Origin of the sequence: Paenibacillus sp. FSL R7-0273, assembly GCF_000758625.1 — a bacterium.
Lineage (GTDB): Bacteria > Bacillota > Bacilli > Paenibacillales > Paenibacillaceae > Paenibacillus_AQ.
The window spans coordinates 1,450,709-1,565,268 of sequence record NZ_CP009283.1 but is presented as its reverse complement, the minus strand read 5'-3'; the positions used below and the strand labels follow the sequence as shown (position 1 = coordinate 1,565,268).

The 114,560-nt window shown below is 52.2% G+C and carries 119 protein-coding genes (2 of these 119 running past the window's edge); 23 read left to right on the top strand and 96 right to left on the bottom strand.

Features of this window, described 5'->3' with window-relative positions:
- From R70723_RS06890 to R70723_RS06880, 3 genes are all read right to left on the bottom strand, one after another.
- Positions 1–550, bottom strand: partial view of a glycoside hydrolase family 43 protein gene (locus tag R70723_RS06890; RefSeq protein ID WP_039870850.1) — the 5' portion only. It extends 440 nt beyond the left edge of the window; 550 of the gene's 990 nt are visible here — the first part of the coding sequence; it begins with the start codon at positions 548–550; its stop codon lies beyond the left edge, outside the window.
- A gap of 295 nt (positions 551–845) precedes the next feature.
- A complete protein-coding gene (locus R70723_RS06885; RefSeq protein WP_039870849.1) occupies positions 846–1,949 on the bottom strand; it encodes a Gfo/Idh/MocA family protein in 1,104 nt (367 codons plus the stop codon).
- Between the two features lie 46 nt (positions 1,950–1,995).
- Complete coding sequence (locus tag R70723_RS06880) at positions 1,996–2,655, bottom strand: ThuA domain-containing protein (RefSeq protein ID WP_039870848.1); 660 nt, start codon at positions 2,653–2,655, stop codon at positions 1,996–1,998.
- A 231-nt stretch (positions 2,656–2,886) separates the two neighbouring features.
- On the opposite strand from R70723_RS06880, the gene R70723_RS06875 reads away from it, so the two are divergent.
- The gene (locus R70723_RS06875; RefSeq protein ID WP_039870847.1) at positions 2,887–3,726 is read left to right on the top strand and encodes a helix-turn-helix transcriptional regulator; all 840 of its coding nucleotides are present in this window, start codon (positions 2,887–2,889) and stop codon (positions 3,724–3,726) included.
- A gap of 609 nt (positions 3,727–4,335) precedes the next feature.
- On the opposite strand, the gene R70723_RS06870 is transcribed toward R70723_RS06875, so the two are convergent.
- Entirely contained in the window at positions 4,336–5,313 is a 978-nt protein-coding gene (locus R70723_RS06870) for a LacI family DNA-binding transcriptional regulator (protein ID WP_039870846.1), read from the bottom strand.
- A 126-nt stretch (positions 5,314–5,439) separates the two neighbouring features.
- Between R70723_RS06870 and R70723_RS06865 the strand changes: the two genes are divergently transcribed.
- Complete coding sequence (locus R70723_RS06865) at positions 5,440–6,852, top strand: glycoside hydrolase family 1 protein (RefSeq protein ID WP_039870844.1); 1,413 nt, start codon at positions 5,440–5,442, stop codon at positions 6,850–6,852.
- An 87-nt stretch (positions 6,853–6,939) separates the two neighbouring features.
- On the opposite strand, the gene R70723_RS06860 is transcribed toward R70723_RS06865, so the two are convergent.
- Positions 6,940–7,755 carry a Cof-type HAD-IIB family hydrolase gene (locus R70723_RS06860; RefSeq protein ID WP_039870843.1) on the bottom strand — a complete coding sequence of 272 codons (816 nt, stop codon included), beginning with the start codon at positions 7,753–7,755 and terminating at the stop codon, positions 6,940–6,942.
- A 235-nt stretch (positions 7,756–7,990) separates the two neighbouring features.
- On the opposite strand from R70723_RS06860, the gene R70723_RS06855 reads away from it, so the two are divergent.
- Positions 7,991–10,576, top strand: a complete 2,586-nt coding sequence (locus tag R70723_RS06855) for a DUF2339 domain-containing protein (protein WP_039870841.1) — start codon at positions 7,991–7,993, stop codon at positions 10,574–10,576.
- Positions 10,527–11,849 (top strand): DUF3999 family protein, encoded by a 1,323-nt coding sequence (locus R70723_RS06850; RefSeq protein WP_039870838.1) that lies wholly within the window; start codon positions 10,527–10,529, stop codon positions 11,847–11,849. Before R70723_RS06855 ends, R70723_RS06850 begins: the two co-directional genes overlap by 50 nt.
- Before the next feature lie 89 nt (positions 11,850–11,938).
- Here the strand turns inward: R70723_RS06850 and R70723_RS06845 are convergent, their stop codons facing one another.
- From R70723_RS06845 to R70723_RS06830, 4 genes are all read right to left on the bottom strand, one after another.
- Positions 11,939–12,817 (bottom strand): MerR family transcriptional regulator, encoded by an 879-nt coding sequence (locus tag R70723_RS06845; RefSeq protein WP_039870835.1) that lies wholly within the window; start codon positions 12,815–12,817, stop codon positions 11,939–11,941.
- Between the two features lie 46 nt (positions 12,818–12,863).
- Complete coding sequence (locus R70723_RS06840) at positions 12,864–13,247, bottom strand: phosphotransferase-like protein (protein WP_083684199.1); 384 nt, start codon at positions 13,245–13,247, stop codon at positions 12,864–12,866.
- Between the two features lie 35 nt (positions 13,248–13,282).
- Entirely contained in the window at positions 13,283–14,038 is a 756-nt protein-coding gene (locus R70723_RS06835) for a methyltransferase domain-containing protein (RefSeq protein WP_039870833.1), read from the bottom strand.
- A 201-nt stretch (positions 14,039–14,239) separates the two neighbouring features.
- Positions 14,240–14,605, bottom strand: coding sequence for a zinc ribbon domain-containing protein (locus tag R70723_RS06830; protein WP_052421205.1), 366 nt, complete (start codon positions 14,603–14,605; stop codon positions 14,240–14,242).
- 271 nt (positions 14,606–14,876) lie between these two features.
- On the opposite strand from R70723_RS06830, the gene R70723_RS06825 reads away from it, so the two are divergent.
- The gene (locus R70723_RS06825) at positions 14,877–15,512 is read left to right on the top strand and encodes a CPBP family intramembrane glutamic endopeptidase (protein WP_039878353.1); all 636 of its coding nucleotides are present in this window, start codon (positions 14,877–14,879) and stop codon (positions 15,510–15,512) included.
- A gap of 21 nt (positions 15,513–15,533) precedes the next feature.
- Here the strand turns inward: R70723_RS06825 and R70723_RS06820 are convergent, their stop codons facing one another.
- The gene (locus R70723_RS06820; protein WP_039870832.1) at positions 15,534–16,163 is read right to left on the bottom strand and encodes a YfbR-like 5'-deoxynucleotidase; all 630 of its coding nucleotides are present in this window, start codon (positions 16,161–16,163) and stop codon (positions 15,534–15,536) included.
- A gap of 339 nt (positions 16,164–16,502) precedes the next feature.
- Here R70723_RS06820 and R70723_RS06815 point away from each other — a divergent pair, with 339 nt between their 5' ends.
- Both R70723_RS06815 and R70723_RS06810 read left to right on the top strand, forming a co-directional pair.
- Positions 16,503–16,721, top strand: a complete 219-nt coding sequence (locus R70723_RS06815) for a PspC domain-containing protein (protein ID WP_039870829.1) — start codon at positions 16,503–16,505, stop codon at positions 16,719–16,721.
- Positions 16,722–16,777: 56 nt separating this feature from the next.
- Entirely contained in the window at positions 16,778–17,470 is a 693-nt protein-coding gene (locus tag R70723_RS06810; RefSeq protein WP_039870827.1) for a PspA/IM30 family protein, read from the top strand.
- A 690-nt stretch (positions 17,471–18,160) separates the two neighbouring features.
- On the opposite strand, the gene R70723_RS06805 is transcribed toward R70723_RS06810, so the two are convergent.
- From R70723_RS06805 to R70723_RS06750, 12 genes are all read right to left on the bottom strand, one after another.
- Positions 18,161–19,432: a M20 metallopeptidase family protein gene (locus R70723_RS06805; RefSeq protein ID WP_231574834.1), complete on the bottom strand. Its 1,272-nt coding sequence runs from the start codon at positions 19,430–19,432 to the stop codon at positions 18,161–18,163.
- 17 nt (positions 19,433–19,449) lie between these two features.
- Positions 19,450–20,787 (bottom strand): LLM class flavin-dependent oxidoreductase, encoded by a 1,338-nt coding sequence (locus R70723_RS06800; RefSeq protein ID WP_039870825.1) that lies wholly within the window; start codon positions 20,785–20,787, stop codon positions 19,450–19,452.
- 96 nt (positions 20,788–20,883) lie between these two features.
- Complete coding sequence (locus R70723_RS06795; RefSeq protein WP_039870824.1) at positions 20,884–21,363, bottom strand: DinB family protein; 480 nt, start codon at positions 21,361–21,363, stop codon at positions 20,884–20,886.
- 36 nt (positions 21,364–21,399) lie between these two features.
- Entirely contained in the window at positions 21,400–22,545 is a 1,146-nt protein-coding gene (gene solA, locus R70723_RS06790) for an N-methyl-L-tryptophan oxidase (protein WP_039870822.1), read from the bottom strand.
- Entirely contained in the window at positions 22,542–23,717 is a 1,176-nt protein-coding gene (locus tag R70723_RS06785) for an amidohydrolase (protein ID WP_039870820.1), read from the bottom strand. The genes solA and R70723_RS06785 overlap by 4 nt, the downstream gene beginning before the upstream one ends.
- 58 nt (positions 23,718–23,775) lie before the next feature.
- Entirely contained in the window at positions 23,776–24,792 is a 1,017-nt protein-coding gene (locus R70723_RS06780) for an LLM class flavin-dependent oxidoreductase (protein WP_039870819.1), read from the bottom strand.
- An 11-nt stretch (positions 24,793–24,803) separates the two neighbouring features.
- Positions 24,804–25,556, bottom strand: a complete 753-nt coding sequence (locus tag R70723_RS06775) for an amino acid ABC transporter ATP-binding protein (RefSeq protein ID WP_039870818.1) — start codon at positions 25,554–25,556, stop codon at positions 24,804–24,806.
- Positions 25,553–26,263, bottom strand: coding sequence for an amino acid ABC transporter permease (locus R70723_RS06770; RefSeq protein WP_039870816.1), 711 nt, complete (start codon positions 26,261–26,263; stop codon positions 25,553–25,555). The genes R70723_RS06775 and R70723_RS06770 overlap by 4 nt, the downstream gene beginning before the upstream one ends.
- On the bottom strand, positions 26,260–27,045 hold the full coding sequence (locus R70723_RS06765) for an amino acid ABC transporter permease (protein ID WP_039870813.1): 786 nt from the start codon (positions 27,043–27,045) through the stop codon (positions 26,260–26,262). Before R70723_RS06765 ends, R70723_RS06770 begins: the two co-directional genes overlap by 4 nt.
- Positions 27,046–27,078: 33 nt before the next feature.
- On the bottom strand, positions 27,079–27,948 hold the full coding sequence (locus tag R70723_RS06760) for a transporter substrate-binding domain-containing protein (protein WP_039870811.1): 870 nt from the start codon (positions 27,946–27,948) through the stop codon (positions 27,079–27,081).
- Positions 27,949–27,952: 4 nt separating this feature from the next.
- Positions 27,953–28,468, bottom strand: a complete 516-nt coding sequence (locus R70723_RS06755; RefSeq protein WP_039870809.1) for a GNAT family N-acetyltransferase — start codon at positions 28,466–28,468, stop codon at positions 27,953–27,955.
- Positions 28,469–28,588: 120 nt separating this feature from the next.
- The gene (locus tag R70723_RS06750) at positions 28,589–29,482 is read right to left on the bottom strand and encodes a LysR family transcriptional regulator (protein ID WP_039870807.1); all 894 of its coding nucleotides are present in this window, start codon (positions 29,480–29,482) and stop codon (positions 28,589–28,591) included.
- 292 nt (positions 29,483–29,774) lie between these two features.
- Between R70723_RS06750 and R70723_RS06745 the strand changes: the two genes are divergently transcribed.
- Positions 29,775–30,332, top strand: coding sequence for a GNAT family N-acetyltransferase (locus R70723_RS06745; protein ID WP_047171049.1), 558 nt, complete (start codon positions 29,775–29,777; stop codon positions 30,330–30,332).
- A gap of 101 nt (positions 30,333–30,433) precedes the next feature.
- Here R70723_RS06745 and R70723_RS32540 read toward each other — a convergent pair whose 3' ends face one another.
- Positions 30,434–31,750: a VWA domain-containing protein gene (locus R70723_RS32540; RefSeq protein ID WP_063837755.1), complete on the bottom strand. Its 1,317-nt coding sequence runs from the start codon at positions 31,748–31,750 to the stop codon at positions 30,434–30,436.
- Positions 31,751–31,900: 150 nt separating this feature from the next.
- Between R70723_RS32540 and R70723_RS06735 the strand changes: the two genes are divergently transcribed.
- Positions 31,901–32,563, top strand: coding sequence for a 3'-5' exonuclease (locus R70723_RS06735; RefSeq protein ID WP_039870806.1), 663 nt, complete (start codon positions 31,901–31,903; stop codon positions 32,561–32,563).
- Positions 32,564–33,030: 467 nt separating this feature from the next.
- Here R70723_RS06735 and R70723_RS06730 read toward each other — a convergent pair whose 3' ends face one another.
- Positions 33,031–33,987 (bottom strand): 3'-5' exoribonuclease YhaM family protein, encoded by a 957-nt coding sequence (locus R70723_RS06730; RefSeq protein ID WP_039870804.1) that lies wholly within the window; start codon positions 33,985–33,987, stop codon positions 33,031–33,033.
- A 217-nt stretch (positions 33,988–34,204) separates the two neighbouring features.
- Positions 34,205–36,472, bottom strand: a complete 2,268-nt coding sequence (locus R70723_RS06725) for an FMN-binding protein (protein ID WP_039870802.1) — start codon at positions 36,470–36,472, stop codon at positions 34,205–34,207.
- Positions 36,473–36,967: 495 nt separating this feature from the next.
- Between R70723_RS06725 and hemH the strand changes: the two genes are divergently transcribed.
- Positions 36,968–38,008: a ferrochelatase gene (hemH, locus tag R70723_RS06720; protein WP_047171048.1), complete on the top strand. Its 1,041-nt coding sequence runs from the start codon at positions 36,968–36,970 to the stop codon at positions 38,006–38,008.
- A 123-nt stretch (positions 38,009–38,131) separates the two neighbouring features.
- On the opposite strand, the gene R70723_RS06715 is transcribed toward hemH, so the two are convergent.
- On the bottom strand, positions 38,132–38,584 hold the full coding sequence (locus R70723_RS06715; protein ID WP_039870799.1) for a hypothetical protein: 453 nt from the start codon (positions 38,582–38,584) through the stop codon (positions 38,132–38,134).
- Between the two features lie 278 nt (positions 38,585–38,862).
- Here R70723_RS06715 and R70723_RS06710 point away from each other — a divergent pair, with 278 nt between their 5' ends.
- Entirely contained in the window at positions 38,863–39,696 is an 834-nt protein-coding gene (locus R70723_RS06710) for a serine hydrolase domain-containing protein (RefSeq protein WP_039870797.1), read from the top strand.
- Positions 39,697–39,981: 285 nt separating this feature from the next.
- Here the strand turns inward: R70723_RS06710 and R70723_RS06705 are convergent, their stop codons facing one another.
- The 14 genes from R70723_RS06705 to ggt all read right to left on the bottom strand — a co-directional run bounded on the left by R70723_RS06705 (position 39,982) and on the right by ggt (position 58,693).
- The gene (locus R70723_RS06705; RefSeq protein ID WP_372238225.1) at positions 39,982–41,787 is read right to left on the bottom strand and encodes an adenine deaminase; all 1,806 of its coding nucleotides are present in this window, start codon (positions 41,785–41,787) and stop codon (positions 39,982–39,984) included.
- A 411-nt stretch (positions 41,788–42,198) separates the two neighbouring features.
- Positions 42,199–43,431, bottom strand: a complete 1,233-nt coding sequence (locus R70723_RS06700; protein WP_039870792.1) for a pyridoxal-phosphate-dependent aminotransferase family protein — start codon at positions 43,429–43,431, stop codon at positions 42,199–42,201.
- Positions 43,432–43,451: 20 nt separating this feature from the next.
- Complete coding sequence (locus R70723_RS06695) at positions 43,452–44,738, bottom strand: Zn-dependent hydrolase (RefSeq protein ID WP_039870790.1); 1,287 nt, start codon at positions 44,736–44,738, stop codon at positions 43,452–43,454.
- Positions 44,735–46,129 (bottom strand): allantoinase, encoded by a 1,395-nt coding sequence (locus R70723_RS06690; RefSeq protein ID WP_039870789.1) that lies wholly within the window; start codon positions 46,127–46,129, stop codon positions 44,735–44,737. The genes R70723_RS06695 and R70723_RS06690 overlap by 4 nt, the downstream gene beginning before the upstream one ends.
- A 37-nt stretch (positions 46,130–46,166) precedes the next feature.
- A complete protein-coding gene (uraH, locus tag R70723_RS06685) occupies positions 46,167–46,550 on the bottom strand; it encodes a hydroxyisourate hydrolase (protein ID WP_039870787.1) in 384 nt (127 codons plus the stop codon).
- The gene (gene uraD, locus R70723_RS06680; protein ID WP_039870784.1) at positions 46,547–47,080 is read right to left on the bottom strand and encodes a 2-oxo-4-hydroxy-4-carboxy-5-ureidoimidazoline decarboxylase; all 534 of its coding nucleotides are present in this window, start codon (positions 47,078–47,080) and stop codon (positions 46,547–46,549) included. Before uraD ends, uraH begins: the two co-directional genes overlap by 4 nt.
- Before the next feature lie 165 nt (positions 47,081–47,245).
- Positions 47,246–48,175 (bottom strand): ABC transporter permease, encoded by a 930-nt coding sequence (locus R70723_RS06675; protein WP_039870782.1) that lies wholly within the window; start codon positions 48,173–48,175, stop codon positions 47,246–47,248.
- 29 nt (positions 48,176–48,204) lie between these two features.
- Positions 48,205–49,326 carry an ABC transporter permease gene (locus tag R70723_RS06670; protein ID WP_144027017.1) on the bottom strand — a complete coding sequence of 374 codons (1,122 nt, stop codon included), beginning with the start codon at positions 49,324–49,326 and terminating at the stop codon, positions 48,205–48,207.
- Positions 49,323–50,855, bottom strand: coding sequence for an ABC transporter ATP-binding protein (locus tag R70723_RS06665; RefSeq protein WP_039870780.1), 1,533 nt, complete (start codon positions 50,853–50,855; stop codon positions 49,323–49,325). The genes R70723_RS06670 and R70723_RS06665 overlap by 4 nt, the downstream gene beginning before the upstream one ends.
- Before the next feature lie 107 nt (positions 50,856–50,962).
- Positions 50,963–52,126 (bottom strand): BMP family ABC transporter substrate-binding protein, encoded by a 1,164-nt coding sequence (locus R70723_RS06660; RefSeq protein ID WP_039870778.1) that lies wholly within the window; start codon positions 52,124–52,126, stop codon positions 50,963–50,965.
- A gap of 217 nt (positions 52,127–52,343) precedes the next feature.
- On the bottom strand, positions 52,344–53,033 hold the full coding sequence (locus tag R70723_RS06655) for an NTP transferase domain-containing protein (RefSeq protein WP_052421203.1): 690 nt from the start codon (positions 53,031–53,033) through the stop codon (positions 52,344–52,346).
- A 23-nt stretch (positions 53,034–53,056) separates the two neighbouring features.
- Complete coding sequence (locus tag R70723_RS06650; protein WP_039870776.1) at positions 53,057–54,631, bottom strand: PucR family transcriptional regulator; 1,575 nt, start codon at positions 54,629–54,631, stop codon at positions 53,057–53,059.
- A 1,168-nt stretch (positions 54,632–55,799) separates the two neighbouring features.
- Entirely contained in the window at positions 55,800–57,092 is a 1,293-nt protein-coding gene (locus tag R70723_RS06645) for an amidase family protein (protein WP_039870775.1), read from the bottom strand.
- A 23-nt stretch (positions 57,093–57,115) separates the two neighbouring features.
- On the bottom strand, positions 57,116–58,693 hold the full coding sequence (ggt, locus tag R70723_RS06640) for a gamma-glutamyltransferase (protein ID WP_039870774.1): 1,578 nt from the start codon (positions 58,691–58,693) through the stop codon (positions 57,116–57,118).
- Positions 58,694–58,960: 267 nt separating this feature from the next.
- Between ggt and R70723_RS06635 the strand changes: the two genes are divergently transcribed.
- Together R70723_RS06635 and R70723_RS06630 are read left to right on the top strand one after the other, a co-directional pair.
- Positions 58,961–59,542, top strand: a complete 582-nt coding sequence (locus R70723_RS06635) for a chromate efflux transporter ChrB (protein ID WP_039870773.1) — start codon at positions 58,961–58,963, stop codon at positions 59,540–59,542.
- Positions 59,543–60,082: a chromate efflux transporter ChrA gene (locus tag R70723_RS06630; protein ID WP_039870771.1), complete on the top strand. Its 540-nt coding sequence runs from the start codon at positions 59,543–59,545 to the stop codon at positions 60,080–60,082. It abuts the gene before it with no gap.
- 15 nt (positions 60,083–60,097) lie between these two features.
- Here the strand turns inward: R70723_RS06630 and R70723_RS06625 are convergent, their stop codons facing one another.
- Positions 60,098–60,475: a PH domain-containing protein gene (locus tag R70723_RS06625; RefSeq protein ID WP_039870768.1), complete on the bottom strand. Its 378-nt coding sequence runs from the start codon at positions 60,473–60,475 to the stop codon at positions 60,098–60,100.
- A 450-nt stretch (positions 60,476–60,925) separates the two neighbouring features.
- On the opposite strand from R70723_RS06625, the gene abc-f reads away from it, so the two are divergent.
- Together abc-f and R70723_RS06615 are read left to right on the top strand one after the other, a co-directional pair.
- Positions 60,926–62,863, top strand: a complete 1,938-nt coding sequence (gene abc-f, locus R70723_RS06620; RefSeq protein ID WP_039870766.1) for a ribosomal protection-like ABC-F family protein — start codon at positions 60,926–60,928, stop codon at positions 62,861–62,863.
- Between the two features lie 57 nt (positions 62,864–62,920).
- Positions 62,921–63,394, top strand: coding sequence for an ASCH domain-containing protein (locus R70723_RS06615; RefSeq protein ID WP_039870764.1), 474 nt, complete (start codon positions 62,921–62,923; stop codon positions 63,392–63,394).
- 71 nt (positions 63,395–63,465) lie between these two features.
- Here the strand turns inward: R70723_RS06615 and R70723_RS06610 are convergent, their stop codons facing one another.
- From R70723_RS06610 to R70723_RS06600, 4 genes are all read right to left on the bottom strand, one after another.
- Positions 63,466–63,849, bottom strand: coding sequence for a VOC family protein (locus tag R70723_RS06610; protein ID WP_039870762.1), 384 nt, complete (start codon positions 63,847–63,849; stop codon positions 63,466–63,468).
- Between the two features lie 168 nt (positions 63,850–64,017).
- Complete coding sequence (locus R70723_RS33715; RefSeq protein WP_179088006.1) at positions 64,018–64,173, bottom strand: hypothetical protein; 156 nt, start codon at positions 64,171–64,173, stop codon at positions 64,018–64,020.
- A 202-nt stretch (positions 64,174–64,375) separates the two neighbouring features.
- Positions 64,376–64,993 carry an NUDIX hydrolase gene (locus R70723_RS06605; protein WP_039870760.1) on the bottom strand — a complete coding sequence of 206 codons (618 nt, stop codon included), beginning with the start codon at positions 64,991–64,993 and terminating at the stop codon, positions 64,376–64,378.
- A gap of 45 nt (positions 64,994–65,038) precedes the next feature.
- Positions 65,039–65,992, bottom strand: a complete 954-nt coding sequence (locus tag R70723_RS06600; RefSeq protein ID WP_039878346.1) for a TRM11 family SAM-dependent methyltransferase — start codon at positions 65,990–65,992, stop codon at positions 65,039–65,041.
- A gap of 263 nt (positions 65,993–66,255) precedes the next feature.
- On the opposite strand from R70723_RS06600, the gene R70723_RS06595 reads away from it, so the two are divergent.
- On the top strand, positions 66,256–67,611 hold the full coding sequence (locus R70723_RS06595; RefSeq protein WP_039870758.1) for a dipeptidase: 1,356 nt from the start codon (positions 66,256–66,258) through the stop codon (positions 67,609–67,611).
- 72 nt (positions 67,612–67,683) lie between these two features.
- Here the strand turns inward: R70723_RS06595 and R70723_RS33930 are convergent, their stop codons facing one another.
- The 3 genes from R70723_RS33930 to R70723_RS06585 form a co-directional block, all read right to left on the bottom strand.
- On the bottom strand, positions 67,684–67,797 hold the full coding sequence (locus tag R70723_RS33930; protein ID WP_209443652.1) for a YjcZ family sporulation protein: 114 nt from the start codon (positions 67,795–67,797) through the stop codon (positions 67,684–67,686).
- Positions 67,798–67,901: 104 nt separating this feature from the next.
- Positions 67,902–68,444 (bottom strand): hypothetical protein, encoded by a 543-nt coding sequence (locus tag R70723_RS06590; RefSeq protein WP_039870757.1) that lies wholly within the window; start codon positions 68,442–68,444, stop codon positions 67,902–67,904.
- A 398-nt stretch (positions 68,445–68,842) separates the two neighbouring features.
- Positions 68,843–69,061, bottom strand: coding sequence for a helix-turn-helix domain-containing protein (locus tag R70723_RS06585; RefSeq protein WP_039870754.1), 219 nt, complete (start codon positions 69,059–69,061; stop codon positions 68,843–68,845).
- 132 nt (positions 69,062–69,193) lie between these two features.
- On the opposite strand from R70723_RS06585, the gene R70723_RS06580 reads away from it, so the two are divergent.
- From R70723_RS06580 to R70723_RS06565, 4 genes are all read left to right on the top strand, one after another.
- Positions 69,194–69,403, top strand: a complete 210-nt coding sequence (locus R70723_RS06580; RefSeq protein WP_039870751.1) for a hypothetical protein — start codon at positions 69,194–69,196, stop codon at positions 69,401–69,403.
- 247 nt (positions 69,404–69,650) lie between these two features.
- A complete protein-coding gene (locus R70723_RS33310; RefSeq protein ID WP_156123791.1) occupies positions 69,651–69,806 on the top strand; it encodes a hypothetical protein in 156 nt (51 codons plus the stop codon).
- A gap of 121 nt (positions 69,807–69,927) precedes the next feature.
- A complete protein-coding gene (locus tag R70723_RS06570) occupies positions 69,928–70,170 on the top strand; it encodes a DUF7667 family protein (protein ID WP_039870746.1) in 243 nt (80 codons plus the stop codon).
- The gene (locus R70723_RS06565) at positions 70,167–70,394 is read left to right on the top strand and encodes a KOW domain-containing RNA-binding protein (protein WP_039870742.1); all 228 of its coding nucleotides are present in this window, start codon (positions 70,167–70,169) and stop codon (positions 70,392–70,394) included. Before R70723_RS06570 ends, R70723_RS06565 begins: the two co-directional genes overlap by 4 nt.
- Positions 70,395–70,437: 43 nt before the next feature.
- Here the strand turns inward: R70723_RS06565 and R70723_RS06560 are convergent, their stop codons facing one another.
- Entirely contained in the window at positions 70,438–70,833 is a 396-nt protein-coding gene (locus R70723_RS06560) for a YhjD family protein (RefSeq protein WP_052421202.1), read from the bottom strand.
- A gap of 12 nt (positions 70,834–70,845) precedes the next feature.
- Positions 70,846–71,130, bottom strand: a complete 285-nt coding sequence (locus R70723_RS06555) for a hypothetical protein (RefSeq protein WP_039870740.1) — start codon at positions 71,128–71,130, stop codon at positions 70,846–70,848.
- 243 nt (positions 71,131–71,373) lie between these two features.
- Here R70723_RS06555 and R70723_RS06550 point away from each other — a divergent pair, with 243 nt between their 5' ends.
- Positions 71,374–71,856, top strand: a complete 483-nt coding sequence (locus R70723_RS06550) for a hypothetical protein (protein WP_039870736.1) — start codon at positions 71,374–71,376, stop codon at positions 71,854–71,856.
- Positions 71,857–72,506: 650 nt separating this feature from the next.
- Here the strand turns inward: R70723_RS06550 and R70723_RS33305 are convergent.
- From R70723_RS33305 to R70723_RS06530, 4 genes are all read right to left on the bottom strand, one after another.
- A complete protein-coding gene (locus tag R70723_RS33305) occupies positions 72,507–72,683 on the bottom strand; it encodes a hypothetical protein (RefSeq protein WP_156123790.1) in 177 nt (58 codons plus the stop codon).
- 180 nt (positions 72,684–72,863) lie between these two features.
- Positions 72,864–73,373, bottom strand: a complete 510-nt coding sequence (locus R70723_RS06540; protein WP_039870732.1) for an SLATT domain-containing protein — start codon at positions 73,371–73,373, stop codon at positions 72,864–72,866.
- Positions 73,374–73,389: 16 nt separating this feature from the next.
- Positions 73,390–74,034 (bottom strand): hypothetical protein, encoded by a 645-nt coding sequence (locus R70723_RS06535; protein WP_039870730.1) that lies wholly within the window; start codon positions 74,032–74,034, stop codon positions 73,390–73,392.
- The gene (locus R70723_RS06530; protein ID WP_039870728.1) at positions 73,985–75,190 is read right to left on the bottom strand and encodes a hypothetical protein; all 1,206 of its coding nucleotides are present in this window, start codon (positions 75,188–75,190) and stop codon (positions 73,985–73,987) included. The genes R70723_RS06535 and R70723_RS06530 overlap by 50 nt, the downstream gene beginning before the upstream one ends.
- Before the next feature lie 356 nt (positions 75,191–75,546).
- Between R70723_RS06530 and R70723_RS06525 the strand changes: the two genes are divergently transcribed.
- Positions 75,547–75,858, top strand: a complete 312-nt coding sequence (locus R70723_RS06525; RefSeq protein WP_039870726.1) for a hypothetical protein — start codon at positions 75,547–75,549, stop codon at positions 75,856–75,858.
- A 45-nt stretch (positions 75,859–75,903) separates the two neighbouring features.
- Here the strand turns inward: R70723_RS06525 and R70723_RS06520 are convergent, their stop codons facing one another.
- The 31 genes from R70723_RS06520 to R70723_RS06375 all read right to left on the bottom strand — a co-directional run bounded on the left by R70723_RS06520 (position 75,904) and on the right by R70723_RS06375 (position 101,695).
- Positions 75,904–76,110 carry a hypothetical protein gene (locus R70723_RS06520; RefSeq protein WP_039870723.1) on the bottom strand — a complete coding sequence of 69 codons (207 nt, stop codon included), beginning with the start codon at positions 76,108–76,110 and terminating at the stop codon, positions 75,904–75,906.
- Between the two features lies 1 nt (position 76,111).
- Positions 76,112–76,969, bottom strand: a complete 858-nt coding sequence (locus R70723_RS06515; RefSeq protein WP_039870720.1) for a M15 family metallopeptidase — start codon at positions 76,967–76,969, stop codon at positions 76,112–76,114.
- A complete protein-coding gene (locus R70723_RS33300) occupies positions 76,941–77,342 on the bottom strand; it encodes a hypothetical protein (protein ID WP_156123789.1) in 402 nt (133 codons plus the stop codon). Before R70723_RS33300 ends, R70723_RS06515 begins: the two co-directional genes overlap by 29 nt.
- Before the next feature lie 186 nt (positions 77,343–77,528).
- Positions 77,529–77,828: a hypothetical protein gene (locus R70723_RS06505; RefSeq protein WP_039870715.1), complete on the bottom strand. Its 300-nt coding sequence runs from the start codon at positions 77,826–77,828 to the stop codon at positions 77,529–77,531.
- Between the two features lie 95 nt (positions 77,829–77,923).
- Positions 77,924–78,028 carry a CD1375 family protein gene (locus R70723_RS33710; protein WP_197071795.1) on the bottom strand — a complete coding sequence of 35 codons (105 nt, stop codon included), beginning with the start codon at positions 78,026–78,028 and terminating at the stop codon, positions 77,924–77,926.
- A complete protein-coding gene (locus R70723_RS33295) occupies positions 78,021–78,572 on the bottom strand; it encodes a hypothetical protein (protein ID WP_052421201.1) in 552 nt (183 codons plus the stop codon). The genes R70723_RS33710 and R70723_RS33295 overlap by 8 nt, the downstream gene beginning before the upstream one ends.
- A 38-nt stretch (positions 78,573–78,610) precedes the next feature.
- The gene (locus R70723_RS31920) at positions 78,611–82,417 is read right to left on the bottom strand and encodes a pyocin knob domain-containing protein (protein ID WP_052421200.1); all 3,807 of its coding nucleotides are present in this window, start codon (positions 82,415–82,417) and stop codon (positions 78,611–78,613) included.
- Between the two features lie 19 nt (positions 82,418–82,436).
- Positions 82,437–82,985, bottom strand: coding sequence for a putative phage tail protein (locus tag R70723_RS06490; protein WP_039870713.1), 549 nt, complete (start codon positions 82,983–82,985; stop codon positions 82,437–82,439).
- Entirely contained in the window at positions 82,982–84,046 is a 1,065-nt protein-coding gene (locus tag R70723_RS06485; protein ID WP_039870712.1) for a baseplate J/gp47 family protein, read from the bottom strand. Before R70723_RS06485 ends, R70723_RS06490 begins: the two co-directional genes overlap by 4 nt.
- The gene (locus R70723_RS06480) at positions 84,039–84,452 is read right to left on the bottom strand and encodes a DUF2634 domain-containing protein (RefSeq protein ID WP_039870711.1); all 414 of its coding nucleotides are present in this window, start codon (positions 84,450–84,452) and stop codon (positions 84,039–84,041) included. The genes R70723_RS06485 and R70723_RS06480 overlap by 8 nt, the downstream gene beginning before the upstream one ends.
- On the bottom strand, positions 84,449–84,784 hold the full coding sequence (locus tag R70723_RS06475) for a DUF2577 domain-containing protein (RefSeq protein ID WP_039870709.1): 336 nt from the start codon (positions 84,782–84,784) through the stop codon (positions 84,449–84,451). The genes R70723_RS06480 and R70723_RS06475 overlap by 4 nt, the downstream gene beginning before the upstream one ends.
- 2 nt (positions 84,785–84,786) lie before the next feature.
- Positions 84,787–85,752 (bottom strand): XkdQ/YqbQ family protein, encoded by a 966-nt coding sequence (locus tag R70723_RS06470; RefSeq protein ID WP_039870706.1) that lies wholly within the window; start codon positions 85,750–85,752, stop codon positions 84,787–84,789.
- Between the two features lie 4 nt (positions 85,753–85,756).
- Entirely contained in the window at positions 85,757–86,455 is a 699-nt protein-coding gene (locus R70723_RS06465; RefSeq protein ID WP_039870704.1) for a LysM peptidoglycan-binding domain-containing protein, read from the bottom strand.
- On the bottom strand, positions 86,455–89,226 hold the full coding sequence (locus tag R70723_RS31915) for a DUF4200 domain-containing protein (RefSeq protein ID WP_052421199.1): 2,772 nt from the start codon (positions 89,224–89,226) through the stop codon (positions 86,455–86,457). The genes R70723_RS06465 and R70723_RS31915 overlap by 1 nt, the downstream gene beginning before the upstream one ends.
- 56 nt (positions 89,227–89,282) lie before the next feature.
- Positions 89,283–89,675, bottom strand: a complete 393-nt coding sequence (locus R70723_RS06455) for a hypothetical protein (protein WP_039870702.1) — start codon at positions 89,673–89,675, stop codon at positions 89,283–89,285.
- 232 nt (positions 89,676–89,907) lie between these two features.
- Complete coding sequence (locus R70723_RS06450; protein ID WP_039870700.1) at positions 89,908–90,330, bottom strand: phage tail assembly chaperone; 423 nt, start codon at positions 90,328–90,330, stop codon at positions 89,908–89,910.
- Between the two features lie 26 nt (positions 90,331–90,356).
- The gene (locus R70723_RS06445) at positions 90,357–90,821 is read right to left on the bottom strand and encodes a phage tail tube protein (protein WP_039870698.1); all 465 of its coding nucleotides are present in this window, start codon (positions 90,819–90,821) and stop codon (positions 90,357–90,359) included.
- A 1-nt stretch (position 90,822) separates the two neighbouring features.
- The gene (locus R70723_RS06440; RefSeq protein ID WP_039870696.1) at positions 90,823–92,139 is read right to left on the bottom strand and encodes a phage tail sheath family protein; all 1,317 of its coding nucleotides are present in this window, start codon (positions 92,137–92,139) and stop codon (positions 90,823–90,825) included.
- A 3-nt stretch (positions 92,140–92,142) separates the two neighbouring features.
- Positions 92,143–92,361 carry a hypothetical protein gene (locus R70723_RS06435; RefSeq protein ID WP_039870694.1) on the bottom strand — a complete coding sequence of 73 codons (219 nt, stop codon included), beginning with the start codon at positions 92,359–92,361 and terminating at the stop codon, positions 92,143–92,145.
- Entirely contained in the window at positions 92,358–92,777 is a 420-nt protein-coding gene (locus R70723_RS06430; RefSeq protein ID WP_052421198.1) for a phage tail terminator family protein, read from the bottom strand. Before R70723_RS06430 ends, R70723_RS06435 begins: the two co-directional genes overlap by 4 nt.
- 2 nt (positions 92,778–92,779) lie before the next feature.
- Entirely contained in the window at positions 92,780–93,187 is a 408-nt protein-coding gene (locus R70723_RS06425) for an HK97 gp10 family phage protein (protein WP_039870691.1), read from the bottom strand.
- Positions 93,184–93,558 carry a hypothetical protein gene (locus tag R70723_RS06420; protein WP_039870688.1) on the bottom strand — a complete coding sequence of 125 codons (375 nt, stop codon included), beginning with the start codon at positions 93,556–93,558 and terminating at the stop codon, positions 93,184–93,186. Before R70723_RS06420 ends, R70723_RS06425 begins: the two co-directional genes overlap by 4 nt.
- A 1-nt stretch (position 93,559) precedes the next feature.
- Entirely contained in the window at positions 93,560–93,928 is a 369-nt protein-coding gene (locus R70723_RS06415; RefSeq protein WP_039870687.1) for a head-tail connector protein, read from the bottom strand.
- On the bottom strand, positions 93,912–94,193 hold the full coding sequence (locus tag R70723_RS06410) for a DUF7210 family protein (RefSeq protein ID WP_039870686.1): 282 nt from the start codon (positions 94,191–94,193) through the stop codon (positions 93,912–93,914). Before R70723_RS06410 ends, R70723_RS06415 begins: the two co-directional genes overlap by 17 nt.
- Before the next feature lie 37 nt (positions 94,194–94,230).
- Positions 94,231–95,250 (bottom strand): major capsid protein, encoded by a 1,020-nt coding sequence (locus tag R70723_RS06405; RefSeq protein ID WP_039870685.1) that lies wholly within the window; start codon positions 95,248–95,250, stop codon positions 94,231–94,233.
- A 22-nt stretch (positions 95,251–95,272) separates the two neighbouring features.
- Complete coding sequence (locus R70723_RS06400) at positions 95,273–95,605, bottom strand: hypothetical protein (RefSeq protein WP_047171047.1); 333 nt, start codon at positions 95,603–95,605, stop codon at positions 95,273–95,275.
- 20 nt (positions 95,606–95,625) lie between these two features.
- Entirely contained in the window at positions 95,626–96,252 is a 627-nt protein-coding gene (locus tag R70723_RS06395) for a phage scaffolding protein (RefSeq protein WP_039870684.1), read from the bottom strand.
- 260 nt (positions 96,253–96,512) lie between these two features.
- Complete coding sequence (locus R70723_RS31910; RefSeq protein WP_052421197.1) at positions 96,513–98,318, bottom strand: minor capsid protein; 1,806 nt, start codon at positions 98,316–98,318, stop codon at positions 96,513–96,515.
- A gap of 12 nt (positions 98,319–98,330) precedes the next feature.
- Positions 98,331–99,782, bottom strand: a complete 1,452-nt coding sequence (locus tag R70723_RS06385; RefSeq protein ID WP_047171046.1) for a phage portal protein — start codon at positions 99,780–99,782, stop codon at positions 98,331–98,333.
- Positions 99,783–99,801: 19 nt separating this feature from the next.
- Positions 99,802–101,208, bottom strand: coding sequence for a phage terminase large subunit (gene terL / locus R70723_RS06380; RefSeq protein ID WP_039870681.1), 1,407 nt, complete (start codon positions 101,206–101,208; stop codon positions 99,802–99,804).
- Entirely contained in the window at positions 101,201–101,695 is a 495-nt protein-coding gene (locus tag R70723_RS06375) for a hypothetical protein (RefSeq protein WP_039870679.1), read from the bottom strand. The genes terL and R70723_RS06375 overlap by 8 nt, the downstream gene beginning before the upstream one ends.
- A gap of 91 nt (positions 101,696–101,786) precedes the next feature.
- On the opposite strand from R70723_RS06375, the gene R70723_RS06370 reads away from it, so the two are divergent.
- The gene (locus tag R70723_RS06370) at positions 101,787–102,425 is read left to right on the top strand and encodes a hypothetical protein (RefSeq protein WP_039870678.1); all 639 of its coding nucleotides are present in this window, start codon (positions 101,787–101,789) and stop codon (positions 102,423–102,425) included.
- Between the two features lie 99 nt (positions 102,426–102,524).
- Here R70723_RS06370 and R70723_RS06365 read toward each other — a convergent pair whose 3' ends face one another.
- The 11 genes from R70723_RS06365 to R70723_RS06315 form a co-directional block, all read right to left on the bottom strand.
- Positions 102,525–102,986, bottom strand: a complete 462-nt coding sequence (locus R70723_RS06365; protein ID WP_039870676.1) for a sigma-70 family RNA polymerase sigma factor — start codon at positions 102,984–102,986, stop codon at positions 102,525–102,527.
- On the bottom strand, positions 102,983–104,368 hold the full coding sequence (locus R70723_RS06360) for a DEAD/DEAH box helicase (RefSeq protein ID WP_039870674.1): 1,386 nt from the start codon (positions 104,366–104,368) through the stop codon (positions 102,983–102,985). The genes R70723_RS06365 and R70723_RS06360 overlap by 4 nt, the downstream gene beginning before the upstream one ends.
- Positions 104,365–104,646: a VRR-NUC domain-containing protein gene (locus R70723_RS06355; protein WP_039870672.1), complete on the bottom strand. Its 282-nt coding sequence runs from the start codon at positions 104,644–104,646 to the stop codon at positions 104,365–104,367. The genes R70723_RS06360 and R70723_RS06355 overlap by 4 nt, the downstream gene beginning before the upstream one ends.
- A 283-nt stretch (positions 104,647–104,929) precedes the next feature.
- Entirely contained in the window at positions 104,930–107,284 is a 2,355-nt protein-coding gene (locus R70723_RS06350) for a virulence-associated E family protein (RefSeq protein WP_039870670.1), read from the bottom strand.
- 708 nt (positions 107,285–107,992) lie between these two features.
- Positions 107,993–108,751 carry a phosphoadenosine phosphosulfate reductase domain-containing protein gene (locus R70723_RS06345; protein WP_039870666.1) on the bottom strand — a complete coding sequence of 253 codons (759 nt, stop codon included), beginning with the start codon at positions 108,749–108,751 and terminating at the stop codon, positions 107,993–107,995.
- 92 nt (positions 108,752–108,843) lie between these two features.
- Positions 108,844–110,808 (bottom strand): DNA polymerase, encoded by a 1,965-nt coding sequence (locus tag R70723_RS06340; RefSeq protein ID WP_039870664.1) that lies wholly within the window; start codon positions 110,806–110,808, stop codon positions 108,844–108,846.
- A 397-nt stretch (positions 110,809–111,205) separates the two neighbouring features.
- Positions 111,206–111,799 (bottom strand): DUF2815 family protein, encoded by a 594-nt coding sequence (locus R70723_RS06335; RefSeq protein ID WP_039870661.1) that lies wholly within the window; start codon positions 111,797–111,799, stop codon positions 111,206–111,208.
- A gap of 6 nt (positions 111,800–111,805) precedes the next feature.
- A complete protein-coding gene (locus tag R70723_RS06330) occupies positions 111,806–113,002 on the bottom strand; it encodes a DUF2800 domain-containing protein (protein WP_039870660.1) in 1,197 nt (398 codons plus the stop codon).
- On the bottom strand, positions 112,999–113,385 hold the full coding sequence (locus R70723_RS31905; protein WP_052421195.1) for a hypothetical protein: 387 nt from the start codon (positions 113,383–113,385) through the stop codon (positions 112,999–113,001). The genes R70723_RS06330 and R70723_RS31905 overlap by 4 nt, the downstream gene beginning before the upstream one ends.
- A gap of 16 nt (positions 113,386–113,401) precedes the next feature.
- Positions 113,402–114,298 (bottom strand): hypothetical protein, encoded by an 897-nt coding sequence (locus R70723_RS06320; protein WP_039870657.1) that lies wholly within the window; start codon positions 114,296–114,298, stop codon positions 113,402–113,404.
- A 67-nt stretch (positions 114,299–114,365) separates the two neighbouring features.
- Positions 114,366–114,560, bottom strand: partial view of a hypothetical protein gene (locus R70723_RS06315; protein ID WP_156123788.1) — the 3' portion only. 27 nt of this gene lie beyond the right edge of the window; the window shows 195 of its 222 coding nt (coding positions 28–222); its start codon lies off the right edge, out of view; the stop codon is at positions 114,366–114,368.

Here is a 114,560-nt window from a genome sequence, read left to right as displayed (position 1 = left end):
TGGCCGGCTGGTCTGCAGGCGGCCCTTCGGTCTGCTCCGGCTGGAAGGTGCCGGTCTGCCATTTCTCCAGCTGGCCTCCCCACAGTCCGCCGAAGTAAATATAAGCCTGGTCATCCTCGTCCACTAACACAGCAGGGTCAATGCTGTAGCTGCCTTGAATGTAGTCAGGCTCCGCCTTGAACGGTCCGGCCGGAGACGGCGAGGTGGCTACGCCAATCCGGAAGATTCCGTCCTTATCCCGTGCCGGAAAATACAGATAATACTGGTTGTTCTTATACGCCGCATCCGGCGCCCACATCTGGGCTGAAGCCCATGGCACATCTCTCAGATGCAGCGCTTCGCCATGGTCCACAGCAGGAGAGTCGAAGCTGTCCAGCGACAGCACATGGTAATCCTCCATTTTATACTGGTCGCCGTTATCATTATCCGGACCGTCATGGTCCAAATCGTGTGACGGGTAGATGTAGATTTTATTTTCAAATACATGGGCGGACGGATCGGCTGTATAAATATGAGTTACTAGCGGTTGGTTAGGTTTAACGCTGCTCATGATTATTGACTCCTTTGGGGTTATAGTTTGGCTTTAAGCCAGGAAATACTCTGTTTGCGTCAATCGGCGGAATATCTCATCACATTGTTACTAACGCTTACATCAAATTAATTCAAGACCACTTCATTTTACCCGCCTCGGCTGCCCTGTCCTATACAGAAACTAAAGAACTTACCACCAAAAATTATGGATAATGTACTGATGCGCTAAAAAAGTTCGTAAACCGGCCGCCAAAAAAGATCTGCCTGCAGCCCCCAAAGGAGCTGCAGAGAAGATCTTCAATAGCTTATAGCATCTAGCTAATGTAGCCCTTGATCAGCCCGAGCGGCAGCGGTCTTGGCTGCTCGCAGCTGGTGGCAAGCTCTGCGTAACGCTTCGTATCCGAGCTGGTGTGGAAGGCGTGCATAATCTCCAGCACGTGGTTGGCCAGCCCGCCGCCTGCACGCGGACGGTTTCCGCTCGTGATGCAGTCCGCGATATCCGCTACGCCGATCCCCCGGCTGTTGACCGCGTAATTGTGCACCAGCGGGATTTCCATGAAGCCGGTGCCGCCCGCCGGCTTCAGCAGAACCGGTCCGCCGAAGGTATTGGGGTCGGGAACAATCAATGTTCCCCTGGTGCCATAGATTTCGATTCGGGGCAGCGTGCTGTCCCATACGTCGAAGCTGGTGACCATGGTGGCTACCGCGCCGCTGGCAAACTGCACTGTTCCGGCGACATGTGTCGGCACCTCCACATCGATCTGCTTGCCGAATTTCTTTTCACTGGTAATGGTCCGCTGGGCAAAGGAGGTTTTGGTCATGCCCGCAACCGTTACAGCCGGACCCAGCAGCGATACGAGTGCAGAAAGATAATATGGCCCCATATCAAACATCGGCCCGCCGCCTGCCTGATAATAAAACTCCGGGTCCGGATGCCAGCTCTCATGCCCGTGGCAGACCATGAAGGCCGAAGCAGCTACAGGCTCACCGATAAAGCCGTCGTCAATCAGCTTGCGGCAGGTCTGGATTCCCGCGCCCAGGAAGGTGTCCGGGGCACAGCCGAGCATCAGCCCTTTTTCCGCAGCCAGCTCCACCAACTCCTGTCCGTGCGCAAGCGCAAGCGACAGCGGCTTCTCGACGTAGACATGCTTACCGGACAGCAGAGCCTGCTTGCATACTTCGAAATGCCCCTTTGGCGTAGTCAAATTGACGACAATCTGAATGTCCGGCGAAGCGAGCAGCTCTTCTGTAGTCCATACATTCGGTACACCGTATTTCTCCGCAGCTTCCTCTGCCCGTTCCTTAAATACATCCGCGCAGGCATAAACCTCCGTATTGACGAACAACTTGGTCAGATTCTCAAAATAAATCCCGCTTATATTCCCGCAGCCTACAATCCCGACTTTTACCTTATCCAAAGCAATCCCACCTGTTCATAGTTAAGTTTAATGCACCTCTGCAGCTTTATCTCGCCGCCCATACGAACCCTCTGCGCATGAGCTCCTTCGCTTCCGGAATGTCGAAGATATCCGCATGGTGACCGAGCGAGTTGTAGAATACGCGGCCTTCGCCCCATTTCTTGGTGTACACAACCGGCACGGTAATTACCCCATTGGCGGAATGAGGGCCTTCGCTGACTGGAAACGTTGTTGTCGCCAGTACGTTGATGCACGGATCAACATGCAGATAATACTGCTCTGACTTTACTTTAAAATCCTTAATTCCCTCGATAAGCGGACTGGAGCTGGACGGCACCATGTTGACTACATAATCCACCCCGTCATTAAACGGATGGGCTACCCATTGCGATCCGGTCATAAATTGCCATTCCACACTGTTGCGGAACGAGTCACACATCCCACCATGACAGCCGGCGATCCCTACACCTGCGGCAACTGCCTTCAGTACAGGCTGCAGCTGCTCATTGCTGATCTCGCCCATGGTCCAGATTGGCACGATCAGGCTGAGGCCGAGCAGCTTTTCCTCATCCTTGAAGCTGTCCAGTGTGTCGGAAATCTCAACCTCAAAGCCCTCTGCCTCCAGCAGTCCGGCGAAAATTTCCGATACCTGCACCGGCTCATGCCCGTCCCAGCCGCCTCTTACAATCAGTGCTTTTTTAGCCATGTTTATATGCTCCTTTATAATGTCTATTGTTGGTTGTACAGTTTGAACCTGAAGTTAAAAAGTCCTGTTCAGCCTCAACCCGTATTGTCCTCATCAGCTCCCTTTCATTGTAATGCAAGCGTTCTCGTACGGCTCGTCATTTTCATTGTCTGTATGGTCATTTTTTGCTATTATCTAATAAAATCTTACCGGCAGCACCCGTTCGTGTGCCTGCTTACAAAGGAGCCGTTTATGAAGGCTTTTCACGAAAACCGCATGTACCCCTCCCATTTGCCGTTCAGCTCCTGGCAGGTGAGAAACATTCATTTTTTGGCACATTGGCATACCGATCTGGAGTTTGTGTATGTACGCGAGGGGTCTATCCGGGTGGGCATTAATCTGGAGAGCCGTGTGCTCCATAAGGGGGATATGGCCTTTTGCAGCAGCGGGGACATTCATTATTACGACAGCACGGACCGGGAATCGGTCATCCAGCTGGTTATCTTTAACCCCCAGCTGATCTCAAGCCCCGGCGGCTGGCCGAAGGAGGTGCGGCTGATAGACCCTTTTATCTGCACAGGCGGCGTGGATCAGGCAGTCTTGGCGAACTCCGGGATGGCGGACATCCCCAGGCTTATGCTTCAGCTGGAGCGTGAACTTAACGGTGAGCTGCCTCATTACGAGCAGGTCATTACCGGCCAGCTGAACGAGCTCTGCGGCCTCTTGCTGCGCCATCTTCCCTCTGAACCCGCTGATCAGAAAAAAGACCTGCGGCGGATGAGCAGCATGAAGGTGATGCAGAACGTACTCGATTACCTGGAAGACCATTATGCCGAGGTTATAACGCTGGAGGATGCGGCCAGACGGGCTGAGATGAGCCTGTTCTATTTCTCCAGGTTCTTCAAAAGCACCACCGGCATGAGCTACATCTCGTACCTGAATCACATCCGGGTCAACAAAGCGGAGGAGATGCTGCTGAACAGCGACAAGCCGATTATCGACATCGCCCTGGACTGCGGGTTTACAAATGTCCGGACCTTCAACCGGGTATTCAAGCAATTCAGAAACAATACGCCGTCAAGCTACCGGTGAGACGGGCTGCGGCGTGTCCTGACAAGTAGGGAGCACCTGCCAGCACGCCGCCGATACTTCCCCCGCCAAGCAATTATATAGATTGAACTGGTGAAACCTCCGTTTCGGGATTGGCCGTGACTCCAGGAATATTTGGACTTCCGCCACTCTCCCCTTAATTTAAGTTTTCAAGTTCAATTTATATAGTTTGATTTTCGTCACCTAATTTCGCCGATTACCGGCTTTTCCATCGATTAGTTGGATAATCGACACTTAAATTAGCCCAAATCTCTCCTACAGGGCAAAACAGCAGAATTAAGTTACTTTTTTCCCACTAATCTCCTCTAACCGGCAAGTTGTCTGGAATTAGGTGACGAATTTCCACTTAAATAAGCAGCAAAGCAGCCGCCCCCCATTACCCGCTCCTGCAGATTTCCTCCAGTTACACACCTGCATATCCCTAACAAAAAAGAGCTCCCCAGCCAGTCATCCCCATGACCGCCGGACAGCTCCCTCTCTTATCTCCATTACTCAGGTCGCCCGCCTCTCCAGGCTGTACTGACCTGCTCCTATCTCCCTCACCCAAGTCACCCATTCCACCAGAAAGTACTGCGCCTTCCTCAGTCTCCCTTACGTAGTCGCCCGCTGCACCAGGAAATACTGCAGCTTCTGCTGCGGCTCGGCCGCACCGCCGAGCTTCGCGAGCAGCAGATGAAAGGCATTTTTCGCCTGGTCGGCGATCGGATTATAAATGGATGTAATGCCCAGCGTATGGGCAAGCTCTGTATTGTCGAAGCCGACGACGGCCAGATCCTCCGGCACCCGCAGCTGCTGCCGGCGCGCCTCGCTGACAATGCCTGCCGCCACCAGATCGTTGGCGCAGAGAACGGCATCCGGCCGCTGCAGCGGATCCTCGACCGCCAGCAGCTCCCGGACCAGCTCCTCGCCCTGGCGGATCGAATAGATGCCGGTGCGGGACCACTGCGGCAGCTCCGCCAGCCCGTGCTTACGGGCGGCATCCCGGTAAGCCTCAATCCGGCTCAGCGTATTGATGCTGCTCGGCCTGCCGTAGGCATTAGCAATGCGCGTGCAGCCCCGCCCGATTACATGCTCAAGCCCCAGCGTGTACCCGTCGTACTGGTTCATCGCCACTGAGGCAATCTGCGGAAGCTCGATCCGCTGCCAGGAGACGATCGGCCCGTATTTGCAGTAGCTGCCCAGCAGCGCAAGCTCGTTGACGCAGGTGCTGATGACGAGCGCATCCACTCTTTTTCTGCGCATATCCTCGAACGCCTGCAGCTCTTTTTTCGGATCACCGCTTGAGGTATAGATGATGGTCTGATAGCCGTACTGGCTGGCCGTCTCCACAAAGCTGTTCAGAAACGGCAGCATCACCTCATTGATGCCCTCCGTCACCAGCCCGATCTGCATCGTCTGCCCCTTGGACAGGGAGATGGCGTTGCCGTTGGGCACATAATCCAGCTCCTCCATAATCGCCAGAATTTTGTCACGGGTCGGCTGGCTTACATGGCGGGACTGGTTCAGCACTCTGGATACGGTGGCTTTGGAAAATCCCGACAGCTTGGCGATTTGCTCAAGATTCGACATAGGTCTCTCCTTATATTCACAAAAAAGTTCTTGACATGTAACGCGTTTCAACATTTAGCATGCAATTATAGGACATATTAATAGCTTACCATAACTCTCACTACAACTATAAAAGGCGGGATTTAAATGACTGTAAAATTTCCTGAAAACTTTCTGTGGGGCGGCGCAGTAGCAGCCAACCAGCTGGAAGGCGCATATAATGAGGACGGCAAAGGCCTGTCCACCCAGGACGTGGCTCCGCAAGGCATTAAAGGGCCAATCACCGAAGCACCTACCGAAGATAATATGAAGCTGGTCGGCATCGACTTTTATCACCGCTATAAGGAAGATATCAAGCTTTTTGCTGAGATGGGCTTCAAGGTATTCCGTACCTCCATTGCCTGGACGCGCATCTTCCCGAACGGGGACGAGCTGGAGCCTAACGAAAAAGGCCTGCAATTCTACGACGACCTGTTCGACGAATGCCGTAAATACGGCATTGAGCCGCTGGTGACCATCTCCCACTACGAGACACCGCTGCACCTGTCCAAGCAATACAACGGCTGGGTTAACCGTGATCTGGTCGGCTTCTATGAGCGTTATGCCAGAACGCTGTTCACCCGCTACAAGGGCAAAGTGAAGTATTGGCTGACTTTTAACGAGATCAACTCCATTCTGCATGAACCGTTCATGAGCGGCGGGATTTATACTCCTAAGGACCAGTTAAGCAAGCAGGACCTGTATCAGGCCATCCATCATGAGCTGGTAGCCAGTGCAACGGCTGTCAAAGTCGGACACGAAATCGATCCCGAAGCCCAAATCGGCTGCATGATCCTCAGTATGCCTACTTACCCGCTGACTCCGAACCCTGACGATGTGATCGCAGCAATGAAGTCCGAGCATATGAACTACTTCTTCGGCGATGTGCATGCGCGCGGCGTATACCCTGGCTATATGAAACGTTACTTCCGTGAAAATGGCATCGAGATTCATATGGAGCCGGAAGATGCAGAAATCCTGAAGCACACGGTAGACTTTATCTCTTTCAGCTACTATGTAAGCATCTGCGAAACCGGCGACGACAGCAGCCGCAAGCAGACGGAAGGCAACCTGTTCAGCGGTGCAGCTAACCCGTACCTGGAAGCAAGTGAATGGGGCTGGCAGATTGACCCGCAGGGTCTGCGTTATGTGCTGAACATGTTCTACGACCGCTACCAGAAACCTTTGTTTATCGTGGAAAATGGACTTGGCGCCAAGGACGTGCTGATTACAGGCGAAGACGGCGTGCCGACGGTTAACGATGATTACCGGATCAAATATTTGAATGACCACCTGGTGCAGGTAGGCGAAGCGCTGGAGGACGGCGTTGAGATTATGGGCTACACTGCATGGGGCTGTATCGACCTGGTCAGCGCATCGACGGCAGAGCTCAGCAAGCGTTACGGCTTCATTTATGTGGACCGACACGACGACAACACAGGTACGCTTGAGCGTTACCGCAAGAAATCCTTCCACTGGTACAAAGAGGTTATTGCTACTGACGGCCAGAGCCTGAAGTAACAGCAACGTTCACCTGTATAAAAATAAACCGCAGGCTCTCCATCATCCGGAGGCTTGCGGTTTTTAGTTACTTTATTAAAAAGCCGGCTACACCGGCATTCCGTTCTGCAGCTCCATCATTTTACGGATCGTCAGCAGGACACCGTTCTGTTCGTTCGACTTTGTAATGAAGCTGGCGGATTGCTTCGTATTCTCGCAAGCGTTGCTCATGGCGAAGCTGTATTTGGCCGCGGCCATCAGCTCGATATCATTCTCCCCGTCGCCAAAAGACATGGTCTCTTCCTTCGTAATACCCAGCATCTCCTGCAGCCGTCTGACCGTCTCCCCCTTATGAGTACCGCGGGCTGTAATGTCCACCCATCGCGGTTCAGAATCAACGATATAGATCTGCCCAAGCAGGCTTTCTTCGATATGCTGTCTGATCAGCGTGCTCCGGCCGGAAGCATCAAAGACTGTAAGCTTAATGAACTCCCCTGTCACCATGTGAAAAGAATCCGTTCTGCGCAAGTTCGCATAAGAATGCCGCACAAGATTGAAGGCCTCCTCCGAAATCTCGCTGCTGACAAAAGCGCCCTCGCTCGTGCAGGCAATCAGAATCAGATCATCGGCAAACGACCCGATAAGTGTAATCGCCTGTGATGCCAGCGCCCGGTCCAGCGTAAATTCCTTGACCAGCACCCCGTCCTGCTTGATGCGTGCGGCGCTGTCTCCCAGAATCCATATGCCCTGCCCGCGTCCGCGGAACAGCTCCTCAACGCGTTCACACTGCTTGCCCGTGCAGGCCGCAAAAGCAATATTGTTCCTCTGCATCTCCCCGTACACCTCATCGAACAGTGCCGTATCAAAGGTTCCGCTATCATTCAAAAAAGTCCCGTCCATGTCTGTAACAACCAGCTTCAGCATCTCTATTCCCCCTTAAATTTAACCGTGTCAGGATGACTGATTTCAGTGTAAAGGCTGGGACGCGTTCCATGTCAACTATGCAGATAAAGGGTAATGAACAGTAAGCAATGAGCTGCCATTAATAAAAAAGGAAGATATTGCCGTATCACCTATAGTAAAATGGAAACATTAGTAATCAGCACATTCGTAGCCAGCACATCATTCCAGTCATTCACTAAAGCCATTGGGGGAGCTTATGGAGCACTTTAAAGAGCGTCTGAGGTCCATAAAGGAACAGCAGGATACACTGTCTGCTGAATACCGTGACTTGGTCAAAGCCTATGAGGGCAGCGATCTGGTTAACGAAAATGAGCTGCTCAAAAGAAAAGCAGCGGCAGTGGAACAGGCCCTGGCCGAGGCCGAGACACAGCAGGCCAGGCTGAAGCAGGAAAACGCCGAGCTGCGCACGGCGCTGACCGAGCAGATTCTGGATGAGAAGCTGGGCATCCTCAAGCTGTCCCGGCAGAAGCTGCACACGTATTTTGCCGGGCAGAGCGCAGGCCAGCATAACCGGCTGACCGCGTTCGAGGTGCGGACCAGGCAGCGGATCGCCGAAATGTACCGCACGGCAGAGCGGCTGCTCAGCAGTGACCGCGAGCAGATGCGCAGAATGCTGGATGAGCTGTCCGTCAGGCTGAGCGAAGGCATTCACCGCCAGCGGGAGGCCCTGCGGGCGGCAGAGCAGCCGCTGGCGGCAGAGATGGACAGCCGGCTGGATGACTTCGCTGAAGAGGGAGTCAGCGAGGAGACCATACAGCGGCGGCGCCGGCAGAACCGGATCGAGATGAAGATCGGGCTGAACTGGATCAACTGGCTGGGCATCCTGCTGCTGATTCTGGCAGTCGGTGCGGGCTTCAAGTACACCTATTCTAACTGGTTCAGCGGCTATATGAAGGGCAGCGCCTTTTTCCTGCTCGGCGCCTTAATGCTGGGCGGCGGGGAATGGCTGTTCCGCAGAGGCCGGGGCACCTTTGCCCTCGGATTGCTGGGCGGCGGGATTTCCGTACTGTACGGCTCTGTGTTTTACAGTTATTTTCTGCTGGAGATTATCGGTATTTATACCGGTCTGGGCTTATCCGTGCTCATTACGCTTACGGCGGTGCTGCTGTCGCTCCGTTATGAGTCAAGGACAATCTGCTCGCTGGGGCTGGCCGGGGGGTATCTTCCGCTCTTTTCCTATATAGGCGCGTTTGGTCTGGAAGGCTCTGCCGTCTATGCAGCTATGGGTTATCTGTTCCTGCTGAATCTGCTGATCCTGATCATCTCGCTGCGCAAGCGGTGGATTGTGGTCAATTACATCAGCTTTTTGTTCAACACGCCTTCAATGCTGCTGCTGATCGTCTTGTGCGACAGTCACGGCATAAGCATGTTCTATTCACTTCTGACCTTTGCCATGTATCTGGGCATGACACTGTGGTATCCGTTCAAGTTCCGGACCAAGCTGTCCTGGTGGGACTTCGCGCTGCTTGCCTGCAACACGCTTACCAGCTGTCTCGTTCTATATGTGCTGTTCATTAATGCGGGTCTCGGTGCTTACAAAGGGGCACTTGCCCTGGTCTTCTGCCTGATGTATCTGGGTCTCGGGCTAATGCTGGAGAAACGTATGGCCCAGGAAAAAGAAAGCATGGTGCTCTTCTACTCTACCGCGCTCACCTTCGCCGTCCTGATGATTCCGTTCCAGTTCGGCGCCGTGTGGTGGTCGATCGGCTGGCTGATCGAAGCGGTTGTGCTGACGGTATACGGCCATTTGCAGCGCGTCAAGGCTGTAGAACGGACCGGCTGGGGTATTCTGCTGCTCTCACTGGGCATTTTCTTCTTCGTCGATGTGCTGGTACAGTCGTCGTCCGCCGCTCCGCTGATTTTCTATGACAATTCGTATTTTGCGCTAAAATACACCTTTATCACGGCAGGTCTGCTCATCGTCGCCTTTCTCTATGCGATCCGGCATACTGACCGTGAGGTTGTACTGACCAGCACTCCTGCCGATATCCAAATTGGAATCTGGTTCAAATATGCGGCTGTTGCGAACCTGTATGCCTACCTCATCTATGAGGCTATGCATCTTTACGATCTGTATGTGCCGGAGGAATTCACCAGGGCTTCGTTCTACAGGCTGCTACTGGCTGCGCTGCTGACGCTGGGACTCGCTTATGTGCTCCCGCGGATCAAGGTCCTGTACGATCCTGTGATCGGTTATATGGTTTATTTCCTCTATGCGGTCGGATATATTATCGCAGTGGGACTTACCTTCGGCCAGCATACCCTGCAGGCGGACTTCAGTGATAATACAGCCGCGGATTATATAGCCTTCGGACTGCTGCTGCTGTTCAATGTGTTCGTCTGGCTGAACGGCGGGCGGCTCCTCAAGGTACTGCTCAGACGGAATTACAACAATGCCGAGCTGTATCCGGTCATCATGGGCATCTATCTGCTGGCCGTCGTTACTGCCTTCCTCGGGGTACAGCTGCGGCAGACAGACGGCGGGCTGGTGTACAGCATCACTTACCTGCTGCTGGCTGTGCTGTTCATCATGTTCGGCTTCCGCCAACGGTATGTGTATATCCGGCGCTTCGGGCTTGGACTGACGCTGCTGGCTACCGGCAAGCTGCTGCTCTACGATCTCACGCTGCTCGGCACCGGCAGCAAAATCATCGCCTATTTCAGCTTCGGCCTCTGCCTGCTGGGCATCTCTTATCTGTATCAGCGGGTATCGGCCAGAATGGAGGAAGCTTATGCGCAGACACAACCGGAGCAGACGGGACAGGACTCTGATCAAGAGTAGCGCCGCACTCCTGCTGCTCGGCGTGCTCGGTCCGTTTGCCCTATTCCCCGGGCAGCCTCTGTCTGCCTCGGCTGACGGAGTTACCGGCGGGGCTGATGCGCATCCTGAATGGAAGTACTCCAAGGTAATCAAGCTTCCGGAACAGACTCCCTACGGGGAGCTGTACCTTGATCCGGAGGTCTATGCAGGCGCAGCGGATGATCTGCGCGACCTGCGGATCGTAGACAATACAGGCACCTTTATTCCTTTTTATAAGGAAAGCAGCGAAGAATTATCGGAGGAACAGCTTATAGCCTACTCCGCTACGCTGATTCACAGCGCCAAAAAGGACGCCAACACCCTCTTCGATTACAAGGTAACACCTCTGGCTGAGAATGTTGACGTTCTGGGCAACAGACTGGATTTCGGGCTGCCGGGCGTTAACTTTCTGCTTCATACACGGCTACTCGGCAGCTATGACGGTGTGGCCTGGGAGCCCTTGGCGGAAGAGGATTTGTATAATGTAAACGGGCGTGTACAGAGCAGCATTGAGCTGGGCGCAAGCTATAGATACGGCTATTACCGGCTGATCGCCGAGAACAATGTGGGGAATCTGACCTTTCCTTCCCTTACCCTGCTGCGGACCACCCGTGTGACGCATACGGATCATTTCACTCAGGAGCAGGATGCGGTTTATGACATTCAGCAAAAGGACCGGCAGACGGAAATTATCATCCAGAATCCGGACCAGCTGAACATCTCTGGCCTGCAGCTGGAGATTGGCGGCAGCGGCAGCTTTACCCGCCGGTTCGAGCTTTATGACGGTGAAGGCAGCATGCTTGCCGTATCAGGCAGCGGAGAATTATACCGGCTGGACTTTAAGGATACTGAAATTGCTTCCACATCTATTATTCCTGACGGTGCTTCATCTGCCTTCCCGCTGCGGATCGTCATCTATAACCAGGATGACGCACCGCTGCCGGTTGAGGGGCTTAAGCTTGAATATCTGCTGGACCGGCTTGTTTTCGCTGCTGAAGGCGGGCAGCCGCTGCGCCTGCTCTACGGTAATGCAGAAGCCGCTGCACCGCAATATGATATTGTAAACTTCAAGGATTACATTGCCGGTGAAGGCAAAATGCTGGCCGGACTCGGGACGGCTGAGCTGCGGCAGTCACCTGCAGCGGATACTGCGCAGACCAGCTGGTTCCAGGGCAAGACCGGGTTCAACATCGTGATCATTGCCGTGTCTCTGCTGCTGATTGTCTTCCTGGCCAGAAAATTGGGACGGAAGTAGACTTTTGCCGGTGTATTCATCCACAGCACAAAAAAGATACCTCAGAGCATATCTTGCCCGCAGGTATCTTTTTTGTGTTCAATCCTTTTTTACTTACGCGTTACCCATTGCCAAAGCTCCATTCCGGGTGAAACCGGCACCTCCATATGCTCATCCGCATAAAGCTCAGCAGCCAAAGTATCCGTCATGGTATATTCCGATTCCGGCAGCCATTTGCTGTAAAGATGGTCATATGCACCCTCCAATGCAGAGTTGGTGAGTATTTCCTTGTCAACGGCCTGAAAGGCCACCCGTGCATACAATCCCGCAGGAAGGGTAAAGCTCCTCATCCCCCCCGGAATTTCACTCAAGCCCGTAACCTGCATACCCATCATGTAGGTTCCTGAGCTCATATCCGGTTCGCATTCACATACAAGTCCAAAGCATGTGGAAGGCACCGCCTGATGCGGTATCCTCTCGGTCACATCGTTACCATAGAAATTGCTGATCAGCTGCTCAATAATCCGCTGCTTTTCCTCATAATTGTTGTAGGGCACCTTTGCAGCACAGCCAATAATATAGAGCGGGTCCTTCATTTCAAATACATCCACTTTGTACGCTGTTGAAATTTCCATCGGCTTAAACAGCTCCTTTCCGTTGCTGATTCTTGTTTGGAGAGCGAGAAGTTCCTGCTCGATGACGGATAGGAGGCGTCCCTCCGATCGTACTGCTGTCAGACGCGCCTGAACGGACCCGGTCCACAACCCTGGCTCAGCATCCAAAAGCATCCGAATGTCCTCAAGGGAAAAGCGCAGCCTCCGAAGATATTGAATATGCTTCATCCGCTCACGCTGCCCGTCTTCATAGAAGGCATAACCGTTGTCCGGATCAATGCCCGCCGGCTCCAGAAGTCCGATGTCCCTGTAGTACCTTAGCGTTTTTTTGGATACCTGAAGCATTCCTGCAAACTGCCCGATTGTGTAACCCATTGTTCTCACCTCTGACTAAAGCTTAATGCGTTCCCCAAGGGCACAGTCAATAGCCGGTTGCTTGCATAGCCTGTATAATTCTTGCCACACAAGACTCCACACTCTCAGCAAAAGTATCCACCTCAACATCATACACTTCTTCCTTATGGACAAACGCCAGCTGCTCCAGTGCCTGCCCGATCCGCCGGTCTCCCCGTTCCCGTTCTCTGCGCGCAAGCTCTTCCGGCGGACAATGGACACCGACCCGCAGCACCGGATACCCGGCCAGGCTTTCCGCAAAATCTGCTCTGGTGAATTCATCATGAATCACATGATCCAGCACGAGATTAATCCCTTTATCCGCAAACACCGCAACCAACCGGTGATAGAAATACTCGGTAGCGACCGGTATCAGCCGGCTATTCTGCCGGTCCTCCATCTGCTCAATCACTAGATCGAAATCATCCACACTAAAATGAAATAATTCTAAATCTTCCTGGCAATTATATGTGTAAAAACAGCAATGTCCCTGTACGGGCTCTGCCTGCCGACCGCCAGCTCCAGCTGCACCATCCGGTTATGCCAGTCCTCATCCTGCTTCACTTCATTGTCGGTAATATATCCGTATAGGTTATGTATGCCAAAATGCCCTTTAAGCTCATAGCCTGCGCTGCTTAGCCACTCCGCCAGCTGCTCATAGGAATAAACCGTAATGTCCGTTTTAATAATTCCGCTGTACTCCTGACTGCTGCCGATGGCGGCCAGTGCGCTGTCCGGGTCCTTGTTCAGGATAGCCTTTTTCATCACCTTGGCTGCCGGATTATGGGCAATCAGCGACAGGTAACCGCCAGCCTGCTGGCAACCGGCAATCATCCCGAGAAACCGCTGCGGATCTTCCGTATATTCAAGAATATTGTGGCAAAAGCTCCACCCGAACGTCCCAAGCCCGCCGGCCGCCTGCTCAAACGAATCATTTATGTAGCGGACATCCGGCCCGTTCTTAGCTGCGATGGCAACCATCTCCGGCGTCGGCTCTACACCAGTCACTGTATGTCCTTGTCTGCTATACTCATTGCTTGAAATGCCAAAGCCGCTGCCGATGTCCAGGATAGACTGGGCTCCACCGGTCAGGAACGGGTCAATCTGGTCCCACGCTGTCAGGTAAAACAATCTCCCCCACGGCATCCGGCTGTAGTGCAAACAGGCTTCAATTGATGCTGAAAAGGCGGCTGTTGTGTTCACTCGCTTCATCCTCTGCTATCGTTATTGGCAACTCTGCTCTAAATTGCAAATTTCACCCACAGGAACAATATAATATAGAACCGGTTAACACCGATGCCTAATTGATCACCTTCAAGCATAGACCCGGCAGCTCCAAAAGAAACAGCCCAAGCCAGAGGCTTGAGCTGCTCATATTCATAAACCCTATGCTGTAATACAGTGTTACGGCTCCCGCGGAGCCTCAAACGTATGCCCGCAGTTCGGACAGAACCGAGTATCCGCCGGTACACTGCTGTTGCAGCCCTTGCATATTTTCACATCACCGAGCGCGGAGATCTGCTCCAGGTTGGCTTCAATTTCGGCTTTTAGCGCAAGAATACGGTTCATATTTACCGCATAAGCATCCGCCTGCAGCGCCGAGCCCTGGAGAGTAGCTTCAAACAGCAGTTTGCCCATGCTCTGGTACTGCTTGTCGATTTCACTCTGCTTGCCGCTGTTCTGCAATTTGAGACGGTTTACCTCTACGACAGTCTTGGCTTTGTTGCCCGCCTCGCTTACCCCTGCTTTGAACTTATCAAAAAAACTCATCTGACATCCCTCATTTCCTGATAATGTCGCTTTTCCGTAACAATCGTCAGGAAGCGCGCTTCCCTGCTATATTTATTCAGTAATACCCAATAATAGCCCTGACAACCCTACGCGCTACCGCTTACAAATGAATTGTAAAACTAATCTATTCTTCCTCTATCATAACGTATAAACACAAATTTTAATATTTTTATCATAGTACTGGACTGCTTGTAACAGATAAATTATAGTAGTCAGAGGAATAATTTGTAGAAGGGACGTGAGCCGGCTGATGCTAACTGCACTAATCACCGCTGTATTTATAGCGTTTTCATTCAAAATCGTTGAACGGCTCACCGGACTTTTCAGCAAGCGCCACATACGGTTTGCCGTTTATTATTGGGGTGCCCTGCTGATTGCCGCCAGTCTGTTCATCAAGGACAATTATGTCTATAGCCTGCCGTATAATTTCCTCGCCGTACTGCCGCTGTGTCTGATCATCCAGCTCACCAATGGACTGATAGCAAGACGCTCGGGCTATTCGCCCCAAGGCCGCTTCAATACCCTAAATTTTGTTATCACCTATCCTATACTTGAGGAGATTGCCTTCCGGGGACTGGCGCTGCCTGTGCTTGCCCGTCATGAAAGCTTTGGCGCCTTGTCCGGACTGGAGCTTGGCTATGGCCTGATACCGCAGCTGAGTCTGGCGGTGATTATTACGGCCGTTCTTTTCGCTGTCTCCCACCTGCAGTACTATAGGCTCAATGCCGAAAGCATCCGGTTCATGGTGTTTGCACTGAGCGGCGGACTGTTCTTCGGGCTTGTTGCCCAGGCGACAGAGTCCATTCTGTTAACTATTTTAATGCATATTTCGTTTAACGCTTCCGCGGCCCTGTACTCCTATAATAAGACAAAGCCGGCTAAATAAAAAAAGAGTACCGCTCATCACCTACAGAGCCAGTGCCTCTTCTGTAATTCTTCTGATATCCACCGGAGACAGCGTCTCCTCATTCACCATATCCGGCAGAATCTCTGCCAGGAAATACTCCACGCATTTCAGGTCAATGTTCTTGATCTTGATCAGCGCGTTACGGTACATAACCACAAACTCCTTCTCCGTGTTGCCCCGCTGCATTTCCGCAAACGCCTCATACACCTGGTCCATTTTATCCGCAACCTCAAGAATCAGGCCCTCGAGCGACTCATCCTTGCCTTCCCGCAGCTGCTGGACGAAGATGCTTTTGAACTCCTCCGGGATATGCTCCTCAATAAAGTTGTGGATCATCCCTTCCTCAACCTGCTGGATCAGCGACCGCAGCTGCAGCGAGGAATGTTTCACCGGCGTTTTGATGTCTCCGATAAAAATCTCACCGTAATCATGGCTGCTTGTAATCTCGTACAGCTTTTTCCAATCGATCACCGCACCGTTCTTCTCCTCGATATCGGCCAGCGTTTTGGCATATTGCACGACCTTCCAGGAATGGGCGGCTACACTATGCTCCTCAAATTTGAATTTCCCCGGACAACGGATAATCCGCTCCAGCTCATTTAATGAACGAAAATACTTATGAATCCCCACAGGCCAGTCCTCCTTATTCTTCATAGTCTTAATAGATAGCTATCTTATGTTAAAGATGGGGAGGTAGAGCTACCCACAGTATAGGCTAGAAATGTTAAGCGGGAGTATTGCCGGATGACTTCTTATGTTAAACAACGCTTAACGGATTAAAGAGTATCTTTTGCACGGCTGGCTCCGGCCCCGCCTTTCTGCGGACCTCATCCCCGACTTAAGTCTGGATTCAAAAACAGTCCCGGGGCTGTTTTGCGAAGCTGCAGATCGCCGTACAATTAACACATAGATAACGGATATTGAGAAGAGGCCTTCGGGTGTATCCATAACATGAGAGGAAGATTATTAATGAAAAAATTGTACCGTTCCACCACAGACAAAATGCTTACAGGCTTATGCGGAGGGCTGGCACGCCACTTTAATCTGGATACCACCCTCGTGAGGCTACTGGTTGCTGCTGCTGCATTCTTCAGCTTCGGCACTGTCCTTCTCCTCTACATTATCGCTAGCGTGATTGTTCCAAAAGAATCTTACACGAGCTTCACAGACAGCTTCGACCACTATTAATCGATAACAGGCATTGGGATTGAAAATAAAATGAACCTTCAAAAGGAGAAATGAACATGAACAGCATATTCAACCGGATTACAACCTTGACCAAGGCGGCCATTCACGAAGGACTTAACAAACTCGAAGACCCGGTTCTGCTGACCGGACAATATCTGCGGGACCTGGATGATAAAATCGGCAGCGCCGAAAGCAAGCAGCGTGAGCTTAAAGTAACAGCTAGCGTATTGGAGCGCCGCAAGGCGGAGTATCTGGTACAGGCGGACAGCAGCGAAGCAGCTGCAATCCAGGCAATGAGCGAAGGAAATGAGCCGGCAGCCAGAGTTGCTGTAGAGGCTAAGCTCCGTTATCTGGAAAGTGTGCAGGAAACCGAAGCCATTCTGGAAGAAACCCTGCAGGCACTGGCCGCGCTTGAGGTCAATCTGGAGAATGCCAAAGCAGAGCATGCCCGGCTGAAGGCCAAACGGGCAGAGCTGGCCGAACGTGCCCGCAAAGCATCCGAAGCAAGCAAACGCGCTGCACAGAACAGCGCAGCTTCCTACAGCGGAGCACCTGTACATGGTCACGTCATCAACGCCGGCGCTGCCTCCCGCGGCTTCGAGCGGATGGAAGACAAGATCAACGAATGGGAAGCACAGGCCGGGCAGGTTGCACAGCCTTCCGCTCCTGCCATCGATCCTGCACTGCAGGGTGCCGTGGAAGCCGAGCTGGCCCGTCTGCGCAGCAAGCAGTCGGATAGCGGGAAATAAGCTTGGTTAACCAAGCATTATATTTCAGGTAAATAAGCAGCGATCCCCGCGTTATCCGGGGACCGCTGCTTTGCGTTGCAGATAGATAGGCAACTGCCATATCGGTGAGCGTTACGATACTTACAAGAACAACAGCCCCCTGCTGTAACGGACACAGGGGGCGTTATTTTGCGATATTTCGGGATTTTTGCTGGCTAACGGACTTAGATGACGCTATCTGGTGTATTCGACTGCAATCATCAGCATTTCACCCCTGTTAAGGTCACTGGAGTCCGTTACGTTTCCGCGGTGCACGTAAATCCGGAAGTAACGTCTGCTCAGTCCGTTACACACACCACACCCTCAATTACTGTTTACTTTAATCACCCGAAGCGCTACTCTGCTTGTAACTCTCTACCCTTTTCCTTGTTCCTCCAACTCCCCACCTCTTCCCCGGCCCAATTACTCTACTTCTCCGCTTTCTTCATTTCTTCAGCCTTCTTCCTTTTTCTATCTCTCCACAGCTCCAAACTCTCTACTATTCTGCCCTCCCCACTTTCCCAGCCTTATGTTTGCACAAAACGTACATTGTCAGCACATTGACCAGCAATCCTCGTCCGCACCTTTTTATCTATCCATACACAATATCAAAAAGGAGACCCCCGCAGCCGCTACCCGGCTCCCGGAATCTCCTTTCCATTACACATTTCTTCAGCTGTGCTCCATCACTAGCCGCACCCATAACCGTACACCCTGCATCAGCATGTCTTCGTCAATGTTGAACTGAGGCTGATGGATCGCATGTATAATGCCCTCAGCTGCATTGCCGCAGCCGATAAAGGCAAATGCTCCCGGCACCCGGTCCAGATACCAGCCGAAATCCTCTCCGGCGAGGCTGGGCTGGTTCAGCAGTATAGCCTGCTCTTCACCGAGCACTCCGCACGCTGCATGAAGCATCCGCTCTACTGCCGCAGCGTCGTTAACGACGGCGATCCCCTCGCGCAGCTCCAGGCGGTAAGCACCGCCGTGAGCTGCGGCTGCCGCTGAAGCATGGCGGCGCAGCCCCTCGGTGATCTCGGCCACCGCTGTCTTCGAAAAGGCCCGGAACGTTCCGGTCAGCTCACTGTGTTCAGCGATTACATTAATCGCTGTGCCTGCTTTTAATGTACCGAAGGCCAGTACCGCCGCTTCCTGCGGATCAATCTGATTGGCCATCAGGCCGTTGATGCCGGCTATGAACTGCGCCGCCATCTGGATGGCATCTGCCGCCTTATGCGGGGCGCTGTGATGTCCGGCCGCGCCCCGGAACTCTACTTTGAAATGGCTGGAAGCCGCCATAGCATAATGCGGATGAATGCCTAGCGTTCCTGCCGGAAGCTCTGGCATCACATGCAGCGCATAAGCGTAGTCGATCCCCTCCAGAATGCCGGCTTCGATCATATCCCGTCCGCCGGAGAGCAGCCTGCCGTCCAGCGGACTTTTAACCGCGCCTTCCTCGGCAGGCTGAAAGACGAATATCACGGTGCCGGGCAGCTGTTCCCGGAAGGCAGCCAGCGTTCTGGCCGCCCCCAGGAGCATGGCGGTGTGGGCATCATGACCGCAGGCATGCATAATGCCGGGATACACTGATTTGTAGGGCAGCTCATTCTGCTCCTGTATCGGGAGTGCATCCATATCTGCCCGCAGCAGAATGACCGGTCCACTGCCCGCCTGCCCCTGCAGCGTACCCACGACACCCATCCCGAAATGCCTGCCGACATTCCGCTGCACGGAAATTCCCCATTCCTCCAGAAGTCCGGTGACCATTCCGGAGGTGCGGGTAACATCGTACAGCAGCTCCGGATGAGCATGAAGGTCACGGCGGATCGCCGTGACCTTCTCCTTTAATTCACCAGCATAGCTCATCATTTCGGCCCAATTAGATGCCTCAGGAATCACAGCGTTATCCGTAATTCTTCGATCACCAGCAATCCTGTTCACCACGGTCCCTTGGCCCCGGCTCAGATCTGTCCCGCCGGCTGCGAAGCCTTGGCGTAACGGTTCTCCGGCACCGGAATCCCCAGATTGCCGCGCAGGGTGTCGCTCTCATATTCTGTCCGGAACAGGCCGCGTTCCTGCAGAATCGGCACGACCCGGTCCACGAACTCCTCCAGACCGTTCGGAACAGCGGCAGCGATCATAAATCCGTCAGCGCCGCCGGATTCAAACCAGTGCTGGACCTGATCGGCTACCTGCTCCGGTGTGCCGATGAAGCTGCTGCGCGGCGTTGCCGACTGCAGAGCTACCTGACGCAGCGTCAGGCCGCGTTCCTTGGCATCCTTTTTGATTTTGTCCGTGCCGCTCTGGAAGCTGTTTCGTCCCAGGTCGCCGACATCCGGGAACGGCTCATCCAGCGGGTACTGCGAGAAGTCATGATGCTCGAAGAATCTGCCCAGATAGTTCAGCGCATTCTCGATCGTTACGAGAGCGGCAACCTCCTGGTATTTGCGCTCCGCTTCCTCAGGAGTATCACCGATAATCGGAGCAATGCCCGGGAAAATCAGCACTTCGTCCGGGTTGCGGCCGAACGAAGCGATCCGCGCCTTAACATCACTGTAGAACGCCTGCGCATCTTCCAGCGTTTCATGTCCGGTGAAGATTGCGTCCGCTTCCTTGGACGCATAGTTTTTGCCGACCTCGGATGAGCCTGCCTGGAATACCACCGGCTGGCCCTGCTTCGAGCGGGCGATGTTCAGCGGTCCCTTCACGGAGAAAAATTCACCCTGATGGTCCAGTGTATGCATTTTTTGCGGATCAAAGAAGATACCAGCTTCCTTATCTCGGACAAAAGCATCATCCTCCCAGGAATCCCACAATCCGCGTGTCACCTGCAGATATTCCTCGGCGATGCGGTAGCGTTTGCCGTGGTCCGGATGCTCCTTCTTGCTGTAGTTGGAGGCAGAGCCCTCCAGTGGAGAAGTCACCACATTCCAGCCGGCCCGGCCGCCGCTGATCACATCCAGCGAACCGAACTGGCGCGCCACCGTAAACGGCTCACTGTAGGAGGTGGACAACGTACCGACCAGACCGATATTGGTGCTGACACCAGCCAGCGCACTAAGCAGCGTCAGCGGCTCGAACCGGTTCAGGAAATGCGGAATGGACTTTTCGTTAATGTATAGGCCGTCTGCGATAAAGATCAGATCCAGCTTGCCTTCCTCCGCTTTTTTCACCCACTCTTTGTATAACTCAAAGTTCACGCTTGCGTCCGGCTTGGCATCCGGATGACGCCACATCGATGTGCTGCCGCCCACCCCGTGCAGCAGTGCCCCCAGCTTCAGTTGTTTTGGTTTGGCCATGTTCGTTCCTCCTCAAAGTTTTGTTAGCATCTGCTTAGTTTTGGTAGCATCCGCCTGATTGATATTTTCTTCGCAAAACTCACTTCGGAAGCACCCTCACTGCACCAATGCCGCAGCCGCCGCTCCCTGCTTAATCCGCTCAATTTGGGCCAGATGGTTCTGCACATGGGCGATGAAGCTGCGGACGATGTCGCTGATTCTGACCGTGTCGCCCTTGAAATTAATGCCGCTCAGCTCCCAGTCCTCAGCCGGCAGCCGGCTAAGCAACAAGCTGTTATAGTGCAGCAGACTGCGGAACAGCTCCAGATTATCTGCCGCGTTGCCGTCATTCGCATACTGGCCGCTGACCCACGCATCCTGATTGAAGGCCGGCAGCTGCGCCGTCGTGCCTGCAAGGATATCACGGATGCGGAAGGATACCACAATGCTGTGATCCGCCAGATGAGCGAGCACCTCAGTGACACTCCAGATACCTGGACCCGCCTTCCATTTCAGCTGCTCCTCCGTTAATCCGCCTGTAGCCTGCACCAGCTGCTGGTGTGTGTTCAAGTAATCTTTGAGTTGTGTGCTGCTCATGTGATCCCCTCCATGGTAAGTCCTGCCTGCGGATAGTCAGGCAGTAGCAAAACGTGATAAAGCAAAAGGACTGATATTATGACCGGTAGAACCACTGGTAGCCAGGTCCGCTAGAATCTCACCAACTACACTGGAAAATTTAAACCCGTGCCCCGAGAAGCCTCCGGCGATTAACACATTTGAATAAAGCGGATGGCGGTCGATGATGAAATCCTCATCCGGCGTATGCTCATATTTGCAGACAGAGCCTTTTAGTAGACGGCCGGCCGCGCCGGGCATATAAGCCTCCAACACACGGCGGAGATCGCCTTCATCGCTGTCCTCACTGCCGAACGGCCTGAGCGGCTCCCCAGGCTTCCATTCCTGCCCGGTATCATGCCGGCCGATCTTGAGGCCTGCTCCGCCAATGCCTGGAAAGCCGTAATAGCCGCCTTCCTCCGCCCCCAAGGTGAAGCCGGGAAAGCTTCCGGCAGCATAATCCGGGCTGCTCTCAAACCAGCCGACCACCTTGCGTACTGCCTTAATCGGCAGCTGCACAAACGGCGCCAGTCCGCTGAACCAGGCTCCGGCGCTAAGAATAGCGCTCGCCCCGTGAATATCGCCGCCGGCTGTATGAACAGTGACGCTGCCCTCGCGGGCCGTCACGTTCAGCACCGGCGTGTCTGTCAGCAGCTCCGCGCCGTGCGCCAGAGCCAGCTTGCGGTATGCGGATATACAGCGCTCGCTGTACAAGTATCCGGCCTCCGGCTCATACATCGCCGTAAAGGATTCCGGCAGCGTAAGCCCCGGCCAGCGCCGCCGGATTTCTGCGGCCTCCAGCAGCTCAGCCCGTACCCCGCGCTGCTGCGCTTCTGCCACTCGTCCGCCGAAGGAATACACCTTGCGGTCTGCAAGGTTAAGCACGCCCGAGCGGACCAGCAGCTCTGAGCCACTGAGCTGCTCCAATTCCTGCCACAGCGTATCCGCCCGCAGAGCCAGGCCGATATAGGCGGGGTCTCCGCTGTAAGCATGACGGATCAGCCGAGTATCCCCGTGATGGCTGCCCTCTGTGTGTGGCGGATTAAAAGCATCGACCAGCAGCACCTTTACTCCGCGCCGGGCCAGCTCATAGCCGGCACTCATGCCCATCGAGCCTGCGCCGACGACAATGACATCGTAAAACTTTGATTCTGCTATATTCATGCACCTCCGCCGGAGGCGTAGTACGCTATGGAACGCACAGCCGTCTCTGCAAGGAACCTTGCCGCCACCGGCAGCGCCTGCTCATCCAGATTAAACGCCGGATGATGCCATTCCCGGCTGCCGCTGGTGCCGACGAATACGAACAGTCCCGGCACCTCGCGCTGGTAGAAGGCAAAGTCCTCACCCGCCGGAGATGGCACCGGCTTCACAGCCTGATAACCAAGCGCTTCAGCGGCTTCAATCCCCAGCGCAGCCAGCGCCTCATCATTGATTACCGGAGGCGGTCCTTCAATCCAGCGGACCTTAGCCGTCGCACCAAGGGCAGCAGCTACTCCGGCCGCCACTTGCTCAAAGCGTTTCAGCACATTGGCACGCACCGCTTCATCAAAGTTACGGACCGTGCCTTCCAGCACGGCTTTCTCCGGGATTACATTCCATGAGTTGCCGCTGTGGAGCTGTGTTACGCTGACAACCGCGCTGTGCAGCGGGCTGACATTGCGGCTGACGACCGACTGCAGCGCAGTCACGATATGTGCCGCTGCTACAATCGGATCAATAGCCGCTTCAGGCACAGCCGCGTGTGAGCCGCTGCCCTTCACCTCAACAACGAACCCGTCTGCGGCGGCCATCAGCGGGCCGCCGGTAATGCCGATCGTGCCGACCGGCAGGTCGGGCTTGTTATGCAGCCCGATTACGGCGCGAACCTCCTGCAGCGCTCCGCTGGCAATCACCCGCTGCGCGCCCTGCGCTTTCTCCTCTGCGGGCTGGAACAGCAAACGTACCGTTCCAGGCAGCTGATCCTCCTGCTGCTTTAACAGATAAGCGGCGCCGAGCAGTGCCGCCGTATGAAAATCATGCCCGCAGGCATGCATTTTGCCGGGAAACAAGGATGCATACTCCGCACCCGTCTCCTCCTGAACCGGCAGGGCATCGATATCGGCCCGCAGGGCGATAACCGGACCGGGCTTGCCGCTTCCGATCTCTGCGATTACGCCGGTTGCCAGCCCGTAGTCCAGAATCCTGATCCCGGCCTGCGTAAGCTGAGAAGTAATATATTTGGTAGTCTCATATTCTTCATTGGACAGCTCCGGGTGCCGGTGCAGATGACGGCGGATTCCGGTTAATTGTTCTCCAAGCGCTTCCGCGCTCAGCTCTGCAGCTTTGCTTGTCATATACAGGCCCCTTTCTTATGCATTTTCCTTTACGCTTTTAAATCCCTCCGCTTTGATCCTAAGCCTCAGCAGGCACCTCAGCCAACGCCTCGCTCAGCAGCTCAAACGAGCGGAGCCGCTTTTCAAAAGGCTGGATATTTGTTGTCACGATAAACTCGTCGACACCCGATGCCTCCGACAGCGCCAGCAGCTGCCCGCGGACAGTTTCCTTCGTCCCTTTGGTAATCTCAGGCTCCCGCTCCTCGATGGTATAAGCTTCCTTAGCCTGGCGGGCGAATTCCTCCGCCTGCTCCCGGGTAGCCACCGTCAGCGTCTTGCCGCTCTCAAGCGTAATCCGGATCAGCTTGTGCGCGCCTGCCAGCTCCTTCGCCTCTTCCTCGGTGTCTGCAGCAATCAGCGAGAGGGCAATAATCGCCTGCGGCGCTCTGCCCTCCGCAGCTGCAAACCCGCTGCGGTAAGCACGGATCGCCTCCAGCGCCACAGCCTGATCGCCGTTAATGAACAGCGAGAACACGTATGGCAATCCCAGTTCAGCAGCTATCTCTGCACTGCTTACACTTGCACCGAGCACGTACAGCTCAGGTGCTGTAACAGGCAGCGGACCTGCCTTCAGCCCGGCCAGCGGATGGTCTTCCCCGAGCCTGTTATGTACATACTGCTCCAGCTCGACGATTTTGTCCGTCAGGGTTGCCGAATCCGTCTTTCCGTGCTGCAGCGCCTGTGTGCTGCGCGGCAGTCCGCCCGGAGCGCGTCCTACCCCAAGGTCCACCCGGCCCGGAGCCAGCGATGCCAGCACATTGAAATTCTCAGCCACCTTGTAAGGGCTGTAATGCTGCAGCATAATGCCGCCGGAGCCGATCCGGATCGATTCTGTTTTGGCGAGCAGATGCGAGATCAGCACCTCCGGGGAGGAGCCGGCTACCTGCTCGGAATCATGATGCTCGGAGACCCAGAAGCGGCGGAAGCCCAGTCTTTCAGACAGCTGTGCCAGCTTGACCGTATGGCGGAATGCTTCCTCCGCCGTTTCTCCCGGATAGATCGGGCTTTGATCCAGTACGCTGATGGTAATAGCCATGATTTTGCCTCCTATATGGAATAGTTCAGTTCAGGTGTAATCCGTTTCAGGAACTGCTTCGTTCTTTCCTCACGCGGATGGTTGAACAGCTCCGTTGGGGTTCCCTCTTCAACAATGACCCCGCCGTCCATGAAGACCACATGGTTCGCCACATCACGGGCAAAGCCCATCTCATGCGTCACTACGATCATTGTGATGCCTTCCTTGGCGATTTTGCGGATAACGGCCAGCACTTCACCGACCAGCTCCGGGTCCAGCGCAGACGTCGGTTCGTCGAACAGAATGACCTCCGGCTCCAGCGCCAGCGCCCGGGCAATGCCCACCCGCTGCTGCTGGCCTCCGGACAGCTGGCTCGGATAAGCATCCAGCTTGCTGCCGAGGCCGACCTTTTCAAGCAGGGCAACACTCCGCTTCCGCGCTTCGTTCTTTGACAGCTTTTTGACGATGAGCAAGCCTTCCATCACGTTCTCCAGCGCGGTTTTGTGGCGGAACAGATTGTACTGCTGGAATACCATTGCCGTCTTTTGCCGGAGCTGATAAATCTCCTGCTTACGGGCATGCTTGCAGTCCACCTTGAAATCACCGATGGCGATCTCGCCGCTGCCCGGCTTCTCCAGATAATTCACACAGCGCAAAAGCGTTGTTTTGCCGGAGCCGCTTGGGCCGAGAATGACCACTACCTCACCTTTGGTAACCGTTAAATCTATATTGTTCAGCACCTGATGGCGGCCGAATGATTTTGAAATTTGCGACAGCCTGATCATGCCACTCCCCCCCGGTTATACAGATTAATCCGTCTTTCAATCACCGATGTCGCACGTTCAATCAGGAACGTAAGCCCCCAGAAGATCAGCGCCGCCGCCAGATAGGCCTCAAAAAACTTCCAGTTCGTCGAAGCCACAATCTGCGCCTTGGCATTGATATCCACCACCGACACGGTAAAAGCGAGCGTTGATCCATGCAACATTCCGATCACAGCATTCGACAGGTTAGGCAGGCTCGCCGCCAGCGCCTGGGGAAAAACAATCCGCCGCAGCGCCTGCGGTGTAGTCATTCCAATGGAATGGGCCGCCTCCAGCTGGCCGCGGTCCACTGCGAGCAGGCCGGAACGGACCACCTCGGACATGTAGGCTCCCGCTGTAATCGAGAATGAAATGTACGCAAAGCCGATCATCGGAATCGACACCGACCGGAAGCCCCAGCCGAAATGCGCCGCCAGCCCGTCAATCAGCACGGGAAGCCCGAAGTAGATCAGCAGCAGATGCGTCAGCATCGGCGTTCCGCGGATAAAGGTGACGTAACCGACTGCCAGCGGATAGAGCACCGGAACCCGGTATATTCTTATCAAGGCCACTGCCAGGCCAATAACGAAGCCGGCAAGCACAGAGACGACAGTGATATATAGGGTCGTTGGAATCGCACCCAGGATCTGCACAAAAGCCGTCCAGATAAACGACGGGTCCAGCTTCATAATCCGGCGCCTCCTTTACCTGGTCCCAGCTCCGCAATGATGCGGCGGTAGGACCAGCTCTTGTTGATTTTGAATGCTTTTCGCTCCGGACCGGTCACTTTCTCATGCCGCAGCAGCCGGCGTTCCGCCACAAGCAGCAGCTTCTCAATCGTAAAGCTGATAACCAGATAGATCAGGGCGAGTGCAATATACGTTTCAATAAAATGCTGCGTCAAGGTACCAAGCGTCTGCGCTTTCCCCGTCATCTCCATCACTCCGAGCGTAAAGGCCAGCGACGTGTCCTTCAGCAGGGCGATCACCAGGTTGGAGAAAACCGGAACGGCAATCCCCAGCGCCTGCGGCAGCACGATCCGTCTGAATGCCTGAAACGCCGTCATCCCGGTCGCATAAGCCGCTTCCACCTGCCCTTTATCCACCGCCTGCACGGCCGCTCTGATCATCTCGGACATGTAAGCCCCGGTATGCAAGCCGTAGGTCAGAATCACGAAGACCAGCACCGGCGTCCGCGTCATATCCACATTCACCAGCTTGAGAATTTCCGGCAGGCCGTAATAGAACAGGAAGAGCTGAATCAGAATCGGTGTGCCCCGGAAAAAGGAGATATAGACTTCAGAGCAGGTCTTCAGCACCGGAATTTTATAAAGCCTCGGCAAAGCTACCAGAAAGCCGACAATAATACCTGCCAGCAGCGAGCCGCCGACAATCAGCAGCGTGGTGCCCAGCGTACCAAACAGCTTCGGTAAAAAAGAAAATACATAACTGATATCAAACGGCGCGCCCATACGCTCCCTCCCTTCCCCGGTTCACCGGTCTCATCACTGCACCGAATCCGCTGTAACGTCTGCCCCCAGCCATTCTGTGCTCAGCTTGCCGAGCGTACCGTCTGTCTTCAGCTCCTTGATCGCACCGTCGATGGCATCGGACAGTTTCTGGGAATCGGCATCATCCTTGCGGAACACATAGAGAATGTCTGCGGAGGACAGCTCAGGACCCGTAGCCTTCAGCTGGCTCTGCGGATCAACGATCGGGATGACAAAATCGGCAGCCAGCGTTGCATCCACACGGCCGGTTGTAATCTGGGCAGCTGTATCGTTAGCGGTACCGCTCTGATAGACAATATTGATGTCATCTGCGTTCTCTTTATTGTAATTTTCAAGGATCTGCGCCTGAGCGCTTGTCGCGCCGACCAGTACCTTTTTACCCTTCAGATCGTCCAGTGTCTGGATCGAGTCGTTGTCCTTAGCCACAACAATGCGGTTTCTCCAGTGGGCATAAGCTTCTTTGTTAAAAGTGTACTTCTGCTCCCGCTCCGGATTCTTCTCCATAACATGGGCAACCAGATCGATTTTTTTGGTTTCCAGGCTCAGCAGCAGGTTGCTGAAATCCATTGTCTGAAAATCAAATTCATATTCCGGCAGCTTGTTATCAATTTCCTTGAGCAGCTCCACATCAAAGCCGGTCAGTTTGCCGTTCTCATCGATAAAGCATACCTGCGGGAACCCGGTCCCTGTACCTACGATGATCTTCGTTACCTTAGCTGTTGTATCCGCCGGTGCAGCCGCTTCAGCTACCTTATTGCCCGCGCTGCCTGCGCTGTTGCCGCCTGCATTGTTGCTGTTATTTCCGCAGCCGGCGATCGCCAGCGTTAATACGGATGCAAATACTAGCGAAATGGACTTTTTCATGTTTCTATCCCCTTTGAGTGATTTGTGGTTTATTTATAAGTGTCTTTTTTAGCAGATACATAATGCCGTCGCCGTTCTGCGGATCAAGCTCCACGAAGCGCTCATATCCCCGTCGTTCATACATTTCAACCAGCCATGGATGCTTTTTCGCTGTAGCCAGCGTAACCTCAGGTGAGCCGAGCTTGCCGAGGATAATGTGCTCCTCTACCCAGTCCAGCAGCTTACCGCCATAGCCCTTGTTGCTGTAATCGGGGTGAGTGGCAAACCATTTTACAAAAGGCAGCGGGCTGAACTTGCGGATCTCCTCTTCATTGGAGAGTGTAATGGTAGCCATAACGGCTCCATCCACTTCAAGCACATAACACTCATTCGCAGTGATGTTGTCTTCAATCAGCGCCAGATCAGCGTTCGCCGCAGGCCAGTGCAGCCCGAGCTCGCGGATCAGCTGATAGGCACGGTATGTAACATCCAGCAGCTGCTCTGCATCCCTTAGCTCTGCCAGCCGGTAAACCTCACTCATCGCAAGCCCTCCATTCTTCCGGTTTATTAATTTTATAATCCCTATCGATTTAGTCGTGATTATATGCAATTAACTTTATCACTGCATGTGACCATGCGCTAATAGAGTTTTTTAATACATCTATACAATTAGTCGATTATCCACCTTACCCGGGGCTGCCTCCAGCAGCGTTTCAATAAACTCCGCGTTCTCCCCGTTCAGGGAGATCAGGCTGGTCCGCAGGGAAATCCCCTCCGTCTCCGCAATATCCACTCTGATCAGCGTTCCCGCCGCCACTTCCTCCTGCACGCTCAGCGCCGGCAAAAAGCAGATTCCTGCCTGCTTAAGCACAAGCTTTTTCGCCGTCTCCAGATTATCCACGTGGTATTCAATATTGGGCGGCTGCTCCATGCTCTCGAATACGCGGTGCAGCCGCATCCAGTCCAGGGAGCCGCATTCAAAAAACACCAGCGTCTCAAAGCGGATATCCTGCAGCGTTGCATGTCCGCTTTTGGCCAGATGATGCCCTGCATGCACGTACAGCGAAATAGGGTCCTCGCAGAACGGGTACGTCTGAATTGCCGGATTGACTACCTTGCGGATAAAAGCGAGATCGATTTCCTTTGCCTTCAGCTTATCAATCAGCAGATCGGTTGAAGCCGTTGTCAGCTTGATCGTGATATGCGGATATTTCTGTTTCAGCCGGTGCAGCAGCTGCGGCATCAGATAGTTGGACACCGATACAGTGCTGCCGATCCGCAGCTCATTCGGAATATGGCCTTTGGCCTGAAGCTGATGCTTGCCGCTCTGATACACCTGGAGAATCTGCTGGGCGTACGGCAGGAACTGCTTGCCTTTATCCGTCAGATGAACCTGCTTGCCCAGACGGTCGAACACCTTGCAATCCAGCTCCCGCTCCAGCGATTGAATACGGGCTGTTACCGTCGGCTGCGAAATGTACAGCACCTCGGCCGCTTTATTGAAGCTTCCATAGTGGTTGATGTAGACAAAGGCCTCAATATTATCGATATTCACTCCAAGCCCTCCCTGAAAAGCTTTATAATTTTAACTATTCCGATGAATTAACAATGATTTATAATTGTGCTCACCTATAGATTTTGTATATATATTAGATACGGCTCATTTTTTTGTCAATATATTTGCGATGCGCATTTCCCCGTTTTCCATTAAATTAGTCACAATTATAGAAAGAACTTTTCTATCCATTTATCGGAATAATGAAATTCCTCTTATATCGCTATGGATTATCGGGTATAATGACACCAATCAAATGACCGAATCCGCAGATGAAGGGGGATATTGGAATATGTCAAAAGAAGTGATTATCCGCGACGCAATAGATAGCGACCGGGATGCCATTGCGGGGGTCCTGCTGGATGCCTACAGCCAATACTCCGCTTATTTACCTGAAGCCTTTTGGCTGGAATACCGTGATTCCATCCTGGCTTCTGTTCAAGGGGATGCACCGGCTGCCCGGATCGTTGCCGAGATTGATCAGCAGATTGCCGGCAGCATGCTGCTGTTCACCTCGTCGGAGGCCGCCTACGGCAGGCCCGAGCTTGGCATAAATGCCCCTATCCTCCGCCTGCTTGCCGTTTCTACTGCCGCCCGCGGCCGCGGAATTGCCACGCTGCTGATTGGGGAAGCCGTTCGCAGATCCCGTGAACAAGGCGCTGCCGCCCTCCACCTCCACACCTCCGACATGATGGCCTCTGCCATTAAGCTCTATGAGCATCTGGGCTTTACACGCGCCTATGAGACGGATATTATGAACGGCGAAACACTGGTCAAAGGCTACCGCCTGGACCTGCTATCCGCGCCTGCACATGAAGTTAATCAGCCGCTGTCAGCGACAGGGTTATGAGCAGTTTGCCCTTCCGCGCAGTATCGCATAGCAGGTTGATATGCAAACAGGCCAGCCCCCCGGGGCCGGCCTGTTCATCATATCGCTTTTGCAGCACCGTGTTACGGTTGTAATATCCGTTTCTCTTTCGCCGCCTTAAGCCAGTGCGGGAATTCATTCAGCAGCCGGTCGTACAGCTCCTCATCCGTAACCTCCTCAATCCGGTCCAGATGCACAAAATCCGCATTATCCACGACCCTGCCGGTCATGTTATCCAGCCCCTCCAGCACTTCGAAATCGGAGTTTCCGATTCCTACAAACTGCCAGAAAATCGGCTGGACGGCTGCATTCTTAATGACTTTTTTCGTAGCCCTCACGACGCCTCCGTCATTGATAAAAATAATAAAGACCGGAGTTTTATCCTTTTTCTCTTCCTTCGTATATTTGCGGATCACGTCCTCCATGACCGGAGGCTCATTATTAAACCCAAACTTATGAATAGACCGGTTGTTCAGGATTTCCCGTTTAACGTAATCGCCGAAATCCCGCTCCGTAACAGAATCCATCCTGCTGAACTCGTTATCATACACCCAGACATCCAGCACACCGTTGTCATCAAATTTGCTGGCCACTGCGAGAATCCGCTCAACCACTTCCTGCACCACGCCTCTTGCATACAGATTTCTCATGGAGCCGCTGATATCCAGTACAATTCCCACTCTGGCCGTTACGCCGGTCAACTGCTTCTTTTCTAGGGTGAACTGGACGATTTTTTTGCGCAGGTCGATTTTGGATAGGACAGGAGGTTGTAATGCTTCCTCCGGTACCGCCTTCGTATCTTCAGTCCCCTTAACAGCCGTTTCCGCTGCAGCCGCGACCTCTGCGGACCCGGAAGCCTCAACTTCCAGCCCGTAATTCACACATAATGCCGCAAGCCCGCCATTAAACCCGCTGCCGACAGCGCTGAATTTCCATTCCCCATTATGCCGGTATAGCTCGCCTACTACTATCGCCGTTTCCTGCGCTAAATCAGAGCCATACTCAAAACGGTGCAGCTCCTCGCCGCTCTGCCGGTCCAGCAGCCTGAGATATAGACCCGATACATCCTTCATCCGGTGGTTCAGCCGCTCACCTTCGTAGATAGTCAGTGTCAGAGCAATCCTGGCAGCCTTTGGCGAAAGCCGGGACATCGAGACAGTTATGCTCTCCTTATCTCCATTCCCTGCAGCCGCATGTGTAACCGCACCGTCCTGTGATACCGGGTTTCCATAAAAAATAAAATCCTCGTCACGCTCACACCGCCCCTGCTCCGACAGCAAAAATGCAGCAGCATCAATGCCCATCTGTGCATTCCCCGCTGACCATCCAAAAGATAATATAAGCTCGTTCAGGCTCCTGCCCTTTGTCACATCCGCTTTCTGACCTTTTAACAGCTGCATCAGCTCATCTCCTCAGCCTATTGGTATTTTTCCAGATATTCATAGTTTAGGAATAGCATACTATCGGGGATTTGTAAATTCAGCAGATTGTATTTACTCTTTCACTACTTTAATATTAAGAATACATATGATAGATAAGGGGCTTTACCAATGAATTTTACTGCAATAGACTTTGAGACCGCAAACTCCAGCCGCTCCAGCGCCTGCTCCCTGGGACTTGTCCAGGTTAGAGACGGTATAATAACGGCCGAGCATGTGTGGCTGATTGATCCGCGCCAGCGGTTTGACGGCATGAACATTGCAATCCACGGCATCACTCCCTCCATAGTCCAGGGACAGCCTACCTTTGAGGAGCTTTGGAGCACGGTGGAGCCGCTGCTGCAGGATGAGATCGTCGTGGCCCATAATGCCGCCTTCGATATGAGCGTACTGCGATACTGTCTGGATGCTTCGGGGAACCGCTACCCTGATTTTCAATATTTGTGCACGTATTTACTCGGCAAAAAAATGCTCGATGAGCTGCCCTCCCATAAACTGAATGTCATCTCCCAGCATTTCGGCATCAGCCTGAAGCACCACGATGCGCTGGATGACGCCCGTGCCGCAGCGCTGATTCTGCTGAAGCTGATGGAGCAGGACCAGAAGTTCGAGCCGCTGCTGCTGGCAGACAATCAGGGCTACACCGCCGGAAAAATGTTTGCAGGCGGCTACACCCCCTTCAAATCGCCGCCCAAAAAAACACCGCGAAAAAAGCAGCCAGTTAAGCCACCTGCTTTGCCGCCATCTGCCCCTTCTTTCAAGCCTTACTTTTGATCGGGGAGTGCCGGGCTGGCGGGGCTGCTATTTGGCGGCCCGCCCCCGTGTGCACGAGCACTAGTGGAACTTGTACGCCTCCCGCCTCATGAAAATAACGGGAGTTTTCCCGTTATTTAGGCCGCTGTACCTTCCGCGAGCGGAATCAAAGGCACTTTTGCCTTTGATTTGTCCATTCCGCACCATATGAGCGGAATCAGAGGCACTTTTGCCTTTCATTCGCCCATTCCGCCCCATACGAGCGGAATCAGAGGCACTTTTGCCTTTGATTTGTCTATTCCGCACCATATGAGCGGAATCAGAGGCACTTTTGCCTTTGATTTGTCCATTTCGCCCACAACCAGCGGAATCAGAGGCACTTTTGCCCTCAGCCAATCCTCACACCAAAAAGCAGGCTCTCCCGAAACCGGGTGAACCTGCTTTTTGATTCGGCTGCACGCCGAGGATCATCACACCTTATAGCCTGCTTACAGCTTAAGCCGGTATACCGCCTTATTTTCCAGTCCCCGGATAAACGGTGTCCATTCCTCGGTTTCCGGCGTTGTATCGAGCGCATCCTCTACCATCTGCAGCTTGGCATCCATTGCATCAATATGATGCAATGCGACCGCTTCGGCCGTCTGCGGCTGTACCGGACTGCCCCACTCACCCAGATTGTGATGGGACAGAACGAGATGCTGCAGCGCGAGCACCTTTTCCGACTCCAGCTCGATGCCTGTGCGGATCGCCGCCTCGGTAATCCAGTTGGATGCCATCGAAATATGGCCGATCAGCTTGCCCTGCACACTGTAGTCTGAGACGATACCGAAGCTGGAGATCATTTCCTCCGGCTTGGCGATATCATGCAGAATGATCCCTGCCCGCATTAGGTCAGGATTCAGGAACGGACGCTGCTTGCACAGGAAATCACCGATTTCCAGCATCCGTACCATATGATAAGCCAGCCCGGCATAGTAGGCATGATGATGCGTTTTGGCCGCCGGATAGTGCATCAGCTTTTCCTCAACCTTCCCTACACAAAAGGCAACAATTGCAGCAATTTCCGCATCACGGATACTGGACATCGCCCCTTTGATCGTATGCAGCAGATCCACCGGACGGATCGGGGCCGAACGGATGAACTCGGTCAGGGACACGCCGTCCGATTCCTCTGCCAGCCGCATTTTGGTAACCTTCACCTGCAGCTTTTCGCGGTAGGTGTGGGCAATCCCGCGGACCTTCACCAGCGCCATCGGAAAAAAGGTCTCCTTATCCGCAGTACTGGCATCCCAGTACTTGGCGGATATCTGACCGCTGGAATCGCCCAGCACAATATCGAAATAATCCTTTGGAGGAGTACCGTTCGTTTGTTTGATTGCCAGCTCTCTAAGCAGATAAAATCCGGTAAATTCATCCTGTGGAGATAGCTGTTTGATAAGTGTCATGTTGGAGCCTCCCGTTATTAACAGGCTAACACCTGCTGTGTATAGTAAACTTTTGACATTGCCTGCGAATTCCCTCTAAATACTATACGAATCTAATACTGAAATATGACGCAGTTATATTAAGTCTACTATAATATACCCGAATAATACACCAAAAGGGGCCGCCCCCCGCCATTTGCATGGCTGAGAACAACCCCCTGCTAAATCTCAATAATACTTACTTGCCTGCTGCTTCCAGAGCGGCTTTGATAGCCTCTACCGCTTTGGCAGAAATGGCTTTTTCATCATCGTTAGCGCCGAATGCCGCTGCTTTGTAGCCGTACTTGTGCAGACTGTTGCCGGTCGAAGTGGACTCAATTTCACTCTTCACCGCAAGCTGAGCGGCGGACAGAGACTGCGGAATCACTACTTTACCATTAATGTCCAGATAGTAGACAAGCATTGCTACAGGAACATTGTGCTTCACAGTAACCATAACGTTTACGGATTTATCAGTGCTTGCACCAATGAAAATACCGTTGAAGAATGCGGCTTTGTCAGCCTCTGCAACTTCAGCTTTACCGTAAGCTCTGTCTACTGCAGCTTTCAGGGCAACGCTGCTGCTTGTTGCGCCGGATACAGCGTCAACCTGCTGTACACCTTCTCTTGTGCCGGCAGCCAGGAAGCTTGCTGTCAGCTGCGGGATTGCCTTTTGCACTTCAGCGTAAGCTGCCTTGCCCAGGTCTACCATGTTCATGCCCACACGGGACAATACAACATTTACGATTTTGCCGTTACGCAGGGTAACTTCAGCTTTGTTCGTGCCTTTATCATAAGCGTCACCAAATGCGGTGAATGTGCCGTCTTTGTACTCGCCTTGCTCCTTAGATGCATTAGTAAGAGCGTCAGCCAGTGCTGCTCTTGCTGCTGCGGACAGTGCTTCCTGGCCTGTAACGTCGGCAAGTGCTGTGCCTTTTTCGAGCAGGCCTGCCTTCAGCTGATCAACCAGTGTCTTCTGTTCTGCAGTCAGCTTGGCATCAGCAATTACTTTGCCGTCTGTACCAAACAGGCTCAGTGTCAGACCGGTCACTTCATCAGCTTCAATATCAACCAGCAGCATGATTTTGGACTGGTTATCCACGCCTGCAAATTTACCGTCGAAATACTGTCCTTCAGTCGGAACCTTCAGCGCTTTTTCAAATGCTCTTTCAACAGCCTGGTTCCAGCCGTGGCTGCTCTCGGTAGCACCGGAAATGCCGTCAACCTTCTCATCGTAATTGGCAATGTAAGATCCGTTTGCCAGCAATTTAGCTGTCATAGGAGCATTTGCTTTTACCACTTCTGCATAGGCGGTTGCGCCTCTGTCAATCAGGTTGTTGCCAAGTCTGTACAGCTTGACATCCACCAGCTTGCCGTTACGGATTACGATGTCAGCCTTCTCCACACCCACGCTTCTTGCAGTGCCGTAGGAGGAGTAGAATCCGTCAATATAAGCGGAGGTATTGTCGATAACAGCGTTCTGCTCAGCATCCCAGAATGCATTGATTGCAGCTCTGGACTGCACTTCAAAGCCTGGTACCGCCTGTGCGGAGGAGCCTTTAGCCAGCAGTGCAGGCGTAATTGCCGCAATTGCCGCAGTCTGCTCTGCAGTGTAGGCTTTTTCGTCTACAAAATCACCTGCAGCAGTCAGCGGGTAGAGCTTAACGGCAGTAAGGCTGTTCTCATCATAGCTTGCAAATACTGCGTATTTGCCTTCAGGGTCGATACCCATGTGGTCCCCTGCAAAATAAGTGGCATCCGCAGGCTTCACTTCAAGCGCTCTTTCAAACGCTCTGTCAACGGACAGCTTCCAGCCATTGCTGGTGCGGGTTGCACCGGATACGGCATCCACTGCTGCTGCACCGTCTCTGGTTTTGCCAACCAGACGGTCCTTCATCAGACCGTAAGCTGGCCAAATGCCGCTGTAATTATCACGGACATTGCGGTCGATCAGCTTTGGACTGGTTCTGTACAGCTCCAGATCAGCAACCTTTCCGTCCTTGATCGTAACCTTGGCGCCTTCAGTGCCTTTGGAGTAGGCATTGCCGTAAGCAACATATACTCCGTCTGTATATACGTTTTCTTTAACAGTTACAGGTTTAGCGGTTGCTGCAGGCTTTGCAGTCGCTTTAGCCGTTGCTGCTGGCTTCACAGTTGCTGCTGGCTTCACGGTTGCTGCCGGTTTCACGGTTGCTGCCGGTTTCACGGTTGCTGCCGGTTTAGCGGTGGCTTTCGGTGTAGCCGCAGGCTTTGCGGTAGCTTTTGGTGTTGGCTTGGCAGCTGGTTTAGCTGTAGCCTTTGGTGTTGGCTTAGCAGCCGGTTTGGCTGTAGCTGCCGGTGTTGCCGCTTCCTCAGATGCAGCCGATACGGCATCCACAGTCAGCTTCAGAGCCGGTGCGTTAATAGTGTAAGCGAATGGTGCGAGCAGCAGTGCTGCGCTGATTGTCATCGAAAATAGTTTTTTCAAGGCGTGCTCTCCTTTACCTGATCCCCAGTAATATGTAACCCTTCAATGCGTTCCTCCTGCCGTTCCTCTCCTGTCCTTTCTTACGAAGAACAACATGTTTCTTCATAAGAGAACATCCCCCCTCTCCCGATTATGCATGACCCGTTTCCTCTGTCTTTAAAAGCAGATTGCTCTTGTTTGCTGTTGTCTGATGCATAAGGTGAAAAAAATCACATAAAAGGTGAATTAATTCACATAAAATTTCAAAACCTCACTGAGGTGATTTCTGGCTTGATGGTAACAAATCCCGGCTTCTCTTCTCTGTATATAAAATCACACACCCTATAAGAAACATCACTATTTCCCCTTAACATGAAAAAAATATTTTTATTAACTCTCAAATTCTCCCATTTCCTCCGTCATATGATAAACACATGATTTTCTGTATTGTGCGCTACGTAAAAAATATGATATTTTTAAACGATGTCATGTTTATGAAAAGGAGCAATAACTACAATGGACCAGCCGCTTATCGGGGTCATTCTCGCCCAAATCGGAACACCTGATGCGCCAAACGCTAAGGCTGTACGCCCTTATCTGCGCAGATTCCTCTCAGACCGCCGGATCATTGATTATCATCCCATGCTCTGGCAGCCCCTGCTGCGTGGCATTATTCTGCGCGTGCGGCCGCGTAAATCCGCAGCGCTCTACAGCGCTATCTGGCAGAAGGACGGCTCACCTCTGCTTCTGCATTCACTGGCCCAGCAGAACGGTCTGCAGGCACAGCTCGGAGAGCATTACCGGGTCGGGCTTGCGCTCGCCTACAGCCAGCCGGGTATGGAACAGGCCATGGCCTCACTCGAGGCTGACGGCGTTCAGCGAATCATTGTCGTTCCTTTATTCCCGCAATACTCATCGACCACGACTGCCTCTGTCTACGACGCCGCCTGCTTCGCCGCTCTCGGAAGAAAAAGCGCCTCAGGCCCGGTAACGAAACGCTTCGTACCCGCCCTGCGGTTTATAGATACTTACTATGCTGCACCCGGATATATTTCAGCTATGAAGCAGCATCTGCTCCGCCAGCTGGAGCCAATGACAGACAAGCCTGATTTCACCGTACTCTCCTTTCACGGCATACCCCGCAGATATGCGGAGACAGGCGATCCTTATCCTGAGCAGTGCCATACAACCGCCCGGCTGCTGGCAGAGGCAATGGGATGGGAGCCGGAAAGCTGGCAGATCAGCTTCCAGTCACGGTTTGGCCGGGAGGAATGGGTAGGTCCCTCTACTGAGGAAGTGCTGAAAAGCCTGGCCGGACGGGGAATCCGCAGGCCGATGATTTTTTCACCGGGCCTGGTGACTGACTGTCTGGAGACACTGCATGAGCTGGCCGTGGAGGGGCGTGAATTCTTCGCTTCAGGCGGAGGGGCTGCAGAGGATTTCCTTGCTGTCCCTTGCCTTAATGACAGTGAAGAATGGCTGGATTTCCTGGCCGGTCTGGTTCAGGAGAACGCCCGGGGCTGGCTGCCGGCTGCGGAGCCGGGAATCGGCTGCTGATTCTGCTTCACCTGAAACCGTTCCATACAAAAAGCCGCGGCCTCCGTCAACACAGCACGGGAGCACGCGGCTTATATAGTAGTCTTTTATAATAATGATACGCTTAATTTCATATAATCAGGCCTATGCGGTCAATTGTTTGTATTTAGCCGTTAATTCCTCGAACCATACCTTATCCTGCAGAGACAGCGCAAAATCAATCAGTTCGGCAATCTCGGCCGGCTGCAGCTCCGGTGTATCATTGAAGCTAACCTCGGCAGTTGCACTTGCAGCACCTTCTGATCCTTCCGCAAAATCGTAAGAGAATCTGAGCTTGATGTCACTCTCCATAAACTCATTACGGAGGAAATACAGCACCTCGCACATCAGAACCGGTCTGACATGATTTTCGAATACGCAATCCATAACCTTTGCCCAGTACTGCTGGTTGCTGAGATGCAGCTTATCATTGGTCAGCAGATATTGCTCCCCCTGAAAATCGTTCACAAATCTGAGCTCAACAGGCTCCATTTTGAAAATGCCGGCAATTTGCTTCATTGTGATATTCACAATGTCCTGTGTTCCTAATCTGATCATCTCATACACCCCGTTCCATATATTTAAACTTACAGCAACATGTCTGGTAGTCAGCAATTTCAAACTAATTTTAATTAATTTAAAAGTATTATCGTCCATTCTCTGAGGTTTGTTAATATATTTTTTTAAAATCATATAAAAATATGATTCAAATTGTGAGGAAACGGTTAATATTATGCCCATTGTGACAGAACTGTAACCATTAGGGGTGTTTGAGGCAGGGAAAGAGCCATCCTCCATGGAAATAACTGTTAGAAAAAAGTTGTGGAGGCTGTACAATGAACGGCTTGCGACTCAAGGATTCTTTTACAGCGTTTAATGACAGCAGCCCCGGAATCGGTGCGATCGCTAACTTAAAAGGGAAAATAGTCTATCAGGATACCTTCGGTCTCGCGAGCTGTGAACATAGGATACCACTGCAATTGAACAGTGTATTTAACCTGGCCTCAGTCTCGAAGCCGTTTACCGGCATGGCTATCCTCCAGCTTATGGAACGGGGCGAGCTTTGCGCCAAGGACAAGCTGAACCGGTTTGTACCGGAGCTCCGGCATTATGCAGGGGAGGTCACAATCAGTGAGCTGGCCCACCATTCGGCAGGTTTCACAGACTACAATGATCTTTTGTGGCAAAAAGCGCGCCAGAACGCACTTCACTCAGACAACGCCGAGATTCTCAGCTTACTTACACAGCAGAAGCAGCTCCGTTTCACTCCGGGCAGTGCTTTTGAATACTCTAACTCCAACTATGTGCTGCTGGCGCTGATTATTGAGCGGGTAACAGGCTTGTCTTTACGGGACTATCTGAAGCAATATATATTCGGGGTCACTGGTATGGAGAACACTACGGTCTTCAATGAAGAGCAGCCGGTTATTTCTAACCGGGCCTACGGATATGAAAGGTACGGAGAGAGCTGGAAATGCAATTACGCGGATACGTTCGCCACTGGTGCGGCGAATGTCTTTTCTACCTTGGAGGATATGAAAAAGTGGGATGATGCACTATACGGGAATCTGCTGCTGGGTGAGGAGGCACAGCGCGCTATTTTTACTCCCGGCCTGGACTCATCTGGCAAGCCTTTAACCGAATTTTGGGGCGGCTACAGCTACGGATGAATGATTCAGGAACGCTGCGGCACCCCAACCATCTGGCATACAGGCGGTGACGCAGGCTTCCGGAGTATTATTGTAAGGTTCTACGAACAGCAGTTCAGTGTGGTTCTGCTCTGTAACGCAGCCAGTCTCGATTGGACGGAGACTTATACGTTTATTGAATGTTTATATCGTCAGTTTCATTAGAAAATCCAGCTATATTTGAGCTATACAACAAAAATGCCTACAGGCCAGAAAACGGCTGAAGGCATTTTTGTTGTGCTGCAAAGCAGCCTGCAGGCTGCCGGATCAGCAGAATAACGGCACCAGCTGGATACCGTCTTCCGGTGAGATCCGCACCAGCCCCTTGTCGGAAATCCGCAGGGTCGGGATAACGGCAAGCGCCAGCAGGGACAGTGTCATAAAAGCGTAATTAAGCGTGCAGCCTGCATCATACAGCGCTGTGCTGATCGCCGCTGACTGGGCAGCTGCCACTTCGAACGGCTCTGCCGACATCAGTCCGGCAATGGCCAGCGGGAATAGCGTGGTTCCCGTCTCCGTAATGACCGCTACGCCGCCTTGGGCTTCAGCTACGGCTGCTGCCGCTTTTGCCATCAGGACATCGCTATTTCCGATCACCAGCACGTTATGGCTGTCATGGGCTACCGTCATCGCAATCGCCGCAGGCTCATGGAAGCCGATCCCTTCTACTACGCCTACCGATTTGTTGCCGGTTCCCTTGTGCCGCTCGAATACGGCGATTTTGCAGAGGCCGCTGCCGACCTGCAGCACCCCGTTCTCCACCGGCAGCTGGATGATCAGCTCCTCCGTCTCTACGTGGTTCTCGATAACCTTGATTACACGGGTAGCAAGCATACCCGACTCGGCCGGAGCCTGAATGACGAAATCCTCCGGCACCGGCAGCTGCTGCAGATGTACAGAGGCACGCACTTCCTCAGGATAGGTATAGACAGGAAGCTCAGCCGTCATAATCCCGTTTTCAGCCACTACCACACCGGCAGCAATAGTCGTCACCACATGTACATCGGCCAGATTGCCGTCGAGCAAAATAATATCGGCACAGGAGCCCGGTGTAATCGAACCGATGTCACGGGCCACTCCGAAGCGTTCAGCGGTATTAATCGTTGCCATCTGGAAGGCGGTCACCGGCTTTACGCCCTGGGAAATTGCATGGCGCACCACAAAATCCATATGCCCTTCATCACGCAGTGATTCCGAGCTCCGGTCATCGGTAACCAGCATCATCCGGCGGGAGTCCAGCCCGTGCTCTGTATGCGCGGTGATTGTCTTGGCAACATCATGCCAGGCGGAGCCGCGGCGCATTTTGGCGTACATCCCCAGACGTACACGTTCAATGACATCCTCTGCCGTTACACATTCATGATCACCCGTAACACCTGCGGCGGCATAGACCGGAAGCCTCCAGTCACTGGAAGGCCAGGTGAAATGCCCGTCAACATACCGTCCGGCACGCAGCGTCGCCTGGATTTCACCGAGCATTTTGTCATCACCGTACACAACGCCCGGGAAGTTCATCACCTCGCCAAGAGCAATTACATCCTCGCCCCAGGTAAAAGCCTCCGCTACCTCTGCCGGTCCCAGCGAGGCCCCGGTGGTTTCGAATTCTGCACCCGCTGACGGTACGCAGGAGGCTACCTGCATATAGGCTGCCAGCGGCGTTCCGCGCATTTCATCCAGCATCAGCTTAATGCCCTTCAGCCCGAATACATTGGCAATTTCATGGGCATCAAAAAATCCGCCCGTCGTCCCCAGCGGCAGCACCGCCCGGGCAAATTCCGTCACCGTAAGCTGTGTGCTCTCGATATGGCAGTGGCCGTCAAGCAATCCCGGTGCGATATATTTACCGGCTGCATCAATAATCTGTGTATGCTCACCAATGGTATGCGAAACATCCTTGCCCACATAAGCGATGCGTCCCCCCTGCACCGCAACAGACATTCCCTCCAGTATTTCTCCGGAAACCACATTGACCAGCTTCCCTCCCGTTATAACCAGGGATGCCTTCTGATCACCGCGGGCCGTAGCCACCAGCTCAGGCACACAATCCGCCAAAGGCTTTCTTTTGAATGACATGACTTCCACTCCCTCCGATTTGCTATATAGATTTAACTGATAAATTTCAAGATTAGGTTTGGACGTGACTCCAGAGAATGTTTGGACTTCCGGCCGCTGTTGTCTGCAGATTTCCTGATCTGTACCGCTGTTCGCGGTTGAAATCCGCAGACTGATTATGCTTACGTAGCGAGCTTTTCTGCGAAAAGCTTTCAGGCGGTCGCTACCGCTCCTACAGTTCCAAAACTCCCCTCCGCCACTTTCCCTAATTGTATAATTTTTGTTTGATCTATATAGCTTATATTTTAATAAAAACGGCTTTGCCGCCCTTCGCGGGACGCAAGCCGTTTCCTGGGTAAAGCCTGGACAGCCGGCCCGGCAGGACCGTCCGTAAGCTTCCAAATACCATTTCTCCAGTTACCGTTCAGAAGATTATCTACCTTTTGGTTCATATACGTCAAGTGCCGCCTGGACACTAAGGCCGGGAGACAGAGTGTGCCCATGCCGCAAAAGTGCAGCCTCAAGCGCCCCGAGTACGCGCAGCACATTATTTTCACGGCAGCTGAAGCCCATGGTGCCGATGCGCCAGATCTTCCCCTTAAGCGGACCGAATGAGCTGGCGATCTCAATACCGAAATGCTCCAGCAGCATGCTGCGGACAGACTCTCCGTCAATGCCCCCCGGGATCAGCACACAGGCCACTACCGTAAGCTTACATTCCGGATCACCGTACAGCTCAAGGCCCATTGCTGCAAGTCCGGCAACCAGTGCCTGCTCATGCAGGGCATGCCGCGCATGCCGCGCCTCAAGGCCTTCCTCCAGCACCAGCCGCAGGCCCTCCCGCAGCGCATATAGCATTGACGTCATCTCTGTATGGTGATTCAGCCGCTGGGGACTCCAGTAATCCTGCAGCATGCTCAGATCAAAATAATTACTGCGTACAGGCGGCAGCTCTCCTGCCTCAAATTCGCCTGTTCTAAGCCCGCGTTCGACCTGCTTGCGCTTCAGCAGTTTGGCCTCCGCCCGCTCATTATACGTAACCGGAGCCATACCGGAAGGAATCGACAGGCATTTCTGCGTCCCTCCGATGACGGCATCCAGCATCCATGCATCCGTTTCTACCGGTACACCTCCAATGGTAGCAACAGCATCCACAATCAGCAGGGCATCCTGCTCCCGGCAGGCCCGCCCGATTTCGGCCAGCGGCTGGATACGCCCGGTCGATGTCTCGCCGTGGACAATAGCCACCACATCCGGCTTGAAGCTGCGGATTGCAGCGATTACTTCCTCCGGCGCAAACACGCTGCCCCATTCTTTCTCTATCGTATACACCTCAGCTCCGCAGCGTTCCGCAATCTCATGCAGCAGATGGCCGAACCGGCCAAAGACCGGAATAAGCACGCGGTCGCCCGGTGCGATCAGGCTAACCATCACGGCCTCAATGCCCGAGCGCGAGGTGCCGTCTACGGGGAACGCCCATTTGTTATTTGTAACGAACAGTTCACGCAGCATGCCCATCGTTTCGTTCATGATATTTGTAAATTCAGGATCGAACTGGCCCAGTACCGGAAACGACATGGCCCGTAATACACGCGGATCCACCTCTACCGGCCCCGGAGTCATAATGCACCGCAAGGACGGCGCCAAATCTTCGTACCGCTTCATGCAAATCTCTCCCTCAATTGTCAGCTCTCTTTATAGGCAAGCTCATATAATATGGCTGTAAGCAGATTTAATCCCGCAGCCAGCTCATCGGGCGAAGAATACTCCTCCGGAGAGTGGCTGATGCCCGCCCGGCTCGGAACAAAGATCATGGACGTGGGACACACAGGCGCAAAGAGCTGGGCATCATGGCCTGCTCCGCTCACCATACTGCGGAAGCTTCTCCCCTGCTGGCGTGCTATATGCTCAAGCTGTTGATTTAATCCCGTATTCATAGGTGCTGGAGATGTGGCCAGGTTAACCGTAAACTGCAAGGTAAGCCCCCGCTTAGCGGCAATCCCCTCAAACGCAGCCAGCAGCCTGGAACAAAAATGCTCCAGCGCAACAGCCTCACTGTGCCTTATATCCAGTGTAAACTCCACCTCGCCGGGAATTACATTGGGTGTGCCCGGCACTGCCTCCAGCTTTCCGCAGGTGGCTACCAGCGGATCACCCGCAGCAGCCGCCGCCTGCTCCATGGCAAGCAGCAGCTCCGCAGCTCCGGCAAGCGCATCACGCCTCAGTCCCATGGGGGTGGTGCCGGCATGGTTTGTGCTGCCGGCAACCTTTACACTATACCGCCGCTGTCCGGCAATGGCTTCAACAATCCCGATCTCCAAGCCTGCCTGCTCCAGCACAATGCCCTGCTCGATATGCAGCTCGACAAATGCGCCGATATCCTCTCTAAGAGGGATATCCCTCCCTGCACTGTCTGCTACAGCTGCACTTCCGCGGTCCTCAGGACCGCCCGCCAATCCGCAAGCCGCCATCGCTGAAGCGATTGTCACTCCTGCAGAATCGGCGCAGCTGTCCGCTTCGCTTCCGTCATACAACCCGGTGACATTACCCGAGCCCCAGTAGGCGAGCGGAAAACGGCTGCCCTCCTCCTCGCAGAAGGCAACGGCCTCCACTGTCCGCAGCGGCTGGCCGAAGTGCTGCCTCAAGTAGTGGAGCGCAGTAACAGCAGCAGCAATCCCGTAGGCACCGTCATATTTTCCGCCGTTCAGCACAGTATCCATATGCGAGCCCGTTAAAATGACTTTAGCAGCCGGCTGTGAGCCTGTAATCCTTCCATAGACATTTCCCACCCCGTCCGTCCTGACCTTCATGCCAAGCGCAGCCATTCTCTCCTGCAGAAAACGCTGCGCCTTCAGCCATTCCGGGGTGTAGAGCAGCCGGGATACGCCCGGACCCGGAGCGCTGAAGACGGCAAGCTCCTCCAGCAGGTCCAGCATCTGCTGCGCAGGTACTTTCATAGCCGGCGCGTTCATTGGGCAGGCTGTCCTTCGTTAACCCGCAGCCATTCACCGCCATCTTCAATTAGCAGGCCAGCTTCTGCGGTGTACACCACAGCTCCGCGGCTAAGGGTTGCCTTGACTCTGCAGGATAAAGTCATGCCGGTATAAGGGCTGTGTTTATGACGGTATAGGAGCTCCTCTGCCTTCAGGGTGTAAGGATGGTTCGGGTCCAGCAGGACCAGATCGGCATCCAGCCCCGGCCTGATGGAGCCCTTGCGGTGATCCAGCCCGAAGCGCCGTGCCGGCTGCTCTGCCAGCAATGCTGCGAGCTGTGTAACCGGCAATCCGCGCTTATATACGCCTTCATGGAACATCAGCTCCAGGCTGCTCTGCGCCCCGGAGATGCCGCCCCAGGCCTCAAAGAAGCTTAGACCGGGATCAAGCTTCAGCTCCGGAGGGCATGGCGAGTGATCGGAGGCGATCAGCTCAATCCGCCCCTCAGCCAGCACCTGCCACAGCTTCTCCTGCTCCTCCGGGCTGCGCAGCGGCGGCGCACATTTGGCCAGCGCCCCCAGCTCCTCCAGGCTGTTCTCATTCAGAACCAGGTAATGCGGGCAGGTCTCGGCTGATACATCGAGCCCGCGCAGCTTCGCTTCATGGATCATATCAATGGCTGCCGCCGTGCTGATATGCACAAAATGCAGCCGGCAGCCTGTGCGCTCACTGTATAGCAGCGCCCTGGCAACCGCCTCAAGCTCCGCCTCTACCGGACGGGAGGCGGCAAAGTCACGCGCGCCGGTCCGCCCGCTCCGCACAGCGTCCGCAGACAGCGTTCCCGTCATCTCTTCACTCTCTGCATGCAATGCCAGAATACCGCCGAAGGCGGCAATCCGCTGCATTCCCTGATACAGGGTGTCGTCATCCACCTCGCGGAAGCGGCCCTCTCCTTCACCTCCGGGATTGGAGATGAACGCCTTGAAGCCGGTAACTCCGGCTGCGGCCAGCTTCTCCAGCTCCTCCAGATTGCCGGGGACCAGTCCGCCCCACAGCACATAATCAACGGCGGAGTTCCCGGACGCGGCTTCGGCCTTGAGCTGCAGCGCGGCCAGATTTACCGTAGGCGGATTGCCGTTCAGCGGCATATCGGCATAGCAGGTGCAGCCCCCCGCAGCAAGCGCCGCCGAGCCGCTGCGGAAGCCTTCCCAATGTCCAAAGGACGGCTCGTTAAAGTGCACATGCATATCAATCATACCGGGCAGTACATACAGCCCTTCCGCGTCAATGATCCGGGTGTCCGGAAGAGCCGGCAGATCCCGGCCCAGCATGGCTATTTTCCCGTCCTTTACTGCAATATCCAGCTTCACTACTTCTCCGGGCAGCACTACCTCCCCGTTCCTGATGATAAGCTCAAATGATTCCTTCATAGTCCGGCCACCTCCGCCATCGGTTCAAATTATTGTGTCAGCTTCCCCGGTACGTGCTGTACCCTCCGGGTGCTACAATCAGCGGAACATGATAATGCTCTGCGGTATCAACAATGCTGAAACGGATCGGAATCTGTTCCAGAAAAAGCACCCCGGGCTCCGCTGCCGCCCCTCCGGCTCCAGCCGACTCCCGGGCAGCGGCCCGGAAATAATCCCCGGCCATAAACAGCAGCTCATAGCTGCCGGATGCAAGCTCGGCGCCCGACAGCAGCGGGGCATCCAGCCGGCCGTCGCTGTTCGTCACTGCTTCACGCAGCAGCTCACCCGCTCCGCCATCAAGCTTCCGCAGCTGGATCACCATCCCGGCAGCAGGCACTCCCCTTGAAGTGTCCAGCACATGGGTGGTCAGCCGCCCGCTCATCGTACCGTCCCCTCCGGCTCCGGCAGCAGATCGCGCAGCCGGAAGCCGGTGATCCGGCCGATCTCGTGCAGGGCCTGCTCCCGCTCCTGCTCCAGCGGATGATGCACCCGCGCGGAAATAGCCGATATAATGTCATCCTTGTTCTTGCCTCTGACGGCCAGGATAAACGGAAAGCCGAACTTCTCCGTGTATGCCGCATTCAGCCCGGTCAGCAGCTCGAACTCCTCTGCAGTCAGCCGGTCAAGACCTGCTCCCTGCTGCTCCGCCGCCGACAGCGGGGTCACCTGCAGCCTAGTCGCCAGATCCGGATGGGACCTCAGCAGCTCATCAACCTGACTATGCGGTGCACTCCGTGCCGTTTGCAGCATTACACGGTGCAGCTCCTCCACAGAATGAAACGGGATCCCGGTGTAAGCCCCCTCAGCCACCCAGGGTGAATGTTCAAAAATCCCGCCAAGCACTGCCACAAACTGCTCCCGGCTCATGCCGTTAACCTGCTCTAATGTTAAATTTTTTGCTTCTGCGCTCATACTTCTGCCTCGCTTTCTATCAGCTTATTAACTGCGCAATGATATTTCTCATATAACTTTCAGGGTAAAAAAAGTCCATTTACTGTATTCAACCGGTAAAATGCTTGAACTACAATAAATGGATTGAAGTGATTATACCAGATAAATGGTCTCCGCTTCCTACGATCAGAACCGCTGCTCGCGGATGTAAGGCGTCCCAAGCGACTCCGGAGTGCCCGAAGGCTTGTTGCGGTTGCGGTAGCCGAGATACATCAGCACCAGGATGGTTACAACGTAAGGAATCATTTTAAGGAAATACGACGGCACCACACTGCCCAGCAGCTGGATACGGAAGCCCAGTGAATCGAGCGCCCCGAAGAAATATGCGCAGAAGAGGGCGCGCAGCGGGTTCCATCTGGCAAAAATAACAAGTCCGACGGCAATCCAGCCGCGGCCGGCTGTCAGGCCTTCATTCCAGGTCGGCGCATAGGCCAGCACCATATCTGCTCCCGCAAGACCAATCAACGCAGCGCCGGCTGTAACATAGGTGTAGCGGATCAGCTGTACCCGGATCCCCATAACATCCGCTGTCGCCGGATTATCTCCGACGGCCCGCAGATGCAGTCCCCAGGAGGTATGGTGAATCAGCAGATGCAGCACGAGAACCAGCAGCAGGCTGAACCAGGTCAGATAATCCAGCCGTCCGAAAATATCACCGATTACCGGGATTTCTTTCACCCAGCCTAAATCCAGCTTGGGCGAAGTTCCCGGCAGCGGCAGACCGCTGATCGACTTGCCGAGATAGGCGCTAAGCCCGCTTCCGAACAGCGTCATCGCCAACCCCGACATCGTCTGGTTGGCCCTCAGCGTCACACAGAGGAAAGAATGAACCATGCCAAGCACTGCGGTTACGGCGATGGCGGCAAGCAAGGCCAGCAGCAGATTGCCGCTGCGGATATAGACGATGCAGGTGCTGACGGCTCCCATCAGCATCAGCCCTTCCGCACCAAGCTGGATGATGCCCGCACGCTCGGTCAGGATTCCGCCGAGCGTAGCCAGCAGCAGCGGTGTTCCGGCGGAAATAGCCGCAATCAATAACTGTGTAGTGAAATCCATAATCTAACTCCCTTCTCTCTAAGCGCAGCCTATGCGCTCCGGCGTATGCGGAAACGGTGAATCATATCGCCGGCAATCAGGAAGAACAGGATCGAGCCCTGCAGCATTTCTGAAATAGACGAAGGCAAGCCGATCGTTTGTACGCTGTAACCGCCGACAATCAGGCCGCCGAACAGGACAGAAGTAACGATAAGCCCAAGCGGATTCAGCTTGGCAAGCCAGGCGACAATGATTGCAGTGTACCCGTAGCCGGGCGAGATGCCCTGCATCAGCTTATGTGTCACCCCGGAGACCTCGGCCATACCGGCGATGCCGGCCAGACCGCCGCTGATCAGCATTACGATAATAATATGCTTTTTAATATGAATGCCCGCATAACGCGCAGCTGTCGGATTAGCGCCGATCAGCCGCAGCTCATAGCCCCAGCGGGTAAATTTGACCATCAGGAAATAGATCAGTACGGCAACAAGGCCGAAGATCAGCCCGATATGTAATCTTGTCGTCCCCAGGACCGGCAGCGACTCCGCAGCCGTAAACATCGGAGATCCCGGGAAATTAAAGCCTGCCGGGTCCTTCCAGGGCCCGAAAACCACATAATCCAGTGCCAGCAGGGCTACATAGTTAAGCATCAGGGAGGTAATCAGCTCATTGACACCGAAATGTGTGCGCGGCACGGCCGTCATTAAGCCCCATAGCGCACCTGCCGCCGTGCCAAATAACAGCATCAGTGTAATGGCCCAGAACGAAGGCAGGTCAGGAAAATAAATCGTAACCGCCGTTGCCGCCATCGCTCCGACTGTAAGCTGTCCTTCTGCCCCGATATTCCACACGGAAATCCGGTACGCCACAGCGATGCCGAGCCCGCACAGCAGCAGGGGGATCGCTTTGACCATCGTTTCTGTGAAGCCGTAGGAGGTGCCGAAGGCCCCTCGGAACATTTTCTCATAGACCGTAACCGGGTTCATTCCGTTCGCGGCGATAAAGACTGCACACAGCAGCAGCGCCAGGACTACAGACAGAACCGGTGACCACCAGGGGGAGCGCGTACGGCTGGAGTCGTATTCCAGCCTGAGCCCGAAGCCTTTGCCGGACTTGGCCGGGACCGGCTCCAGAACGGCCGCTGCCGTGTTACCTGTATTTTTTGGACTCATACTGCACTGCCCTCCTTATGCCGGATGCCGGCCATCATCAAACCGATCTGTTCCCTGTCTGCATACTCATGATCGGTTTCGCCGATGATCGCTCCGCCATATATGACCAGAATCCGGTCCGACAGCTGCAGCAGCTCATCCAGATCCTCGGAGATCAGCAGCACTCCGCTGCCTGATCCGCGCAGCTCCATCAGCAGCTCATGCACACCTGCCGTTGCCCCCACATCAAGGCCCTGGGTCGGATGGACCGCAACCATCAGCTTGGGCTTATGGCTGACCTCACGGGCAAACAGCAGCTTTTGCTGATTACCTCCGGACAGCTGCTGCACCGGGGTATCCAGCTCCGGTGTCTTGACGTCAAAACGCTGAACCAGCTCCTGCGACCACGAGCGGTTCTTCGCCGCCTTCAGAATACCGAATTTGGAGTGCTCCTCTGTCCGGTAGGATTTGAACAGCAGATTATCGACTGAGCCGAGTCTGCCGGCCAGACCGCTTTTCATGCGGTTCTCCGGCACGTGGGAGATACCCGCATCGATGGCGCCGCGGACCGAGGCTGTTTTTACCGGACTGCCGTCAAAAATGATCTCCCCGCTCTTCCAGGTTCTCAGTCCCGTAAGCACCTCGGCCAGCTCCTTCTGCCCGTTGCCGGCAACCCCTGCTACTCCGACTATTTCCCCCTCGCACACTTTAAGTGACAGGCCGTCAAGCGCTCTGCGGCCGTGATCGGCAGATACCTCAAGGCGGTTGACCACAAGCAGCGGCTCACCCTGAGTGGCCTCACGCTCCTGGCGGCTGATCGTCACCTCCCTGCCTACCATCAGGCGGGCCAGCTCCAGCTCATCAGTCTGTGCCGTAGTTAGCGTGGCAATCATTTTGCCTTTGCGCATAACCGAGATCCGGTCAGAGGAGGCCATAACCTCCTTCATTTTATGTGTGGTCATTATAACCGTCTTGCCCGCCTGCTTCATTACCTTCAGCGTTTCAAACAGCTGCTCCGCTTCCCCTGGGGTAAGCACTGAGGTTGGCTCATCCAGAATGATAATATCCGCACCCCTGTACAGCGTCTTCACGATCTCTACACGCTGCTGCTCGCCGACCGACAGCTGCCAGATTGGACGGTCTACCGGAAACTTCAGTCCGAATTGCTCGCCAAGCGCCTCAATCTCTTCATGCTTCCGCTTAATCCACCTGCTTCCGCGCCAGAAAGACGACTTTTCGCCAAGCACGATATTTTCCGCTGCCGTGAGCGTCTGCACGAGCCTGAAATTCTGAAACACCATGCCAACCCCCAGCAAAGCCGCATCCTTGGGGGAGCGGATTCTGGCAGGTCTGCCGTGAATCAGAATTTCACCTTCATCTGCCCGGTACACACCTGACAGCATACTCATGACTGTGCTTTTACCTGCTCCGTTCTCACCAAGCAGCGCGTGTACCTCACCCGCGTTTGCCGAAAAATCGACTTGATCGCTTGCCGTTACAGAACCGAATTTCTTCACAATCCCGCGCATTTCAACCGAATGGTCCTGCATGATGGGATGCTCCTTCCTTATAGTTGTAGTACGGGTGGGGAAGGCTCCATTTATCCGGACCCCGCCCCACCCATAGGAACAAGAAGTATGATGTTAATGTTAAGAAGTTATTGCGGGATTGTGCCTTCTACGCCCTGAGTCAGCCAGTTCATACCGAGAATTTCCTCCAGCGTAAGGGTCTGGCCTTCCTGCACCTTCACGTTGCCCTGGTTATCGGAGATCGGGCCGGTAAATATCTCCAGCTCACCGCTGATGATTTTGGCCTTCGCTTCTTCCACCAGTGCCTTCACATCATCCGGAACCTTGTTGCCGAACGGTGCAAGCTCAACCATGCCGTCAGCCATATCGCCGGAGTACTGCTCGCTCTTCCACGTTCCGTCCATAACGGATTGAACAGCCTTCACGTAGTAGGGACCCCAGTTCCATACAGGGTTGGTCAGATAATTATCCGGTGCATACTTGCTCATATCGGAGTCATTACCGCCTGCATAGGCTCCGCGCTCCGCCGCTGCCTGAAGGGTAGCCGGGGAATCCTGATAGGCCAGCAATACATCAGCGCCCTTATCCAGCAGGCTGATTGCCGCCTGGCGTTCAGTAGCAGGGTCATACCAGGTGTTGGTCCAGACCACATCAACCTTGATATCAGGATTGACGCTCTGCGCACCGAGTGTAAAAGCGTTCAGATTATAAATAACTTCGCTGATCGGAAAAGCTCCTACATAACCGAGATGATTCTTAGTAGTCATTTTTCCTGCCGCGATACCGGACAGATAGCTTGCCTGATAGTTCTTGCCGAAGTAGGTACCCATATTCTCAGCTGTTTTATAGCCGGAAGCATGGAGGAATTTCACATTGGGGAATTTATTGGCTACATTGAGGGTGAAATCCATATATCCGAAGCTTGTGGTAAATACAATGTCGTGGTTTTGTGCCAGCTCAGTAATAATGCGCTCCGCATCGGCACTTTCAGGGACATTCTCAACGAAGTCCGCTTTAATGCCCAGCTCTTTTTCCATGTACAGACGGCCCTGATCATGCTGATACGTATAACCGCCGTCGCCCGGAGGCCCGATGTAGACAAAAGCAACCGTCGGCTTCTCTGCTGCCGGCTCTGCTGTTGCTGCCGCCTCAGTTGCTGCTGCACCCGCCGGCGCTTCCGTTGCAGCTGTGTTTGAAGACGCCGTGTTGTTGCTTCCGCAGCCCGCCAGCACTACCGCAAGCACAAAGGTAAGCATTAGGCTCACCGTAAATCCCTGACCCCTTTTTTTCATAATTCTCCTCCTCCAGGATATCTCTCTTAATGGCTCAAACCATTAATGTATCTTTACTATACTGAGGCAGAGCGTTTACGTAAATTTACATAACATACGTTTGTGCTGTATAATAATAAGTTCAAAGCTTTTTGTGCCTGATGCACTAAACTGTAGCGAATTAAACTTAAAATATGTGATATTAACTTACATTAATCTGGCAATGCAGCTTTTGATGTCAGCTTTCCCTGCGAGCCTCCTGTTTCCCGGGTACGACTCCACAATCAAACCGGGTATCCATATCCATAAACAAACGGGCAGGATCAGGCTCAAGCACAGCCCCCTTATACTCAGAGGAATACATGATTTCAGCCGCACCCTTTTCCCCGTCCAGCCCCTGCAGCACCGTAAACAGTCTCCGCGAAAATAGCGCCGGCGGCATCGCCATCCCCTTATTCGTGCTCGCCACATAATCCAGCTCCGGGTTTTGCATATAAACGTCCTTCAGCCGGTTTACAAGCGAAGCTGTTATAAAAGTCTGGCCGGCGTGAGCCACCACCACAGCATCCGGTTGCACAGGCAGAATGGCGTTCAGCCCGCAGCGCAGGGAAAAGGACAGCCCGAGGTGGGCGGTCAGGCAGGTTTCAGTCCGCCTTGAGCTCTGCTCAAGTGCAGGCGGCAGCCATTCCAGATTGTCATCTGCCCGTACAACCACCACCAGGGGATCAAGAGCACACTGCTCAATTTCACTGACCGCCACACTTTCTGCCGTGACCTCCGGACGAAGCTTAGGCGAATCTTTAGAAGCTCCTGCCCTTCTGCCGTGTCCTGCCGCCGCCAGGTAAATACCGGCTACCTTCATTAATACCGCCCCTTCCGGCAGCGCACCGGCGCCTGCCCTTTTAATATCAGATTGACTGCGCAGCATATTAACCTGCAAAACCCGCTGTCCTATTCACGCTCCAGCATTTTGCGGAACACAAATACCAGCTTGAGCCTCATCAGATCATTGATTTTTTTAAAATCAACATCCAGCAGCTCACTAAGCTTCTCCACCCGGTAAGTAGCTGTGTTGCGGTGGATGAACAGCTTCTTGGCTGTTTCGTTGACATGGCCGTCATTCTCCAGATAGACCTCCAGCGTGTGGAGCATCTCCTTGACATATTCCGGCTCCCGGCTGAGCAGTCCGCGCAAATTCCCGTTAATGTATTTCTTCATCTGTTCTGGCGGAATCTGGCCAAGCAGAAGATTCAGCTCTAGCTGCCGGTAATGCACCACATTTCCGTATGCGCCCCAATGCTGGGACATAGCCATACATTCCCTGACCTCGGCAAAAGCTTCCTTCAGCCCCTCCGGCTTCACTTTGACGCTACTGGCAGCAGCCTTCGGATAATATCCTGCAGCAGGCTTCAAATGAAGAAAGCATTCATTAATCAGCTCACGGAACTGCCCTGCGCCCGGGCCGTTGGCCGGAAACAGCGAGACCAGTCCCTCGTCCATCAGAACATGAACGGCATTCAGCTCCCGCAAGGCAGGATGCGCTGCATATTCCTCCTTCAGCCGGTGCAGCTCCCTCTGCCGTTCTTCTCCCGCAGCCGCCGTGTCTGTCAGCAGCAGCTGATAAGGCGAATGCAGCAGCTTCACCTCCAGTCTCAGCGCAGCCTGTGACAGCTCGCCGCAGGAGAGACCCCCGCTTAGGCAGCGGCGCAGCAGGCCGCTGAACTCCCGGTGCTCGGCGGGCTCAAAATAATCCTCATAGCCGGAATGGATATGATACGAAATCAGCTCAGCCCCCTGGATGAACAGGCTTTCTTCTACAGGCAGCAGCAGCGGGTCTATAGAACAGTACAAAAGATAACCGGTGCACTTCTCCCCTTGCATCAGCGGGAGGCGCAGGCCAGTTCTGTCACCGGCGCGGAAGCGCTGGCTGCGGCTCTGCCAGGGCCAGCCTTCAAGCAGCTGGCGGCTGCCATATTCCGAATTGTTGTAGACGACTTCCCCGCGGCTGCTGACAACTGCAAGCTTATAGCCGATCACCTCAGAGACGGATTCGAACAGCGGGCCGCTGTGCCCTGAGCGAAGCGCAAAACGCATCAGCTTCCGCTGCTTCTCCATAATCTGCTGCAGCATACTGGTGCTGCGCGATAATTCAGCCCGGAACAAGCCGTTCATCTGGTCGGAGAATGTGAACTGGAACGGCAGCTCGATCAGCGGAAAGTTCAGCATCTCCGCTTCAGCGATAAGCTCCTCAGGCACCGTATCCCAAAAGCGGCCCAGCTTGATGCCCAGCGCCGACGAGCCGCGCCGGTTCAGCGTCTGCAGTAGTGCGGAGGCATCCTCCAGGCTGTCCTTGATCAGGTAGGCGGTCGTTAACAGCATCTCGCCCTCTTTTATCCAATCCGAGATATCCGGCGCATCCATCACATTGATTGACTTCACAATTCTGTGCTTGCCCTTGGCTCCGGCAATAAGCTTGGCTTCGGATAAAGGATAAATGGACAACGCTTCTTCAACGGTAAGATGCATGCCACCCCTCCTTAAGTAAATACGTTTATTAACCATCGTTCTTTATGTTACTTTATGTAACATTATAGATAAAATAACCCCTATTGGAAAGAGAAAAGTAAAAATATCAATCCAATATGTTAACTATAATCACACAAGTCACACAATAGTAAAAAATGAAATGGGCCTGTTGGCGAAAGCGGGAAGACCGCTGCAGATTACAGCTTTGAGGGTACCGGCACATGAAAAGCTCTCACTGCCTTTGCATGAGTGAAACGGAGGGGAGTGTATTGGGGTACGGCTGGTAACCGTGATTTAAGCCTGAAGTTAGCACAAAATGGAGGAGTTTGGGTAGCCGCGCAGGTGGACTGTTATAGAAACTAAAATGCGATAACAAATGTGCAGAATCGAACGGGGAAGCAAGTAGAAGGATCAATAAAGTAGCTTAGTAGCTTTGGCAAGAAACTGGTTAGAGCGCTTGGTGATGGATAAGTTGGCGGATGGGCGGATTAGGGACGGGCACTTGTTGCGCGGGTAGCTGATGTGCCGAGCTTAACGGGGTAGCAGGCGGATGGGTCGATAGAGTAGTTTAGTAGCTTTGGCAAGTAACTGGTTAGAGCGCTTGGTGATTGTCGATGGTGCTTGGTAAACGCCTGAGTGCTGGGTAGTTGGTGTCATTTACCTTGTAGAACATCCCTCATAAAGCGGACCACCAGCATAACTGCACTCTATACAACTAAAACAGAGGTTTTAAAGCTATTTCTCACTTTAATTGCACTTTATACATCTATAATCCGCCCATTCTCCTTCTGCGACTCATTTCCGGTAATTTAGTTGCACAAACTACAGCTAACTTGAATAATCAGTTAATTTCGCAGCAAATAGCTGCACAAAATACAGTTATCTCCTCAGCAACTCAATCCGGCCCAGTCAGACTATAGCCAGTCTTGTTATTCTCTGAGCCGGATGCAGAGTCGCTCAACTCAGGTAGAGTCTGGTCTGTTCGGCCTTGTTCGGCCTTGTCCGGACTTATCCTGTCTTGCCCGGACTTGTCCGGTCCCCTCCACCAGCCAGATGCCGGACAAGCTATTGCCAGCCCCGCCAGCCCTAGGATGAATGGACCGGTTCCATTGTGCGCAATCTCGTTATCCGCCAGCAAAGTTGAATGCCCGGCAGAATGCTCAGCTTATTACTCCCCCCTGCTCCAGGCCTGCGACACCCATGAGAGCAGGCGGAGATCCTGTCCGTGGCCGCCGATCACGGACAGCCCCAGCGGCAGGCCGCCCGGTCCCTCCACCGGCAGAGTAATCTGCGGCAGTCCGGCAAGCCCGGCAATACAGCTTAGCATCATAGCGCCGCTGCGGTTGCGCTCCAGCTGCTGCAGATCCCCGCCCACCAGCGGAGCCGGGCCGGGAACGGTCGGGATGACCAGGCAGCGGTCCTCCCCGAGCAGCTGCCGCAGCCGGCCGGCAATCTCCTGGCGCAGCGCAGCTGCCCGGCTGTGGTCTTGCCCGGCGATGCTTGCCGCCCAAGAGAACCGGGCCGCGATATCCGGCCCAAATTCCGGCTGCTCCAGCCTGATCCATTCACCATGAGTTGCCCAGATCTCGGCCGCCTGCAGCTCCCTGAACACATCCATCCAGCTTTTCAGGCCTTCGGCTGACACAACATTTTCTACCGTTTCATCCGCAGCAGCCTGCAGCTGTCCAAGCTTCCGCTTCAGGCAGGCGGCACTTGCCGGCTCAGCCAGAGCCCAGCAGTCTGCAGGAAGATATAGCCTGCTCATTCTCTCATCAGCCGGAGTGCAGCCCGAACCTGAACTGCGGCTCAATTCAGACAGCTGAACAGGCTGATCCAGATCCAGGCTTTTTCCGCCTGCTCTAATCCCTTCACTCTGCTCCAGCTTTCCATCTCCCGCACCGAGCAGCACCTTGCCCACACGCTCCAGCAGCTCCGGACTGTCTGCCATCCAGCCCACCGTGTCAAATCCCGGGGCCAGCGGAATGACCCCCTCCATCGCCACGGCTCCATGGGTAGGACGGAAGCCGTACACGCCACAGTAAGCGGAAGGGACACGGACTGAACCGCCTGTGTCTGTTCCAAGTGCAAAATCCACGGCGCCAGAGGCTACCGCTACTGCTGAGCCGCTGGATGAACCGCCGGGAATCCGTCCGGCTCCTCGCGGGTTTACAGGTGTGCCGTAATGAACGTTTTCGCCGCCCAGACTGTACATCAGCTCATCGGTATGTGCCGCTCCGCATAGAGACGCTCCAGCCCCGAGCAGGCTGGTGATTGCCGCCGCATGAGCCTCAGAAGACCCATGGCTGCGCAGCCACGCGGGATTTCCGGCGGAAGAGCTGTGGCCGGCAACTGCGAACACATCCTTTACTGCAAACCGGAGCCCGGTCAATTCCCCCTGCCGCGAGCCGGACACCCCCAGCTCCGGAGCAATAAATGCTCCATAATCATTATTTAGAATCATCTCTGTCTCTCCCTTTCTCCCGGCTATGAGCCGATAGCCGCTCCGTCACACCGCGGATCCGTTCCGCCGCTGCGGAGACCGCTGCTGTCTATTCCAATAACATGGGCGTGGCCCATGATGCCGTCAAAATCGGCCGCCGGCCGCACCAGATGCCCGGCGCCCGCCAAGGCATCCAGCACCTGCTGCCCGGCACGCTGCTCCACCTTCAGCTCCTGGGTCGGCTCTCCCCAGGTTCTGCCCCACACAAACCTCGGGGCACTCACCGCCTCCAGCGGATTCATGCCGTAATGCAGCAGCCTTGTCAGCAGCAGCGTCTGCGTCTGCGGCTGTCCTTCCCCGCCCTGCGTCCCGTACAGATAAGCGGGCTTGCCGTCCCGGCATGCCATCGCCGGCATAAGCGTGTGAAAAGTACGCTTATACGGCTCCAGCGTATTGATATGCAGCGGGTCCAGCGAGAAAAAGGAGCCGCGGTTCTGCAGCAGAATGCCCGTATCCCCGGCAACCACACCTGAGCCAAATTCAAAGTAGAGGCTCTGAATGAACGACACCGCATTGCCTTCACTGTCCACTACAGCGGCATACGCCGTATCCCGGCCGACCGGCTCGCTTCCGATCACCGCCGCACGGCTCATGGAAATGGAGGCAGCCAGCTGCTGCGCATATCCTTTATCCAGCAGCCGCTCCAACGGAACAGGGTGGTGAAGCGGATCAGTCAGCACCTGATCCCGGTCACGGAAGCTCAGCTTCAGCGCCTCCGCCAGCAGGTGGTAATACTCGTAGGAGCCATGCCCGATGCTGCTGAAATCAAAGTGCTCCAATATATTCAGCGCCATCAGGGCTGCAAAGCCCTGCGAGTTCGGCGGCGCCTGATAGATGCTGTAGCCGTGATACCCGGTCGAGACGGGCTCTGTCCACTCCCCTTGATGATCTGCGAAATCATCACAGGTAAGATACCCGCCCGCAGCCCGCATATAATCGCTTATGTCCTGCGCAATCTGCCCCTTATAGAAGGCGTCGTGCCCGCCCGACGCCAGGGCACGCAGCGTCCGCGCCAGCTGCGGCTGCACAAACTTCGACCCGGCGGCCGGTACCTTCCCGCCGGGCAGGTACACCGCCGCCGCTTCCGGATTCAGCGCGGCTCCGGCAAGCACGCTGCCGCCATGCTGGTCCGGCGACAGCGGAAACCCCGCGGTGGCGAAGCTGATCGCCGGCTCCAGCACCTCCGCGAAGGGAAGGCGGCCGTATCCGCCCTGGACCGCCGCCCAGCTGTCCGCCATTCCGGGTACCGTAATGGCGCTGCGGACCCCGCGCCGGGGAATATTCGCTTCCCCGGCATACAGGTCCCGGCGGACGCCGTAGCCGGACCGTCCGCTGCCGTTATAGGCCCGAACGCACCCTTCGCCCGCGCTGTACGTGAGCCAAAAGGCATCGCCGCCCAGCCCTGTCATGTGCGGGTACACCACGGCCAGCGCCGCGCTGACCGCGACCGCCGCATCAAAAGCATTGCCGCCCCTGTTCAAGATTTCCGCACCTGCGGCGGAAGCCAGGTAATGGGGGCTGACCACCATTGTTTTTGTACCGGTTACCGGCTGTGCCGTCATACGCCATCCCCCTCTGCAGTTCGCTTAAAGTTACCGTCATTTAACCGTACGGCAAATTCCTCTGTCAATGCACTGGCGGCAAACTCAAATTCAGGACACCTATTTTTGTATACAGTGCACAAAGATTCGGGCAAACCGTGTTTTCCCTGTAGTTGACCCGCACCGGCTGGTATAGAATGTTCCAAAACCATGTTCCGTTTCAGCCCGCAGCATAAAGGCACCACCCGGACTCAATCCGGCTGTCATCCATTCTTTAGGAGGATTCCTGTGAAAAAAGCCAATAATGATTATGTACAGCTTGCCGTCGCCATGTGCAGAACAGGCATACTCGGCTATGGAGGGGGGCCCTCCGTTATTCCGCTGATCCGGCATGATGCCGTAACCCGGTACGGCTGGCTGAGCGACGACGAATTCGGGGAGACACTGGCCATCGCCAATGCGCTCCCCGGCCCGATCGCCACCAAGATGGCGGCCTATCTCGGGTACAAGCTGAAGGGAGTCCGGGGAGCCCTCCTCTCCGTTCTTGCCCACATTTTACCCAGCTGCATTGCGATGATCGCCCTGCTCTCTGCCGTCAATTATTTAAGCGGCTCCCGGACAGTAGCGGGTATGATTGCAGCCGTTTCACCTGTGATTGCAGTCATGCTCGGAATGATGGCTTATGAATTTGCCCAAAAGGCGTTTAAAGGGCTGGGAAAATGGATCGGGGCTGCTTTTCTGCTGCTGGCTCTGCTGCTGCTGGAGGTGCTGCATGTGCATCCGGCCATCGTGATTGTACTTTTTCTGGGCTATGGAACGGCTCACTACCGGATACTCGCCACTAAACACAGCAAGGGGGGAAACGGTTAAATGGAATGGCTTGAGCTGATTTACGGCTTTTTTATGGCTAATCTGCTGGGCTACGGCGGCGGCCCCTCCTCCATCCCGCTGATGTATGAGGAAATTGTCCCGCATTTCGGCTGGCTGACCGATGAGCAATTTTCCAATATGCTGGCGCTCGGCAATGCCCTGCCGGGTCCGATTGCCACCAAAATCGCTGCTTTCGTCGGCTATGACGTCTTCGGCTGGTTTGGCGTAGTCTTGGCGCTGACCGCTACAGTCCTCCCTTCGGCCGCCGCCCTGATCATCCTGCTCCGAATCATGCAGAAATACAAGCAGTCGCCTGTCGTCAAAGGCATGACGCTGCTTGTGCAGCCGGTTATCGCGGTTATGATGACTGTGCTGACGATTAAAATGGCACAGAGCCCGGCGGAAGCCATCGGGATCTGGCAGACGCTGATCATCGCCGCCGTTGCCTTTGCCGCCATGAAGTGGCTGAAGCTGCATCCCGCGCTGGTGATTGTGGCCGCTTTTGCCTATGGAGCGTTCGGTCTCCCTTATACCATCTGACATGCCGCAGCAATATTATTTCAGAATGTACTGCGACAGCACCGCCTGCACCTCATAAATATTGACCGATTTGTTGAACGTCTTCTTCAGCGGCAGCGTACTGCTCGATACATACAGGCACAGCTCGGCATCCAGGTCAAAGTGGCCCGCCGTTTCCACGGAATAATGGGAGATGCTTTTGTAGGGAATGGAATGATACTGTGTTTTTTTACCGGTCACACCTTGTTTATCGACAAGAATCAGCCGTTTATCCGTAAAAATAAACATATCCCGGATCAGCTTATAGGCCCGCTCAATTTTCTCACCGGGAGCCAGAATCCGTGCATACTCACGCTGTACATCAGCAAGCTCCACCTGGGTGGCATTGCCCAGCAGACCGTCAAAAATCGTCATATCCCCGCCTCTTTCCTCAGCAAAGTTTCCGGGCGCCGCCGCGCCCTTTTTACATCCTACTTGTGCCGTCAACAATATATGATTACCGTCACCCTGCTTTTTTCTCTTGCATCTTCCGCCGATATTGGTTAAACTAACCTTAAATTTGTAAAAAGGAGGTGTGGAGGAATGGATCGCAATTGGACCAACAGTGTTATTAGCCGGCTGCCTATCGCTATGGCTGGCATCGTTCATGTAAAAGCCGACAACGGGAGAAGTCTGTCCATTTACAAGAATCTAATAACACTACACAATTGTGAAATGCCTTTCCAGCCACACTTCAACGGATAAGCGATACTACCGGAGAAGGTTCAGGCCGCGGGGAAATTTCCTCGCGGTCTTTTTGTGTCCATTTTCGACCCACTATCCGGGAGAACAGCGGCGGCAGGCATCAAATAAAGGAGAATACCTATGATTATCTCATGCCAAAATGTCCAGAAATACCACGGTGCCCAGCTTGTCCTGAGCGACATCACCTTTGATATCCGTCAGGGAGAAAAAATCGGCCTGATCGGCCGCAACGGCTGCGGCAAAACCACCCTGTTCCGCCTGCTGAGCGGAGAAGAACGCCCGGATCAGGGCCAGATCTCCCTCCGCCGGGGCAGTATCGTCGGCCTGCTGGCGCAGATTCAGGCGGCCGAGAACCGGGAAACCGTCTATGCTGTGCTCCAGCGCAGCTTCGCTGAGCCTCTTGCCTGGCAGAGCCGCCTGCGGGAGCTGGAGCAGCAGATGTCCGGACTTGATGCCGGGACGGACGAAGCAGCCTGGAACAGGCTGCTTAAGGAATACGGCGCCCTGCAGGAGAAATTCGAGGCAGCCGGCGGATACGAAATCGATGCCTCCATCCAGCGGGTCGCCTCAGGGCTTGGCATCCCCGCCACCCAATATGAGCGCGAATTCGCCTCCCTCTCCGGCGGCGAGAAAACCAAGGTCGGCCTGGCAGAGCTGCTGCTGCGCCGCCCGGATGTGCTGCTGCTTGATGAGCCGACCAACCATCTGGATATGGGGGCTATCGAATGGCTGGAGCAATATCTCCTGGCCTACGAAGGTACCGTGCTGGCGATTTCTCATGACCGCTATTTCCTCGATGCCGTAGTCAAAAAGGTAGTCGAAATCGAAGATGGCGAAGCCGTCACCTATCACACCAATTACAGCGGCTATCAGGTGGAAAAGGAAGCCCGGCTGCTTCAGCAGTTCGCCGATTACCAGGAGCAGCAGAAGAAGATCAAGCAGATGCAGGAAAGCATCAAACGGCTGATTGAATGGGGTAACCGTTCCAATCCGCCTAATCCCTCCTTCCACCGCCGGGCTGCCTCCATGCAGAAGGCGCTGGACCGGATGGTCAAGATCAAGCGTCCGATTCTGGAGCGCAAAGCAATGGATCTGCAGCTGCAGCAGGAGGACCGGACCGGCAACCAGGCTGTCATCCTCGACCGGATCAGTAAAAGCTACGGCAGCCGGACCCTCTTTACCGGCGCCAGCGACATTCTGAGATACGGCGAAACGGCCGCGCTGATCGGCGGCAACGGCGCCGGCAAAAGCACGCTGCTGCGGATGATTCTCGGCCAGGAGACGCCGGACAGCGGCAGCTGCACGCTCGGCTCGCGGGCGGCTGTCGGTTACCTTGCCCAGGAGGCTGTGCCCGAGGACGGCAAGCTGTCCGTGCTCCGCTACTTCCGCGAGGAAGCCGGCATGGAAGAGGGCGAAGCCCGCGGGCAGCTTGCCCGCTTCCTCTTCTACGGCAGCGATGTGTTCAAGACTATCGCGGGTCTGTCCGGCGGGGAATGGACGCGGCTGCGCTTCGCGGTGCTGATGCACCGCCGGCCGAACCTGCTTATCCTGGATGAGCCGACCAACCATCTGGATATCGATTCCCGCGAAGCGCTGGAGGAGGCCTTGGAGGAATTCCCGGGCACAGTGCTGGCCGTATCCCATGACCGCTATTTCATCAACCGCTGCTTCGGGAAGCTGTGGGCGATCGAAGACGGCCGGTTCCATGCTTTTAACGGAAACTATGAGTATTACAAGGAGAAGCAGGCGGAGCAGGCAGCTTCTGTCTCCAGTGTGCCTGCGTCTACCGAAAGCCACGGTGCCGGAAAGAGCATACAACGCAAGGCTTCAGCTCCGGCAAGCAGCATAGACCCCTCCCGCAAACAGCGCTCAGCTGCAGCCTGGGAGCAGGACATCGCCGCTGCCGAAGAGCGGCTCGGCCGGATTGACGCCGAAATGCTTGAGCCCGGCATCGCCAGTGATGCATTAAAGCTGGCTGAGCTGCAGCACACCCGTGACACGGCCCAGTCTGAGCTGGATGAGCTATACACAGCCTGGATGGACGAAACGGAGCAGTGAGATAAGACCTAAGGGATATTCACCCATTACAACAATAAAAGGATAAAGGTGAGAACAATGACACAAAACACAGCAATAACAGAATATTGGAATGGTTACGTAGAGGAGCACCCGGAGGCGGCAGATCAATTTGACAGCGCCTGGGCGTTCGGCGACAATCCGCGGCTCGCGGATGAGCTGCTCGGTCTGGTGCTGCAGGGAATCAAAACAGGAACCGCTTCTAATGAGGCCCTGTTTGAAATTCAAGAGCAGAAGCCTCCGTTTGTAGGCGGACATTCGGTTCTGCTCGACGGTGAGGGTAATCCGCGGGCCATTATCGAGACCATAAAGGTCGAGAGTGTACCCTTCAACGAAGTGACTGCAGAATTCGCCTACTCCGAGGGTGAGGATGACCGTTCCCTGGAGTCGTGGCGCTACGAGCACGAGGTTTATTTTACAAGAGAGTTCAAGCGCTACGGCATGTCCTTTGATCCCGCGATGAAGGTCGTGTGCGAGAACTTCCGTGTAGTGCATGTAAAGCAGCACCCTTAAGCTAATGCAAAATGGCTGCGGCTCCTTGAGTAAGGGGCTACAGCCATTTTTTTGTGTAACAGCAGTATGTATCAGGCTTGCTTGATTCCAAAAGCGATCCACCGGCCATCCAAATCCTCGATGACAAATTCCCGGTTGCCGTAATCTGTATCAGTTAATGTACGGATGAACGTAACACCAGCTTCTTCTAGCGCATCCTGAAGCCTGCTCTGATTCCGGGTAATGAAATATGCATCATATCCATAGCCATAAAGCTCGCGGTTAGGTATAACAGGACGCCCGCCTGAATCCGTGAGAATAATTTCAGTGGAATCCCGGTACAGGCAGATATGCGGTTCCTGCGTGTCCAGGTATGGCACTGCCCGGAACCCCAGCTTTTGTTCATAAAAAGCGGCAGTTGCTGTAATATCCGGAGTTCCAAAGATACTATGCGACTCCAGCAACCATTCTTTCATAACCAGTCTCCTCCACAAAAGATGTATATTCAGCGCTAAAATACTTCTCTAACCGCATGTAAAAATCCTTCTCTGCCAACCGCCAGAACCAAAAAGGCCGCTTCTTTTTCACAAAGAGGCAGCCTTTATCCATATAAGTTTATTTAGTGTACCTATTATTCAACAGTGTCACTTACCCCATATCCCCATGATCCAGCCGATTACCGAGATCCATAGGGGAATGCTGATCAGGACGCCCCATACCAGTCCAGCGGCAATATTACCCTCTGCAGGCCGTGCCTTGCTCTCCTGTGTAAGCGGAAGTCTCAACTCTTCTTGTTCCATTGCGATCCCCTCCTAAAATATCTTATCGTCACAGTAGAGGAAAAAATGTAGACCGCCTGGCCTAAAAAGATAGAATTTCCGCAACTAATTTTTAGATACAAAGGCTCAGCGGTTTATTTTGTAACTGCTTTCATAATATTTATTAACCAATTTTTGTCTAATAAAACTTATAATAGCCCTGCTCTTCATTATATGCAGCTGATTAGTCCAATATGACTGGTTTTTGAGGATTTTTGAGGAATTCGAACAGGGTTTTGACCTGCTTCTCCGTGTTGCGCTCCTGCGACAGCTCCGGAAGTTCATTTTCCGCAAAAAAGCCTACTCCGTCCGTCTCCACGCCCCCGGCCGCTTCCCCGCCCGTAATCCGGCACAGAATAAAAAATTTGTAGACATGATACGGCTCCGGCGGATGCTCATGGAACTTTTTGTCCAGCACCGCCAGCAGCCGCACCGCCTCCGCCTGATAGCCCGACTCTTCGGCAATCTCCTTGACCGCTACCTCACTCGGCGACAGGCCGATGTCTCCCCAGCCACCGGGCAGCGCCCAGTTCCCGTCAAGCTTTTCACGGACCAGCAGAATCTTATTATCCTGAAAAATAACCCCGCGGATATCCACCTTCGGCGTGCAATATCCCTCATCCCCTGCAAAGGCGAGACGGATTTTCTCCTTGCTCTCATAAGTATAGTTCGCCAGAATATCTACACTCAGCTCACGCAGCGCCTGGTAACGTTCGATATCGTAGACATCCTTCGCATAGGTAAGCCCGGTCTGGGCAATGGCCTGGATTTCCTTGGCCCATGTTAACCATTTCTCTTCCATAGCTGGTACCTCCACTTCAAGGTTAAGTTTAATGACGGATTACTTCTACACGCACAGCATCAAATGCCGGGAAAAAGCGCCCTTCCGGGCCACGCAGCGGTCGATAATCTCGAATCCGGCCCTGCTGATCATCTCATCCATCGCCTCAATCGCTACAATGACAACCCGGTCAGCGATTCTGCGGGCGTTGACAAGAATATCAAACTGCTCCTCCGGTGTAATGCTGGAGTACAAATTATAGGGCATGTCCACAATCGCCGCATCATAATGCTCCGTAATGTCTGCGATATCCCCTAGAGTGACCGGGGCACTGAAGCCGAAATGGTCAATGTTGGTCCGTGCGCCCTGCGCAATGAACGGATTGATGTCCCGGCCGACGATATCAATTCCCATGGACAGCGCCTCGATCATAACCGTCCCGATGCCGCAGCAGGGATCGATAGCCCGGATACCCTCCGGCTGCGGTACAGCCATGTTAACTGCCGCGCGGGCTACGCGTGTGCTGAGGGCAATGGAATAGCTGCGCGGCTTCTTGATCTGGCGGAACCAGGTTGCATTGTTCTTGTGATAGGTCCCGAAATACCAGCGACCGCCCAAAGTCACGATGCCATACACTAGCTCCGGACGGTTCACGTCCGCCTCGCCCTCAATGCGGAGGCCAATTTCCCGCTCGATCACCCGGCGTTCGTTATATTCTATTTTTTGCTCAGGCGGCAGGTCATTGGTTTTTACAAAAATGACCTTGAACGTCTTTCCGTTCAGCTCAACCTGCTCAGTCTGGTCATAGATTTCCGGCAGGCTGTCGCCTGTGTACATGACCTCGATCATTTCCTTGATGAACGGGCTGCGGCTGGGCTCCACCCGGATTCCGCTCCCGAAGATGCCCTGCGGAATATTCTTACCGAACAGGCAACGCAGCTCCATCCCGCATAAATCCTGCTCGTCCCCCGAGCACGCATACGTATAAATATAAGCAGGATCTGCTTCCTGCCGGTTCAATTGCCCTTCCTGCTCCTTGCCTGGCTCCATGTTTACTGACACTGTCACTTCCGCTCCTGTCTGCTCATAAGTCAGTTAAGTCTAGCATGGTTATGGGGTGTAATCAATAACTGCAGGACTGCTTTGATTCCGGGAGCTTCTCCAGTATAATGAAGGCATTACACTGCCAAACCAGCCGGTGGTCAATTAACGGCCCGGTTTGAGGTTTTGAGCTTTACCTGACGGTTATGCGCAGCGAAACTCCAAGGAGGTACATATCCCTTATGTCCTATGAACAATATTTTCAGGCTGAGCGTGAAGCCCAGCTGGCTGAACTGAAGCAATGGCTGTCCATTCCAAGTATTTCTGCCCTTTCTGTACACAAGGAGGATGTTCAATCCGCCGCTGTCTGGCTAACTGAAACCCTAAAGCGCGCCGGTCTGGAGAACATTGAAATCCACCCTACGGCAGGTCATCCCGTTGTTTATGCGGACTACCTGCATGCTCCCGGTAAACCGACGGTTCTGGTATACGGCCACTATGATGTGCAGCCTGTTGATCCGCTGAATCTCTGGACAACCCCTCCGTTTGAGCCGGAGATCCGTGACGGCAAGCTGTATGCGCGCGGAGCCACCGATGATAAAGGCCAGGTGTTCATGCACATCAAGGCAATTGAGGCCATTCTCAAGCAGGAAGGCACTCTCCCTGTTAACATCAAGCTCTGCATCGAAGGCGAAGAGGAAATCGGCAGCGTGAATCTGCCTCCTTTCCTGGAAGCTAATCAGGACAAGCTGGCCGCTGATGCCGTGCTGGTATCCGATACTGCCCTGCTCGAGCGCGGACGCCCGGCGATCTGCACCGGACTGCGCGGTTTATGCTCCATGGAAGTTAGCGTTCATACCGCTTCCACCGACCTGCACTCCGGCTCGTACGGCGGCGGGGTACCCAATGCGCTGCATGCTCTGGTGTCCCTGCTCAGCTCCCTGCATGATGATCAAGGCCGCGTAGCTGTGGAAGGCTTCTACCAGGGCGTGCCTGAGCTGTCCGCTTCTCTGCGTGAGGAATTTGACAAGCAGGGCGTAAATGAAGAGAAGATCAGAGAATCCCTCGGTCTGGAGCAGCTCTACGGTGAAGAAGGCTACAGCTTTGTTGAGCGTGTAGGTGCCCGTCCGACCCTTGAGCTTAACGGCGTCTACGGCGGATTCCAGGGTGAAGGCAGCAAGACCGTCATTCCTAAAGAAGCCCATGCCAAAATCACCTGCCGTCTCGTCGGTGACCAGGACCCGCAGCATATCCTTGACGCTGTGGAAGCACACCTGAAGGCCAATATCCAGAAGGGCGCTACTGTAAAGGTACAGCAGATGGAAAAAGCCCGCGCCTTCAACATTGATCCGTCTGATCCGATTCTGCAGACCGCAGCGGATGCTTTTGGCAAAGTATACGGTACACGCGCCCTCTTTACCAAAGACGGCGGCTCGATCCCGATCATGGAGAGCTTCTCCCGCATTCTGAAGGCACCGGTTGTGCTGATGGGCTTTGGCCTGGATGATGAGAACCTGCATGCGCCGGATGAGCACTTCAATCTGGAGAACTTTGATAAAGGCCTGCTGACCATCGTCGAGTTCCTCAAAACCGTCTAACACAGTTAAACTCAACAACAAAAGCCAGGGTCTCCGCATAGCGCGGGAACCCTGGCTTCTCATTTTACAGAACTACAGTACAAAAGCCTTGGAGATGATAACCAGCAGAATAAACAGGACCAGAATTGCAGCCGTAGAAGTCATTCCGCCGAAGCCTCCGCCATAACCAGCAACGTTCTCGCTCATGGATCTTTCCTCCTTTGCAAGTGGGTACAGCTTAGAATATGCCTGCTGGCTTTGTATTGACTGGGTTCAAGCCATGAATTATTTTGGAGCTCTGCTCACGTATCTTATCTAAACGTCATCGCCATTTGCCTGTCGGTTAGCAGAATGGTGTCGGCGCTTCCTTCGCCATCAAATAAAACGGAAATTAAATAGATTTTTGTATCATCGTCAAATGCTTTGGCCCATTCTGTTCCTTGTATAAACTGCTTATTGTCTGAATCGTACGCATAATCCAGGTTCTTCTCAAGATCACTCAGAGCTTGATCTCCGTAAATCTTCCTAATCTCGTCACTTTGCATGCCTACTTTCATACCGCCGGCCGTCTCATAAGCAGATTCTGATTCCTCAGTAAGATAAATGCCTGCCACATTATCATCCCGGTACATAACCCTTACTCCAGAGCTATAGGAGAATGAATCACCAAGACCGGCTTTTTCACCCTGGCCGAGCACCTTCTCCGCAGCTTCACGGCTCATTCCATATTTAACAACCGCTTTATCATCATTCACCTTTTGTATGGCTAAATCTTTCGTGGTAAGACCGGCATCCGAAGATCCGCAGGCAGTTAGTACAACTACCAACAGCAATGCTAAAATTCCCTTATGCATATCCATCCCTCCAGATTACTTTCCTAAAGTTTACCATACAGATTAAGAAAACCAAAAAAAGCCCGCTGCCATTAAGGCTGCCCTTTCCCCCGAACTGTGAGAAAAATGCTGTAACGAGCTGGCCGCGTATGTCTGGGCTTCAAAGCTATAATTAAACAAAGAAAAAACCCTTGTTCGACAAGGGCTTCGGCATTTCTGTATAAGCGGGTGATGGGAATCGAACCCACGCTATTAGCTTGGAAGGCTAACGGGGTGGTTTGACACTTAAGGTCAGTAGGAGAAAAGTGGCTTCTTATATAGAAGAAAGATATTAATCGACCCACTTTAAACGCCTATTCGTGACAAAAGGAATTAAATTAAATGCCCCATTTTTGCCCCATTGAAAGAGCCGCCCGGGATCACTCCTGTGGCGGCTCTTTTTCATATTCAATTAGATCAGAAATACTATCTAAATCCAAAGCGATCATGATTTTATTGAGGTTCTCAGGTGACCACGCCTTTGATTTATTGTCAGCCATATCTGAAATGGTTGGATATCTGATCCCCGTCATTTTGGATAGCTGGTTTGCATTCAGTCTTTTCTCATACATTAGCTTGTCCAACTTTAGTTTTAACATAGGCTCACCTCAACTTTAATATACTCGAGTTCAAGAAAATATTCAACGATTATCGCACATTTTTTATACGATATTCGTTTACTTTTATTCGATTTTCGTATATAATAAATATATAGAGAGGAGGTGATACACATGGATAAAGTAACAGCCGGAGCTTTTGAAAAGCTCCAGAAACGCGAACACCTCCTGAGAGTAGCCCGCGAACGATTCGCACTCGGTCGCAGCTCCCGGGAGGAGTTCAGAACTCGGCAGGCAGAGATTCTCCAGCAATTCGCGCTAACGGAAGCGGAGGAAGCAGCCTACGAGCTTTACAGTAAGATTACCAAACAACGCCGGATGTAGCAAGTCAAGGAGGAGCTGAAAGGCTCCTCTCCTAAATATAATCGGAGGAGGAATTTATTTTGAAACCTCGCCGTCTAAGTGGTTATCTGGATTACGCTGTCAAAGATAATGTGATTTTCCCCCTGCTTCTGGTTAACGAAGCTTTGTTTAGCGCCTTAATAGATGCAAACGAAGCAGGGACAGTTCAAATAATTCACAGGCAACGAAAGAATAAATACGCCGGCGGGTATACGCGGGAGGGATAAGGATGAAGAAAGAGGTTGTTCTAAGTCGTTTCGGAACTGAGCAGGAAGCTCTCAGTTATCGGTTCCTTGCTCAGCAGATCCACATGGCTGAGTTGTTCGTGGCAAACATGCCTGATGATTATAACCCTGGAGAATGGGCGGTTTACTACTTCAGATAAAACGTGGCTACGGCCCCACTAAAGGAGGATACGACATGCTGAACATAAACACACGGGTTATTGTAGGCGCGGAACTGGTACTGTCTGTGGTCGCTCTGGTCAAGGCTCGGGGGCGGCGCTAATGCTGCCCGCACACTTAAGATTGGCAGAACTGTACCGGCTGCATAAGGCAGGCAAGCTTACGGAAGCTTACGGCCCGGAGCTGCTGCAATGTCTGGCCATCAATGAGCGGTACTGCTGGGATACCATGAAGCTGCGGCAGCTCACGAATGTTGCAGCTTCAACTCAGGACACTGAATGGCTGAACAGCCTGCGGATCCGCGAAGATGCCCTGCAGCTGACCGGGAGGGCACCGACCTTATGAAATGGGAAGAGCTGAAGCCAGGGCAGCCGGTGAAAATCAATGCCGGCTATCATACAGGCAAGACCGGCATAGTAGTGGCGGTAGGAACATTTGAGGGCGGTCCGTACCGGATCGGGGCGCTGGTGGATATTGCGGAGCCTCTGCTAATCATTATAAGACCCGAGTCGCTGGAGGAGTTGCCGCAGAAGCCGCTGCCTTCAGGCTGGGAAGAGTTTGAGATTTAAGCGTAAAAACCCCTAACAGCCATCACGGTCAATAGGGGTTCTTTCATTTTAAATGATCCTGCAGTGCCTGGCCGACCTCAGCTGTATATTGAGTGAGCCGCAGCCGGATCTCTGTCTTCATAACCTCACGCATCAGACCGAAACGCTCTTGGTACCCACGGTAAAGAATTTTAAAGTACATGATCTGGTCAGCAGCTTCATCGTCTACCACTTTGATGTTCCGCCGTTTTAGATCTTGTTTAAGGGCATAGATGTCCTGCATGATCCGACTCTGTATAAATCGGCCGGCTATTATATAGGTCTGCCTGAGCACATTTCCTGAATGCTCAATTTCTTCAATGCTCTTACCGACCATCTGATCTATGTATGGCAATAGGATCAAATCCCGCACCATCGTCCGTTCTTCATTCGTCAACAAGCCTTTGCCTACCTCTATCATATGTAAGTCCTCCTAATGGTAAAGCCAGTAATCAATATTACCGCCGTCCCTGGCAGTCTGTGTGCCTCCCTGCGGCGTTGTATCGTATGGCACGTTCCTTTCCCAGCCCGCCAGCAATACAGCCGTCTGGATTGGCTTGGATGCATCCCAAAGGAAAACCCGCGGCGAACCGGTTGTAAGGCAGGTGGCCCGGATCCGTCCATCACGGATGTTATTAATTTCAATCTTCCTCTGTGTAATCTGCCCTGCTTTGTCCTGATACACGATTTCAACAGTTTGGCCAATGTTCATTTTCATGCTGACCGCTCCAAAAACAAGAACATTTGTTTGTATTATATGCCCAACAATCAATATTTAGCAATGGTGTGATTTTCCACAAAACTAGTAAAACCCGTTAAGGTTGACGGGTTTATACCGCTGCATTCGTACTGACGCTCCGGTGCTTCCGATCCGTGCAAAAATAGAATATCTATTTTTTTGTATAAAATAATTTGAATTGGAGAACATGTACTCGAGTTTTAATTCTAAGGAGGCTGTATTATGAAAATAAAAGTGACTACGTTGGATGATAATCTTAATGAAGAATTAAAGGAGTACGATCTAAGTGAATTAGAAGTTGATGATGACTGGTCAGATGAGACCATTAAACAAGTAGATACTACTTTGGAGGCTGCAAGCAAAGAATGTGAAGACAAAACAATAATGTCATTTGATTTGCCTGATGGAGTTACCTGCACCTGGAGGGGTTGTAGAGTTAGAATGCGAGTGCATCGCTTGTACGCGGAAGTGTGTTACCCCTCTGACACAGAAGAAGCTGTTAAAGAAGCGATAATGTCATGCTTTAAGGTTGGATTAAGAGCTGCCGCAGCAACTGTTAGCGCCGGAATAATTGTCCCTGCAGTACTTAAGGCGGCAGTCGCGGCAGCTGCCCCCGCCTTTAAGGGGGCATTTGTAACTTGTATGGCTTCCAAAATGTCTGATGCAATTACAGTTGATGTTAAATATGAGAGTTACCGCCGATAATTTGGCTTCTCAAAGTTTTTGCCCCCTTCGACCTATGTGTTTAAGGGGGCAGATACACATTAATCAGAAGATAAAAAAACATTTTCAATATTCTGGGTTATCACAATCCTCATCACTACCAGAGTCCCAAGAATCGCATTAACTGCTGCTGTGACCTCGTCATACTTAACCGGGGACTAATTTAAACCCAAAGATGGCCCATACAACCTGCACACCTAACAGAACGGCTACTGTCAGGGTTAACCACATACGGAACTGGACCAGTCTGCCTTGCTCAGGATGCCTGTATTCTCAGAGTTTATAATATAAGCAAAAAAGCCTATCGACCGATTAAGGTTAATGGGCTTTTATTGAGGTCTGAGGTGATGTTTAGGTGATTTTTTATTATTATGTCCCAGCTCATGTTAGTTATTCCGAAGGTCATTATATGTATGCTCTAAATTCAAAACTTTGTCTGACGAAAAACGATCCGGATAGCTTAATGGAATCAGGCGTGAATTTCTCAACAAACCCACCATAATCAATAAGGTGCCCGTCTGGATCCGGTTCTTCCCGGTACCAAACAGATACTTTTGATTGTGCGAAGGCAGCAGTTAGGAAGTCTATATCACTCTCAAGGACTTTATATGTAGTACTCAAACAATCACATCCTAACCTGCAGAAACGAATTGAATAACTCCAATTACTGTAAGAATAATAAAAAATCCAATAATAATGCTTAATGCGGTCCAAACAAACTTTCTAGGTCCGTTAGCAGATGATTTCTCTAGCCTTGAAATTCGTTCTTCAAGCTCGTGTATCTTTTTATCTGGATCATGATTATTCACAAAAGCCCCTCCAAACATTAATTCTTAACATTCCACTTGAATTTATTATAATTAATCTGGAACATTATGTATATGTAGGTAAGGAAATTTCCTTAACGTAAAACCCCCCCACTAATGCGGGGGGTGGGAAAGTATTATTTAATAAAGACTATCTTATTAGTATGTATTGATTTTTTATTACTAGGTTGATGGTTCTGTCGAGTTCTCTTTTTTCCCTTCATCCTTCGAAGTGTTTCGTTCTTGGCTGTATTCTTCGTGAATAACATCATATCTTGACTTAAAGCTCTCAAAGTCTGTAATTTTACAATTCTCTTTTTGGATTAGGTGTAAACTAATATCCTTATATAATAAACTAAGTTTTTGAATAATTGAAAATTCTTGTGTCGATCTAATTTGATAATTGGCAAAGGCATCCCACGTATTAACAGCAGTTAATAACGCACTTAAAATAACAGCAATATTCTTCACTAAATTCACAACAGGCACACCATTTAATTCGGCTTCTGAATTAAAAGTCAAACCAAGGATGATTGTTATTAAGGCGGATAAAACTATCGTAGTTATTTTAAGCCACTTTGCCCAATGTCTAAAATCAGTTCCTGCTGCTTTACTACCATTCATGTCAGCTTTTATGATTTCGGCTAAATATTTTAATTTAGTACTTGATTCTAAGTGCTCATTTTGCTCCATCGGTTCACCTAATTTATTATGAATGTATAAATGTCGTCATTTCAAGCAAGAAAGGGTCTGTAATAATAGGTTGTTCACTATTTTGGTTAATTTCAATTACTTGTTCTAAAGTCACAGTGTTGATAACTGTGTTCTCCCCTCCACTTGTAGTGGACTCAATATTGATGGAAGATGAAGGGGATTCCAACTTTAAATCATCAGGCATCCTATTTATTGCATCAAATGCACAATTAGGATCATATACATTATCTTCAACAACATTCTCATAAATCTTTTCCTTAAGGTGAAAGTATATTTTAATGTAACGTTTAATTTCATTCGAGTTATAGCTTTTTGCGCATTCGTCGCAAAACAACCTATAATTTACTTCTCTTGAACTATCGGCATCCAAATATATGCGTTCTCCACAAGTCAAAGTACTACATTCAAAAAAATAAACTAATTCAAAAATACCTCCCTCTCTAGCATAATACATAAAGAATCGGAGAGCTTGGTCTGACTTAATACCAGCAAGATTAGCAAAATGAAAAGGGCTTAGATCTCTCTTGCTTTTATTGAGATTCCAATCAATAAACTCATCCAAATATTGAACTAAGGATAAAGAGAAATATCTAGATAATTGATTCTTCTGGAAAATGTTCAACAATTTTTCGTAATACATAATCTTCTTTCTCCTTTCTTCCAGTTCTTAACTTAGCATAATAATTGATTACAATAGTGCCAGTTCTTGATTCCATTCGCACATCTACAAAATTCTCTAATTTATTATTGATGATCCAATGAAATCCCCCTTCGTTCATTTTCTCCATTTCATGAATTATTTCTTTTAATTGCCAAAATGCTTTGTAACTATAAACAGGTAATCTCTTTTCAGCATTTGAGGATGCCTTGCTATGGTCACCTTCCCTGAAAGAAAACTTAAAAACCCATCCTTTTACAAAAATTTGAGACAACATTTTGCTGCTTATATCCTGATACACCACAGCCTTTATCTGTTCTATATACTCTTCCTTAATATCACTTAGACCAAGTGATGTTAAAAAATCAGTTATTAGTTTAATGTTTTGAGGCGGCATCTGCAGATCTAATAATTGTTCGGCTTCAAGGCTAAGTTCAGCAAACATGTTGTAAATTGTGGTTAATGCACTATCTTCATTCAAAGAAATAATATTTAAGTTAAGACATTGAAACGCTCTTCCGAAAGAAGTTAATCCACATACGGTGTCTTGAATAGATTTAATAATGCTTAATGGTTCACCGTTAATAAGAGTGAACTGCAATTGATTAAATTTAATCAAAACAAAATTAGACTCAAAATTTATATTGATGCCACAGAAAGCGCTCGTTGGACCGTTATCTTGTGCCAGAACATCTATCCGTAACAAAATGTGCAACGCTTTTAAAAAACCATTATCATTATATTCAACGCGTGTGGTACAAGGATTAATTTTATCTGTATTGTCATCCCAGTCAGTCAGACTCAAGTTAAAATTCAAAGAATTCTTTCCGTCAAAAAAATCATGCACATCATCAGCATCAAAATTAGCATTTAAACTACATTGATCAAATTGGTAAAGATAATGCAAATTGTTATTTGAATAATACAGCTGATCAAATAAAAAATTATCAAAGTCACTTGCTGAAAAGCTTACATCTTCATCAGCCAACTCTTCCTCAATCAATGTTTGATACTTAGTGTACCGCATTCTAGTAGTCGCAGCCTCAATTCTAGTTGATCGCCCTTTTACCTTGAAAGCAGTACAAAAATCTTTCAATTCTTGAATGTGTACATTTTTTAAAACTCTTTCAGTGATCAAAGATATCCCCCTCAGTTAAGGGGCGTCTGAAATGACTATTGATAAAAACGCTTTTGCAATTAGAAGATTACAATGGTATAATTAACTTAATTGCAAATTGATTTTTCAACAGACATTAAGGTAGCCGCCTTTTGTCTGTTTTTTATTTTACAATAAATTGTAGAATTTTGGTAGGGAATTTTTGTTACATTCGACCTATATGCTTCATAATATACGAACACAGGTTCTTATTCAAGTTTTTTAACTATCTATCTTGCAATGCCCACAAGCAAAGCCAGTGGGCATAATATTTATCGTACACAATACACTGAGATCATGTTAAGCTCGAACTAAAACCAATACAGGAGGAACTAGTTTTGGTCAGAGCTTTAAAAATCATAGCATATGCCGAGTTTGTGTCGGTGTACATTTTCGGGATCATTGTTGGTAACACCGCAGGTAAGTATACAGATTTTCCGTTAACTTTTAATAATTTTGCTTGGGGTATTATGCTATCCTACTGGATAGGTGGATTATTAATTTGTGTGTTTATCCTTGCGTTTGCTGCTATCCTGGATAACTTACAATCGATTAATCTAAGAGTACATAACATTGAAAAAGAGCTCTGTAATCAAAAGCAGCCTCGTTCTGATATCGAAGTCTCCTCAGCCTTAGCTCTAATTGATTAAATTTAAAGAACCCACCTCAAATACTAACGAGGTGGGTTCTTATTTTTATTCTTTATCTGAATTATTAGCATCCGTAATGGCTTCAGCCAGCATATATACGGCACAGGCACCTACAGCTGCTATGATTCCTGTAATTTTAACCGCTGTATCGTCTGAAGCACCTACGGCCCCCAGGATCGAGGTGGCCAATGCAGCAACCAGCGCCCAAAACTTACGACTGGACAACTTTGCTTTCCAATCCACTTTATTCACCTTAACCCTCCTTTCCGGCAGGCAGGATACCCGCTTGCCCCAATATCTTCATAAGCCGGTAAAAGTCAAAGCTGCCGCCTTCCGGCGTGTCGATCAGCCCAGCATTGTACGCCGCCTGAACGTATGGAGCTGCCCAATCCGGGATTTTAGCAAGGGCAGCCCTGTCCTCCAGCTTCTTGAGCCGCTCGCCTACCTTACCGATGCTGTTTCCCTGCTCTTGCACTGCTTGTTTAAGCACATCCTTGCTTTTAGTCAGGCTGGCTACTGTGGCCGCCAGATCCTTGACTTCAGACCGCAGCGCGGCCAGTTCCTTCTTTTCCTCAGCTGACAATTCATCCGCCTCCTCTTGTAATTTATCAATAACGGCATAAGCAGCAGCAATCTGCGCGGGTGTCGGCTGGGCCCCTGCCAGCAGCTTGGTAATCGACAGGCCAAAGGTTATCTGAAAATGAGGGTAATCCTTAAAACTGGTCCAGTCTCCTCCCCATTCAAACCCGAGCGCCTTAGCCTGCTGTACAACCTCCTGCCAATCGGCAATACCGTCCTTATCACCGTCACGCTTCATATCCCAGGATGCACCGGAACCGTCCGGCAGCAGCAGTGCAAAATCAACAGCCAGTCCGTAATTATGGTAGCTGTAACCGCCCCGGGCATTTGTAACGATGCTGCCCGGCTTCGTGCGGCCCTGCGCGTAAAGTCCGTCCTGCTCAGCCTTGGATCGGTACCCTTGTGTAATGATGATCTGTACTCCCCGAGCGTAAATGCGCTCAATAAGTGCTACAGCAGCTGCCACAACCACCGGGTGCAGATCAACAAGCCGGGCCTGTGATTTAAGCTTTACCTGAGCCAGTGTTAGCATCGTCGGTATCCTCCCTTTCCCGGACTGCCGGAAATATCATAAACAGATCCTGCCTGCGGGTATACATCAGCACGGTGAGGATCAGCAGCCCCAACGTTGTGCAGGTTTGAGCGACGGCCCAGGCATTGGACTTGAGGGCAGCATAAACAGAGTCGGCCCCGGCCCCGGTGACGTTGCTGAATCGAATCCAGAAGGCTACGGCCATCTTCACGGTGTAAGCTCCCAAGAACGCGAAAGCAGCCAGCATAAATAGGCTGACCACCCGTGCCCGGAAGCGAGTCCGAAAATATAAAAAAAGCGCGGCTATCAGCAGCAGCGCACAAGCAAATGAAATACCATATGCAATTAACAGCAAAATATCAATGCCCCCCATGATTAACACCCCGATCATAAATTAGAAATGGAGCAAATCCGTTATTTGCGATTTCCTCCTGAATTTCTTTGGACGTGTCCTTATATCGCTTGATTGAGAATGCGACCCTGCGGGACGCCTGCGCCAGCTCCTTCTCTCTCTTTTTGTGCTGGGGCGATAAACGTTTTATCCAGGAACTAAACACGGTTATCCTCCCCTATCCTCATCATTACCGCTGCTGGCGGCATGATCTATTTTGAGTCTCTGCAGCACCTCAAGCGTCGGTGCCATAAAGTCAGCTCGCTCTTTGTCCAGGATGCCCTGCAGCCGGTCCCTATCTTCCTCGGCCTTATCCAGCAGCTCCCGGGGCACCATTTTCCCGCTCCGAATATCCCGAATGATACTGAATATGATAAACAACAGGACGATAACCACAATATAAGCCAGGCCGTATTTGTCTGCGAGCGGTAGCAGCTTTTCGAGATTTGAAACACTATTGCTATCCATTCCCCCGCTCCCTTCTATTTCTATGGTTTAAAAAAGCCCCCACACCAGGTATGAGGGCAAAATAAAAACGCCTCAATGGGCGCTACCGTTATTCTCTATTCAGTTTCCAGCAGGGCGGCCACATCCGAACGAATAATCTCCGGCACCTGCTCCAACGTCCTGAGTCCTTTACGGATCAAGTTTACGTATACTTTAGCCATTGTCTTCTTCACCTCCCTCTGCGGGGGCTGCTGGGTCTTCCGGCGTTACAGGCTGCTGTCCGGCAAGCACCAGCTCATAAAGCTCAGCTAGACCGACCTGCGCTTCTACCGCCTCCCGTTTGGCTTCTTGCAGCTCCTCGTAGCTCTCTGCTAGTGCGGCCTGAGTGTCCAGCAACTGTGCCTCTGTCTCATTGAGCCGGGCAAGTGCGTCCGCAAGCTGCTGCGCGGTGTCAGCCGATCCAGTCTCCACGGCTTCTAACCGGCCTTCCAGTGGATTCGGCTGCGGGCCGGGGTAGGTAAACTCCAGGGTGCCGGACCCCGGATCTACCCGGTAGCTTTCGGCCTGCGCAAACTCGCGGGAGTGCTGGCCGTACTGCAGCTTAAGCACGCCGACCGTCTCCCGGACCCGCTGGGCCAGCTCCTTGATGGCAGCAAAATCCTGGTCTTCGGTTGGCTCTGTGTAGCTGCGGCCAACATACTCCCCGGTGTTGTGAATTACATTGCCGGTTGCCTTGTCATAATAAATTCTCATTCCGATTTGCATGTTGTAAAACCTCCAACGTTCATATTATAAAGCGCTGCTCAGACCGTTTCTTGATACGCTATCCAGCTCAATGCTTCATACCCATCGACAAATGGGATTGTTACGGAAAACCCATTAGAAAAGGCAGCTCCATTAAATTGACCCGAATCGAGCATCGTCCCGTTACCATCACGTCTTGACCACATCCATCTGCCATTGGCAAAACCCATAGCGGTCATCCAGCTTCCATTGTTAATCCCCGTCACTCGCACTACAACACTGCCAGGGTTAAAGGCTAATCCGGTGATATTGGCCGTGCCGTCAGTAGTGTAGAAACTGCCTGTCGCCCGTCGTGTACCCTCTACTAATGTGCCGGTAACTCCAAAGACATTAACACCACTACGAATATTAGCAGCGATAAGGTCTGTTTCAGCTGATTGTAGTTGTGCTGTTGATACCTTTATTTCTCCGGCACCCGCACCCCCTTTTCGATATCCCTCAGAAGGATAAACAGCCAAGCCTCCATCCGGCCATATGCCTACGCCTTGAGCCGGATCACTACCTGACGTAATAACTGGCATCGTACCCGCCTTACCGAAAAGCGTTATATCACTGCGCCAATTCCGGCGATTAGCTAAATTTCCCTCATAAGAATGGATCGACGCTGTAGGATCGTAATAACCTGCAGGCGGATTTAAGAAGAGGTCCCCGCTATCATTTAGGATTGTACCGGCCGCATCCTTAGCTACGCCCCGGTGATCGGGCATTGTTCCATTAACCACCCCATTCTCTCGGCCCACTGTATAGCCAGACAATACCTGTGCTGCTTCCGCCGTTCCGTACTCACCCCCTTCACCCTGTAATTGAAAAACTGAACCGTCATAAACAAGCGTATAGACGCCACCAAGAGCCAAAGCAGCGTTATTGCCGTTTGGCTTTTTGATTGATTTGGCTCCCAGGCCGTTGACATTGAGCGTAGCCGGGCCAGGGCTGGCGACATGGGCCTTGATGGTCAAGCGCAACCCGACAGTCAGGGCAGCTGGCGCAGGGTTTAAGCTGGCCGCTAATGCCGCATAGGTGCCGGTGGTAACGGCGTACGACAAAGATCCTTGGACCACTTCGGCCAAGGTTTTCCCTGCTAATGTTGAATATTTAGTATTCAAATTTTCTCCGTTGAAATGAATATCTGGAGAATAGAAATAATCGCTTCCTTCCACATAGCTTATCGAGCCGCTTATCTCCGCATTTAAAACAGTACTACTTTGAATGTTATACCAGTCCAGACCAAAGATACTGAAATTTGTATCCCCGTTAAAGCTTATTGTCTGGTATTCTGCATCTGTTATATATACATCTATACCGCCATATTTCACACCATTGTATGTGAAGGTACACGGTCTAAACACTTGAGATGATGCCCCTATTTTAAACAAAGACCAGTTCATCGCAGTGGTGTTGAAGCGTTTTTCTGCCGCTATCATAGCAGTTATCTGTCCGTTAAGTCCGTTATGTCTTCTCATTAGCAATAAGCCGTTACTAAACGAACTTGCAGAAGGGTTTGTGTTTGTAAGCTCGCAAAGCGCTATGACAGACCTTCTATAAGATGTCGTTTGTAAACTACCTGTCAGATTAACCCTTCTTGTAACACTTTGTGGAAGGATCGCGTCTGGAAGAACCCCTGCTGATGTCAATCCTGCAATCCCGCTCGCAACATTGTACATGCTACTGTTTGGTATACCTACCCAAATGCCCCACGCACTGTTGACTCTTCTTCTCATGAAATGATGCGGGGTTCCCGAAGCATTAAGGTTTATAGCTATCTGAGATATATAGTCATTACCGTTATTTGTCCCAGAATGAACTTGAACTTGTATATGCCACCAATTCGTTGAATTTGGAGCATTCACAAGATTCACACCGTCATAAAATCCAGCAGTGACCAAACTATTCAGATTGTAGCCAGACTCAAGAATTAAATTTTTACCATTATCTTGAGTTAAGGAAAATTTCTGAACCGCATCTGGTACGGCTGATAACGCAATATCTCCGTTACTGTCCAATCCAGCATACCCGCCAGAAACATTCTTTTGGGCAGTTGTCTCTATCTGTTGCCAAGCAGTCCAAGTGCTAGAATAATAATTTCGTGTATATATTGCTGGACTACTAGCAGATGTACTGTAATAGATTATCGTTTGATTGCAACCTGCACCATCTGTACTCACCGTTGTTTTTACAGTAAGGTTGAAACAATATGAACCAGTAATTGGTTGATTAGTCATTGTGCCCGCTTGAGCATTTGAGATAGTATAAAACTCTCCCTCTGCCAACAGTGTATTCAGGTCTGTATTCATGGCCATTGCAGCGGCCTTCACCTTAATTTCTCGCCAAGCCGACCAAGAAGACCCACTATTCCGACTTTCTCTCGTAAACTTTCTGATTGTCGTTGCAGTATTGACAGTTGCATAAACATCAGCATCTTGTGTTATATAACTTGAATTGTATCTTTTCACAATTACGGTTGTTGTCGAGCCTGTCACCGGAAGATCGGGACTTGTAAAGGTTAAAGTATACATACCTGTTTCAAGCAGCGTATTAGGGCTTACTGTAGGATTTCCGCCTTTACCTAAACCCGTATTACCAGTAAGGGCATGCTTTTGAATTTCATACCCAGACTGTGTCACTGTATCATCTGGTATCGTTTGAACTGCTAATGGGAGTGTTGTCGCTGCACCTGTATAAGGAGCGCCTTGCGTCCATCTTTTTGAGCCAATCGGTCCGAGAGTTTGGATTTTAACAGCGTAAGCATTACCCTGAGTATTCCTAGATTCAATGGTAAGCGTCCAAAGCCCATCCTTCCAATAAATATCGGATATAGAAACGTTGTTCCTCATCGCACCAGATACTTCAGTGTATTCCGAGGTTTGTCTGTGTATGGTGGTTGCCGCACTCAGCATCACATCTAATCTTTTCGTGAGCCTACCCTGTGTCTCTGCATTATTCCAACTACCAGCAATTGTAATCTCTACAAATCCGCCAAAAGCTTGAGCAGGGAGTGTGTAATCTATTTTCTGGTTAGCTGTACCATGAGCAAAACTGAATGCAAATGCTCTCTCTGCATATGCTCCTTCCAGAACTACACCTTTACCAACTACATATGAGTCAGAATCTAATGCAGCTACCCCATTTGCAACATTTCTCTGAGCGACAGGAATATACGATGTAATTGTTGTTGCCAAAGCATTCCAACCCGCACGCTCGGCCGCAGTAATGTGCCGGACGTTATCATTAACATGTGTGGTTAAATTGGTCTGTACCGCATTTGCCTTTGTTGAAGCGTCTGTAGCAGCTGCAGCTATTGCCGCAGCCTGCGCACTGTTAGCCTTGGTTTGTGCACCTCCGGTTGTCTCCTTGGCGTTCCAGTCCGTGCGTTCCGCAGCTGTGATATGCCGGGTGGTATCATCAACATGAGCCTTTGTCTGCTCCAGGTTAATGGCCGGCGCCGTTAGAGAACTCGCCTTACCCGTTATGCCCTTGATTAGCGTAAAAAGACTGGAGAATAAGGCTGTAATCGTCCCGGTCAGACTAGGCGTTACACTTTCTGTTGCTGTCCGGCTGCCAATAACAGAATCCGAAGCCGACCCAGCGCCGCCAGCTCCAGCCGTAATCCCCGAAAGCTTCGTTTTCTCGGCCGTTGTGTAATCATTGGCAGACAGCCCTTTGCCGGATACCTTGTCTACCTTATTCCCAACGGCAGTGTCAATCTTGTCAAAGTTATCATTGAGCATTTCCTTAATATTAAATGTGTCATTACCGTCCGTTGCCGGATCTTTCTTCAGCAAATCCAAATTCGGTGTTTTACTTGGCATAAGCGTCAGTGTCCTCCTTTCATGTATCCAAAAACGGCGCGAAGTCGGTAAGCTTACGCTGCTGCAGTTGATTTAAGGTCATTGCCTGCACCTCCCGCAGCAACAAATACCGATACTTGTATTCCAATGCCATGTGTGCCGGCTTAAGGTCTTCCAGTGCTTGCTTCAAATCATCTAAGTTTGGCGGAATGCCCAAGGTATCTACAAACGTAATAATGATCCTGTACTCTGCTGGGACGACGGCAACCGCTACAGTCCCGCCATCATAAGCCTGAGCAACATTTTTAATCATATCGCCGGAGACCTTGCCATAACCGCGCATCTTGGAGATGATAACTGACCGGCGTTGGTCTATGGGCTTTCCGGCGTCTACGACAATATGCAGCTCATTTTCAAATCGATCGAGTGCCCAGGTAGCATATTCGGGATAGGCTTGATGTAGCAGTTCTTCAACCCTGCTGCCAAGCAAATCAAATTCCGGTCCCTCGGCCTCTAATAATTCGTTCATCTCCACGATTTCAGCATAGTATCCCGGCAGATAACCCTTTAATCGATCTGTGCTGCTCATGCGGCCGTCACCGTCACATTACCAAGCACAGGCACTGCATCTTCAGCGATTTGGATGTTTATCACACCACCATTGACCTTGAGATCGCTATAATCGACCACCGGTGGGATGTCCAGAATCAAACTCTGTATTCGGGTGTATCTGACCAGCGTTTCGGTAAAGGCCAGGCTGGCCAAATAGGTCTTTAACGCTTCCTCCAGGAGTGTCTTCACCTGTACAGTGGTTGCGCCCGTAGCAAGAGTAACCTTTACGGATACGTGTATAAGCACTTCTGTCGCGCCAACCACAGTCACCACCGGACCAATCGGAGCAGCTCCGTTGCCCATACCATCCTTTGTAGGATCAATATAATTCTGCACGGCTGCCACAATAGCCGGCGACGGGGCACGCATCTCATTGTTTAGCAGAGAGACTTTTACGGTACCTGGCCCATTCCATAATGGGAATGCCTTCGCCCGACCAACGCCGGCGATCTCCCGGGCCCACTCCTCATATTGGTATCGGTTGCCGCTGGTAATTGGCTTGGAGATGCGCTCCTGGTACCGTCCATAAAGAGTAGCATCCGTCTCCCGGTCTACTCCCGGGATGAGAATCTCAACCAATTCAGCCCGAGCCAGATTGTTAATAAAGTCAATGGGCAGCAGCGGTCCAAAGGTTTGGTTACCCGCGGATCCTGCTGTCTCTGCTTCGAGCCGATAATCGCCTATGGCCAGCCGATCAATAGCCCTGTAATTGATCTCCCCAACCGAGAACCGGCTACCGGCGGGCACGTCCATTGCGCTCCCTGCAGAATCATAGAAGCGCCCGCGTATTTGTGCTTCAGTAGCAGGTTTTCGGGATACTCCGGACCACGATACGGCTTTATCCAAATAATCGCCGCTGGCTGTATCTGCAAACATAAGGTTTGCGTTTATATCCATCTCCACGTACATTTGCGCGAGCTCCAATGCGGCCGGCGCCATGGCATCATAAATAATACTGCCTTCGCGCTTGTCGATGTCCGCCGGCACACGGTCCAGCATCCGCTGCAAAATGGCTTCAAAAGTTTGTGACTCATACATTGCTGCTCACCTCCAGTGCATCCGTATAATTGCCATAGTCACTTTCGACCACAAACTGAACTAGAGCTGTATCTCCCTCGTAGGAGAAACGGAACTGAGTCGCGGAAGCGATTCGGTCATCTGGCCTTAATGCTTCTTTGACCCAGCGCTCCACCTCTGCCTCAAATACAGCCCGACCGCTTACTGCGCCTACATCGGCCTCATTACCATAAGCATCGCTGTAAATCAGATGCTCAAAGCGAATGGTTGAGAGCATCTTAAAAACGGCTTGCTTTACTGCTTCTAGCCCATCCACAGCTACGCCGCCGATACGCCCCCTGGAGAGGTCTAATTTATAGGTAAGGCTTGGCTGGGGTGTTTCCTCCATATCCTCATTCAGCAGCACGATGTCACTCTGAGGGATCATCCACTCACCACCCTGTCCAAAATGATATAACGCTGTCCACCCTGCATCCGGAGCAGCAGGAGCTTATCATCGGCAGCCAGTGCTTTTCGTAAGATAATGGGACTGGTCAGTGCTTCGCCCGTCGTTCCGCTGCCGGACGTGTGGGTGTGCCGGAGGTTTACCTTTAACTCCGTCAGCGATTCTGGGATAATTAAAAAATCCTCTGTCAGCTCCAGCCGATTATCGACTATCACCTTGAGAGGATTTACGCTTACGACTCTTCCCATCTGTACCATGACCGGCCCGGTCGCATCGATTGCGCCCAACGCCGCTTGCTTAATGGCTTCCAGCATATTTACACCAGCCTCAGCTCCAGCTCCATAGTATGCACTCTATCCGACTTCTTGTGGACACAACTATCGACCAGGAAGAATTTATTAATACCCATTTTCTTTATATACAAATTGATATAATAGCCGGCGCGCAGCCGGTAATCGCCCAGAGCTTCAACGGAGAGTGACCGGGATTCGCGATTCCGTAGAAACAGCAATTGCGTCAGCTGCTCATTAATCTGAGCCTGGTTCAGGTTTTCATCCACGCTCTCATAGAGCTGCAGCAGTCCCCACTTTTTAATTGAGTTACTGTCTTTGGTTACATAAGTCTCCCGCTTGCCCGTTTCCTTATTATCCTTGTACAGCACAATCTGATTATAGGTCTCATCATCAATGCTGCGGGTATAAGCGTAATCCGTCATTAGGCTGTCATCGCCAATGACCAGCGGGAAACGCATCCCGGTGATGTTCCGCAGGCTCAGGCTGCCGAAGTTGTCGTAAAATACAAAATTGGTCCCGTAGTTGATCAGTGTTTCATCCAGGGCCATGCAGATCATATCAATGTAGGTTTTGTTGTCCCGGATCTGAGCAGGGATGATATACCCACTGTTCTCCAAGGTTCCTGTTTGGAGCTGCATATCCTTAGCGATTTTCTGGATTACCTGGGTCGCCGTCTGCTTCGTAAAGACATATGATCCTGAATTTATGAGATAACGGATCTGATCATAGGCCAGAATCTCAATTTCTTCTGTCTTACCATCATTTATTTTAAAAATGTAGCCGTAGAAGATTTTTTGCCCCTCATCGGTATACCGGACCACATCCCCGTCGTTTATCTTAAACCCCTTGTCCTGGTAGATCCCGCGGTCTATGATTGTAAATTCTAAGGAAGCCGGCTTGCCGATCCGGTACGTACTCCAGGTAAGATCGGATACAATCTCCGAGACATCCCATATGTTGCCGTCCTTATTGTCAATCAGCAGTTCCATTCGATCACCCCGGGAGCTTCAGGACCGTGCCGATTTTGAGCGTCTTCAGCTGCGCATCCGTGAGGCCGTTCAGTTTTTGGATCTCTTTCCACCGGCTGCCGTCGCCCAGTTCGCGCTTGGCAATCTTCATTAGTGTATCGCCTGATTTCACGGTTACCGTCTTCGGCTTGGCCCGTTCATCTGGACGTTTAGCTGGCTCCTTCTGCGTCGTTGTCTTGGTCGTGCCGGCTGCTGTCGGGGTTGTCTTCAGCGTCACCTTCTTGGCAGCGTAAAACACATATTCCTTCAGCTCCAGCTCATATTCAAAATCACCGGGAGCGCCGGCTACCTCTTTATAATTGAATATCTCAATACTCACGGCCAGATTGATCTTGAGGCCCAGGCTGGTAAAGATAAACCGAATCGGCTTCCTCTTGCTCATCCAATCCTCAATGAGCTGTATATAATCAGCCGGCTCCCCCCAGTTAGCGGATGAGACATATTTGGGAACGGTGCCGCCTGGCGGGATGGCCGGAAAGAAACTCTCGAAGTGAATCGTCTTGAGCCCCGGTGCTTTAATCACATTGATCTGGCCCAAGTCTGTGATGGAATATGTCTCCCCGTCCCCTTCACCGGAAATTTCAATCTCTTCCGGAAGAACGGGCAGCTCAAACCATATGGCCCGATTATTAAAGCTCAGTTCAATGCTATAGCCATCTGACATTAGGAGTACACCCCCTTGGCCGAGCTGGCGACTTCTTCAGCAAGCACTATTCCAATTTTTTTGACAATGGAATCGACATGGGCCTCACTGTTTACCGGCCCCGTCTTCACTTGAACGGTGGGGGTCAGCGTGACAAAATTCTGGATGTTTTTCATCTCGGCCACATCCCGCATGATTCTCATGTCTTCCTTGCTGATGTCGATCGGCTTTTCAATCTTCCCTACTTTATCAACCTTCTTCAGCGTATCATCAGCCGCATAAGGTGTCCGGGCAGCGTCCGCTCGCTTGTTCCAGTCATCGAAATTATAGGCGCTGCCGGCTCCTGCTTTGGCGGCAGCCTCCTCATCCTTTGACTTCTTCTCCGCAGCAGCTCGCTTGTCCTCACGGTCTTTGAGGAACTTCTGCACATCTGCTTCCCGTTCCCCTGCTTTGGCTGAAAGAGCCGATTCCTTTGCTGCAAGTTTTGCATCCCTGGACTGCCGGGCAGCTTCTTCTCTGACAGCTTCGCTGGCTGCGAATTCGACATAACCGATTGTGTCTAAGGTCACACCGGGAATATCCTTAAGCTTTTTTATTAGACCATTAATTCTGTCTATTGCTCCATTGGCCAAATCCTCCAGAATCTTAAGAGAAGCCACCTTTGCATAACCGAATGCGTCTGCAATACCGTAGCCAACCCGCATGAAAAATAGAGGAATTTTATCAAAGAAACCCAAAATGACATTCCAGGCGCGCAACATGGCCGCAGCGAACTGATCATTGGTCTGCCACAGCTGATACAGATAAACGATCAGAGCAAGAATCGCAGAAGCTATAAATATAAAAATGTTGGCTTTCATTACTGTATTTAAGGTTGCCCAGGCTGCCGATAGCCCGCTCGTAGCAAGCGTCTGCAGGAAAATAGCGGCGGTACCTGTGCCTGTTGCGATTGCCGCGATACCTTGTGCCGCCGCAACCGCCAGTGTTCCAGCTTCCCAAACGGCAAAGGCAGCCACCAGCCCATAAACGATAGGTTCGATATTTTTCCAATTATCGTTAAAAAAGTTGTATACAGCTGTAACGGTGTCCAGTAGGATCATTCCTCCTCGGACAACCCAATCCAGTCCTGCGCTTAAGGAGGCGAAGAACGGATCAAATTTCCCTGCTTGGAATGCGGCATTAAGCTCTGTAATGAGAGGCATTAAGGACTGGACAGCTGCTGCGCCTGCTTCCGCTAACATAGACCGGGCGTTATTCCCTAATGTCTCCATCTGCTTGGCTGGACTTTCCATCATTTGTTCAAAGGCCGCTTGACCCATCTTTTGTTTCTCCAGCAGCTTGTCGAATGCCTTGATAAAGCCGTCGATGTCGCCTGTCTTACCCAGTTCATCAATTTTGAAAGCTCTGATATCTGTTTTTGACATGTTAAAGCGCTCAGCCAGAGAGACAATATCCCCGCTCATCGCTTCCTTAAGCGCGAAAGCTGCGCCCTCGATCCCATTCCCCGCACTGTCAAAAGCATTCAATTGCTTAACCTGACGATTCAGAGCAGTGAGCTGATCCGTATTTTGAGTGGCAGAGAAAAATGACAGTGTGCTTTGCAGAGACTTATTGACGTCCTGCCCGGCTTTCAGAGCATCGTCCTTAAACTTCTCAAACATCGCAGTACCAATCTCCGCATCACCCGTTCGGGCAATAAACATATCAATCATCTTCTGCTGCTCCATCGCCCCGCCTATCGTCGCCTCTCCCAATGCCTTAATGCCGGACATAGAAAGGTAACCACCAACAAGCCCACCGAGGCCAATACCGCCGCCAAGACCCCCGCTCCCATTCCGCCCTCCGCTACCAGCGCCACCTCCACTTCCACCGCCTCGGCTACCCAGCATCCGGTTTACAAGCAGACGTAATCGATCAACCGTAGTAATCAAGGTGCGTAGTAAGGAATCCAGTGTAGCCGGTAGCGTCAAGTTAAGCCTTGCAGTAATGGTGCCTATCCGCGCCTCAATCTGAGAACGCAGCAGTGTGGCCTGATGCAGCGCACGTGCAGTGTCCAAGGTTACGCTGACACGGATAGCAGCAGCTCGGTTACTACCAAGACCATGAATGAGGGAATGCAGCTGTGACCTAACCGCTGCAGACTCAGGCAGCTCTATTCTTACTTCTGCAGTTATGGTCCCTATCCGGGTTTGTAGCTGCACTCCCAATAAGGAAGCAGCCCGCAGAGCCTCTCCAGCGTTTAACGCCGCTGTAATGGAGATAGGCGGCACTGCTGCCCGAATTGCTGCCAGTTGAGCTGGCAGGTCCGGAATATCGACTCTCATCACAGCTACAATCACACCTATGCCGCGCTGAATCTCATCACGCGTATTAGCAACTGATCGAATTGCTTCTGCCGTATCAAGTCTGATAGATAACTGCAGGGCAGGCAAAGAAGATTGAATCGTAGCCAGCTGAGCGGCGAAGTCAGATGTGGCCAGCCGTACCTCCAGCACTGATGCGCCATATTCAGCTCCTATTTGCTGCCGCACCGTGCGGAGCTGCTGCAAGACCTGTTCCGAGTTCACGGACAATTGTATGGCATTGCCTGGACCTAGTGCTGCCAGCAGCTCCTTGACTCGCTGAAGCTCCGCCACGGCATTTCCCACTTCGATCTGCAGGCGAACGGCCATTTGCATCTGCGCACGAAGCCGCTCCATAATTGCAATGGTTCTATTCATTGCATTATCTACTGCCGCCAAGCGCTGCGTAAAATCCTCATACAGTTTGATGCTGGCTTCAATGGATGGCATAGCCTCCTCCTTTCTGAGTGCATGAAAAAAGCACCCCAGTATGGGATGCTGTTTAATTACTCTACGCTATTAAATATTTCTTTGGCTTTTGCGTTATTGGTTTCTAGAACAATTTTGCCTTTAACCGGCCAGTCTTGCATAATTGAATTATATTTTTCAATAGCCTTTTTAGCCTTTGCATTTGTTTCATATTCGTATAATTTAACAGTGTTAGTACCTATGTTAAATATTATCCCATCTTTTGCATCAATCATTTCATATTTGGGCTTTTTCTCTCTATTAATTCCTTTTTCTACCCCTGAGTCAACATCATGATTAACATCTTCTCCAGAGTTGTTAAAGGCCTCAATAAATTTATCCATCGTGAGATTATCCGCTTCGTTAGACGAACATCCCGAGAAAACCAGCAGCAGACAGATGATTAACAACCCGCTCCAAAACTTTTTCATGTCACCCTCCAAAGGTAATATTTACAAACAATATACCAAATGGTAGCTTGAGGGGTCTATTACTTTTTACGAGCTTTGGCCGCATCCTTCTTTTCCTTATCGATCCGAACGGATATCATAGCATAGATACCCGCCCGCTCCCGGGGAGTCATCTCCATCAGCTCATGCGGCAAAATATGCAGCTCGTGGAGGGCGTAGTAAGCCAGGTTCGCCTCCGGATCGCCCTCCTCGATTAGTTTTTTACTTCGTCCACCAATTCATTCAGATCCTGATCGTAACCATTCAGCGCCTGCACACGCTCCATCAGTGCCGTGAACTCGCCCGGCAGCAGCATCTTCCGCAGAAGGGCCTCTGCACCTCTTACGCCATAGGACTTCTGCAGCTCTACATCCTTTAGATTCGGGTACACTACGGAGGCTCCTACCATCTTGGCCAGGTAATCATTTGTATCAAATTCAGGTGTGTACACGCCGTTACGGCCCTTTACCTTTTTAGTGGCTGCTTTCCGCAACTCCTGGTTCTCTTCCTCTGTAATGCTTACGAGCTTCCACGGAATTGGCTTGCCATCCTTATCCTTGAACCGCTTGGATACGACAAACTCCTCTGTTGCAGCTACCGCTGCAGCCTGTGCAAAAAATGCTGAGAATTCGCTCATTTTCAATGTTCCTCCTAAATTTTATTTTAACCGAGCGTCGGAGTAGTGAAAGCTTGACCAATATCGACATCCTCAAAGGTAAACTCCACATCCTCCTCAAGGTTCTCAGAATCGGTATCCAAAGACACCATGACCACACTGTCAAGGTTGACGCCCAGCAGTGTAACGGTCTGTGTTCCGATTGTCGATGTTGGATCCTCATTGGTTACCGTGATATCAAAGAACGTATCCCGGCCTGTTTTGATGTAATCCAGCATGAGCTGCCGGAAGCGTGTCGTCACATAAAAAATAGTCATCGTCCCGGTACCTGTCCATCCCGTTGCTTTATGCTGCACACCGCGCCGGCCCAGTGTGCGCACTTCCGCTTTATTCTTTTCCGCGGTAGCCTCAATTGCCTTCACATAAAACATTTCCTCAAATTGGCCATTAATCGTAGCGTAAGCCCGGCCCTCTTGGCCGCTGATGGTATCTCCAGCTTTTAAAAATGCCATCCTATTTCACCTGCACTTTCATATAAACTTTTTCGATGGAATCCACCGGTTGAATATTAGCTTCAACATAGATGGCATCAGAATCAGTGCCCGGCAGAACAGTGATGTCCGTCTGAGCATCAAAATTCTGTATGGCGTCGATGCCCTGCAAAGCATCCAGGTAAACGACAATTTCCTTCCGGAACAGCGCCCGGCCATCCACGTTATTGCTGACCTTACCGATGTAGGAAGCCTCAAATATCCGCTTCAGGTCATTCGCAATACCGTCCAACACCCGGATCACCCGATTTTTATGGAAGGATTTATTCTTGGCCGGCGTGTAGCTCAGGAAAGTATTAATGTCCTGCTCCACCACTGCACGTCCACCTGATGGTGTAAAGATAAACTCTCCCGCACTCAGTGCCGCCTCGATCTGGCTATTCGTGTAACGCGGAGCCACATCCACAGCATCGTCATAGGCTGCATAAGTCAGTGACTCATTCATCTCAGCACCGGCAGTTGCTCCAGCCACCCAAGCCGTTGCCTGCGCTGCTGTCAGTGTCGTGCCATCCGAGAGTACCACACCATTGCGGACACTAAGCACGCCTTCGTTGTCCGCCGTCGGGTAATTCTCCAGCACAGCCTGTACCTTCTTGCCCTCTGCATCCCGTAGGCGGCGGATAAATGCCGCGTAGACGGCCTTCAGGGCGTTGTCCGTGGACGGCAGGGCCACCGTCTGGAAGTCGTATAGCTCGAGCGCAGCCAAAAACGCAGTGTGATCCGCATTAGTCACGGCACCGTTAGCCCCGCCAACCAGAGGCGCACCAGCTGAAGCCGTCAAGGCTCCGGTACCGCTCCACACGATCCAGTCATTAGCGACCAGACCGGCAATATTGGAGACCACCTGCGTATCAACAACGGATCCGTCCAGGAGCGTCTTGACATCAAACTTTGTATTGTCATCCAGGTTCGTCTGCACAACCACCCTCAGGGCATTGCCGCGCAGGCCGCCATACTTGGCTGTCGCCGTCAATACGCCGGCGGTTACCGCTGCTTTGGTACCCTCATTGAGTTTGTACAGCAGCACTGTCCGGGCTCGCTTCAGCGTCTCTCGTACCAGCAGCAGCTCAGGTGCGGTAAGGTCATAGCCCAGGCGGGTCAACGTATCCTCGCCAGCAACAATCGGCGTGATGACCTTTGCTGCGCCCCAGGGCAGTGACAACGCAATACCGGCTACTCCCCGGCTGCCCGCAGCACCAAGCGTACCGCCTGACGATTCAACATTGATGTATACACCAGGTCTGACTTTATTCTGTAAAGTCCATGTGCCTCCAGCCATAACCTATTCAGCCTCCTTATTCTTAAAATCATCAATCACTTGCTGCGCCTCGGCCACGGTGTATAGTTTCTCCTGTTCCAGCAGCGCCGCCAGCACGTCCTTATCTTGGTAGGAGTACTTGGCTGACTCTAAAAATTGCCGCTTCGTATATGCAGCCTCAGAGGCCGTGGCAGCGGGCATACTTTCAGTGCTGGTTGCACCTTTTTGATTTTGTTCTTTCACTTCAAACCGCCTCCTTGTGTCATTGTCTGCATTTTCACTTCCGGATCCCGCTCCCGGAACAGATGGTAATTGTACTGGACGAAGAAATGCAGAATCCCATCCACGATTTCATGCCGCATGCCGGTGCCGCGGTATCCCCCCTCACTGCCAGTTAGATACTCGATTTCCGCATATAGCCGCTCAGCCATCAACTCACAGGCTTCCCGTGGTGCTGCATCTCGATCCGGGAAGTAATGGACATCGAAGGAGTTAAACCGCTGGCGTCGCCGGTTAATTCCGCGGGCTTGGTTACCTTCCATGAGCAGCACAAAAAAGCACGGCTGCTGCATGCCCTGCTCGACCGCTTCGTCATAGACCGGTAGCTCCGGTAAAATTAACGACAGCTTCTTAATGAGTGCGTTCTTAATATCCTGCATGCTCATCGCCCCATGTGTCCTTCCATGTATTTTTTCAGCTTCCGCTCCATGATCGCCGGCAGCTCCCGCTCGAGCTCCTGCACAGATAGCGTCAGCATGAACTTACCGTTCACCCAGCCGGTGCGGAGGCGGGTAACATGACCGAATTCCACATATAGCGCATACTCCACGTTATTCGTGATTTCTACATGCACCCCACCGTCCGGCAGCCGGACCACTTCGCCAATCTGCCAGCCTTTCCGCAGTTCTCCTGTTAAGACGGGTGTCCGGGCGATTGTCTTGGCCAGCAGCCGGCCAGCCAGCTCCCGGATGCAATCCTCGACAAAGGTGGGGAAGTCCATCCGCATCCGCTGGAGATTCTTCTGCAGCTTCTTAAAATCGGAAAAGTCAAAGCTGCCCAGCCCACTCATGCGTTCTTCACTTCCCGCAGCTTAATCTCCTGATGGGTAGCGTAGCGGAACGGCTGCCCTGCCTGCTCGCCTTGGAAGACCATCCCGTTCTGCGTCACCGTAATCCGGCTACCGGGTTGTATAAGCACATCCGGAGAAATAAATAGCTTAGCGTCATAACTAATCTGATTGGCTGCTACGGTCTGTGTCGCCGCGAGCAGAGACGATTGAGACAGCGCACAGGGCTCGTCAGCCAGCACAACAACCGGCTGCTGCCGCGTCTTACCGGTTACCGGGTCTTTGACATCCCGCTGCTCCATGACGGTCGCCAGTCCCTCATAGGTACTTTCCAGCGCGGCCCGCTCTGCAGGGATATTACCGAAGCTCGGCATATTACCACCTCATCCTACGGAATGCGATCAGCTGCGCCTCATAGTTTCGTACAAAAGCTGCACCAGAGCCGACGGTAACTACTGCTTTGCTCCCGCCGAACGTTGTTGTCACATCTCCGCGCTTAATACTGGTGACGGTCGGCGCGGTCTGCTCGAACTCTGTCGCATACTTGGCCCGGTAGAAGTCCTCCGCGATCTGCAGCACCACCGTGTCCAGCTCACGCGGGATAGAAGTAATATTGCAAAAGGTCTTGATCGCCTGGACGATGGACTCCAGAGCGAAGATCAGCTGGAAATCCTTCGTCACGCTCTCAAGCGGGATGCCCAGCAGCACCTTGAGCTTCGGCAGATATTTAAGATGCTCCTCCATCGGCCTCACCCGCTTTCAGGATTACGGCCAGCACATCCTCCCGTTTGGTCGCTTCGCCCAGGTCGATGCCGTGTTCTTTGGCATAGACTTTCAGCTCCGGCAGCTTCATCTCAGTTACCAGTATCGCTGCAGGCGCTTCATCTTCCAGGAAAGTGACATACTGCTCCAACCGGGCAAACTCCTTCTCTGACACGCTGAAGGACTCCCCCTGTTGGTACAGCTGGCCATTATGCCGAATCGGTATTTCCTTGACTTCCACTTTCACGCTAATTCCTCCTTGAGGGCGGCGGACCGCCCGTTAATTACAGTACAGTAGCCTGGAACACTTCATCAGCTGCTGGAAACGACGGGAGCGCGGTAGCTACTGCCTTAGTCCAGGTGCTAACCGGATCCTTGCCTTCCTCATATACCATAGCCAGCACATTACCGACCTTGGATGTGTCGATCTGCGGGTTACGGGCCAGACGGATTTCCTCCGCTGTCGGACCATAAATCGTTTCACCCAGCGGGTCGGCCGGCAGCATCACGAATTTGTTCTGCGGGAAGTAGCGCAGCTGCTCATAGGTACCGTCGGCCTTCTGTTTGCGGTAGACCTCTTCATATGTCGCAATGGTAGGAAGCTCAAGCTGGGTCATGAAGGCGTTCAGATCGGTGCGCGTAGCTACCCGCGCGGAATTATTGCCGAACAGCGCTCCAATTACTTTCGGATTCCGCAGCAACCCAGCCAGGGCAGCGGCAGAAGTCAAAGCGCGCTTTGGTTTCGTTCCCATGGAAGCGTACCAGTCCATCAATTGCGTGATTGGATCACTGTCGGGATCAGACCACAAATCAGATCCGGAGAGGACTTGTTTGTGATTAGCCGGAACCTTGTAATCCAGAGTCAGGTTCAGCCCATTCTCATTCAGCGTCACCGTACCATTTGAGGCCGCCTCCATTCGCATAAGCTCCACTCGGGCACGAACACCTGCCGTCAGAGCGTCCACATCGTTGTATACCTGCTTCATCAGGTACTGCTGTTCTGCAGGGGTCCGCGGGTTCTCCAAAGCGATAATGTCCTTCTCCTTCATTTGACGTTTCCGCTTAATCAGCGCCAGCTCCATCGCTTGCTTTGAACCTTCACGGCTATCAATCTCCGCTTCGGTATCAAAAGCATGAACACTGGCAATGACGGGAACCATACCCGCCCCTTTGATCTGGTCGAATTCCAACGAATCCCGCTTGACCTCAGGGAACAGGGTTTCACCCAGCAAAGCCGGGTACTGACGGTTGCCCAGATAGTTCAGAATTTCGGGCTGGCTAAAAAGATCCAATACACTTGGCATGATTTATAATCTCCTTCCGCGCTTACACGTTTTGTTTAAATTTGATATCCGACTTAGCCGCCAGGGACGTCTTGGCAGCTGCAGCCAAAGCCACCGGCAAACGAGCTTCCAAAATCCAGGCATCCACCAGCACGGCACCTGGCTGCGGGCCTTGTGTTACATCTGTGTCGGTAAATACAATACCGATGGCTGTAGCATCATTTGCTGGATAAGGTGTGCCCGCCTTAACAATTTTCCGGCCCTGCTCATTGGCAGTTACATCCTCATCACTAATCTGATAGGTGTAGCTGACGTACTTGGAGCTGGCCAAAAAGTTGATGTTTTCGGCCTTCCCGTAATCTTTGATATATGGCATTTGTTAATCTCCTCTCTGATTTAAGCCCATGGGTTATTAGCGGCAGCCGGCGCTTTCCCGGAATCGTTGGCCGCCTTGGCGAAGTCTGCGGCGACACTGGCCCCGCCTTCACCTTTCGATTGGTCCTTACCATCGGGCGACTTGAAGCCTTTGAAGGTCGGCCCCTTGGCCTCCTGTTTCTCGGCAAACAAAAAGCCCTTGCTCTCGCGCAGGGCCTTCACCTGGTCTTCCAGCCCGCCCTTCACAGCGCCACTGTCGTCCAACTCAATTTTCGATTTATCCAGGAGCCCGGCAACGATATCCGGATCATGTGCCTCACCGGCCAGCGCAAGCTTGAGAGCCGTGGTCAGCTGCAAATCCTTCACCTTGGCTTCATAATCCGTTTTGGCCGTCTTGTTTTCATCCTGCAGCTTGGTGATCTCCGCCTTTAGCGTCTCATTGTCTCCTGCAGACTTCTTCAGGTCCTCCAGTTGGCCAGCTACCTTGTCACGGTCTTTCTCAGCCTGTTTCTTAGCTTCGGACACATCGTTATACTGACTTTTCGGTACAAAGTGTAGCGGCAGTGTCTTACGCACCTCAGCATCAATTTTTTCGACCTCGGTATCCGCAATGCCCAACTTCTTCAAAAGCTCTTTTAACCAATCCATCTATAATTCGCCTCCATTGATTTTTATAGCTGCTCTCCAGCTCGGGAGTGGTCCGTTATGCTCCGGCCCATGAGCAAATAGGCCGCGGTAGTCTCATCCGCGGCCCAACATAAAAAGCACCCTCGCATATTGGAGAGTGCTTTTACGATTGATCTTTTATTTTTTCTTTCAGGTGATCGGGCAGTGGCGGGATCTGTTTCATCAAATGATCAATAAATTCGTCGCCTTTCTTGCTGAAATCCGGACTTAGCGGTACATCATCATATTCGTGGATCAGTCTTTGTTGCTGTGAAGTCTTCCTCATACCCCCACCCCATTTCTTTTACGAGTCTTAGCAGTACCTGGTAATCAAAGTACTCTGCTTGTGCTGTTTTTGACATTGTAGCATACTTTTTATCCTTTTGTAACAAGGCATTGACCTCTTTGAAGATGCCCGGTAGTACACTGCGAAGCGCCACACCATCAGCGGCCGATTCCGCAGCATAAACGAAACTGACTCCGCCATTATGACCTGCAGCCACAACAGCCTGAATGGATAAGTAATCTCCCAGGTTCAGAGAGTCCTTTACATTTACCCTCGTGCCCCGGGGATGGTTATGCGTTAAGATGACAGACCGCGGCGGTGCTGCTATCAGCTTCTGATGCATTTCCTGAGTAAAGGCTACTTTGTTAACCGAACCGGATAGCCGAATCAGCTCGTCACCGCTGTTCATATCCAGCGCAACAAGAATTTCTTTACTCTCCTTGTACCCGCTTCGGGCAACCTCCCGGTTTACATCAGCTACCTTGTCCAGCACGTCATCTGGGATATTCGGCAAGTCAGCAAAATAACTGGCCCGGGGATTGTACCTCCGGTTGACCAAGCCACGACGCGGCTCCTCTACGGATGCCTCAAACTCATCCATCGTTGGTAGTGAAAGGGACTGTTGCTGCGGAATGCCCACACCTTTATCAGCAGACCCGGGAATCTCAATTGTGGTCAGCGGTGTTTCCGGCTGCTTCCGGGCCGGCGCTTCTGCCAAAACCGGTTCTGCTGCTTCAGGAGCATACTTCTTTTCCCACTCTGGATAGGTGATATCCTCCGGCACCTTATAGGTCTTGCCGTCATCGTCCCGGGCCGCCCGCTCCTTGATGTTGTCCTCATAGTGCGGGATGGTCGTGGAACGGCAATAGGCATGTAGCGGTGGGTAGTTAACATATACGATAGCATCCGTTACAGCGAATACTTTTCCGTCCATATCCCGGCATTTTTCTGATGTCCGTTTATCCAGAGTGGCCGTGAATCTATATTCCTCGACTCCCAGCTCCTTATACCCCGCCAAGCGAGACTGTCCAGCAAAAAAAGCTGACTCCGTCAGGATGAGCCGCTCCGCAACCCGGTACGATACGCCCAGCCTATCCTGCAGTTGCAATATCATCTGCTTGGAGGTCTTCCCACTGATCAGCCCTTGTGTGAAGATGTTGCGCAGCTCGCCGTTCAGCCGAACCCGATCCGTCCAAATCCGGCTGCTGAAGTTGCTGCCGTCTGCTGCCCAGGGAGCGGATAGGATGGCTTCCAACTCCCTTTTATCGATTTTGGCGAAGGAAGCACCAATGCCTGCCCCCTTTTCCAGCTCAAATATCGTGTGATAGTATCCATCCTTGTAGACGTTGCCCAGTAGCTCCGTGGTGCCGGCCAGGCGTTTCGCTGACAGCTCCTCAACATGCTGCTTCATCTGCAGCTGAATGCTCTCCAGCCGAGTCACACGCACACGGATGCTGGCATTCTCCAGTTCCTTCATCCAGCGCTGGTCGATGGCGTTCTCCTTGCCGCGGGCGATATAGTCATCGACAGTCCACCTGAATTCCTTCAGTTCCCCAGCCTTCAAGACCCGCTTTGCTTCGGACAAGCTGACCAGGCCGTTATTGTCCGCGAAGCGCTGGTAAAAGTTGTTCACATCTGTCTGAATAGCGATTTGGGCTTTCCGGTATTCCTTCTGCATGGACTTCGTAAAGGGAACCCCCTTATTGATTAGGGATTCGTTGAGCTGCTCCATCCGGCCGGACCAATAAGCGGCTGACTTCATTCGTCATCAACCTTAATCTGGGGCTGCTGGCTTAGCATTGCCCTCACCTCCCGGTTTAGCAGACAGCCCGTAATCGTCCATCTTGTCCAGAGTTGCCTGCTCCTCCGCTTCAATCCGTCGCAGCTCCTCCTTGGTATCCGTTACCCATGGATGGTTAGCCACGATTGTCTCCCTGGATATGACACCGGTGCTGTTACTGGCATCGGTAATCGCCTCGGACTCATTAATCAAAACATCCCGGTTAAAGATAAAGGTCACCGGCTCCTCAGAATAATCCTTACCGGTTGCAGCGGCCAGATGAGTGTCAATAAACCAAAGCAGCTGCTGCAGCCCGGCCTGCAGCTCACTTTCCAAGTCGTTGCAGTCCAGATCCAAATCCTGATACAAGGAGCGGAGAGCCACGCCAGAGGGGGCACTGGCAAACTTGTCGGACTGGGTATCGACCCCACGCCCAAACTCGAATATATCCTTGCGGGTCATTTCCATGTGGTTCTTATAAGCTTCCGTATCCAGATCCAGGCTGATGGTATCCACTCCGCCGTCACCGTCTACAAAGGCCACCCGGAAACGGGCAATATTCTCGCGAAACTCCCCGCCACCCTGACCGCTGTAGTTCTTGACTACGTAAATACTATTCGGCAGGTCCTCCAGGTTGTTACTGTTGGCCGACTTCTGCTTGTCATAGTCATCGACTTGCCTTTTGATCAGCTCAATTAGCGGCTGCTCCTCGGAATTGTACTTGAAGCAGACAAACGGGATACGCTCCCAGTTCAGCGGATTTTCAGCGTTACCCTGGACGACAGCAAGGTGATTCCGCTTCTCCAGCAGCCTGAGCTTGCCGGTGTCTTCCTCAAAAATCCGGACGCCGTCCACGTCCCACCACTCTACGCGCTTCACTGTCTGCTTCCGTTTGGCCACATACCCCTCAATCTCATAGGTCCGAATAAAAGCGGACAGTTCAGTATGTGCGGCATCCTTCCAGATCGGCAAGCACTCTTCCGGATTCAGCCGCATAAAGGCCAGCTTGCCGGTCTCAGTATAATACGGATGCAGCCAAGCTTTGCCGCAGTTAACGGCATCCTTGCCCACATTCTTGAAAAGCCGCTTGAAGCCGTCACCAAAGAACGATTCCAGCTCATCCTGATAAGCCGTCTGCTCCGTCTTCGGCAGAAACGGCTTGGAGAGTAAGTATCCTGCTTTCTGATCTACCAGCTTGCGCAAAAAACCATGAGGGATCCGGTTATCGGCCAAATTGTCTGCAGTCACCAGCCGGCCATCGCCATCAATGGTCTTCCGGCGCTGCTCCAGGATATCATTTTTGATCCGGTAGTATCGCTTACCAGTAATCATCCACTTCCGTTCCTCGGAGCGCTCCCAGTCACTGACTTCAGCCTGAATGATTTCCTCGAGCGTCATGGGCGCGTTAGCGTCCAGGTTCTCCAGAATCTCCTGTAAGGTCTCCATCGTTTTACCTCCTTCCCTGTTATTTCTTGAACGACACGCCAGTCTTTTTGTCTATCATCTCAGCTAATCCAGTGGTTGCGTCTGGGGCATCATCGTTTTTATTTTTACCTTCTTTTTGGTAACTCGTCATAGCTCCGTAATACTCCGGCCAGCGATCACGCCAGTTGACTGGATAATAAATGTGTTCCATCACAAAATTACTGTTTGATAGAATTCGCGCAATTTTGTTCTTACTCTGATGAAACCATTTGACGACCACGGAGCGGGTCTTATGTTTCTCCCAGATTAATCGCTCGACATTACGTGCATAGCCGCGCCCTCCGCTGTTGGATTCGATCTCGGCCAGGTTCACTGCATTCCGAACAAACATATCCGCCGCAGCTGGTTCCGTGGTCTCCATCCCGTCTTTGGTATACAGCACATCCAGTACATATCCCTCGCCCCTGTAAACGCCCGCAACAATTGAACATAAAAAATCACTGCCTTGGTCAGCAGTGTCCGTATAGGATATGATTTTCTCAAACAATGGACGCCCTTGTTCATCTCCTGGGGTATCGGTGTACGTTTTGAACGATTTGTACAGTCTGCCCTGAATGTTGATCGGAATCTGCTGATAATTGGCGCTGGCGATATCAGCGCCCATGGCCCGCACCTTCATGTCGTAACTCTCCCGGGACAGCACATCCGGACAGAGCATCGTGTCATCATCCTGCAGGGCCTTCATAGTCAGGTGACGAACGCGCTTCTTCTCGGCCTTGAAATGCTCCAGCGCCCGCCCTGCTAGGTCTCCCGTGGCCCAGCGGGTCATGATGATGATAATCTTCCCGCCTTCCTCTAAGCGGGACAGCATCGTATTGGTGAACCACTCCCAGTGCTTCTCCAGCACGTTCTCGTTGCTGGCCTCCTCGGCATTCTTGATCAAGTCGTCGATGATCAGCAGCGTGGCCCCGAAGCCGGTAGCCGTGCCCGTAGGAGACGTAGCCAGATAGCTGTTATAGCCGCCTTCCAGGCTCCAGAGGTTCATAGCCCCGTCCCCGCGCTGAATTCGGACCTGCGGGAAGATGTCGCTGTATACGATCACGTTCGGATCCGCCTTTACGGTGCTTATGCCGTTACGTACGGCTTTCGAGAATGTTGTGGATAGTGTCTCGTTATAGGAACCGGTCATGACCTTCTCGTGCGGGTTCTGACCAAACACCCATTGTGCCAGCATAGAAGCGGTGCGGCTCTTACCGTGTCGGGGCGGCTCGTTGACGATCAGGATATCATCGTCTGATTGATAGAAATCCTGCATCTCTCCGCACAGCTCCACCAGATACTGCCGTTCTGCGCGGTAGAAGTCCGGCGCCATGACCTGGCAGAAGCTGAAGAACTCGCGCCGGGCCAGCTCCATGCGGGCACCTCGGATGATTGCCGCCTTATCCACTGTCGATCAGCTTCCTCAGCTCGTCTGTCGTCAGATCGGCATACGGGTTGTTTACATCTACGCTACCGCTGTGCTGCACTTCCTGCTTGTCCCGCCACTTATCCGGCCGGCGATTCTTCAGCCAGAAGATCTGAGCCGTGGTGTCCCCCTGGACTTCCTTTGTGACTCGCTTGGTCTCCGCTATGACCGTGACCCATTCGCCGGTCTCATCATCCTGCTGCTTCACAGCTTCCTTGGTCACCTCATCATATTGATAACCTAGTGCCCGCTTCAGTAGCGCATTCTCGACAGCACGGTCCACAACCTCCTTGCCCTTTTTTAAGGCGTCTGAAATGTCAGGAAACTTATTCTTCCAGTCATACAGCGTTTGACGCTTCACGCCCATATTTAAGGCTATCTGTTCGTCTATCAGCCCATCGCGTGCCCAGCCCTCAAGCTTCAGCAGCCCTTCAGGCGTGAGCCAATCGTGATATTTACCTTTTGCCATAGGGATGCCTCCTTTTGCTCAAAATAAATGGAACCTATTTACAAATATAACCGTTATACCTATTAATATTGTTGTGGAGGTATCTTAGATAATGGAAAACACTGAAAGATTGAATGGGAAAGAATGGACTAGCTTAGTTGCCGAATCTTGTTTACAGCTCATCCCTTATATTGGAGGCTCCCTTGCCACGTTATACTTTGGTGCAAGGGAAGAGAAACGATTTAAGCGACTCGAATCGTTCTATAAAGAATTAGCGGAAACAGTTAATCAACTTAAAATTGAATTTCCTGATATTAGTAATTTCAATCAAGAAGAGTTGATTTTTCTGATTGAGGAACTGAATGAAAAAGTTGAACGTGAAATATCTGAAAATAAGCTCAGGCACTTCAAAAAATATTTGCTCTCTACACTAACTCAAACAGACCAACAAAACTTTGAAGAACAGAAGCACTTCCTGTACACACTAAGTGAAATGAACTTGTTGGATTTTGAGGTAATGTCCTACTTATCACAAAATAATTCCCCCGTTATTTTGGATAAAATACCCAACACGGCAAATGATGTTTACGCACTCGTTGGAGCTGTAAATAAACTACGGAATTTCGGCTTTTTGGAGCTTCCACGAATAAACTTCATGTGGTCAGGCGATAAAAAAGAACATTCAGTTCAAAATGTTAATATCACATCATTTGGATTAAAATTCTCACAGTATTGTATTCAGTACAATTGAAAGAAAAAGAGCCCTCCGCAATGGGGGCTCTTACTTATAGACAGACTCATAGCACTGTAGGTTGTGCGACATGTTGTGCGACAGTACGTGCGACAAAATTTACAAATATTCCTTAGAAACCTTATGTTTTGCCCGATCTACGTACATACGTACGGTGTTTTTAGACAATTCAAGCTTATCTGAAATCTCCTGAAGCGTCAAGCCCTGCGCCATGTGTAACAGGAAGCAGGTCCGCTCCCGGTCGCTCAGACTAAGCAACGCATCTACCAGCCTCAGCCGCTCGGCCTCTGTGATCTCCCGTGCTGATAGTTTGATATAGATTTCCCTCTGCCGGTATACGTCCGTTCGCTCGGCCCCTCTGCGGCTCCCTGGACGTCTGCCGCGCCGCATCCAGGTTAACGCATACCGCATGTCTGCCAACATCCCGGAGACTGTTTCCGCCTCCTCTGCTGCCGCAGGGACGGAGAGGTCCAGGGTATCCCGGTATCTCTCCAACACATGCGTCTCCGCAGCATACTGGCCAATCAGGGTTTCGATCCATGTCGCCTTGATAATACTCATGCCGCTTCCTCCTTCGCTAATTTATCTATTCGCGCTTTGACCGCAGCCATTAAGGCGTTTTGGCCTGCGGCCTTACGCTCCAGCGCTTCTACGGCTTCGCCGTCTATCGTATCCTCAGCCACCAGGCGAATGACCACGATGTTATGCTTAACGCCCTGCCGGTGAACCCGGGCGTTGGCTTGCTGGTCCTCCTCCAGGCTCCATATCTGATCAAACCAGACAACCGTCCGGCAGCTCGACTCCTGGAGGTTCAGGCCGTGGCCCGCTGACTTTGGGTGAAGCAATAGCAGCGGGATCTCGTCATTGTTCCAGGCCGCGATATCCTCATTACCTGCGGCACCCTTGCGAAGGATCTGAGCCTGCGGGAAGCGCTCTTGAATCCGGCTCAGGCTGTGCTTGAAGTTATAAAACACCATGACCGGCTTTCCGTTGGCCGCCTCGAAGATGTCCTCAAGCGCGTCCAGTTTGGCATCGTGAATATGTTTCACGCCCTTATCCTCGTCATACACAGCCCCTGAAGCCATTTGCAGAAGCTTGCCAGACAGCACTGCCGCAGTTGTAGCTACCACATCCGAATCCATGAAGGGCAGCAGAAGCTCCCGCTCCAGCTTCTTGTACTGCTCCCTGGCTTTCGGGGATAACGGAATGGAGATTGTACGGTCAATCCGCTCTGGCAGTTCCAACCAGTCCTCGGCCTTCATACTGACTGCGATATCTCCAATCGCCTTGTATATATTCTCCTCGGCCTCTTTCTTCACCCGCCAGTCATGAACCACATGACCGCTGCGGCTTCCAGCGTTGAAATACCGGTCCCGATACCCGGTAATCGTCTTGCCTAGCCGCTCCCCTTGGTCCAATAGGTATACAGGTGCCCACAGATCCATCAGACTATTGGGGGCTGGGGTACCGGTCAGGCCAATCAACCGCTTGATCATCGGCCGCACTCGCCGCAGCGCCTTGAAGCGCTTGGACTGGTGATTTTTAAAGCTGCTTAACTCATCAATGACCACGGTGTCAAACGGCCACTTGCTGCCGTACTCACTAACCAGCCACTCCACATTTTCGCGGTTAATGATCCACAGGTCCGCGTCAGTCTTAAGCGCCTTCCTGCGGGCATCTGCACTGCCCAGCACCTTACTGATACTCAAATGCTGCAAGTGGTCCCACTTGGCCGTCTCGCGCGCCCAGGTGTCCTGTGCCACCCGAAGCGGCGCAATCACCAGAACCCGGGAAGCATCGAACAGGTCATACAGCAACCGGTCAATCGCCGTTAAGGTACTCACTGTCTTGCCTAGGCCCATTTCCAGAAGCAGCGCGATAAAGTTAGTGTCTAAGATTCTCAGTGTCGCATAATCCTGATACGTGTGGGGGATGTACTTCAATTCGGCATCACCTCCCGAATGAAGCTCGTGATATCCTCCAGCGAATCTATCTTGTAATGCCGCTGTCCCAATTTCAGCAGCTTCCGCTTCCAGTGTTCTTGAAGTGATTCCAGTTGCTTACCTGGGGCCTTCATCTCGACATAAACTGTCAACCCATTCGGCAAGATGACCAGGCGGTCCGGCACCCCACGATTCCCGGGACTTACCCACTTCGGAGCCAGGCCACCGATCCGCTTCACCTCTCGGACCAGTTGGCGCTCCAGTGCTGACTCTCTCATACACTCAACCCCCTTGTTGTTGTCGCGCACGCACACGCGTATGTGCACTATTACGTGTAGCATACGGGCGCTCACTTACACAATTTACCTACTCCTATGCTATCTACATTTAACCGTTACAGTAGAGTTTCACAGCAACATCAGCAACAATATGGCCTGAATCCTTGCCTGGCTTACGCTTGGCGTGTTTCCGTGAAACTGTTTTTTCTGGCAACGTCTTCGCAACGTCAGCAACTTTGCTCTGTTGCAGCATGTCTGTCAAGTTGCTGCGAATTTCATCTATCTACAACGGGGGGAGGCAACGCTCAAAAACCAATTGAACACCGTAACCTGGTATTCTAGCCTTACCTTTGCGCTCTTCCCAGCCAGGCATTTTACGCATGATATCCGCAATCTCTCTGGCTTCCCATGGACGGATAGACCCCGCTCTATTAAACAGGCATTCCGTCCAGATCTGAGAGGCACACACTCGCGTCCTGTAATTGGACGTAACCTGACCTAGCTCATCCTCCACTGGCTTCTCCAGCCACTCCTGAATGTTACCTGTCCGTGGGTCAACTTCAAGATGCTCCTGCTGCATGAACGCAGCGGCTGCTTTAGCCACATTATCCAAAGCTAAAATTTCCCCTTCATTATAAGCCTGTAACGCCTCTGCCCAGATCTGCCCCACCGTCCAATCCGTTAGGTGTTCCCAATGGCTAAACTTAGCCTTTACCGGAAACACTTCCACAGGCCAAAATCTCCGGTTCCCCGTGGCATCCCGCAGGAAGTCCCGTGTATTGGTCGTGCCGAAGAAGACGCACTTCCGTGGAAACTCCGATACCTGCCGATCATAGGCCACCCGATACCGGTCCTCTGTCTTACTAAGAAACGCCTTCACCTCATCGACTTCAGACTTCTTCATGGCGCTCAGCTCCCCGATCTCGAAGATCCAGCCGCTCTGAAGGTGTTCTCCCGCCTCTTTATTTTCAAATGTCCGCAGCGAATCTGAGAACCACCTCCGCCCCAGCTTCGCCAGTAGGCTGCTCTTGCCGGCCCCCTGCGGGCCCACCAGCACAAGCATTTCATCAAACTTGCAACCAGGCATATACAGACGGGCCACGGCCGCCAGCAGCGCCTTGCGCGTCACCTGCCGGATATAGTGAGTATCCTCAGCACCCAGATAATCAATAAAGACCGTATCCAAGCGCGGCACCCCATCCCAGGTCTGAGCCTCGATGTATTCCTTAATCGGATGAAACTTGTGCGCATGGGCCACCTCTGTGAAGGCATTTTGAATCATAGCCGCCCCGCGCAGCTTGTGCGCCTTGGCGAACCAATGCTGAAGGCGCTTGTCATCGGCACCCAACCACGGCTCATAGTCCGCTTGCGCGCGCTCACGGCCCCGCCACGGTAAGGGCTTACGAATGACCTCCGTGTTCCCAAACGCATCATAGCCCAGCACACCGCCCCACTCCTCGTGTGACAGCAGCAGCTCCACATTGCCCGCCGTGGCCAGCAGGTCGCCTGTCTTGCTATGCAGCTCAAGCTGCTCCTTCCAAGCATCATCCTCTGCCGTGTCTTCCTCCGGGTCATTGTCATCGTCCAGATCACCATAGGAATCTGATATCTCGGACATCCGCTCCCGCTTGACCTCCGGGAGCTGGATCGCCCACGCCTCCATTGCCGCGACACTCGGCAGCTTGGAAATATTGGTTTTCTCACTCACCCGCTCATCCAGATGGCCAAACTTATGAATGCGCACTAAGTCGAACAGGTTATAGCTGCGGCCGTCCGCCACTGGGTCGCTGTCCTGGTGAGAATACGCCAGCTCCTGGTCCGGGAAAACCTCCAGCCCATTACCAGAAGTCCCCTTGTTGTAGGTGTAGCGGTTCTCCATAGAGCCCGGGCTGTACTCCTCCTGAAGGAAGCGGTCAATGCCTTCCTCCAGCGTGAACGAACGGCAGAACAGGCCAATGGTGCCGGTCTTCTCGCGGGGGTCCTGCGGCTTCTTATTAGAAAGAATCGGATCGGCTGCGTGCGGATGCCGGGGCCACTGCATGACGTCCGTCCAGTCCTTGTAATGACCCAGGATGGCGTCAACGTCCAGCGCATCGCCCTCCAGCACCTCCAGCACCGGCTCTGCGTCCTTGGAACAGGACGGCAGATACATGAGCCGGTGGACATCAAAAGTGGTCTTGTCAAAGTAATCCATCCCGATTAGCTCCGCCAGCTTGCGGCTGACAGCGGCGTACTCATCCGGGCTCATGGCCCGGTTTGCGGGGATGATCAGCCGGTACTTGGGCCGGGCGTCCCTGTGGCTGTGCGTGGAGTAGACCACATAGGCCGTGCCGCCGATCATCAGGTCAACGGCGAGCAGGAAGTCCTCGTCCCCGCTGTCTACGTCCAGCGTGATCAGCCAGCGGCTGTCGATGTTCTCCTTCTTGCGCCGGCCGCCCCGGACAAGCCCGCCGACAAATGCCGGGCCGTCCTTTACCTTCCCCCGCCGGATGTTATCCCAGCGGTCATATTCGGCCATCGTCTCTGCCGTCCGGCGCACCTTGCGCAGCCGATCCACGAATTCATCCCATGACAAGTATTCTGTTTTCCAGTTGGTGTCGCTCCGGTTCTTGCCGAAGCTGATATCAAGCTCTTGCATGGTGCCACCTCAATTTTGTATAGATCAAATGAGAACAACAGTTCCAGATTATCAAGTTATTATTTATGTGGTAAAATTTAGTTGCTCCAAGGAATATGACGTCGCATGGCATGCCATGTGCGTCATATGGAACTTCCGCTATTTAAGCGGTATCCAGATGTGAAAGTGAGAACACATGTCTACAGACATGAATAGTACCGCTCTCACGCCTAATTGGATCCTCTCTTTGTGAGAGGGTAATCCGAATAGGATTTCTTGGAAAGGAGCGTGGAAATATGACCTTAGAGTACAAAAGCTTTAAGCTCATCATCGAAACGCGTGTCCTGGTAACGATCATCTCGATCATTGCTGCGATATACGGTCTCGATGTAACCCTTCCGTAGGATCGGACTACCCTTCCCCCGGAAGGGTTTTTCCTATTTATAAGGCTTATCTACCCAGCGCGGCCGCCATGCCTTCGCCGCAAGCTCCGCCGACTCACCTTATTGCAGTTCGATAGAGATATAACATTGTAAATAATTTATAAATGCTGTAAACTTCTAATCTAGAAGGAGTTGATGGTATGTTAATCAAAATGTTGAACATGCCCTCGTCTTGGTGGCGGCGGCCACATTAATAGTCAAGCGACCTATCTTCGGATAGAAGACGATTGTCAGCAAACCTTCTGACCGCCTACGGGCGGTTTTTTTTTATCCTTCGTAGCGCGCACTAATCAATTTTGATGCCCACATGATCTTCCAGGCTTATAGACTCTTTCCCCTTCATGAACATGGTGTGCCCTATCTTCCGCTCCAGCTCCACATATCGCCGATATAAATCTGGGTTGCAGATTGCCCCGTGCCTTAAATCGTTGATACTTCCCATTATGCAGAACACACAGCTTAGGCGCTCATTACCGTCAGCATATGCCCAAAATGGTTCTTCTCCGGCTTCCTTGATCTCCCGAAACACATCCTCAGTAGTTAAATCGAACACCGGGAGCCAGTCCCAAACATGCCGGACAACCCGCCCGTTCACACTCTCCTGGATGTTGTAGCGCAATGGTTCGCGCTTTGCCCGAGAAGCCGACTCCGCAGCTCTCAACCCCATACAATTAACTGCAATCGTAGCGCCACGGTCTTTCAAGTCATTTCGGATAAATTTGAATATCGGCCCCCGTTTCAGATCGCTTGTGCACTGTCGGAATTTTGCGCTGGGCCACATCCCCCGTGCTTCAGCCATCCCCAGGAACGTCTTGTTGGCTCTTACAATTTCCATAGGATGTATAACAAACTTCCGAATATGATCCATAACCCCCGGCCACTCAACTTCTCCTAAATTGGCGTGGACTACAACCAGTTGGTTAGCTGGAATCACTTCCCGCAGCCTGACGTACATTGCCTGTGAGTCCTTTCCACCAGAGTGAGAACAGTAGAATACTGCCCCGGACTCAATCAAACCTCTTATTTCATCAGATAAGTACATCATTCGTCTCTCCCCGGTGAACCGTATGCGTTACAGTTACAGCACCTTCGCTCCAGTCTTATACGCTGTATCTATTTTGAATTTTTCACTATGTGCTAATCTTTCATATAGAAATCACACTCAAAGCCGGCTGCCTTCAGGGGCAGCCCTGGCGCCCAATCAATTGAACGCCCCATAATCTCCGTCATCTCATCCACAGACCCAAAATCCTCCGGGCAGTCCGCCACAATCTCGTCATGCACGTGCAGCACAATGGGATACTGCGCCTCATGTAGCCGTACCAGACTTTCCGCCAGGCAGTCCCGCGCAATAGCCTGCACCAGGTTCTCTACCAGTGTCCCGCCCCAGGTGCGCTGCTGTACCCATTGGCTGCGGTCATCCAGCGCATAGAACACAAGGCCGTCCTTGTTAAACTTCGTATCCGGCTTAATCTCCGGCTGCGGGTACGCCAGGCTATGCCCGCTGGGAAGGTCAGCGAAGAGTATCCCGCCTTCATAACGGTATTGAACCCCGTGGGCCAGCTTAACCGTGGTCTTCTCCCGTACCGCCTTCATGGCAGCGTCCTCCGCCCGGTACCACAGCTTGCGGATGTTAGGGTTAGCCTCGCGCCACTGCCGGACAAGCGGGTCATACTGATCTGCTACAATCTCCTTCTTCTTATCCATCTTCTCCATGGCCGCTGCACCGCCGCCGAAGCCGCAGGCAAGCGTGGCCACTTTGCCGGAAGCCCGATATTTGTAATTCTCGTGGCCCTTGGTAATGGAATCAAAGGGAACACCGAACATGCGGGCAGCCGTGGCTTCATAGATTTTGCCGTGATCTGAGAAGACAGCCAGCACCCACAGCTCATCTGCAAGCCAGGCAATGACACGGGCCTCGATGGCGGCGAAATCGGCCACTCTGAACATATTGCCCACAGAAGGAATCAAAGCAGTACGCACAAGCTGGGAGAGTACGAACGGCGGCGCTCCGTAGATCATTTCCAGCAGGTCATAGTCCCCGCTGCGCAGCGTATCGCGGGCCAGCTCCAGGTCCTTCAGATTCTCCAGGTGGTTCTGAGGTAAGTTGTGCATCTGGACATTACGCCCAGCCCAGCGCCAGGTACGATTCGCCCCGCAAAACTGTAAAATCCCGCGCACCCGGTCATCCGCGCAAAGCGCCCGGTCCATGGCGCCATATTTAGAGTTACTGGTCTTGCCCATCTCCTGGCGCAGCTCAAGCATTCGCTTGGTCTCCTCGTTAGGGGCAGCGTCCAGTAGAATAGGCATGCACTCCTTGCCAAGGCCGTCCGGCGTCTCCAGCCCGTTCTCAGCCAGCCACGCCTTGACTTGCGCCAGGCTGTTCGGGTTATCCAGTCCTGTCAGCTCCTTGGCCTCAGCGACCAACCCGGCGGTGTACTGCTCCGCGCAGGCAATGGCGTGACCGATGAACACCGGATCAAGCCGGACACCCCGATCATTAATAATCTGATCCAAGGCCCACAGCCGCCACTCCTTTGCTGGTACGGGAAACCGCTCCAGCCTCCGCCGCACTTCCCGCTCCACCACAACGTCCTGCACGTTGTAAGCCTTGTATTGCTCCCACTTTTCGGTGTCGTGGTATGGATGGTTCCGTGTCCGCTGTCCGTTGGCCTTGGTCGGTTTGCAGGGTACACTGAAATATTTGATTAAGGCTTTACCCTTGGCATCCTTCAGGGCGTCCAGCTTCAGCACCTTGGCCGCCTTGTCCAGAGACCCAGGCAGACCAAGCGCATAGGCCCACACCATCGTACAGCGCCACTGGTAAGGGTTACACTCAATCCCGAAGTGCCGGGCGATAGCTGCCCGCTCAAATGCTGCATTGAATGCGGACTTGGTAACAAACGGGTCCAGCAGATCCTGCCTCACCCGTTCCGGCAACTCATCTAAATCGGTCAGGTCAATGATTGTCACGGGATCATCGTCATAGGCATAAGCGAAGAGTAGAATCTCAAAATCAGGAGACTCAACGTACTTATGAAGCCCGCTCTTGCTCAGATCTACGCTGCTGTAAGTCTCAACATCTATTTGTAAGATTGGCATAGGCTCTCCTTTCCATTAATTTGTTATCTGTCAAACAAACGTTCCGAATTTCTAAGTAAGGTAAATTGTGGTATATTTAATCCGCAATACACATAGCTTTACTCCTTTTCTGAATCTATAGCTTTATTGTTTTACTATGTCCAATACATAGGGGCGGGCTGAGTATTTCCGCTCATATGTGCACGGTGAAAGCCCTGCATGTACATAGAAAAGGAGCTGAGAAAATGGAACTCAAATGTCGATATTTTGAGTTAATCATCAAAGTACCCGTTCTAATTGCAATTGTTTCTCTAATTGCAGCTTACATGGGTATTGATGCCTCCCTAATTAAATAGGGAGGTTTCTCTTTTATATGGTTAAGAAAAGGGGACCCTTGCGGAATCCCCCGTTACATGGCTTAATTCAAGAAATCGTCATCATCGTCTTGACCCAGGTCTTCATCTGCAAAGGCTTCACGGGTATCCCCGCCGCCTCCGCCGAAGGACTCACCGTTCTGAGTCTTCACAACCCCGTCCAGTATGGCATTGATGCCTTTGTTCCCGGCTTCATCGAACGGCCACAAGGTAATGCGTGCTCGGCCATAGCAGCCGCTCCAGAACTCTGTGGTGTCCGTAATGTCCACCAAGATGTTCCGCCCGTCCTTGTCTTTACCGTTTGGCTTGAGCACATCCGGTGCTGATGTACTCTTCGCATTGATGTACCAATGATCTTCATGCTCTGGGTATTTCTCCAGATCCACCTCGTCACCATCCTTCAGCGGCAGGTCCAGCTTCGTAGGCACCTTGCCGTTCCACTTCTTGGTCTTGCCCAGCTCCTTAGCCACGGCCAGAGCCTGCTTATAGCGCTCAAGGAATTCGTTGTCTGATTTCGGAATGAGCAGGCGCACGGAATATTTTTCTGGTCCGCCGGCGAATGATTCCGGCTCAAATACCCGGGCGAAGGCAAAACGTACTTTATTCGTGGTCAGCTTACTGGTTTGTTCGGTTGTCATAATATATCAGTCCTCCAGATTAATGTCCGCGAAAGCATCGCGGGTATTGTTTAATACTGATCTTGGGTCACTCTCAGGAACCAGTACCGGCTTGCTTTCAGGCTTGATAATGAGGCCATCCAGTATCTTAGCCAGCTCCTTCTTGCCGATCTTCTCCAGCTCTCCAATGCCTTGCAGGTCTTGTGGCTTAAGGTATTTCGTTTCAGGCACCCCTGCGGCAGCGAGAGCTGCCATAGCCGCTGATTTATCACGGATCACACGGTCGCTGCGCCCTTCAACCAGCTTCCAGCTCGGAATCTTAGCGCCGTGCTTGGTCGCCTGTTCAAAGGCATAACTCGCCAGCTCCTTCGCCCACTTCTGCAATTCCGGCGCTACATACAGCACCGCGCTTATGTCCTCTAGGGTCATGAGTGCAGGGTCCTTGAACTCGTACTGTGTCGCCGCCATGTAGAAGTCAGTCCGGGCCTTGCAGGTAAAGCGGGCCTTACAGAAACCACTGGAGCAATGAGGACCAGGAACAAATTCACCTTCACCCGCCCACGCCCTAGCTGCTGCGGGCTTAATACTCTCGCCCCACTCCCGCAGGGCTTCCACCGTCATGACATCCTCAGAAATACTGTCCAGCCGGATCTGCACAATGGTCATGCGCACCGTCTGGATGTCGTAAAGGAAATCGTAGCCTTCAACAGCTCCCAGCGCGTAAAGCCGCATCTGGCTATTATCAATAGCCGATACAGGGACGCCCTTGCCATACTTCAGGTCAATAATCTCCAGGCAGCCGTCAGCAATGATTACAACGTCTCCTGTCCCTCGACCTTCGGGGGCATAAGCAGAGTAATCCAAACGCTCCTCTAGCAGCACAATGACATCCGTAGACTTTGCTCTGGCCGTGTTAACCCTCTCCAGGACAAGCCCAACATACTCATGCACGTAGTCCTCCATCTCACGGGAGTAGTAAGGGCCTTTTTGGGCCTCTTTCCAGCGCTCCCCGTGGTCCCAGGGCTTAAGCTGCCCCAGGTGGTACGCCAGGTGAATCTCGGAAAGCTCATGCGCTGCAGAGCCTTCATCAGAGTACACAGAACGTTTTTCGGGCAGCTTCTCCTCCAGACGGGCGCTGGGGGTACAGGTGAGCCATTTCTTGGAGCCTGACGCGGAGAGGATGGCGTGATCCCGCTCTGCGTGTGCTCCTACCTCTTTGCTCAAAGCTGTTCCAGGCGTTCCATGAAGACTGCACGGTCTGCTTCGGCTACGTCACTCAGCGCCTTGTAGCCGAACTCAGTAAGCAGGGCTTTAACCTCTTCGCGTTTCCCTGACTTGGTCACTTCCGTAGCCTTGGCTTTAAGTTCTGTAGCAGTAGGAAGATCCTCTCCCCCTGAACCCTCATCTAGCTTTGTTTGCGGTTTCGTTTCGGCTTGGGTCTTCTCTGGCTCTTCCTGCTTTGTCTCAGCGGGTTTCGTTGCCGCCTGAGCCTTGGCCTTCTGCTTATCCGTTACAGGCGCAGCGCCAACCAGAGCGGCAGCCAGTCCTCCAATCTCCTGCAATGCTTCCTTTGCGTTCTCACCGGTAATTGTAATTTGAACGGGCATGTATGAGACCTCCTAATTAGTTAGAATAATTGCGTTCAATCGTTGGCCAATCTCGAGCCACGGCTTTTAAAGTGTCCTTGGCCGTCTCTTCACGGTCCCGGGCCTCTTGCAGCAGTTCCAAGTCACACAAGTCTGTCACAGCGTCACGGATCAGCCCGTCGATTACATCAGGACGCAGCGCATCCAGCTCCCAGCATTCATGTCCAAACTCTGAAATATACCCAGAAGCTCGGCTATCGGTCAGCTTTGTGGGGTTAGGCGGCGGGCCGTATTCCTCAATCTGATCATAGTTTAAAGCGATACGCTGGAACTCTACAGACACCCCGAACAGTTCCAGTCGGTCCACGATATCGCGGCTCATGTCTTTCCCGCTCGGGTCGTGGTCTCCTAAATGAATAATGTGAATAGATTTTTGAGCAGAGAACTGTTCCAGACGTTGAGCCGCTGCCCACATTTCAGATTGGGAGACATAGCCTCTACACGAGAAATATGGGATGTCCAGCTCTTCACAGACCTGTCCTACGATTCCGACCAAGGCATCTTTTTCCACCCACACCTCCACATAACTGTCCTGGTCCTCCCATTTGTCGTATGCAAAGGAGTAAGCCGCAGAGTGAATAATGGAGCCTGGTGAAGTCCAATGACTGTTTTTGCGAAGGTTCCGGGTGCGGTTTTCAATGGCATTCCAATCAATGAGCCCGGACATGCGGCCATCCGAGATGAGATTCCCTAAGTTTTTATAACTGCGTTCATTGTTGGGAATGACATCCCGTGAAACGAGCTGGTAATATACCTGCCGCAGTGTCAGAGAGTAGCCCATATCCTGATATTCATGAATAATAGCGTTAACCTGTTCAATCAAACGCAGGCTTTCCGAACGGAAGTTAATTTCCCGATAGCAGATTTTTGACATTGCTTCTCCCTTCAGTCAGTGATAAACTGACCTCATAATGTGATGTATTGCAATGACCTGACGGCTCCTACCCCGTTGGGTCATTTTCATGTTCTGTTGCATCACCCCCTCTAAGGTTGTCATCTGCCTTGATCACCACAGCGCCGATACCCTCACATAAGCAGTTATTGCCGCAGTAGAGATCCTTGCCGTACTTTACAGCGCGCTGACCGAAATAGATTTCATCTTGGCACACTGGATTTGCACAGAAATCAATGACCTC

Bases quoted from the DNA above. Each gene is read 5' to 3' on its own strand.
- R70723_RS06470 (WP_039870706.1), bottom strand. From the start codon at position 85,752: ATGGAACTGCTGATTGACAATAAGGACGGCAACATATGGGATGTCTCG.
- R70723_RS06700 (WP_039870792.1), bottom strand. From the start codon at position 43,431: ATGAAGCGGTACGAAGATTTGGCGCCGTCCTTGCGGTGCATTATGACT.
- R70723_RS06870 (WP_039870846.1), bottom strand. From the start codon at position 5,313: ATGTCGAATCTTGAGCAAATCGCCAAGCTGTCGGGATTTTCCAAAGCC.
- R70723_RS06450 (WP_039870700.1), bottom strand. From the start codon at position 90,330: ATGAGCGAATTCTCAGCATTTTTTGCACAGGCTGCAGCGGTAGCTGCA.
- R70723_RS06760 (WP_039870811.1), bottom strand. From the start codon at position 27,948: ATGAAAAAGTCCATTTCGCTAGTATTTGCATCCGTATTAACGCTGGCG.
- R70723_RS33930 (WP_209443652.1), bottom strand. From the start codon at position 67,797: ATGAGCGAGAACGTTGCTGGTTATGGCGGAGGCTTCGGCGGAATGACT.
- R70723_RS06350 (WP_039870670.1), bottom strand. From the start codon at position 107,284: ATGCAAGAGCTTGATATCAGCTTCGGCAAGAACCGGAGCGACACCAAC.
- R70723_RS06810 (WP_039870827.1), top strand. From the start codon at position 16,778: ATGAACAGCATATTCAACCGGATTACAACCTTGACCAAGGCGGCCATT.
- R70723_RS06445 (WP_039870698.1), bottom strand. From the start codon at position 90,821: ATGGCATTTTTAAAAGCTGGAGATACCATCAGCGGCCAAGAGGGCCGG.
- R70723_RS06675 (WP_039870782.1), bottom strand. From the start codon at position 48,175: ATGGATTTCACTACACAGTTATTGATTGCGGCTATTTCCGCCGGAACA.
- R70723_RS06755 (WP_039870809.1), bottom strand. From the start codon at position 28,468: ATGAGTGAGGTTTACCGGCTGGCAGAGCTAAGGGATGCAGAGCAGCTG.
- R70723_RS06610 (WP_039870762.1), bottom strand. From the start codon at position 63,849: ATGAAAGAATGGTTGCTGGAGTCGCATAGTATCTTTGGAACTCCGGAT.
- R70723_RS06595 (WP_039870758.1), top strand. From the start codon at position 66,256: ATGTCCTATGAACAATATTTTCAGGCTGAGCGTGAAGCCCAGCTGGCT.
- R70723_RS06440 (WP_039870696.1), bottom strand. From the start codon at position 92,139: ATGGCTGGAGGCACATGGACTTTACAGAATAAAGTCAGACCTGGTGTA.
- R70723_RS06730 (WP_039870804.1), bottom strand. From the start codon at position 33,987: ATGACACTTATCAAACAGCTATCTCCACAGGATGAATTTACCGGATTT.
- R70723_RS06795 (WP_039870824.1), bottom strand. From the start codon at position 21,363: ATGAGCAGCACACAACTCAAAGATTACTTGAACACACACCAGCAGCTG.
- R70723_RS06670 (WP_144027017.1), bottom strand. From the start codon at position 49,326: ATGAGTCCAAAAAATACAGGTAACACGGCAGCGGCCGTTCTGGAGCCG.
- R70723_RS06455 (WP_039870702.1), bottom strand. From the start codon at position 89,675: ATGAAAAAGTTTTGGAGCGGGTTGTTAATCATCTGTCTGCTGCTGGTT.
- R70723_RS06645 (WP_039870775.1), bottom strand. From the start codon at position 57,092: ATGATTCTAAATAATGATTATGGAGCATTTATTGCTCCGGAGCTGGGG.
- R70723_RS06765 (WP_039870813.1), bottom strand. From the start codon at position 27,045: ATGGGCGCGCCGTTTGATATCAGTTATGTATTTTCTTTTTTACCGAAG.
- R70723_RS06745 (WP_047171049.1), top strand. From the start codon at position 29,775: ATGTCAAAAGAAGTGATTATCCGCGACGCAATAGATAGCGACCGGGAT.
- R70723_RS06815 (WP_039870829.1), top strand. From the start codon at position 16,503: ATGAAAAAATTGTACCGTTCCACCACAGACAAAATGCTTACAGGCTTA.
- R70723_RS06580 (WP_039870751.1), top strand. From the start codon at position 69,194: ATGGATAAAGTAACAGCCGGAGCTTTTGAAAAGCTCCAGAAACGCGAA.
- R70723_RS06535 (WP_039870730.1), bottom strand. From the start codon at position 74,034: ATGTATTACGAAAAATTGTTGAACATTTTCCAGAAGAATCAATTATCT.
- R70723_RS06430 (WP_052421198.1), bottom strand. From the start codon at position 92,777: ATGCAGGATATTAAGAACGCACTCATTAAGAAGCTGTCGTTAATTTTA.
- R70723_RS06715 (WP_039870799.1), bottom strand. From the start codon at position 38,584: ATGATCAGATTAGGAACACAGGACATTGTGAATATCACAATGAAGCAA.
- R70723_RS06405 (WP_039870685.1), bottom strand. From the start codon at position 95,250: ATGCCAAGTGTATTGGATCTTTTTAGCCAGCCCGAAATTCTGAACTAT.
- R70723_RS06830 (WP_052421205.1), bottom strand. From the start codon at position 14,605: ATGAGTTTTTTTGATAAGTTCAAAGCAGGGGTAAGCGAGGCGGGCAAC.
- R70723_RS06855 (WP_039870841.1), top strand. From the start codon at position 7,991: ATGGAGCACTTTAAAGAGCGTCTGAGGTCCATAAAGGAACAGCAGGAT.
- uraH (WP_039870787.1), bottom strand. From the start codon at position 46,550: ATGAGCGGGCGGCTGACCACCCATGTGCTGGACACTTCAAGGGGAGTG.
- R70723_RS06780 (WP_039870819.1), bottom strand. From the start codon at position 24,792: ATGGCTATTACCATCAGCGTACTGGATCAAAGCCCGATCTATCCGGGA.
- R70723_RS06400 (WP_047171047.1), bottom strand. From the start codon at position 95,605: ATGCCATATATCAAAGATTACGGGAAGGCCGAAAACATCAACTTTTTG.
- solA (WP_039870822.1), bottom strand. From the start codon at position 22,545: ATGAATATAGCAGAATCAAAGTTTTACGATGTCATTGTCGTCGGCGCA.
- R70723_RS06695 (WP_039870790.1), bottom strand. From the start codon at position 44,738: ATGAACGCGCCGGCTATGAAAGTACCTGCGCAGCAGATGCTGGACCTG.
- R70723_RS06850 (WP_039870838.1), top strand. From the start codon at position 10,527: ATGCGCAGACACAACCGGAGCAGACGGGACAGGACTCTGATCAAGAGT.
- hemH (WP_047171048.1), top strand. From the start codon at position 36,968: ATGGACCAGCCGCTTATCGGGGTCATTCTCGCCCAAATCGGAACACCT.
- R70723_RS06710 (WP_039870797.1), top strand. From the start codon at position 38,863: ATGAACGGCTTGCGACTCAAGGATTCTTTTACAGCGTTTAATGACAGC.
- R70723_RS06800 (WP_039870825.1), bottom strand. From the start codon at position 20,787: ATGGCCAAACCAAAACAACTGAAGCTGGGGGCACTGCTGCACGGGGTG.
- R70723_RS06865 (WP_039870844.1), top strand. From the start codon at position 5,440: ATGACTGTAAAATTTCCTGAAAACTTTCTGTGGGGCGGCGCAGTAGCA.
- R70723_RS06705 (WP_372238225.1), bottom strand. From the start codon at position 41,787: ATGTCATTCAAAAGAAAGCCTTTGGCGGATTGTGTGCCTGAGCTGGTG.
- R70723_RS06630 (WP_039870771.1), top strand. From the start codon at position 59,543: ATGGAATGGCTTGAGCTGATTTACGGCTTTTTTATGGCTAATCTGCTG.
- ggt (WP_039870774.1), bottom strand. From the start codon at position 58,693: ATGACGGCACAGCCGGTAACCGGTACAAAAACAATGGTGGTCAGCCCC.
- R70723_RS06845 (WP_039870835.1), bottom strand. From the start codon at position 12,817: ATGGGTTACACAATCGGGCAGTTTGCAGGAATGCTTCAGGTATCCAAA.
- R70723_RS06690 (WP_039870789.1), bottom strand. From the start codon at position 46,129: ATGAAGGAATCATTTGAGCTTATCATCAGGAACGGGGAGGTAGTGCTG.
- R70723_RS06420 (WP_039870688.1), bottom strand. From the start codon at position 93,558: ATGCCGAGCTTCGGTAATATCCCTGCAGAGCGGGCCGCGCTGGAAAGT.
- R70723_RS06345 (WP_039870666.1), bottom strand. From the start codon at position 108,751: ATGATGTACTTATCTGATGAAATAAGAGGTTTGATTGAGTCCGGGGCA.
- abc-f (WP_039870766.1), top strand. From the start codon at position 60,926: ATGATTATCTCATGCCAAAATGTCCAGAAATACCACGGTGCCCAGCTT.
- R70723_RS06615 (WP_039870764.1), top strand. From the start codon at position 62,921: ATGACACAAAACACAGCAATAACAGAATATTGGAATGGTTACGTAGAG.
- R70723_RS32540 (WP_063837755.1), bottom strand. From the start codon at position 31,750: ATGCAGCTGTTAAAAGGTCAGAAAGCGGATGTGACAAAGGGCAGGAGC.
- R70723_RS06320 (WP_039870657.1), bottom strand. From the start codon at position 114,298: ATGTCAAAAATCTGCTATCGGGAAATTAACTTCCGTTCGGAAAGCCTG.
- R70723_RS06570 (WP_039870746.1), top strand. From the start codon at position 69,928: ATGCTGCCCGCACACTTAAGATTGGCAGAACTGTACCGGCTGCATAAG.
- R70723_RS06550 (WP_039870736.1), top strand. From the start codon at position 71,374: ATGAAAATAAAAGTGACTACGTTGGATGATAATCTTAATGAAGAATTA.
- R70723_RS06625 (WP_039870768.1), bottom strand. From the start codon at position 60,475: ATGACGATTTTTGACGGTCTGCTGGGCAATGCCACCCAGGTGGAGCTT.
- R70723_RS06515 (WP_039870720.1), bottom strand. From the start codon at position 76,969: ATGCTAACACTGGCTCAGGTAAAGCTTAAATCACAGGCCCGGCTTGTT.
- R70723_RS06485 (WP_039870712.1), bottom strand. From the start codon at position 84,046: ATGTATGAGTCACAAACTTTTGAAGCCATTTTGCAGCGGATGCTGGAC.
- R70723_RS06375 (WP_039870679.1), bottom strand. From the start codon at position 101,695: ATGGCAAAAGGTAAATATCACGATTGGCTCACGCCTGAAGGGCTGCTG.
- R70723_RS31915 (WP_052421199.1), bottom strand. From the start codon at position 89,226: ATGCCATCCATTGAAGCCAGCATCAAACTGTATGAGGATTTTACGCAG.
- R70723_RS06605 (WP_039870760.1), bottom strand. From the start codon at position 64,993: ATGGAAGAGAAATGGTTAACATGGGCCAAGGAAATCCAGGCCATTGCC.
- R70723_RS06335 (WP_039870661.1), bottom strand. From the start codon at position 111,799: ATGACAACCGAACAAACCAGTAAGCTGACCACGAATAAAGTACGTTTT.
- R70723_RS06465 (WP_039870704.1), bottom strand. From the start codon at position 86,455: ATGTCAGATGGCTATAGCATTGAACTGAGCTTTAATAATCGGGCCATA.
- R70723_RS06565 (WP_039870742.1), top strand. From the start codon at position 70,167: ATGAAATGGGAAGAGCTGAAGCCAGGGCAGCCGGTGAAAATCAATGCC.
- R70723_RS06735 (WP_039870806.1), top strand. From the start codon at position 31,901: ATGAATTTTACTGCAATAGACTTTGAGACCGCAAACTCCAGCCGCTCC.
- R70723_RS06560 (WP_052421202.1), bottom strand. From the start codon at position 70,833: ATGATAGAGGTAGGCAAAGGCTTGTTGACGAATGAAGAACGGACGATG.
- R70723_RS06860 (WP_039870843.1), bottom strand. From the start codon at position 7,755: ATGCTGAAGCTGGTTGTTACAGACATGGACGGGACTTTTTTGAATGAT.
- R70723_RS06475 (WP_039870709.1), bottom strand. From the start codon at position 84,784: ATGCTGGAAGCCATTAAGCAAGCGGCGTTGGGCGCAATCGATGCGACC.
- uraD (WP_039870784.1), bottom strand. From the start codon at position 47,080: ATGAGCGCAGAAGCAAAAAATTTAACATTAGAGCAGGTTAACGGCATG.
- R70723_RS06880 (WP_039870848.1), bottom strand. From the start codon at position 2,655: ATGGCTAAAAAAGCACTGATTGTAAGAGGCGGCTGGGACGGGCATGAG.
- R70723_RS06775 (WP_039870818.1), bottom strand. From the start codon at position 25,556: ATGATCAGGCTGTCGCAAATTTCAAAATCATTCGGCCGCCATCAGGTG.
- R70723_RS06395 (WP_039870684.1), bottom strand. From the start codon at position 96,252: ATGGATTGGTTAAAAGAGCTTTTGAAGAAGTTGGGCATTGCGGATACC.
- R70723_RS06585 (WP_039870754.1), bottom strand. From the start codon at position 69,061: ATGTTAAAACTAAAGTTGGACAAGCTAATGTATGAGAAAAGACTGAAT.
- R70723_RS06415 (WP_039870687.1), bottom strand. From the start codon at position 93,928: ATGGAGGAGCATCTTAAATATCTGCCGAAGCTCAAGGTGCTGCTGGGC.
- R70723_RS06490 (WP_039870713.1), bottom strand. From the start codon at position 82,985: ATGAGCAGCACAGATCGATTAAAGGGTTATCTGCCGGGATACTATGCT.
- R70723_RS06505 (WP_039870715.1), bottom strand. From the start codon at position 77,828: ATGGATAGCAATAGTGTTTCAAATCTCGAAAAGCTGCTACCGCTCGCA.
- R70723_RS06825 (WP_039878353.1), top strand. From the start codon at position 14,877: ATGCTAACTGCACTAATCACCGCTGTATTTATAGCGTTTTCATTCAAA.
- R70723_RS31905 (WP_052421195.1), bottom strand. From the start codon at position 113,385: ATGCCCGTTCAAATTACAATTACCGGTGAGAACGCAAAGGAAGCATTG.
- R70723_RS31920 (WP_052421200.1), bottom strand. From the start codon at position 82,417: ATGCCAAGTAAAACACCGAATTTGGATTTGCTGAAGAAAGATCCGGCA.
- R70723_RS06370 (WP_039870678.1), top strand. From the start codon at position 101,787: ATGGAAAACACTGAAAGATTGAATGGGAAAGAATGGACTAGCTTAGTT.
- R70723_RS33295 (WP_052421201.1), bottom strand. From the start codon at position 78,572: ATGCAAATCGGAATGAGAATTTATTATGACAAGGCAACCGGCAATGTA.
- R70723_RS06480 (WP_039870711.1), bottom strand. From the start codon at position 84,452: ATGATCCCTCAGAGTGACATCGTGCTGCTGAATGAGGATATGGAGGAA.
- R70723_RS06540 (WP_039870732.1), bottom strand. From the start codon at position 73,373: ATGGAGCAAAATGAGCACTTAGAATCAAGTACTAAATTAAAATATTTA.
- R70723_RS06590 (WP_039870757.1), bottom strand. From the start codon at position 68,444: ATGCATAAGGGAATTTTAGCATTGCTGTTGGTAGTTGTACTAACTGCC.
- R70723_RS06660 (WP_039870778.1), bottom strand. From the start codon at position 52,126: ATGAAAAAAAGGGGTCAGGGATTTACGGTGAGCCTAATGCTTACCTTT.
- R70723_RS06340 (WP_039870664.1), bottom strand. From the start codon at position 110,808: ATGCCAATCTTACAAATAGATGTTGAGACTTACAGCAGCGTAGATCTG.
- R70723_RS06385 (WP_047171046.1), bottom strand. From the start codon at position 99,782: ATGGAGACCTTACAGGAGATTCTGGAGAACCTGGACGCTAACGCGCCC.
- R70723_RS06785 (WP_039870820.1), bottom strand. From the start codon at position 23,717: ATGACAAGCAAAGCTGCAGAGCTGAGCGCGGAAGCGCTTGGAGAACAA.
- R70723_RS33715 (WP_179088006.1), bottom strand. From the start codon at position 64,173: ATGGAACAAGAAGAGTTGAGACTTCCGCTTACACAGGAGAGCAAGGCA.
- R70723_RS06425 (WP_039870691.1), bottom strand. From the start codon at position 93,187: ATGAGTGGGCTGGGCAGCTTTGACTTTTCCGATTTTAAGAAGCTGCAG.
- R70723_RS06665 (WP_039870780.1), bottom strand. From the start codon at position 50,855: ATGCAGGACCATTCGGTTGAAATGCGCGGGATTGTGAAGAAATTCGGT.
- R70723_RS06770 (WP_039870816.1), bottom strand. From the start codon at position 26,263: ATGAAGCTGGACCCGTCGTTTATCTGGACGGCTTTTGTGCAGATCCTG.
- R70723_RS06555 (WP_039870740.1), bottom strand. From the start codon at position 71,130: ATGAAAATGAACATTGGCCAAACTGTTGAAATCGTGTATCAGGACAAA.
- R70723_RS33300 (WP_156123789.1), bottom strand. From the start codon at position 77,342: ATGGGGGGCATTGATATTTTGCTGTTAATTGCATATGGTATTTCATTT.
- R70723_RS06875 (WP_039870847.1), top strand. From the start codon at position 2,887: ATGAAGGCTTTTCACGAAAACCGCATGTACCCCTCCCATTTGCCGTTC.
- R70723_RS06355 (WP_039870672.1), bottom strand. From the start codon at position 104,646: ATGAGAGAGTCAGCACTGGAGCGCCAACTGGTCCGAGAGGTGAAGCGG.
- R70723_RS33710 (WP_197071795.1), bottom strand. From the start codon at position 78,028: ATGGCTAAAGTATACGTAAACTTGATCCGTAAAGGACTCAGGACGTTG.
- R70723_RS06655 (WP_052421203.1), bottom strand. From the start codon at position 53,033: ATGCTGCGCAGTCAATCTGATATTAAAAGGGCAGGCGCCGGTGCGCTG.
- R70723_RS33310 (WP_156123791.1), top strand. From the start codon at position 69,651: ATGAAGAAAGAGGTTGTTCTAAGTCGTTTCGGAACTGAGCAGGAAGCT.
- R70723_RS06365 (WP_039870676.1), bottom strand. From the start codon at position 102,986: ATGAGTATTATCAAGGCGACATGGATCGAAACCCTGATTGGCCAGTAT.
- R70723_RS06650 (WP_039870776.1), bottom strand. From the start codon at position 54,631: ATGCATCTTACCGTTGAAGAAGCGTTGTCCATTTATCCTTTATCCGAA.
- R70723_RS31910 (WP_052421197.1), bottom strand. From the start codon at position 98,318: ATGAAGTCAGCCGCTTATTGGTCCGGCCGGATGGAGCAGCTCAACGAA.